The sequence below is a fragment of the Pseudomonas congelans genome (assembly GCF_900103225.1).
GTDB lineage: Bacteria > Pseudomonadota > Gammaproteobacteria > Pseudomonadales > Pseudomonadaceae > Aquipseudomonas > Aquipseudomonas congelans.
Genome location: NZ_FNJH01000001.1, coordinates 1,083,533 through 1,198,875 on the forward strand (window position 1 = coordinate 1,083,533; position 115,343 = coordinate 1,198,875).

A 115,343-nucleotide genomic window follows, 5' to 3' on the forward strand; every position below is an offset into this window, starting at 1 on the left:
CCGTTCAGCCAGCAGCCTGCGGCACGTATGTACCGCACTGGCGACCTGGGTCGCTATCTGCCAGACGGCAATATCGAATACCTGGGCCGTAACGATGATCAGGTGAAGATCCGCGGCTTCCGTATCGAGCTGGGCGAGATCGATGCACGCCTGGCCAAACACCCGGCCGTTCACGAAGCGGTGGTCAACGCCCGCGAAGATGTTCCGGGTGACAAGCGTCTGGTGGCTTATTACACCCTGAGCGCAGGGCATGCCTCGGTAGACATCGACAGCCTGCGCGGCTGGCTGCAGGAGCAACTGCCGGCGCATATGATCCCGGTAGCCTATGTGTTGCTCGATGCACTGCCGCTGACGCCGAACGGCAAGCTGGACCGCAAGGCCTTGCCTGCGCCGGACGCCGATGCACTGATCCGCCGTGGTTATGAAGCCCCGCAAGGCGAAACCGAAACCCTGCTGGCGGGAATCTGGAGCGACTTGCTCTCGGTTGAACGCATCAGCCGTCACGACCAGTTCTTCGAGCTGGGCGGCCACTCCCTGCTGGCAATGCGCCTGATTTCGCAGATTCGCCAGCAACTGGGTGTCGAACTGAGCCTCGCGGCGCTGTTTGCCCACCCCGAACTGAGCGCCCTGGCACTGGCCATCGCCCGGGCCGGACGCAGCATCCTGCCGGATATCGTGCCAGTGGCACGCGACCAGGTCTGGCCGTTGTCGTTCGGTCAGCAACGTCTGTGGTTCCTCGCGCAGATGGAAGGCGCCAGCGCGGCCTACCACATGCCTGTCGGCCTGAGCCTGCGTGGCGAACTGGATCGTGCGGCAATGCAACGGGCGCTGGAGCGTATCGTGGCGCGCCATGAAGGCTTGCGCACCACCTTCATGAAGGGCGATGACGAACAGCCATTGCAACGCATCAGCCCTGCGGATGCCGGCTTCAACCTGCAACTGCATGATCTGCAAGGGCTGGTGGATGCCAGAGAGAAGCTTCAGGCACTGGCCAGCGAAGAGTCGCTGCAAGGCTTCGATCTGGAACAGGGTCCGTTGATTCGTGGCCGCCTGATTCGTATGGCCGAGGACCATCACGTCCTGTTGCTGACCATGCACCATATCGTTTCCGATGGCTGGTCGATTGGCGTGCTGACCCGTGAACTGGCCGCCCTCTATGCGGCATTCAGTCAGGGCCAGGACGACCCACTGGCTCCGCTGGCGCTGCACTACCTGGACTACGCGGTGTGGCAGCGTCGCTGGTTGAGCGGCGATCTGTTGCAGCAACAAAGCGACTACTGGCAGCAAACCCTGGCAGACGCTCCGGCGCTGCTGATGTTGCCCACCGACCGGGTACGTCCGGCGCAGCAGGACTATGCCGGCGCGATGCTGCCTGTGGTTTTCGACGAAGACCTGACTCGCGGCCTCAAGGCATTGAGCCAGCGTCACGGCAGCACCCTGTTCATGACCGTCATGGCCGCCTGGGCTGCACTGTTGGGACGTCTGTCCGGTCAGGACGATGTGGTCATCGGCACGCCAGTGGCCAACCGCACACGCAGTGAGACCGAAGGATTGGTGGGCCTGTTCGTCAATACCCTGGCGATCCGCGTCGACCTCAGTGACAAGCCCACGGCAGAGACGCTGCTGGCGCGGGTCAGGACCAACACGTTAGGCGCGCAGGACCATCAGGACCTGCCGTTCGAACAAGTGGTGGAAGTGATCAAGCCGGTGCGCAGCCTGTCGCACAGCCCGGTGTTCCAGGCCATGCTCAGCTGGCAGGACATGGGCGGTGGGGATTTGGCCCTCGGTGATCTGCAACTGGAAAGCCTGAGCGCGGGCCATACGCTGTCCAAGTTCGATCTCTCGCTGGACATCGGCGAAGCCCAGGGCCAGCTGTTCGGTTCGCTGGAATATGCCACTGCGTTGTTCGATGAAAGCACCATCGCCCGTTATCTGGGCTACCTGCAGCGTTTGCTGCATGCCATGGTCGCCGACGACCGCCAGGTACTGGAGCATGTGCCACTGCTCGATACAGTGGAACGCAAGCATCTGCTGGTCGACCTTAACGCTACCGACGTGCCTTACCCGCAAGACTCCACGATTCATCAGCTGTTCGAAGAAAAGGTCCAGGCACAGCCCGACGCCATCGCCGTGGCCTTCCAGGCGCAGCGCTTGAGCTATGCCGAACTGAATCGCCAGGCCAACCGTCTGGCTCACCACCTCATCGGTCTGGGCATCGGTCCGGATGATCGGGTGGCGATCTGCGTCGAGCGTGGGGTGAAAATGATAGTCGGGCTGCTCGGTGTGCTCAAAGCCGGTGCCGCCTACGTACCGCTGGACCCGGCGTACCCGGCCGAGCGCCTGGCCTACATGATCGACGACAGCCAGCCAGCGGCGTTGCTCACCCAGCGCGGCTTGCAGGAGCGCTTGCCCGCACTGTGCATGCCGCTGGTATTGCTCGACGACGATCATTGCCAGGGCTTCACCGAGTGTGATGACAACCCGGTCGTAGCGACTCTCGGCGTGCGCAACCTGGCCTATGTGATCTACACCTCGGGTTCCACCGGCAATCCCAAGGGGGTGATGATCGAGCACCGTGGTCTGGTCAACTACAGCGTCGATGCTGCACGCCTGTTTGGCCTGTCCCAGAGCGACACCGTGCTGCAACAAAACACCCTTAACTTCGACCTGTCGGTGGAGGAGATCTTCCCTGCACTCCTGGCCGGTGCCACCCTGGCGCCGAGCCGCGAGATCTTCGGCAGTGAGGGCACTGAAAATCACGGCATTTACCCGACCGTTCTGCACTTGACCGCCGCCCACTGGCATACGCTGGTGGCCGAATGGCACAACCAGCCTCAGGCTGCTGAACAACGCCTGGCCGAGGTGCGCCTGATCAACGTCACAGGTGACGCCTTGTCGGCACAGAAACTCAAGCTCTGGGATGAGGTGCGCCCGGCGCATACCCGCCTGATCAATACCTACGGGCCGACCGAAGCGACAGTGTCCTGCACGGCGGCTTACGTCAGTCACGACGCTTTGGCCGGCAGCGAAGGCAGCGGTAACGCGACCATCGGCAAACCGATGGCCAATACCCGCATCTACCTGCTCGACGAACACCAGCAGCCAGTGCCATACGGCGTGGCCGGTGAGATTTTCATCGGTGGCGACGGCGTGGCACGCGGTTACCTGAACCTTGCCGAGGTCAATGCCGAGCGCTTCCTCGCGGATCCGTTCAGCAACAGCCGTGATGCCCGGATGTACAAAACCGGTGACCTGGCGCGCTACATGGCTGACGGTCGTATCGAGTACCTGGGACGTAACGACTTCCAGGTCAAGGTGCGCGGTTTCCGTATCGAGCTGGGCGAAATCGAAGCGCGTCTCGGCAGTTGCAAAGGGGTCAAGGAAGCCGTGGTGATCGCCCGGGAGGACAATCCTGGTGAAAAACGTCTCGTGGCCTACGTGATCGCCCAGCCACAAGCGAACGTGGACGTCGCCAGACTGCGCGCCGAACTGGCACCGCAACTGGCCGAGTACATGCTGCCGAGTGCTTTCGTGCTGCTTGATGCACTGCCGCTGACACCGAATCGCAAACTCGATCGCAAAGCCTTGCCGGCGCCGGCGGACAACGCCTTTGCCAGTCGCGAGCACGTCGCTCCGCAAGGCACCAGCGAAAAAGCCCTGGCGCAGATCTGGAAAAATCTGCTCAACCTGGAAGCCTTAGGGCGTCATGACCACTTCTTCGAGCTGGGCGGGCACTCGCTGCTGGCGATGCGTCTGATTTCCCAGGTGCGTCAGCGCATGGGCGTCGAGCTGAGCCTGGCGGACATCTTCGCCCAGCCGGAGCTGGCGGCGCTGGCCCAGGTAGTGGCGCACGCTGCCGGAAGCAGCCAGCAGCCCATCGTGCCGGTGTCTCGCGATCAGTCCTTGCCGCTGTCGTTTGCCCAGCAACGCCTTTGGTTCCTCGCACAGCTGGATGGCGGCAGTGCGGCTTATCACATTCCAGCCGGTCTGCGTCTGCGCGGCAGCCTCGATCAGGACGCACTGAAACGCGCGCTGGACCGTATCGTTGCGCGCCATGAAGCATTGCGCACGACCTTTATCCAGGAGCAGGACCAGGATCCGCTGCAGCGCATCGCCCCGGCCGATATCGGTTTCAGCCTGCAACTGCAGGTGCTGACCGGGCAGGCCGATGCGGAACAACAATTGCTCGCCATCGCCGCAGAAGAGGCCGAGCAGGGCTTTGATTTGCTCAATGGCCCGCTGGTGCGCGGACGCCTGGTATGCCTGGCCGATGACGACCATGTGTTGCTGGTGACCATGCACCACATCGTCTCCGACGGCTGGTCCGCAGGTGTATTGACCCGTGAACTGGGCCTGCTCTACGCAGCGTTCAGCGAGGGCGCCGAGGATCCGTTGCCAGCGTTGCCGGTGCAATACGCCGATTACGCGCTGTGGCAGCGCAACTGGCTGAGCGGTGACGTGCTGCAGCAACAGCGCCAGTACTGGCAGCAGACTCTGGCAGGTGCGCCAGCCTTGTTGACCTTGCCGAGCGACCGGCCACGCCCGGCGCAACAGGACTACAGTGGTCAGTTGCTCGGGCTGGTGCTCGACGCCGACCTGACCCGTGGCCTCAAGGCGCTGAGCCAGCGGCATGGCAGCAGCCTGTTCATGACGGTCATGGCCGCATGGGCTGCGCTGCTGGGACGTCTGGCCGGTCAGGACGACGTGGTCATCGGTACGCCGGTGGCCAACCGCATGCGTGCCGAGGTGGAGGACCTGATCGGGTTCTTCGTCAACACCCTGGCCGTACGCGTCGACCTCTCGGGCAGACCGAGCGTGCAAAGCCTGTTGCAGCAGGTCAAACAGCAAACCCTGGCCGCCCAGGCGAATCAGGATCTACCGTTCGAACAGGTGGTTGAGGTGGTTCGCCCACAACGCAGCCTGTCCCACAGCCCTATCTTCCAGGCCATGTTGTCGTGGCAGAACAACGAAGCGTCCGATCTGGCGCTGGGCGACATGACTCTGCAGGGCGTCGCGGTGGCAGGCCATACGGCCAAGTTCGACCTGACGCTGGACATGACCGAGGTCGGCGATCAATTGATCGGCACGCTGGAATACGCCACGGCACTGTTCGACGAAAGCACTCTGCAGCGCTACATGGGCTATTTCCAGCGTTTGCTGGAAGCGATGGTCGCCGACGACCGCCAGTTGCTGGAACAGGTGCCGTTGCTCGATGCGGTGGAGCGCCAGCATCTGCTGGTCGGGCTTAACGCTACCGATGTGCCTTACCCGCAGGACTGCACGATTCATCAACTGTTCGAAGAAAAGGTTCAGACACAGCCCGACGCCATCGCCGTGGTCTTCGAGGCGCAGCGCCTGAGCTATGCCGAATTGAACCGTCAGGCCAACCGTCTGGCCCATCACCTGATCGGCCTGGGCATCGGCCCGGACTATCGGGTGGCGATCTGCGTCGAGCGCGGCGTGGAAATGATGATCGGCCTACTCGGTGTGCTCAAGGCAGGGGCGGCTTATGTGCCGCTGGACCCGGCGTATCCGGCCGAGCGCCTGGCCTACATGATCAACGACAGCCAGCCAACGGCATTGCTGACCCAGCGTGATCTGCAGAAACGCTTGCCGACCCTTGCTTTGCCGCTGGTGCTGCTCGACGACGACCAGCGCAACACCTTTACCGAACGTAACGACAACCCGGTGGTGGAAGCCCTCGGCGTGCGCAACCTGGCGTATGTGATCTATACCTCGGGCTCGACTGGCAATCCGAAGGGCGTGATGATCGAACATCGCGGTCTGGTCAACTACAGCATCGATGCAGCACGTCTGTTTGCCCTGTCCCAGAGCGACACCGTGCTGCAACAGAACACCTTGAACTTCGACCTCTCGGTGGAGGAAATCTTCCCGGCGCTACTGGCCGGCGCCACCCTGGCGCCAAGTCGCGAGATCTTCGGCAGCGAAGGGACTGAAACTCAGGGCATTCAACCCAGCGTACTGCACTTGACCGCTGCGCACTGGCATACGTTGGTGGCCGAATGGCACAACCAGCCGCAGGCTGCCATGCAGCGTCTGGCCGAGGTGCGTCTGATCAATGTCACGGGTGACGCATTGTCCGCGCAGAAACTCAAGCTCTGGGACGAGGTGCGCCCGGCGCATACCCGCCTGATCAACACTTACGGGCCAACCGAAGCCACGGTGTCCTGCACCGCAGCCTACGTCAGTCATGACGCCGTGACCGGCAGCGAAGGCAGCGGCAACGCAACCATAGGCAAGCCAATGGCCAACACCCGCATCTACCTGCTAGACGCTCACCAGCAGCCGGTGCCGTATGGCGTGGCCGGCGAGATTTTCATCGGTGGCGACGGCGTGGCGCGCGGTTACCTGAACCTTGCCGAGGTCAACGCCGAACGCTTCCTCGCGGATCCGTTCAGCAACGACCCTGACGCCAGAATGTACAAAACCGGTGACCTGGCGCGCTACATGGTCGACGGCCGGATCGAGTACCTGGGCCGTAACGACTTCCAGGTCAAGGTGCGCGGTTTCCGCATCGAACTGGGCGAAATCGAAGCACGCCTGGGCAATTGCGCCGGGGTCAAGGAAGCCGTGGTGATTGCTCGGGAAGATAATCCTGGAGACAAACGTCTGGTGGCCTACGTAGTCGCGCAGCCGGATATGCACCTGACGGCCGCCAGCCTGCGTACCGAACTGGCGCCGCAACTGGCTGAATACATGCTGCCGAGCGCATTCGTGATCCTCGACGCCTTGCCGTTGACGCCGAACCGCAAGCTTGATCGCAACGCCTTGCCGGCGCCGCAAGCCGAGGCATTTGCCAGCCGCGAACACGTGCAACCGCAAGGTGACACCGAGATGGCGCTGGCGCAGATCTGGCAAAACCTGCTCGATCTGGAACAGGTGGGTCGTCATGACCAGTTCTTCGAACTGGGCGGGCATTCGCTGCTGGCGATGCGTCTGATTTCCCAGGTGCGCCAGCACCTGGGTGTCGAGCTGGGCCTGGCGGATATCTTCGCTCAGCCGGAACTCGCCGCCATGGCACGGATACTCGCCGAAGCCAAAGGCAGCGTTCAGCCACCGATCGTACCGGTGTCCCGTGATCAGGCCTTGCCGTTGTCGTTTTCCCAGCAGCGTCTGTGGTTCCTTGCACAGCTTGAAGGCGGTAGCGCGGCTTACCATATCCCGGCAGGACTGCGTCTAAGCGGCACTCTGGACAAGCCTGCGCTGGAGAGGGCGCTGGATCGTATCGTCGCCCGCCACGAAGTGCTGCGTACGACCTTTGTGCAAGAGCAGGACCAGGATCCGGTGCAGCACATCGCTGCGGCCGATATCGGTTTCAGCCTGCAACTGCAGGTGCTGAACGGGCAGGCGGATGCTGAAGAGCAACTGCTCGCCATCACCACTGAAGAGGCCAACGAAGGCTTCGATCTGCTCAACGGCCCGCTGGTACGCGGACGCCTGGTGCGCATGGCCGAGGACGATCATGTGTTGCTGGTGACGATGCACCATATCGTCTCCGACGGCTGGTCCGCGGATGTGCTGACCCGTGAGCTGGGTATGCTCTATGCCGCGTTCAGTGCCGGTGCCGACGATCCGTTGCCCGCCTTGCCGGTGCAATATGCCGACTATGCCGTATGGCAGCGCAACTGGCTGAGCGGCGACGTTCTGCAGCAACAGCGCCAGTACTGGCAGCAGACCCTGGGCGGTGCACCAGCCTTGCTGACCTTGCCGACCGACCGGCCACGCCCGGCACAACAGGACTACAGCGGCAACATTCGCGGCCTGGTGCTCGATGCAGAGCTGACCCGTGGCCTCAAGGCGCTGAGCCAGCGGCATGGCAGCACCCTGTTCATGACCGTGATGGTCGCATGGGCCTCGCTGCTGGGGCGTCTGGCCGGTCAGGACGATGTGGTGATCGGTACACCGGTGGCCAACCGCCTGCGTGCCGAAGTGGAGGACCTGATCGGGTTCTTCGTCAACACCCTGGCAATACGCATCGATCTCTCCGGCGCACCCAGCGTCGAAGCGTTGATGCAGCAGGTCAAGCGTCAGACGCTGGCAGCGCAGAGCCATCAGGACCTGCCGTTCGAGCAGGTGGTCGAGGTGGTTCGCCCGCAACGCAGCCTGTCCCATAGCCCGATCTTCCAGGCCATGTTGTCCTGGCAGAACAACGAAACGTCCGACCTGGCGCTGGGCAACATGAACCTGCAAGGCGTGGCGGTAAATGACCACACGGCCAAGTTCGATCTGGTGCTGGACATGACCGAAGTCGGCGATCAATTGGTCGGCACGCTGGAATACGCCACCGCGCTGTTCGACGAAAGCACCATGGTCCGTTACCTGGGCTATTTCCAGCGCGTGCTGGAAGCCATGGTCGCCAATGAGCACCGCATACTGGAAAACGTGCCATTGGTGGATGCAGTTGAGCGTCAGCACCTGTTGACCGGTCTTAATGCAACCGACCGTGCTTACCCTCAGGGTCAGTTGATGCACCGCCTTTTCGAGGCGCAGGCAGCGTCCCGACCTCAGGCGCTTGCGGCCCGTCAGGGCGAGCAGACGCTGACCTACGCCGAACTCGACAGCCACGCCAACGCCCTGGCTCAGTACCTGCGCCAACGCGGCGTGCAAGCGGGAACCCGAGTGGCAATTCTGCTGGATCGTTCGGTGGAGCTGCTGACCAGCATGCTGGCCACGCTCAAGTGCGGCGCGGCTTATCTGGCGCTGGATCGCCTGGCTCCCGAAGAGCGTGTGCGCTTCATGCTCGAGGACAGCGATGCAACCCTGTTGCTGACCCGCAGCGAGCTGACGGCACCTGAAACGACGCCGCGACTCGATCTGGATACCCTGGATCTGTCAGCGATTAACCAGGGGCCGGTCGCGCTTGCAGATGAAGGCGCAGGCGAGACCCCGGCGTGCATCATCTACACCTCCGGCTCCACCGGCCTGCCCAAGGGCGTGATCGTGACCCACAACGGCATTGTGCGGCTGGTGCGGGACAACTATGACTTCCGTGCGGATGACCGCGTGGCGTTTTCTTCCAACCCGGCGTTCGACGCCAGCAGCCCGGAGATATGGGGCGCGTTGCTCAATGGCGGCCAGTCGATAATTGTCGAGCCCTCTGTGGTGCTTGAGCCGGCAGCCTTTGCCGCCTTGCTCAAACGCCATGCAGTCACGGTGATGTTCAGCTCGACCGCCTTGTTCAACCTGTATGCCGGCTTGATTCCCGAGGCCCTGGCTGGCTTGCGCATGCTGGAGTGCGGCGGCGAACGGGCGGATCCGGCGTCGTTCCGCCGAGTACGTGAGCACTCGTCTCAAGTACGCCTGTTCAACGGCTACGGCCCGACCGAGGGCACGACGTGCGCTACGCGTTACGAAGTGTTCGATGTGCAGCCGGGTACCCTGAGCCTGCCGATCGGCAAACCCAACGCCAACGTGCGCATCTATCTGCTCGACGCGTGCGGCGAGCCGGTGCCGATGGGCAGCGTCGGCGAAATCTGCATCGGCGGTGTCGGGGTCGCGCTGGGTTACCTGAACCGCCCGGAACTGACCGCTGAACGCTTCAGCGACGACCCGTTCAGCCAGCAGGCGGGCGCGCGGCTCTATCGCACCGGCGACCTGGCGCGCTGGTTGCCGGATGGCAACCTCGACTACCTGGCGCGTAACGATGGCCAGGTGAAGGTCCGCGGCTTCCGCGTCGAACTGGGTGAGGTCGAAAGCAGCCTGCATGGGTGCAATGGCGTGCGCAACTCCGTGGTGGTGGCACGCGAAGACAGCCCGGGCGACACGCGTCTGGTGGCTTACTACACCGTGCATGCGGACGTTGAGGCACCCGAAGCGGAGGAACTGCGTGCCCACCTGAGCGCCGGCTTGCCGGAATACATGGTTCCGAGCGTATTCATCTGCCTGCCAGACTTGCCGCTGACGCTCAATGGCAAAGTGGATGTCCAGGCACTGCCAGCACCGACAGCGGATCAGTTCGCGAGCAGTGCGTTTGAAGCCCCGGCAGGGGAGTTGGAGATTCGTCTGGCGCAAGCCTGGGCGGAGGTACTCGAGGTGCAGCAGGTGGGACGTCATGACAGCTTCTTCAGTCTCGGCGGTCATTCGCTGATGGCGGTGCGCCTGGTCAACCAACTGGTGCAGAGCGGCTTGTCGGTATCCCTGGCCGACGTTTTCCAGCACGCCAGCGTCGCGGCCCTGGCCAGCTTGCTGGGCAGCCGCAGCGAAGAGGTTGCAGCGCAGCTGCATGAGCAACTGGTGCCGGTGCGCACCACCGGCAACCAGCGTCCGCTGTTCCTGGTCCACGAGTTCACCGGTCAGGATGCGCACTTCGCGGCGCTGGCGGTACACATCGACAGCGATATTCCGGTCTACGGGTTGAGCGGCATCCCGCTCGGTCAGGAACAGTTGCGGACCATGGAATGCCTGGCAACGCGCTTGCTGGGTGCGATGCGCACTGTTCAACCGCACGGGCCTTATCGTCTGGCGGGTTGGTCGTTCGGTGGGCTTCTGGCCTACGAAATCGCCATCCAGCTGGAGGGCATGGACGAGGAGGTCGAGTTTATCGGCATGCTCGACACCTACATGCCGCGTCTGGTGGATCAGGGTCGCGAGCGCTGGGACCTGCAGACGGCCCACCGCCAGCACTTGCTGGAACACTGCGAGCAGTTCTGGAGAGCCAGAGGCGAATGTACGCAGGCCCTGCAGGCCCTTGAGCGAGTGCGTGCAGACCGGCAGGCCTTTGATTTCGTCGGGCTCCTGCAGCACTGCCGTGAACAGGGTGTGCTGCCGCCGGAGCTGGAAATCTACACGAACGAGGGTCTTTGCCAGTACCTCGACCGAGAGGTTGCCCACGGTCATGCGCAGGCCAATTACACGGTTTACCCCAACAGCGTGCCGCTGCACCTGTTCACGGCCATGGAGTGGCAACCCGACTCACAACGACACAGCGGCTACCTGGGCTGGGACGACGTACTGCCCGTCAGTCAGTTGCGCAGCATCAAGGTCGCGGGCGATCACTTGAGCATGATGAAGCCGCCACATATCGAGGGCCTGGGTCAGGCGATCAGCCAGGCGTTGGCTGAACTGCCCGATCGGCCACGGGGGGCTGACAACGCCCATCGGCCGTTGCTGACGATTCAGGGCGGACGTCGCGATCACGCGCCAATTTTCTGCGTACCGGGGGCAGGGGACAGTGTGACCGGCTTCATCGGCCTGGCCAATGCCCTGGGGCCGCACTGGCCGATCCACGGGCTGCAACCACGCGGGCTGGATGGGCGCACGGTGCCTTACAGCCTGGTGGAAACCGCCGCCGAGGCTTACCTGCAAGCACTCGACAGCACTCATCCCGAAGGGCCGGTGCATCTGCTCGGTCATTCGTTCGGCGGCTGGGTGGCCTTTGAAATGGCCCAGCGCCTGACGGCACGTGGCCGCGAAGTGGCTTCGCTGACACTGATCGACAGTGAGTCGCCGGGCGGTAACAGCGTGGTGGGCAAACCTTACACCGCGATAGGCGTATTGGAACGTTTGATCGAAACCATGGAGCTGGCTGCGGGCAAGTCGCTGGGCATCGATCGCACGGCCTTCCGGACCCAGGGCGATATCGGCCAGATGCGTTTGTTGCATGCCGGAATGGTGCGGGCAGGGATGTTGCCGCAGCGTTCGTCGCCGGACGCGATGCGTGGGCCTGCGCGAGCCTTCGGTACGGCGTTGCGCACTCGTTATCAGCCGTCGCAAATCTACACCGGACCGGTGCGTCTGGTGCTGGCTGATGACCCGGTGCTGGATGCGGCGGGCAATCAGCGCGAACAGCAGGCGATGGTCAGCGGCTGGCGCCGGTGTGCCCCGGACCTCACTGTCTGGCGTGGCCCGGGCAACCATTTCACCATCCTAAAGGCGCAGCATGTACAGCATCTGGCGAACTGGTGGCTACCCCATGAATAGCGTCGTTTCTTCAAGCCCGGCGGCTGATCGCCGGGTCAATCCTCAACACATTCGTGGCTTTCTATGAAAAAGTTGAAGTTTCGCAAAGTGCTCATTGTTGTTGTGCTGTTGGTTCTGGCAGCGGGTATTGCCTACAGCATCCAGTCCCCGGAAAAGCCACCGGAGTATCTGACTGCCAAGGTCGAACGCACCGATATCGAAAACTCCGTGCTGGCCAGCGGGGTGCTGCAGGGCATAAAGCAGGTTGACGTCGGCGCGCAGGTCTCGGGCCAGCTCAAGTCACTGAAGGTCAATCTGGGTGACAAGGTCAAACAAGGTCAGTGGCTGGCGGAAATCGATCCCGTGGTGCTGCAGAACACCCTGCGCCAGTCGCAGGTCAACGAACAGAACCTGATCGCCCAGAAGGACGCGGCTGTTGCACAGCTCAAGGACGCCAAAGCCATTTACCAACGCTACAAGCAACTGCGTGCGGATGACGCGATCTCGCAAAAGGACTTCGATACGGCGCAATCGGACTTCGAGGTCCGCAGTGCCAACCTGCGCTCGCTGGAGGCACAAGTGCGCGACGCAAGAATCCAGATCGAGACCGCCAGGATCAACCTGGGCTACACCCGCATCGTCGCACCGATCAGCGGTGATGTAGTGGGTATCGTGACGCAGGAAGGGCAGACCGTGATCGCCAGCCAACTGACGCCGGTGATTCTCAAACTGGCGGATCTGGATACCATGACCGTCAAGGCGCAGGTCTCAGAGGCTGACGTGATTCATATCACCCCAGGGCAAGAGGTCTATTTCACCATCCTCGGCGATGCCGAAAAACGCTATTACGCCAAGCTGAAAGGCACGGAACCGGCGCCGCAGAACTTCCTTGACGCGCAGTCCGGCAACGCCAGCAAGCCGAACAGTGCAGTGTTTTACAACGCATTGTTCGACGTCCCCAACCCGGATCACCGCCTGCGTATTTCTATGACCGCCCAAGTACATATCGTGCGTGAAAAGGCCAAGGACGTACTGACTGTGCCTGTTGCAGCCTTGGGCGACAAGAACGGCGACGGCACCTTCCCGGTGCGCGTGATGGACGAGCAGGGCCAGGCTCAAAGCCGCAATGTGCAGACCGGCATCAACAACAACGTGCGGGTCGAAATCAAGAATGGCCTTGCCGAGGGTGACCAGGTGGTGATCGGTGAACCGTCGGCCACACCAGCGGCAACGGGGGCCTGACCATGAGTCGAGCTCTCCTGGAACTCAAGGGTGTCACCCGTCGTTTCGTTGCCGGCGAGAAGGACTTCATCGCGCTGAATGACATCAACCTCACGATCAATGCCGGCGAACTGATTGCCATTACCGGAGCCTCGGGTTCCGGCAAGTCAACGCTGATGAACGTGCTGGGTTGTCTGGACCACGCCGCCAGCGGCAGTTACAAGGTCGACGGACGTGAAACCGGTACGCTGACCGAGGATGAGCTGGCAGAGCTGCGCCGCGATCACTTCGGTTTCATTTTTCAGCGTTATCACCTGTTACCGCACCTGGCGGCGATCCAGAACGTCGAAATGCCGGCCATCTACGCAGGCACCGGCAAGAGCATGCGCGTGGAGCGCGCGCAGAAGCTGCTCGAGCGTCTGGGCCTTTCCGGGCATCTGGAGCATCGGCCGAGCCAGTTGTCAGGCGGCCAGCAGCAGCGGGTGAGCATCGCCCGGGCGCTGATGAACGGCGGCGAGATCATTCTGGCCGACGAACCCACCGGGGCCCTCGACAGCGTGAGCGGCAAGGAGGTGATGAACATCCTTCTCGAGCTCAACAGCGCCGGGCACACGGTGATCCTGGTGACCCACGACGAGAAGGTTGCAGCGCACGCCGAGCGCATCATCGAAATGCGTGACGGCGAGATCATCGCCGACCGGGTCAACACCGCTCGCCCGATCATCAACGAAAAAACCACCGAGCGCCTGCCGAGCAAACCCAGGCAGGGCAACCGGCTGATGGCCAACATCGGCCTGTTCCAGGAGGCCTTCGTCATGGCGTGGGTGGCGCTGATCTCGCATCGCATGCGCACGCTGCTGACCATGCTCGGGATCATCATCGGCATCACCTCGGTGGTGTCGATCGTTGCGATCGGCGAAGGGGCCAAGCGTTATGTGCTCAAGGACATCGAGGCTATCGGCAGCAACACCATCGAGGTGTTCCCGGGCAGTGACTTTGGCGACACCAAGTCAATGGATATACAGACCCTGGCGCTGTCCGATGTGACGGCGTTGAGCAGCCAGTACTACATCGACAGCGCCACGCCGAATATCGGCCGCAACCTGCTGGTGCGCTACCGTAACATCGACGTATCGGCGACGGTGAGCGGGGTCAGCCCGAGCTACTTCCAGGTGCGTGGCACCAGGATGGGCTCCGGGGTGGGGTTCAACAAGGATGACGCCAGGCGGCAGGCGCAAGTGGTGGTGATCGATTACAACACGCGGATTCGCCTGTTCGGCCCCAAGGCCGACCCGCTGGGCCAGGTGATCCTGGTGGGTAACCTGCCCTGTACGGTGATCGGCGTGACTGAGAACAAAAAGAACATCTTCGACACCAGCAAGAATCTGAATATCTGGATGCCCTACGAAACCGCTTCTGGCCGCCTGCTGGGTCAGAGCTACCTGGACAGCATCACCGTGCGGGTCAAGGACGGGCAGCCGAGCAAGGTGGTCGAGGACAACGTCAACAAGCTGCTGCAAAAGCGGCACGGGACCAAGGACTTCTTTACCTACAACCTCGACAGCGTGATGCAAACGGTGCAGAAGACCAGCCAGTCGCTGGCCCTGTTGCTGTCGTTGATCGCGGTCATCTCGCTGGCGGTCGGCGGTATCGGGGTGATGAACATCATGCTGGTGTCAGTCACGGAACGCACGCGCGAGATCGGCATTCGCATGGCAGTCGGGGCACGCCAGTCGGATATCCGTCAGCAGTTTCTGGTGGAAGCGGTAATGGTCTGCCTGATAGGTGGGGTGATCGGCATCGGCCTGTCATTCGTGATCGGCTATGTATTTTCACTGCTGGTCAAGGAATGGCAGATGGTGTTCTCCGTGGGTTCGATTGTCACTGCGTTCATCTGCTCGACATTGATCGGCATCGTCTTCGGCTTCGTACCGGCACGTAACGCGGCACAGCTCGATCCGATCGAGGCACTGGCACGCGATTGACAGGGGGGTTGCAGGACAAGGATGTCCTGCCCAACGGAGAGTAACCCCTGTGCGTGACCGCGCACTGAACGACGCCTGCGGCCGGAGTGAAAAAGATCGGCGTATGACACCTCGACGCAGGAGGCTTCAGGACAGGGATCGGGTTCGTGAGGGGCTCATACAGCCGACGGCTATCTGTCGGCTGCATCAGCCTCTCGAGCAAGCTTTGCGAGGGATCAGCCTACCGCACTGACGCTGGAGACCCGTGCCGCGCTGCTGCTCTTGAGGGACTGTTCGAAGCGGTCGAGAACCATGCCCACTTCCGACTCGGTAATGTTCAACGGTGGCAGGAAGCGCAGGACTGCGCTGTTACGTCCACCCGTCTCGATGATCATGCCGTTGTCGAAGCACTCCAGCTTGATCGCCCGCGCACGTGTGCCGTCGCCAACCCCCGGACGCGATCCGCTAGCCGGTTTGACGATCTCCACTCCAAGCATCAGCCCACGGCCACGCACATCGCCGATAAACGGGAACTGCCGGGCGATATCCTCCAGTCCGCTTTGCAACTGCTCACCCCGGCGCGAGGCATTGCCTGCAAGGTCGTGTTCCTTGATATGACGCATGGTCGCTGCCCCGGCCACCATCGCCATCTGGTTGCCACGGAACGTACCTGCGTGCATGCCTGGGCCCCACGTATCCAGGTGCTCGGCATAGACGATCACTGATATCGGGTAGCCGCCACCGATGGCCTTGGACAACACCAGAATATCCGGCGTTATCCCGGAATGTTCGATGGCAAACAGGTTGCCGGTACGTCCGAGCCCGGTCTGCACCTCATCGATAATCAGCAAGATACCCAACTCGCGGGTGATATCCCGCACGGCGCGCAGCCACTCGGCCGATGCAGCAATGCAGCCGCCTTCGCCCTGGATCACCTCGACGACCACCGCCGCCGGCTTGGACACGCCGCTTTCCGGGTCGCTGAGTACCGTGCGGATGTACTCGGTGGACAGGCGGTCAGTGTGTTCGCCATCGGTGCCGAACGGGCAGCGGAAGCGATAGGGGTAGGGCAGGAAGTGGGTGCCCTGGGCCAGCAGGCCGGCCTTGGGGTTGAGGTTTCCCATAGCCGACAACGCGCCAGCGGTCATGCCGTGGTAACCGCCGTGGAAGGACATCAACGGCGAGCGCTGGGTGTAGTGGCGGGCCAGTTTGATGGCGGCTTCCACTGCGTCTGAACCGCTGGGGCCGCAGAACAGGATTTTGCTGTTGTCACGCATGCCGGCGGGCAACGTCGCGAACAGCTCTTCGACGAAGGCGTGCTTGGCCGGTGTGGCCAGGTCGAGAGCCTGCTGCAGATGATCGCTGTGCAGAAATTCGATCACCGCATCGCGGACCACCGGTGGGTTATGACCCAATGCAAGCGTGCCAGCGTTCGACAGGCAGTCGAGGTATTCCTGGCCGTTGGCGTCCTTGACTCGCATGCCTTTACCGCTGACAAACAGCTGCTGGAAGGTCGCTGCGTAGGTGCGCGCATTCGACTCCAGTTTCTTGAGGTTGCTTAACTCTTCCATAGTCGATCCCTTGTTGGCACAGGTACGGATTCATTGCTACTCGCTTCGAGCAGAGCCCGATTCTGTAAGAACCTCAGGGTGATCGCCAACTTATCGCCGCCGGACTGTCCCCGTATTCCACGACAGACATCTCGCGGCCTCAGGCGTTAAATGCATGCTACGAAAGGGATTTGTGGTGCTGTAAGAAACCTCGCGACAATGTTCCTGATCGTCCGGATTCTTGCCCCGTTGCCTCCTTTCTCAAGACACCACTGTTCCGGAATCTTCGAGAGCTTTATGTCTATTGGCAAACCTGCTGGCCACGTCCTGTCTTCGATGTTTCTGGTTTCATTGCTGAGTGGCTGCACGCTAGGCCCGGACTACCAGTTGCCTGCGGTGGAGGTCGCCCGCCAGTGGCATGCGCCGCTGCCTCATGGCGCGTCGACGGTCGGGCTGGAGGATTGGTGGCAACAGTTCAATGACCCGGCACTGGCAACCCTGCTGCGTCTGGCACAGGCAGACAGCCCGTCCCTCGACAAGGCCCTGGCGCGCATTGCCCAGGCACGCGCGACGCTGGACGGCAGCTTTGCCGACAGGCTGCCGCAAGTGAGCGGCGGCGTGAGCAAGTCACGCGCCGGCATCACTCAGAGCGGATTAAAACAGAGCGGTACGACCTCCGGCGCAACCCTCGATGCGTCCTGGGAACTGGACCTGTTCGGCAAACTGCGACGCACCGACGAGGCTTCGCGCAATCTGCTCGAAGCACGTGTCAATGACTGGCATGACGCTCGCGTATCGCTGGCCGCCGAAGTCGGCGATGACTTTGTGCAATACCGCGGCTGCCAGATGCTGGTGAACGCTTACCGTGATCAGGCGCAATCCCAGGAGCAGACCGCACGTCTGACTCGCGTGTCGTTTCAGGCCGGGTTTACCGCAGCCTCCGATTCATCGTTGAGCGATGCCAGTGCGGCGGCCAGCAATGCGACGCTGATCAAACAACAAAGCGAGTGCGACGTGCTGCTCAAAAGCCTGGTGGCCCTGACCGGCAGCGACGAGGAAAAGGTGCGCGAAGTGCTTGGCCATACCCCCGCGCGACTGCCGCAGCCCGCGTTGCTGGATGTACGGGAAATACCCGCCGACCTCGTGCGCCAGCGCCCGGACCTGGCATCCAGCGAGCGCGAACTGGCCGCCGCGAATGCGCAGATCGGCGCGGCCCAGGCTGATCGTCTGCCCAGCCTGAGTCTGGTCGGCGCGTTCGAGGTGGGGACCACCACCGGAATCTTCAGCCGCAACTGGAGCCTTGGCCCGCAACTGACTGTTCCGCTGTTCGACGCAGGCAAGCGCCGGGCGGCAGTGGACTCGGCGCGGGCGGAGTACGACACGGCGCTGGCGACCTATCGGCAGACCTTGCGCACCGCGGTCATGGAGGTCGAGCAGTCACTGGTACGTCTGGACGCGGCACGGCGCTCGCAAGCCAGTACGCAGCGGGCCAGCGACGGTTATGAAGCGTCGTTCGAGGCCACAGACCGCAACTGGCAGGCCGGCAATGCCAGCCTGCTGGACCGCGAAGTGGCACGGCGCTCGGCGCTCTCGGCGCAAATCGAATTGATCACCGTGCAGCAAAATCAGGTGCGCTACTGGATTGCCCTGTACAAGGCCCTGGGCGGTGGATGGCAGGGCAGTCGCGACGGTTTGGCCGGTGAGACACCGAAGCGGGGCGGCGTATGAGGAAGATACGTGTTTATGGTCTGCTGACGCTGGCTGCCTTGGGTATCTCGGGATGGCTGTTGTTTGGCCGTGCAGAACCGACCCCGGCCGCCGTTGCAGCGCCGGCCACCAGCCTGACGGTCGAGGCGGTTCAACCACGTCGCGAAGACTGGCCGCAGGAAAGGGTGGCCAGCGGTGCGCTCGCGCCGTGGCAGGAAGCCGTGATCAGTGCCGAGACGGGAAGCTTGCGTATCGCCAGCCTGAAGGCTGATATCGGCGATCAGGTGAAGAAGGGCCAGGTCTTGGCGACGCTGGCCGATGACAGCGTGCTGGCCGAGGAAAACAAGCAGAAGTCGGCAGCCGCCCAAGCCACAGCGCAATTGCAGGAAGCCCGTTCCAATGCGCGACGTGCGGCATTGGTCGGACAAAGCGGGGCGCTGTCCGAGCAGCAACTGGAAGATTACCGGGTCAAGGTGCAGACCGCCGAAGCCAACCTGGCCTCGGCCAACGCCGATCTGCGCAGCATCCGGATCAAGCTCGCGCAGACGCGCATCGTCGCGGTGGATGACGGGATCATTTCCGGGCGCAAGGCCTTGCTTGGCGATGTGGTGTCGGCGGGCAGCGAAATGTTCAGGATGATCCGGGATGGCCGCATCGAGTGGCAGGCGGAACTGGATGCACAACAGTTACCGGGCGTTAAGGCCGGCCAACTGGCCCGCGTGATGTTGCCGGGCGGCATCGAGGTCGAAGGACGCGTGCGGCTGGTCTCGCCGATGCTCGACGGCAAGACCAGCAGGGCGCTGGTCTATGTCTCCCTGCCGGTGGGGTCGATGGCGCGCGCCGGCATGTACGCCAGCGGCCGCATCGAGCTGCCGTCCAGCCCGGCGCTGACGGTTCCGGACACCAGCGTGATTCTGCGCGATGGCCGCTCTTATGTGTTTGTACTGGGCAAGGACATGCGCGTCAGCCAGCAGGTGGTAGAGGTCGGACGGCGTCGTGGATCGGCGCTGGAAATCCTCGGCGGCCTGGCAGAGCAGACACAGATCGTCCGTAGCGGCGGGGCCTTTCTCAATGACGGGGCCAGCGTGACACTGGTCAACGCCGAGGCCCGCACGCAATGAATATCTCCGCGTTGTCGATCCGTTACCCGGTTCCGGCGGTCATGCTGTTTTTAATGCTGACGCTGTTTGGCGTCCTCGGATTCGAGCGTCTCGGTATTCAGGACTTTCCCGACACCGATCTGCCCGCAGTGGTCATCAGTGCCTCGCTGGAAGGCGCCGCCCCCGAGCAACTGGAAACCGAAGTCGCGCGCAAGCTCGAAGACAAGCTGACCTCGCTGCGCCTGCTCAAGCATGTCACCACGCAAATTGCCGAAGGCAGCGTGATCATCAATGTGATCTTCGACATCGACAAGGATGGCAACGAAGCCCTCAACGAAGTGCGCAATGCGGTGGACAGCGCTGCCGCCGAGTTGCCAGCCAGCCTCGACACGCCTTCGGTAACGCGTCTGACCACCAATACCACGCCGTTGCTGACCTATGTGGTCGATGCGCCACGCATGGATGAAGAGGCGTTGTCATGGTTTGTCGACAATGAGTTGAGCAAACAGCTTCTGACCGTGCGTGGTGTCGCCAAGATCAGCCGCGTGGGCGGTGTGGAGCGCGAAGTCCAGGTTGACCTTGATCCCACGCTGATGGCCGGTCTGGGTCTGAGCGTGACGGACATCGCGGATCGTTTGCGGGCAATGCAAAAAGACAACTCCGGGGGCCAGGGCGATCTGGGCAGCGGTCAACAGGCACTGCGTGTCCTCGGCGGCATTGACGATCCGGCGGCACTGGGCGCTATACGCATTCCCGTCAGCGATGGACGGATGCTCGCCGTGCAGCAGTTGGCCACCGTGCGTGATACCCATGCCGAGCGCACCACTCTGGCCTACCGCGACGGCAAACCGGTGATTGGTTTTCAGGTCATCCGCTCCCTGGGCTTTTCCGACGTCGGCGTGACCAGGGATTTGCGTCAGGCCGTCAGTGAGTTCGCCAGGCAACACCCTGATGTGCATATAGAAGAGGCGAGTAATGCCGTCGAGCCGGTGATGGAAAACTATCGCGGTTCCATGGCGCTGCTCTACGAAGGCATGTTGCTGGCGGTACTGGTGGTCTGGTGGTTCCTGCGTGACTGGCGGGCGACCTTGATCGTGGCCACGGCACTGCCTTTGTCGATCATCCCGACCTTTGGTGTGATGTATTTTGCCGGCTTTAGCCTCAATACCGTTTCGCTGCTGGCGCTGGCGCTGGTGATCGGCATTCTGGTCGACGATGCAATTGTTGAGGTCGAAAATATTGCGCGACACCTGCGCATGGGTAAAACCCCGCGGCAGGCGGCAATCGAAGCGTCCGACGAGATTGGCCTCGCGGTATTGGCGACCACCGTGACCCTGGTCGCGGTGTTCCTGCCGACCGCTTTCATGGGCGGGGTTTCCGGCAAACTGTTTCGCCAATTCGGCGTGACTGCCAGCGCTGCATTGATGTTTTCGCTGCTGGTCGCACGTCTTCTGACGCCGATGATGGCGGCACATTTTCTCAAGGCACGGCCGCACGGCGGGCATGACAGCGGTTTGATGAGACGTTACCTGGGCTGGATTCACACCAGCCTGAGCCGTCGCAAGACCACCATGGCCATTGTGGGGGCTTTGTTTATTGGCTCGCTGGCGCTGATCCCGTTGCTGCCGACCAGCTTTCTGCCTGCTCAGGATATTGCCAGCAGCACCGTCAGCCTGGAATTGCCGCCCGGCAGCAGTCTGGCCCAGACTGGTGAGATTGCCCTGCAGGCTGAAAAGCGTTTACGCGCGATTCCTGAAGTGGCCCACGTCTTCATCGCGGCAGGCAGCGGCGATGCGGGCGGCGCAGGTGATCGCGACGCGAAACTGACCGTCGATCTGCTGCCGCGTGACCAACGCACACTGAAACAGTCGCAGGTGGAAGCGAGCATGCGTGAAAGCCTGCGCAGTTTGCCTGGGGTGCGGGTAACTGTCGGTGGTGATGCCAGCGGAGAACGTTTGGACATCGTCCTCGCCAGCGATGATGGTGATCTGCTGGAGCGTACCGCCGCCGCTCTTGAACCGCAGTTGCGCCAGATAAAAGGCATCGGCAATGTCACCTCAAGTGCTGCGGTGCAACGGCCGGAGATCCAGATGCGCCCGGATGTTTTCCGGGCGGCAGAGCAGGGCATCAGTAGCCAGGACATCGCTGACGCCTTGCGCATGGCCACCTATGGCGAATATAGCTCCTCCCTGGGCAAGATCAATCTGTCCCAGCGCCAGGTCAATGTGCGGGTGCGCATGCAGCCGCAAGTACGCACCGACCTGCAAAGCCTCGCTCAGTTACGGGTCACCGGGCGTGATGGCCAGATCGCGCTGGCGTCACTGGGAGAACTCAGCATGGGCAGCGGCCCTGCGCAGATTGATCGTATCGATCGTTTGCGCAATATCACCCTGTCCATCGAACTCAATGGCAGCAATCTGGGCGAAGTGATGGAGCAGGCCAGGCAGTTGCCCGTGATGCAGAACCTGCCAGCACAAGTAAAACTGGTGGAGCAGGGCGAGTTGCAACTGATGAGCGAGTTGTTTGGCAACTTCAGCCTGGCAATGGCCGTCGGCGTGTTCTGTATATACGCGGTGCTGGTGCTGCTGTTCCATGACTTCATGCAGCCGCTGACAATCCTTTCGGCGCTGCCGCTATCGCTCGGCGGCGCACTGCTGGCACTGTTGATCGGCGGGATGAGTTTTTCCATGGCCTCGGTCATCGGTTTGCTGATGCTGATGGGTATCGTGACCAAGAACTCGATCCTGCTGGTGGAGTACGCAATCATGGCTCGCCGTGCACCGACCGTGAGCCGCTATGAAGCGTTGATCGACGCTTGTCACAAACGCGCCCGACCGATCCTGATGACCACCATCGCAATGGGTGCCGGCATGTTGCCGACCGCACTGGGATGGGGTGGCGAATCAGGTTTCCGCCAGCCAATGGCGGTGGTTGTCATCGGCGGACTATTGGCCTCTACTGTACTAAGCCTGTTGGTGGTGCCCGTTATCTTTACTTATGTGGATGATGGCCATGAGACACTTAAAAAGTGGTTTCGCCTGCCTCGATAAACAGTGTAATGCTGCGTCGGAGCAGGCTCCCTGACAGGGATAAGTACCAGAGATTATTTTGCATTCCGACATATTCCCTCCTGGGGTTCCACTGAGTGCACGCAGCGCGCCAGTGCCCCCTTTTAATCCAGTCGCCAACTTTTTAGTCAGTAACGTCCCCGCGCCTATTCATAAAATCCGGCCCATGCCGATAAAGACAGAGAGCGCGAAAAGTTGGAGTGCAGTGAACAGCACTTTCCCCCTTCGCGGCCTGTAAAACTCAAGGTCTAGCGGCAGATACCTACTACGCCACGGTTAGTTTGTTATTAGAAGCAGGTGCTGCTCTGGCACAGAAATTGGATGACCCTTTCTGCAGTCCGACGAACCGCTTAGAGCAAAAGTGCGCCAAATCCACGCGTCACTACTTGCCTCAAGTGCAGTAGGGCTTCCGGACAAAAGTGATCCCTTACTTAACGATGATGGATAATCAATGAACCTGATAAATCGCACCAGTTTCGCTAAAAAACTCATGGCCGCGTTCATCGTTTGCGCCATGATCACGTTGGCTGTGGGTGGTTTGGGCATGCTCGGTATCAACCGGCTTTCCGATGCCCTCGAACTGACGTTCTCGAATAATCTGGTTTCCGTGGCCAACACCAACGAGACGATGACCGCCCTGACCACTCATAACCGCGGGCTTTACCGTTTGCTCGATGCCAGGGACAAGGCCACGGCGGAGAAAATGCGCCAAAGCATCAATGGTGAGCTGGAGCGTGCGCAGAAAGTCTATGCCATCTACCGTGCCACTCCGCTGGAGGACGACGAACGCGCAGCGGGTGACCAGTACGACACTTTGATGCCAGCTTACATATCAGCCTCCCAGAACATCTTTGATCTGCAGCAGGCCGGCAAACTGGAAGAAGCGCGCAATCGTCTCAACGCACTGGCGGACGGAGAGTTCAACAAGGCTCGCGGCCATCTACAGGTCATGATCGACTCCAACAAACGTCAGATCAAAGAGGGTGCAGAGGCCGCTGGCAGATTGCAGAGCACCTCGGTATTCATGCTGACCGCGGGTATTGTCATCGCGTTTGTGGTGGCGATAATGTTGGGTGTTCTGATCACTCGCATGATTACCGGACCGCTGAGAAGCGCTATCGAAGTGGCACAACGTATTGCATCGGGTGATTTGACTCAGAGCGTCTCCAGCACCCGAGGCGATGAAGCAGGGCACCTGCTCAATGCGATCGGCACGATGCAGGGCAATTTGAAACGGACGATTCAGGAGATTTCCAGCGCGTCCGATCAGCTCGCGTCCGCTGCCGAAGAGCTTGGCGCGGTCACTGAAGAAAGCACCCGCGGTCTTACTCGGCAAAATGACGAGATTCAACAGGCGGCAACGGCAGTGAACGAAATGACCGCGGCTGTTGAAGAGGTAGCCCGCAATGCTGTGTCTACGTCGGAAGAGTCGAAATCACTGGCAACCGACGCCGCTAACGGTCGGGGCCAGGTGGATAACACCGTCAAGGGCATCGGCACGATGGTCAGCGAGATCACCGAGTCGACGGGGTCGGTCACAACGCTCGCCGGCCATGTCCGGGATATCAGCAAAGTGCTTGAGGTCATCCGCAGCATCGCGGAACAGACCAACCTGCTCGCTCTGAACGCTGCCATCGAGGCTGCACGCGCCGGTGAGCAAGGCAGAGGGTTTGCCGTGGTAGCCGACGAAGTGCGCGCCCTTGCGCATCGCACCCAGGCTTCAACGGTGGAAATCGAAGGCATGATCGGCACCGTGCAGTCCGGTGCCGACGGTGCGGTAGCGGCCATGAGCAAAAGCCTGGCGACGGCCACCAACACCCAGGAACTTGCCCTGCGCGCAGGCAGCGCACTGGAAAAAATCACCAGCGGCGTAGGAATGATCAACGAGCGCAACATGGTGATTGCCTCGGCGTCCGAAGAGCAGGCCCAGGTGGCACGCGAAGTGGATCGCAACCTGGTCAATATTCAGGAACTGAGCGCACAGTCGGCAGCAGGCGCCAACCAGACGAGCGCGTCCAGTCAGGAACTGTCACGGCTGGCGACTTCGTTCAACACCATGGTTGCGCAGTTCAAGCTGTAACGTCACGTGTGCAGGTGTATTTCCGGTCCGTTCGTCTGGACCGCTTTGAACGGGAATACACACTTCTTTTCCTTGTTCTTCTCTTGTTTACGGGTCGACCTCGCAGGTTTGCGGGGCGGCTCGCTTGAGGCTGATTTGAGTCTGGCTTCGGCGTTAAGACAAGACAATGGTCAGATTTGAAATATCTTGAAACATTCGTGTCATATCACGAGTCAATGGAATAACCCTCTTCAAGGTTTTCCGATGAAAACGCCTCGCCCCGACACACGTCTCAAATCCCTCATCAACCTGCGCAATTTAAAGATGGCGCGGTCTGCGCACGCATTCGTTCGAGGCAATACCGCCCAGTTCTATGAGTGGCTTCACAGTCAATCGGGCAGACGTCTGCCCAGCGGTCCGCCGGTCTGGATCTGTGGGGATTGTCACGCCGGCAACCTGGGGCCCACGGGGGATTCGAGAGGGCGCATCGACATGCATATCCGCGACCTCGATCAAGCCGTCATCGGCAATCCCGCACACGACCTGGTGAGGCTGGGGTTGTCGTTGGCGACGGCTGCTCGTGGTTCGGATCTGCCTGGAGTGACCACGGCAAGAATGCTGGAAGAGATGATGCAGGGCTACGAAGAGGCTTTCATGGGCGACGACGATGAGGAGCCCGATCGTCCTGCGCAAGTGAAAGCCGGCATGCGTAGCGCGGTACAACGCACCTGGAAGCACCTTGCCAAGGAGCGTTTCGAAGGTACGCAACCGACCATTCCGCTTGGCAAGCATTTCTGGCAACTGTCACGTGCGGAACGCGATGCAATCAAGGAGCTTTGTGAGACGCCGGAGATTCATGCGCTGGTGACATCGCTCAAAGGCAGATCCCAGGATGACCGTGTGCGCTTACTCGACTCCGCCTATTGGGTAAAAGGATGCAGCTCTCTGGGGCTGCTTCGTTACGCAGTGCTGATGGGTGTTGGCGATGAAGAGGATGAAGAGTTCTGCCTGCTCGACGTCAAGGAAGCCGTCGCAGCAGCGGCCCCGCGGACGGCGAGGGCTCGCATGCCCAGAGACAATGGAAAACGGGTAGTGGAGGGCGCCCGCAACCTGTCGCCCGGCCTGGGTAGCCGAATGGTTGCCGTGCGGATGCTGGATCATTCGTTCTTCATACGTGAGCTGCTTCCTCAGGACATGAAGCTGGAACTTGATGAGCTCACTGAGCAAGAGGCCATGCAGGCCGCAGCGTATCTCGCAAAAGTGGTCGGTAACGCCCACGCCAGACAGATGGACCTGGCCACACGTGCGGCGTGGATCAGGGATCTGCAAGCCAATCGGTCCGATACCCTGGACGCCCCCTCCTGGTTATGGTCGAGCGTCGTTCAACTGGTCGGGAGTCACGAGCAAGGCTATCTTGAGCATTGTCGGCGTTACGCGCTTTAGCACCTTATGAATGCCGAAATGAGCGGAACAGATTAGTGGCTTATGTTGGCCGTTCCTGGCGTACATGATTCAGCTAATCAAATTCCGCTTAACTCTTCGGGGAAGCATAAGGCGATGAGCGCCAGACACTTATCGGTTGTGGCGCAGAATGGAGAAGTTCAGCGCCGCTGCTACCGAGAGCCAGACCAGGTAAGGGAACAGGATTAGCCCTGTGATGATGTCCAGTTGCAAGGCCATTACGATCATCGCGGCAACCACGATCCACAGCAGAACCAGAATCACCATCGCAGCAACCAGCCGGTTCGCGCCAAAAAACACCGGCGTCCACAACGTATTCAGCGCAATTTGAGCCGCCCACAGGGCCAGCACGATCTCGCTGCCGGGGATCAGCGTCAGGCGATAGCCTGCCCAGGCGAGAAGCAGATAAATCGTCGTCCATGCCACCGGAAAAGCCCAGTCGGGCGGGGTGAAGCTCGGTTTTTCAAGAGATTCGTACCATGCTCCCGGCTTGAAAATGATGCCGGTTGCTCCGGCGGCGCAGCAGGCTAGAAGGAAAATGAAGAAGGTCATGGGGTGTCCTGGGTCGAGGGCTTATGGGGCTGATCGGTGGTAGCGATACCCAGGTTGGACGCATTTGCGTTGAAAAGATCCGTTTTTTTGATGTGAGGGGCAGGGCGCAGGGGTGCAATTTCCCAGCGTTGAATGACGAATGATGTTGCGCTGATCACAGCGATTGTCGTCGTTCGAACTGTGCGCGTAAAAGCTTGGCGCTCAAATCCTCCCAATGCTCGACAAACGCTATGCGGGCTGTTTCGAAGTCGCGACTGCGAAGGCAGGCTATCAAGTGCTCATGGTCCTTGACGATCTGCTTGGGGTCCTCATAACAGGGCTGTTGCAGTACCAGCAGCAGCTCAATCTCGCTCTCCAGCATCGCGTAGCTGCGCTGCAGGCGTGCGCTGCCACTGGCGCGGATGATCGCCCGATGGAAGTCACCATCAGCAGTCACAATGTCTGAGCGTGGGGTATCGGGTGCGGTATTGCGCAGTCTTTCTACGGCGTCCAGCGCATCAGTCGGGACCGTGCCATTGAGGATAATCATGCGCACCGCTTCAGTCTCCAGCACGCCACGCAGCCGGGCAATGTCGACGATGTCGTCCGGGCCGAACTCGGGTATGCAGAATCCGCGATTAGGCACTTTCAGCAACAAGCCGAATGACACCAGCAGCTGTGCCGCACTGCGGAACGTGTTGCGCGCCACTTCGTACTCCTCAGCCATCTTGACGTCGCGCAGGAATTCGCCTGGCTCGAAGTCACCGTTCAGGATCCTGGCCTTGAGCTTCGCAGCCAGTGCTTCGACCGCCGAGAGCCTGACCGGGGATGTTTCAATGTTCGCGCTGGAAAAAATCATGTTGACCACGAGGGTTGGGACTCGGTAGAGCGCGTGATTCTAGTACGCATGGGTGGGCGCGCACCAGAGACGCAGCGGGAATTCTTTTGAGTTGTACAACAATAATATTTTCAACGGCTATCTGAATTATTTTTACACTCTATTAAGTCTATGATTATTGTGAATTTTTCAAAAAGTCCTGCCTGTCAATTAGCTTTTCAACCGAAATATCTGCTTCCAATAAAAATAATTGTAGCACAATATCTCCGCATCGATGTCGTGCCATGCATGGCTTGCCACGTCCAGGAGTCCAGCGATGCAAGTGATTGGGAAAGATGGGTTCAGCGAAAGCCTTGTCGCTTTACAAGGCGATTTGGCGGCGCCTTTCACGCCAGTGTCGCTGGAGGAAGGGCGGCGTATCGTGCTGGAGCAATTTGGTATCAGCGCGCAGTTGACACGATTCGCCACGGAAAAAGACGATACGTTTCGCTGCGATTGTTCAAGCGGTCAGTCCTATGTGCTGAAGATCGCCAACCCGCAGGAGTCGCCCATTGAGCTCTCGCTGCAAATCGAAGTCATGCAGCACATCGGGCGCAGGGCACCCCAGTTGCCGATTCCCAGGGTCTACCCCGCGCTGGACGGCGGGCACCTGACCACAGTCATAACCGAAAGCGGTGAGTCAAGGCAGGTGAGGCTTCTGAGCTTTCTGCCAGGTACGCCATTGGATAAAACCACCCTCAACGCCCAGGGGCGCGAGCAGATCGGCCAATTGCTTGCCCACCTCAGGCTGGCCACTGCCGACTTTGCCCACCCGGCAGAGTCCCGCAAGGTGTGCTGGGATGTGCAGCACCTGCGGATACTTGAGCCCCTGCTCAACGGCGTCGTCGAGCCCGCGCGCCGGCACTCGCTGGAGCGGGCGCTTGAGCGCTTTGGCGAGGTGGAGGGTTTGATCGCCGGGTGCCGACAACAAGTACTGCATAACGACTTCAATACTTCGAACATCGTCATCGATGCGCATCGCCCGCAGTGTGTCGGGGCGATCATCGATTTCGGCGACACGGTCAAGACCGCCATTGCCATCGATGTGTCCACGGCCATGATGAACCAGTTGCTCGCGGCGCACCCCGGTCAAGACCTCGATATTTTTGCCCCCGCCAAGGACCTGCTCAAAGGGTACCTGCAAGTTGCCGACCTCACGCCTGAGGAACTGGCCCTTATCCCGCACCTGGCCATGGCGCGGCTGGTTGCCAGAGCGTTGATTACCACTTGGCGCTCGCAGCTTTTCCCACAGAACAGTGCCTACATCCTGAGGAACGCCGCGCCGGGATGGGGGCAGTTGGACTGGATGCTTAGCCGGTCACCGTCACAGATGTCAGCGCTTTTGATGCGCTTCGCCCACTGATTCATCCACTGCTTAGGGGGTTTTAAATGAGCAACTCAAACATCCAGGCTGTCCGTGGTGACATGCCAAACGGCTTCAACCCTGCCAACGTCGATCGCCTCGACCCTGCTGCACGTGAACATATTCAGCGTCGGATCGATTTGCTGGGGCCTGCCTATCGGTTGTTCTATAACGAGCCGGTGGGTGTCGTGCGTGGCAAAGGGGCTTATCTGTACGATAAGGACGGCAACGAGTACCTGGATGCCTATAACAACGTGGTGTCGGTGGGGCATTGCCATCCGCGCGTTATCGCCGCGATCACTGAACAGATGAATAAACTGTGCAGCCACACTCGTTACATGCAGGACGGCATTCTTGACTACGCCGAACAGCTGCGCGCTACGGCCGACGGAGAGATGGGCGCCGAGGGGCACTTGATGTTCACGTGCAGTGGTTCGGAAGCCAACGATCTTGCCATTCGCATTGCACGGCATCACACCGGCAATACGGGAGTCATCGTCACCGCCGAGGCCTACCACGGCAATTCGGCGACCGTGGCAGCCTTTTCGCCTTCGCTGGGCATCAATGCCAAGCTCGACCCGTTCGTGCGCCGGGTGCCTGCTCCGGACTCCTATCGCATTCCACGTGAAGCACTGGGTCGCTACATGGCCGACCAGGTTGCGGCGCAGATCCGCGATATCCAACGCCATGGCGGCGGCGTCGCAGCATTCATTGCCGACTGCCTGTTCTCGTCGGATGGCGTTTTCTGTGATCCGGTCGACGTATTCGGACCGATCGCCGAGGTGGTGCGCAAGGCAGGAGGCCTGTTCATCGCCGATGAGGTCCAGTCGGGGTTTGGTCGCAGCGGCACACATTTCTGGGGGCATCAACGCCACGCGGTGGAGCCGGACATCATCACCATGGGCAAACCCATGGGTAACGGCTACCCGGTGGCAGGGTTGATGGTGCGTCCGGAGGTGGTCGCAAGCTTCGGCCGCGACATGCGCTATTTCAATACCTTTGGCGGCAACAGTGTTGCGATTGCAGCCGCTCAGGCGACGCTGGATGTGATTACCGAAGAGCAGCTGATGGCCAACGCCAACCGTGTGGGCAGCCTGATCATGGCGGGCCTCAAGGACCTGGCTGCGCGGTATGAGCACATTGGCGACGTACGAGGCACCGGCATGTACTTCGCCGTCGAGCTGGTTAAGGACAGGGCCAGCAAAACGCCCGACATGCAGACCGCTCTGCGCCTGGTCAACCATCTGCGGGAAAAACGGGTGCTCATTTCCGCCACCGGACCCGATGCGAGCATTCTGAAAATTCGTCCGCCATTGATCTGGACAGCCAGGGAGGCGGGTCGGCTGCTTGACGCCTTGGAAAGCGCCTTTGACGAGTTGTAAAGCCCACCCGGGCGCCTCGATAAAGTCTGCCGAGGCGTGCCTTTTAAACGGTGGTTTGTACCGAGTAGCCCTGCATTTAACCGCTTATTTACGGCCTCATGATGGTGTAATAACCCCATGAGGGCCAGATGCTCGGCACACCACAGCGGTTTGTGCCGTAATGATCTCATCACTGATTAAGGACCGCATTCATGAGCGTTCTTCGCCCCAAATACATTACCTTCGACTGCTACGGCACATTGACCAACTTCAAAACCGCAGCCCTGACGCGCGATCTGTTTGCCGATCGAGTACCAGCAGAGCGGATGGAACAATTCATCAAGGACTACGCAGCCTATCGCCTGGACCAGGTCATGGGCGACTGGCTGCCTTATGACCAGATTCTCAAGATAGCCCTGGCGCGCACGTGCAAGCGTTGGGGTATCGAATACCGCGACGAAGGCCAGGTGTATTACGACGCTGTGCCAACCTGGGGGCCACATCCTGATGTGCCGGCGGGTTTGGCGAAAATCGCTGGCAAGATTCCCCTGGTGATTTTTTCCAACGCCATGGACGAACAGATCATGTCCAACGTCGACAAGCTCGGCGCCCCCTTTCACAAGGTCTTCACCGCCCAGCAGGCCCAGGCCTACAAGCCACGTCTGGCGGCGTTCGAATTCATGCTCGATAACCTGGGCTGCGGGCCGGAGGATGTGCTGCACGTTTCTTCGAGCTTTCGCTATGACCTGATGTCGGCCCACGACATGAAGATCAAGCACAAGGCCTTCGTGGCCCGGGGCCATGAACAGCCGGCCAATGCTGCCTTCGGCTACCACCAGATCGCGGACATCGGCGGGCTGGCCGGGCTGGTCGGGCTCTAGCAACACGTCATTCTTCTGAACTCATGTGGATAAACAGAATATGCCAGCACCTTTAACTCCCGTGCATACCTCTGCAGATCTGCCGGCGGAGGTCGATGTGGTTGTGATCGGCGGCGGTATCATCGGCGCGTTTACAGCCTATTACCTTGCCAAGCGCGGCATGAAGGTCGCGCTGGTCGAAAAGGGCCGTATAGGCGCCGAGCAGTCAAGCCGTAACTGGGGCTGGTGCCGTCAGCAGAATCGCGATGCGCGTGAATTACCGATGGCCACCAAAAGCCTGGAACTGTGGGAGCAATTCGCCGCGCAATCCGGCGAACAGACCGGTTTTACGCGGTGCGGCTTACTCTACCTGAGCAACAACGAGCAGGAGCTGGAAGGATGGGCGCGCTGGGGCGAGTTTGCGCGGACCGTCAACGTGCAGACCCACATGCTCAATGCCGAGCAGGCCGCCGAACGGGGCAGGGCGACTGGCAAACCTTGGAAGGGTGGGGTGTTTGCGCCCACCGATGGCATTGCCGACCCTTCCCGCGCAGCCCCCGCAGTCGCGCGCGCGATCATGGCCCTGGGCAGTAGCGTGCATCAGGATTGCGCCGTGCGGGGCGTCGAGACCGAAGGCGGTCGATTATCGGCAGTGGTCACCGAAAAAGGCACCATCCGTACTCGGCTCGCAGTGCTTGCCGCAGGCGCCTGGGCGTCCTCATTCTGCCGCCAGTATGGTATTCGCTTCCCGCAAGCGACGATTCGTCAGACCGTACTTTCGGTTAGCGCCCCGAGCCAGGAAATTCCAAGCGCACTGCATACCACCGGCGCGTCCATGACCCGCCGCTTTGATGGCAGTTACACGCTGGCCATCAGTGGCCGGGGTCGAGTCGATATCACTCCGCAGTTGCTGAGGTTCTCTACACAATTCTTGCCAATGTTTCAGCGCCGCTGGCGCAACCTTGCCCCTGGGGGGCTGGAAGGCTGGCACGCAGGCCACGAAAGCTTGAAGCGCTGGCGCCTGGACCAGCCCACACCGATGGAGAGAATGCGCATTCTCGACCCAAGCGCTGACGCCTCCGCAGTTGCGCTGACGTACAAGCGCGCGGTGGAATTGGTGCCGGCACTGCAGGGTACGTCAATCCAGGCGTCCTGGGCCGGTTACGTGGACAGCACGCCGGACGGCGTTCCCGGTATCGGCGAAATGGCCAGCCTGCCGGGGTTGGTGATTGCGGCCGGGTTCAGCGGGCATGGTTTTGGCATTGGTCCGGGCGCGGGCCACCTTATCGCCGATATTGTCAGTGGTGTGAGCCCCATTGTTGATCCGCGTCCTTATCACCCGGACCGTTTTCAAACGTCCGCCTGGGGCAAGGTGGCGGATTTTTGAGCTGAGGCCGTTTTTGTTGGAAAAGTCTTTAGAGCGCGCCTTCGCGCTTCAATTGTCAGTTCGAACCAGCACCTGCGCGAAATGAACAACCCATCGACGGCGCTCTTTTTATTGCAGGCTGAATTCTGCTCTCTGGCCAGTAAACCTTCAGCGACAGTCTGTCGCTGAAGGCGCATTTCATACGCAACAGCGGTTTTCCAGAGCTGTCGCGACCATGCCCACTCTAACCTCGTTTATACTCACTCGGATTTTTCGTGCAGAACCCGAGACTGCGCCTGCCATTGCTGGACTAACTGGATATGGGTTGCAGCCGTGGCAAGGCAAAACGTCAGCGCCGGTAGTCTGAGGCGACAACCTGGGAGACTTTCAATGACTCGACGCGCTTGCTTGGCCGCTCTATTGACACTGACGGCATCAACTGCCTTTGGCGCCCCCAATTACGATCATCTCTATGCTTTCGGTGACAGCTACTCTGATGCTGGTGCGGGTGAAGCCTTCACCAGAACATTGGTCGCGCAAAAGGTCAAAGATGCACAGGAGCTACCCGGTGCGCTGTATTGGAAGGGGCGCTGGAGCAATGGCCCCACCGCCGTCGAGAACCTGGCTCACGCCTTGAAAATCCCTTTGACCGACTACGCGATCGGCGGCGCCAAGAGCGGCAACGGCAACTACTATGCCTGGATGGAGCCATCTCGCGACACTGGGGTTTTCGGCCAAATCGCCGATCATCTGAAAGCCGCTGAAACACACAAAGCGGATCCGAATGCGCTCTATTTTATTTTCGTCTCAGCCAACGACTTTTTTGAATGGGCCGACTTCTCGCACCCGGAATCGATTGATGTGCTAAGCCAGAACAGCGTGGCGAACATACAGAAGACCACCGAGGCGCTGATTGCAGCAGGCGCGAAGCACGTGATGGTCGTGGGGACTACGGATGTGAGTCGTGTGCCGGCTGTGGTGCAGGGCAATCAAGTCGAGAATGCAAAAGAGTACCAGCAGATACTCGAACAAAAACTGCCAGCCGTGCTGACAACACTGGCTAAAGCCCATCAGGTCAGTGTTAGTTACTTTGACCACCTGGCCTTCAGCAACAAGCTTCGCGCGGCACCCGATGTTGCAGGGTTGAAGGATCTGGATACCCCGTGCCAACCCACCTATCCGGACGTCAAGCCCGCATGTGAAAATCCAGATACCCATTACTACTGGGATGAATGGCACCCGACCCGCAAAGTTCACATGCTTGCCGCCGAGGCGATGCTTGAAACGCTAAAAGCCAGCCGGTGAGGTTCTTTATCAGGTCATAGTCGGTAAGCACGCTCAGGGCTCATTTGGGAGGCCACATCTACGAAACACTGCTGGGGCTTTATTGGTAACGGGGCAGGGGGAACCGCAATGCACCGCCCGTGTATAGAGCATAAGGACGTTGATGTTGGCGGATGTCGCGGATGTACGCGTCCGTTTCAGCAAACATTTGGCATGGGTACCTGACAGTTTTGTGAGTGCATGCGTAGCCCTTCCGCCAAGGCATTGAATACCACCTGGCAGCGAGCGCTGTTACGGAGGTCTTCATGCATAGCGACCCATGTGTCCATATGCACCGAAAATGCTGATGGAAGCACCCTGATCAACGCTGAATCGCGGGCTGCAACTGTTGACTGGCACACGCCAATTCCGAAACCGGCTCGCATGACTGCCAATTGCGCAAGTTCACTGTCGGCACGAAACGCCAGGCCCGGGCGCGCAAATGTCGGGAACTGTTTCAGGAATCCACGAATAAAGGCGGTCTCTCGGTCGAAGCCAATAAGGGTATGGCTGGCCAGGTCTTCAAGAGAATCGGGACTGCCGTGAGTAGCCAGATAACTGCGATGAGCATAGAGCCCGACCTCTATACCACCCACCTGTCTTGCGATTAGCGCATTTTGCGTCGGCCTGTACATCCGGATAGCGATGTCTGCGTCCCGACGCAGCAGGTCATCAACCTGGTTAGAGAGAATCATCTCCACAACGAGCTCAGGGTGTTGATTGCGCAATGCCGACAGAATCGGCGGCAATACTTCAACGCCGATCACTTCGCTGACGGTCAGACGCACCGTCCCACCGATATGGGTGCTGCCTTCACTTGCCTTGCGCAACAATGCCGCCGACATTGCCGCCAGATTGACGGCGTAAGGCGCGATTTCATAAGCAGCGCTGGTGGGACTAAATCCATCTGATGAACGGGTAAAAAGTTTAAGGGCCAAAGCAGATTCAAGGCCGTCAATGTGACGTCCAGCTGTGGGTTGACTGATGCCTATGGCACGCCCCGCAGCCGACAAGGAGCCGGTTTCCAGCACGGCAAGAAAAGTTCGATACCATTCCCAGCTCGGCTCATGTTGAATCACAATGCTATCCATTTTTGTATGGTGAGCATGCAAGCTTATACGATTATATTTACAGGCGTATCGTACAGAATAGACCGCTCAATCCTTGGAGAGCGTTCATGTCCAATTTAGCGCCATCAGCACCGCATACCGTTATGTGGCAACGTGTAGAGGGGGGACTTCTATTTACCAGCTGTCTTCTACTTTTTTTGCGAACTGGCTATGACTTTTCATGGTGGGAGGTGGTGGCAATTTTTCTCATGCCCGACTTGAGCATTCTGGGCTATGCATTAGGGCCCAAGGTTGGAGCTTATTGTTATAACGCCCTTCATTTGTATGCGTCTGGTGCCGTTTTGCTTGCGGCTGGGGCGATATGGCAGATCCCTGATCTCGCCGCGGTAGGTGCCCTATGGCTCGCTCACTCAGGCTTTGACCGCATGCTTGGCTACGGTCTGAAGCTGCCACAAGGTTTCACTTTCACCCACTTGGGTGTGATCGGCCGTTGAGAGAGCTCGCAGCGCTTACGTGGCTTGCTCTTTTTTAAACGTCGGGAGGCAGTTGCTTGCCTGGCTCGATAAGAATCCAAGCCATTCAGGAGCTTTCTTGACATGGCCAGCCATGAACTACGGGCTAAGCCACTGCACATCGCAGGTGGCAGTACTTTCCCAATATCCAGACCTTGATTCGCTGCAGTGAGTGACAGATCAGCGGCTGGATCTATTTCGCTTTTTCAGTCTCGCGCATGAACTGTGCGAGCTCCGTGCTATAGAACTTCGCCATGCTCGTGGTGCCGTGACCACGGGTGTCGTTGCTGGCGGGGATAAGTAATAGCCGTGCGTGCTTGAGCTCTTTCATCGACGCCTCCATCAGGCCTGTTTCCGGAGGGTTGCGCTCATCGTCCGCCGAAATGATGACCAGCACCGGCGCTTGAATTTTTTTCAGGCCGGGGGCTGCGTTGAAGTCGGCGGAAGATTGCCATTGATAGATAAAGTCATTGGCGTCACCGGTTTGTGCAGCGCTGAGACGTTCATCCACCAGCTTGTCGGCCTGGGCGCGGGTCGGGGCAGCCGCCTGATACGCCAGGGTGCCGCCACTGGTAGCGACGCTGAACATCGCGTTTGCCAAGCGCAGGGAGGGTGGTTGCGTGCTGTAGTTACCGTTGTTCCAGGCCGGGTCTTGCTTGATCGACTCCACCAGCAAGCGGCGCATCATCCAGTTGCGGGATGACATTTCGGTGGGTTGGGACGCCATGGGCACCAGTGCGTCCATCATCTGCGGCCAGGTCTGACCCCACATCCAGGTTTGCATGCCGCCCATGGAGTTGCCGATGATCAGCCTCAGGTGCTTGATACCCAGACCTTCGGTAACCAGCCGATACTGGGCTTGAACCATGTCGTCGTAGTTGTACGCCGGAAACCGGGTGCGCAAGCCGTCCGATGGTTTGCTGGACTGGCCCACGCCGATGCCATCGGTGGAAATGATGTAATACTTGCTGGCATCCAGCGGTTGACCGGGGCCGAACAACTCCCCGCCAAAATCCTTGCTCAGCATATCGCTGCCTGGCCGGTAGGTGCCGTGCAGGAAGAGGATGGCGGGGTTCTTGGGATTGCCAAGGGTGATGTAGTGCAGTTTGAGGTTGGCGAGTTTCTCACCGGTATGGAAGGTGAACTGCGGTGCAACCCAGTCGCCCTCGGTCGCTGCGGGTGACGGCGCGGCACTGACGGCAGAGCCGAGTAAAGCCAGAGAAAACAACAGCCCGATCGCGGGATGTGAAATGAGTCTACGCATGGGTTATGTCCTGTTGTTTTTGTTTTAGGAGGTCCTGCGCTCCAAGCCTGCAGGAGTGATCACTTGGCTAATCCTCAGGGCGAGGCAACCAGAGCGCAACGTCGCCGGGTGTCGATACGGGGATCTTCGTTCCCGTCCTGTTTTGTATTTGTGTCAGGGCGTAATGGGGATTGGAGGGATAATCCTCTAACGATCAGATAGTGTTAAGTTAATTTTTATATACCATTATTTAACATCGTGCGCGGCTGTGTCGCTGTTTGTAATGGAGACAGCGGACCATCAAGTCCGACACCGGCTGCACGCTTTCGGAAAACTTCGCCAAGCTATGCAGAAGGTATTATTCACTGCGGCCACTGGCCTCGGCCCAACCGCATGATCAAGAGGGGCATGGGATCAGTCCTGATTCCTCATAGCTCGCTATCAGGTCATCGAATTGGTGAATGTCCGCGCGCGTTCGTGCAATAAGTTGCGCACCGGCAACAGCCGTATAGATAGCCCGGGACCGTCGCTCGCGGGATTGCGCATCCCCCCAACCAGCGTCTTCCAACACTTGGATCAACCACGCCACGTTTATGTCTGCAAATGCCCTGACTTCAGCCGCAACCTCTTCAGGCAGATCTTCGTATTCGGCTGCCATGAAGCTGGAAAGGCAAAGTCGGTTAGCATTCTCAAGTGACGTCCTGAAGATTGAAGGAAACAGCTGCAAGCATTTCCATGGATCAGAATTAGTCGTCCGGATTTGCGCCAGCGCAGTCGATGTGTCTTCCCAGTAGCGGCGGGCAACCGCAGAGCCCAAGGCCGCTTTGCTAGGGAAGTGGTAATAGATACTCGCATTCTTGATGCCGACTTCATCAGCGATGCTTCTGAAATTGATCCCACTATAGCCATGCAGCTGCGCAGCGGATTTTGCCGCTGCCAGGATGGCTTCTCGCGCATTTTCGCTCACCTTACAACCTCTCTCTGGTTTCTCACCTGTGGGCATAGGCCCATCCTACTCCCGTAGGCTCTACCTGCCAATTGACAGGTAGAGTGTTGACAAGGAGGATTCCTAGGCGCAGCATCTACCTACCAATTGACAGGCAGGTAACTGAATATGACTATCGCATCTCAACAAACTGGCGTTTCATCCATCCCTCAGATGAAAATCTACGACTGGTTCGACGGTCCCTATCCGGCGCGGGTACGCATCGCACTTGCCGAAAAAGAGCTGCTCCCCAAGATTGATTTTGTGTCAGTCAATCTTTGGACAGGCGAACATAAAGAACCTGAATTTCTGGCGATCAACTACTCCGGGACTCTTCCTGTACTCGAACTCCAGGACGGGACACTGATTGCAGAGTGCACAGCGATTACGCAGTATCTGGATACTCTGGATGGCAATCCTTCACTCACCGGACAAACGCCGTTGGAGAAGGGTCTTATCCACATGATGACCAAGCGCGCCGAGATCGAGTTTCTTGATGCAGTGAGCGTTTACTTCCACCACGCCACACCTGGTTTGGGGCCGAAGGTCGAGCTTTATCAAAACGCTGAGTGGGGCGCGAAAATGGGCGAGAAGGCCATACGCGGTATGCGCTATTTCGACAACCTTCTAAAATCCCGGCCGTTCATAGCTGGCGATACATTTTCCATGGCCGATATTGCGGTCTTGGGAGGGATGATCTTCGCATCACTGGTGAAGCTTGCGGTGCCAGAGGAATGCGTCGTTCTCAAAGCCTGGCACGCGAAAATGCAGGAGCGCCCAAGCGTCCAGACTTGGCGCGCGCTAGTAGAGCAGGGGGCACCGAAGAGCTAACGAGTCAGGGATAGTGCATCCACCAGAGCGCTCATAGTGGATGTCACTCATTCTATTCAGGAGCCATGGCGATCATGGAACTGTGCTTGCGTCATCAAACGCCGCGACAAAAGAACCGCGGCGATCATCCACGTTCTTGCTCAATGAAATTGCATCAGACTGCACAGATCGCGATGCTGGGCGATTCGTTGAAGTGCGATAAAGATGGGCCTAGGGTATTAGGGATGCTGGGTTTGATTAGGATAGGCCGGGCAGGGGGGCCGATGCGGGATCTCGTTCAATTTGCCCAGCTGGTCACTGCTCTCGGCTCAATCACGATATGGGGTTACTCTTAGGGCCGGGTAGTAAGGCGGAGCCCACCTGCCATCAACGTCTCGCTCAAGCGGGGCTTTTGGGCCTACAGTCTTGAGTGTCGCTCACTGCAAGGAATACAAATGAACACGTTGCCTTCAACCTCTCTGCCAAAGCACGTCAGCCTGTTGGGTTATGGCGGTCTTTTGCCGTTTATTTCTCTGGCGCTGCTGATCCCGTTCTCTAGCGACTATCGGCCGCTGCTTGCGATTGCGCTTGTTAACTATGGAGCCGTCATCCTGAGCTTCGTCGGCGCCTTGCACTGGGGCTTCGCCATGACCGCGCAAGACATGAAAACCGAGCAGCGCAGCGGCCGGTTCATCTGGAGTGTGATTCCTGCACTTATTGCCTGGATTGCCACGTTACTGCCAATGCCATTGGGTTGCTTGCTGTTGGTCATCGGCTTTGTTGCCCACCTCTGGCAGGACAGGCAGCTCTCGCGGGTTATCAGCTTGCCCGCCTGGTACCTTCCGATGCGATTACGGCTTACCGTCGTGGCTAGCGTCTGCTTGCTGCTTACTGCGGTAGTTGAGGTGCTTCATTTATGAAGCCTCTCAAAATCAGAGAGCTGTAGTGGTCTAATGATTCCAGTCCAGCCTGGCATTACGCGAGGTCAAGACCAGTAGCCGTATTGCGATACCCACATCGAGCAAGGAGTGATTTTCAGGCGCTCGATCACCTTTTCAGCATGCGGTTATGTAAGTTTTTTTTCGAAGTAAACGCGATTGAATCCATCCTCCGTGCGCTCTGCCACTTTCACATAACCAAGCTTGGGATATATCGAGAGATTGTCTGCCATCTTTGCATTGGTATACAGATGAACGGCGTTCATACCACGCTGTCGTGCGGCATTTTCACAAAAGCTAATCAGCGCCTTTCCGACCCCACGTCCGGCAGCGCTCGGGAGGACTGCCACGTTTTCCAATAAGAAATACCCATCCTTGTCATAGAACACAATAAAGCCCTGAAACCGGGTCTGGTCGTCTGTCGCGACATAGACTACCCCTGTGGCTATCTGCGTGATGAAATCGGCGATCATCGGCGCTGGCTTGCGCCCGATCACCGGCACATAGCGAGCGTAGGCTTGTTCAGCGCAATTTTTAATATCGGACTCGTCACTTGCTTCGGCTATCCGGATCATATCGCTTTCCTTAAGGAGTTCTATCTGCTGATAGCCGAACCTTCGGGCACAACATCACGCTGGGCGACTATCGAAGCATGCAACCGATACATCACCGGTCACCCATGCGCTTGAAGGCGCAGCCGCATGGGCGGGGCGATTAAACTGTAATAGCCGCATTCAGGATCAACACCACAATCAAACCGACCACAGCCACAATGGATTGAACCACCGAAATCGTCTTCGTCGCTTCTCCCATTGTCATGCCAAAAGACTCCTTTACCATCCAGAAGCCTGCATGATTTGCATAATTGAAAAACAGCGAACCACAGCCGATGGACAATGCCAGCAAGGGCAGGTTAAGGCTGGGATCGGCACCCGCAAGCGGCGCCAGCAAGCCTGCAGCGCCTACGATACCCACAGTTGCGGAACCTGTAGAAACCGAGAGCAACATCGCAATCAGCCACCCCAGGATCAACGGAGGGAAGGCAGACTGCTGGGTCAAATGCACAATGGCATCACCTACCTTGGCACTCGTCAGCAGCTCCTGAAATGCACCGCCTCCTGCGATGATCATGATGATGGAGGCAATAGGTTTGAGGCTTTTACCCAGCGAATCGCGCAGCTTTTCAGCGTTGCCACCGCGCGCCAGTACCAGGCTTGCGCCGGCGAAAAGCACGCCTAAGAGCATGGATATCAGAGGGTTGCCCACGAAACTGGCCATCTGCAGGATCGCATTACCCTTGGGTAGCAGCATCTCGGCGACGGCATTTATCAGCATCAGGATCGCCGGTAGCAGGGCTGCCAGTGCGCCGAGCCAAACGCCGGGGCGGTGTTTATTATCGGCTTTTTCAGCCAGAGTAAACTGATCAAGTAATGCTTGGTCAGGCCTGGTGCTCATGCGCTTCGAAATAAACGCACCGTAAAGTGGTCCGCCCAGAATCATGGCTGGAATAGCCGCGATAAAGCCGTAGAGCATTGTCGGACCTACTGAGGCTTTAAGCGCGGCGATGGCCGTCAATGGGCCAGGGTGGGGAGGCACCATGCCATGCATAGCGGCGAGCGCCGAAATCACAGGAACACCGACATAAACATACGCCGAGCCTTTGAAACGAGCCTGGCTTTCCAGCTTTCGCGCCACACTGAATATCAGCGGTAGCATGATCACCAGACCCACCTCGAAGAACATGGGTATGCCAATTACAAACGCAACCATCATCATTGCCCAAGGGATCATGCGATCCGAGGTGCGCTTAAGGATGACATCAGCTATTTGCTCCGTGACGCCAGCATCAGCCAGGATTTTGCCAAGCATCGCGCCAAGCGCAATTACGATCCCGACTGCCCCCAATGTCTTTCCGGCACCGGCGATCAAATGAGCGACGATACTTTCGGGCTGCATTTGGGTGGCAAAGCCCACTCCAACGGAAACGATCAACAGGGCCAAAAGCGGGTGCATTTTGAGTCGCGACACGATCAGTGCCACCAGCACCAAGACGCTGACAAGCGCTGTCATTAGAAGTTGTATATCTAGGGTAGTCATGAAGAGGTCTCAGTAATGGGAGCGCTGAGGCTGTACTCAGCCTTGGAAAAAGTCGTAACGCTGCCGAAGCACGCTAAAAATCAAGCTTGGGAGCATCCGCGTGCAACGGTCGCGTTAAGGAAGGCGAACACGTCGTATCCTGCTGCTATGCCGATGCTGTCAGGTAATTTAGGTGTGAAGCGAATAGGGGCGCGGGCAGGTGCAGCACCAAGGTTGAGGCCTCTGATGTCTGGCAAGCGAAGAGGTCGGCGGACGAATGTACGGCGCCCTTGTTGACGCCCCAGCAAACCTGCGTTGACCCGCGCATCTACCGCCTTGGGTACGGTGCAGGTCGTTAGCAGGTATTCAGCTGAACGCGGCGTCTCCGTGGGAATAGCTCCGCCGGAGCGCCCCCGAATGTTTGCAATCTGCTGAGCCAAGGAGTCATCAAGGCGCTGATAAAGGGGCATACAGCTATCGTTGTACACAGCATTCATTGAGTGATTCACCTTGTTATATAGTCATTTATATGAATCAAGGTGAAGTATTTGTCGGACGATGAGAAATTGTCAAGAGTGGCCTGATGGGTGTGGGTCGAGACCCGGCAGCACTTGGTTTTTCATCCCGAAAGCCGCTGTTGCGCCTGGGTACCTCGCCACGTGCAACGGTGGCTGCGTTAGAAGCTGGAGGGGGGAGAACGAATGGTCTGAACAACGGCTCAAAGCAGAACTCGATCAGTTGGAGCATCACACCTAGGTTGCAGCGGTTCTGCGTGAACATCCCGATGACGATGAGATCCACCGTCCGAACCGAAACAAAGCTACGCCTGGTCATGACGAGTCGCATATACGAGTTGCTCAGAGATTTCCAACCTAAGAATATACACAATTTAACATAATATACATTATGCGTAACTAGATGTTACGTAATCTAGGCAGTGCCCAGCGCATTTCAGCAGGAAAAGGCTTCTGCCGGCACATGCCAACCAACCTCGAGTTAAATCTGAGCGAAACCGCCACCTGCAAAACTCCAACCCCAGTCACGAAGCTGCTTTCTTCTTACGCCAGGAGCAACGTCGTCGTGATGAGTTTTCCCAGCTTGCAGATCGCAGCTCCGTGATAAACGCTCAATCATTCCGTCGACGATGGCGTCGGTCTGATCCGCTTAAGCGACACCAAGTCCAGGCAGGTTGTTCGGATCGGTCTTGGTGAAAGTACGCTTACGCGAATGCCCGTATCTCTCCAAATCAGCGCCAGGTTCCTTGCAAAACTATGCGGTGCTGCCTCGGTGTTGTGAACGCTGAATACCAGCGTACCGATGCCTGCCATCGTTGAGCCGGCCGGAATATCGAGCCGCCTGCACAAATCAGACAAGGTTTTACCAGGTGGACGGCGCGCCTTCGACGCTTATATCAACGGTGGATCAAAGAACCCCTCGGTGATCCAATTGACTGGCTTTAAATACCCAAACCCTGCGCCAGCGAACAGGAGATGAATATAATCCTTGTCTGATTAATTTGCGTGTAGATACGGTGACTCACCGCCCAATTCAATCTACCGTCGTCCAACAATAACAAGCTGTTCACTGTTATATACCTCCAGAACAACCACCCTCGCCCAGCCTTAACCTCCCTTCTAATTAATAACTCAACTAAACAGTCATTTAGTTGAGTTATCCATCAACACCAGGAAGCGCCCCACCCACACTTTACCCAGATATAACGCGCTCAACCGTTGACGATCAACTCTGAGGCGACTTTTCTCAGCATAAAGGTCTCGCGCTGTATGGACTGACCCATCGAGGACTCCTGGCGCTCCATAACAGCCTCATTATGGGCGATGGCTTCAGTTACGCTGATCCACACGGGTCGCATTCCATTGGCTATTTCATGGCTTTCCATTCTCACGGGCGCTAACTGGTGCGCGACTTCGCACAGATAAAAATGCGAGGTCATGTGCATCAGGTCATACTCGGGCTTCCGATAAGGCCGATACTCTTCGATGTAACCATAATGCTGGAGCACCTGAATTTCGCGAGCGCCCGTCTCTTCTTCAAGTTCACGCTTCAGCCCTGTAACAACGTCCTCGTCTGCATCAAGGCCGCCTCCGGGAAAACTGAAGTCGTTATAGCGTTCAGTGAACAGTAATAGGATTTGTTCATCTCTCAGTACAATGCCGCGTGCCGCATGACGTCGGAATATCCTGCCCTGCGTGGACTTCAGTTCGGGATGAATGATTTCGGTAATGAGTTGCATGGGATCTTCATTTCAAGTGAGCTGGAGAGTACAAATCAGTTGTCTGCCTGGCCGGCGCAACCTTTATCGCTCTTCAAAGCGAACCGATGCGGTCGAGTTCGGCCTTGAGCTGGTCGGTGCTGATGGTCTCCAGCGGCAACGCAAGAAACGCCGCCACACGCTCGCGAATTTTGGTGAGTGTGCTTTCAAACGCTGCGGTGATCTCGGCTTCCGCTCCAGAGACTTCGGACGGATCAGCCAGGCCCCAGTGCGCCTTCACAGCGGGCCCGAAGAAGATTGGGCAGGTCTCACCCGCAGCCCTGTCACAGACGGTGATCACGATGTCTGGAGGTGAGCCTTCAAAAGCGTCCGAAGCCTTGCTGCTCAAGCCTTTGGTGGGAATGCCCGCTGTCTCCAGGGTTCGCAAAGCGCGGTGATTCACCTGGCCACTGGGAAAACTTCCGGAGCTGACCGCATCCAGGCCTGGATGCGCCAGATGGTTAAAAAGCGCCTCGGACAGGATGCTGCAACAGCTATTGTGGGTGCACATGAACAACACTTTCATCGTTGTATACCTTGAGTCAGAACCTGAGACGCAATACCGAGGCACCCGCCTTTCTTCCATCCAATCCTATGCCATTCGTATAACAGGAAATCAACGGCTGTGATTGCCGAGCGTGCGCAGATCCTCCAGCAACCGAACAAATTCGACAACAGCTGGAGCCATTGTTTGCTCCGTACGAGTGATCAGCCCGATCTGGCGTACGACACCCGGATGATCCACTGGCACTTTACTCAGGTCTCCCCGCCCATCGTCCGCTGACTCTGGAAGAAGCGTAACGCCCTGCCCCTGCCTGACCAAGGCCAGGACGGTAGACATGTAATTGGCTTCCAGCCCCGCAGATAAAGGCAGTTGCTCGTCAGCAAACACTCGCTCGACCAGATCGCGAACGCTGCTTTCCCTGCCGGTAAGAACGATCGGGAAACCCGCTATCTCGCTCAGTCTCACTGCGGGACGCTTCGCCAGTGGATGGTCTTTTGGAGCGAACAGGCACAAACGGTCTTCCAGGATGGCGTTGAACTCCAGCCCATGGGTGGGCCGAACCTGTACGCCTAACCCGAAATCCACTTCGCGCTCCATGACAAGCGTATCGATTCTTTGCGCGACGACATCCCGCAGCCTGACCTCGACACCGGGAAACCGCTCGCGAAACGTTTTCAACACTGCAGGCAGTACGCCGGAACACAGTGACGGCAAGGCGGCGATGGTGATCAAGCCGCGTCGTGAGGCCGCACTGTCCCGCGCAGCGTTAACGATGTTGTCCAGATCCAGCAGCAGTTTCTCCATGGGCAACAGCGCATTTTGGCCGGCGCCGGTCAAGCAGACATGGCGTGGGCTTCGTTCCAGCAAGGCAACGCCGAGCCAATCCTCCAGTTGCTGGATTTGTACGGTCAGTGCAGACGGCGACAAGTTGAGGGCGGCTGCAGCCTTGGAAAAATTGCCGGTCTGAGCCACTGACAGAAAGGCGCGGATGTGCTGGATCGAATTCTTCATTTTGTTTTTCCGAACAAGACCCACTGAATATTTCAATTCACAGAGCATAGCGTCGTTGCTATTACTCTTGCAAAACAACAATAGGGTGTCTCGTCGCTGTCGCGCACAGGGATACCAAAGAGGATCAGCCTATGCTCGCCACAGTTGGTGTGATAACCATCCTTGCCATGCTCGTCAGCATTATGAGCAAACGCATATCTCCCCTGGTTGCATTGATCGCCCTTCCGATCATCGCCGCCCTCCTCGCTGGTTTTGGTCTGCAAACCAGTGGCTTCATCATTACAGGCATCAAGAATGTTGCGCCCGTAGTCGGGATGTTTGTCTTTGCCATTCTGTTCTTCGGCATCATGACGGATGCCGGCATGCTCGATCCGATCATCGACCGCATCCTCAAACGGGTCGGTACACGGCCAACCCGCATCGTCATGGGCACCGCACTGCTGGCGCTGTTGGTGCATCTGGACGGCTCCGGCGCGGTGACCTTTCTCGTGACCATTCCCGCAATGCTGCCCCTGTACACGCGGCTTGGCATGGATAAACGCATACTGGCGTGCGTTACGGCGATGGCTGCGGGTGTCAACTTCCTGCCCTGGACAGGCCCGGTGCTGCGCTCCTCCGCCGCCCTTCACGTACCGGTTTCGGATCTGTTTCAGCCGCTCATTCCGGTGCAGATCGTCGGACTGATCTTCGTCTTCACTTGCGCGTTTTTCCTGGGACGGCGCGAAGAGCGACGCCTGGGTCTGGGCCCCGACAACCTTGATGTAAAACCCCACCAGCGCGTGCTCAGCGATGCCGAACTTGAACTGCGCAAGCCTCGGTTGTTCTGGGTCAACCTGCTGCTGACGCTGGTGGTGATGGGCGTGATGATCGCGGGGGTTGTAGACCCGGTGGTGATGTTCATGCTCGGCACCGTGATTGCCTTGTGCATCAACTACCCTGCCGTGGACGCACAACGGGCGCGTATCGACGCTCACGCGAAAACCGCGCTGACCATGGCCAGTATTCTGCTGGCTGCCGGGGTGTTTACGGGAATCATGCAAGGCACCGGGATGCTGAAGGCCATGGCCGAAGTGGCCGTGGGCCAGATTCCGGCCGGGCACGGCAAGCTGATCCCGGTCGTCGTAGGCTTTCTATCCATGCCCTTGAGCCTGCTTTTCGATCCGGACTCCTTCTACTTCGGCATCATGCCCGTGGTCGCCGAGGTCGGCAAAGCGCTCGGCGTTGATCCGATGCAGGTCGCGCAGGCGTCGCTGCTTGGCGTGCATACCACCGGATTCCCGGTCAGCCCGTTGACGCCAGCGACCTTTCTGCTGGTCGGCCTGTGCAAGATCGAGCTGGCCGACCACCAGCGCTTCACTATCCCTTTCCTGTTTGCGGCCTCGGTCATCATGACCCTGACCGCTATGGTCATAGGAGTTTTCTGAATGAAAACAATACGGATTGGTTCAGGGGCCGGTTATTCCGGCGACCGCATCGAGCCGGCGATCGAGCTGGCCGAGCATGGGCAACTGGATTACCTGGTATTCGAATGCCTCGCGGAACGAACCATTGCGCTGGCACAGCAGTCGCGACTGGTAGACCCATCAGCAGGCTACGATCCATTGCTGAGCGAGCGCATGCGCCGGGTCTTGCCCTTTGTAGGCAAAGGCGCTGACGGCACGCGACGCCGCTTGCGAATCATCACCAACATGGGCGCTGCAAACCCGCTTGGCGCCGCGAGCGAAATACGCCGGATAGCGGCAGAGCTTGGCCTGACCGGCTTGAAAGTCGCAGCGCTGACAGGCGATGACGTGCTCTCAGCCCTGCTGCAGCAGCCCGATCAAATCCTCGACAACGGCAGGTCTCTGCGATCCCTCGGCGACAGACTCATCTCGGCCAATGCCTACCTGGGCGCGGAAGGAATCATCCAGGCTTTACGCGCCGATGCTGACGTGATCGTTACCGGAAGGGTCGCTGATCCTTCACTGTTTCTCGCACCGCAAATGTTCGAGTTCGGCTGGGCCGAGGACGACTGGGCATTGCTGGGCCGCGGAACGTTGGTCGGGCATTTGCTCGAATGCGCCGGCCAGGTCAGCGGCGGCTATTTCGCGGACCCCGGTTTTAAAGACGTCCCGGACCTAGACCGCCTGGGCTTCCCGCTGGCCGAGATAGATGCGGCAGGCAACGCCGTCATCAGCAAAGTGGCGGGCTCCGGCGGGCGCATTGATACCGCCACCTGCACCGAGCAAATGCTGTACGAAGTGCACGACCCTGCCGCCTACCTGACGCCCGATGTCAGCGCGGATTTCACCCATGCTGCCTTCGAATCCATCGCGAGAGACGAAGTACGCGTTCAGGGGGCGGACGGACATGCACGTCCCGAGACGTTGAAGGTGTCAGTAGGTTTTCTCGATGGCTGGATCGGCGAAGGACAAATGTCCTACGGCGGCCCCGGCGCGCTGGCTCGCGGACAGTTGGCGAAGGACATCGTGCTCAAACGCCTGGCCCTGACCGGCGTGGCATGCGAGGACATTCGAGCCGAACTGATCGGCGTTAACGCCTTGCATGGAAGTCAACTGGGCGCGCGCGCCGAAGGCGAGCCCTGGGAGGTACGTCTTCGGGTCGCCGCGCGTTGCTTGGACAAAAACGATGCGGTACGCGTCGGCAATGAAGTGGAAACCCTCTACACCAACGGCCCGTACGGAGGCGGCGGTGCGAGCAAGTCCGTCCGCCAGGTCGTCGCGGTGGCATCACTGTTTGTGCCCAGAGACCAAGTCAACCTGCACGTCCACCTGGAGGATCTGGCATGAACACCACCAAACTGCGGGACATCGCTCACACGCGTACCGGCGATAAGGGTGACGTCTCGAATATCTCCATCGTTGCCTTTCACATCGACGATTATCCACGTCTGGCTAAGCTGCTAACGGTGGAACGGGTCACTGAACACTTCGCCGAACTGCTGGACCTGAACGGACCACCGGTACGACGCTACGAACTGCCACGTGTAGGCGCGCTCAACTTCGTCCTGCCCGGCATTCTGCATGGCGGAGTCACGCGGTCACTGGCGCTCGATGCCCACGGCAAGGCTCTGGGGGCCGCCCTGCTCGATCTGGACCTGGAATGGCGAGCCGCTTCACCCGATTCGACACTCCGGTCGGCAATCTAGCGACGCACTTTGGCGCACCCTGCACGCATTGATGCAACAAATCCATACCCGCTGAAAAATTGGTTCACCCACCGGCGAACCAATCCCCTCTCCGTGTCGCGGACCAACCAGACGGACCTTTGAACATTGGCCCGCCGGTCTTGATCCGCGGCAGCCGCTGGCCATCTTGCCGGACAAAATTGAGCGAACCAATTTTCATTGGCATCGCTCTTGCACCAGCCCTCTTGCCTTGAACCTCTGCCTGCGGGCAGCTCAGGGCCTCTTTTTTCGGTCTGGTGCGAGTACCACGATGCAAAGGTTCGACCCTGACATTCCCATCGACAACGCTTCGAAACTGGCGCTGGATGCGTTGCGCCAGATCGTTGCCCAGCATGCTGCCTTCCCCCAGCGGGCACTGCCTACCGAGCGGGATCTGGCGGCCGATTTCGGAGTTAGCCGACGCGCAGTTCGTCGCGCCCTGTCGGTGCTGGAAGCCGAAGGCCAGGTCTGGCGCCGGCAAGGTAAAGGGACCTTTGTCGGACCTACGCCCCCTAGTGCCGCCATGAGCTTCGCGCGGCTCTCCGGCCGGACCAATTTCACCGAGGTCATGGAGGCGCGTCTGCACCTGGAGCCAGCGCTTGCCTCACTGGCAGCGGTACGGGCCAATGGTGAGCAGATGGCGATTCTGCGCCGCCTTGCCGAGCGCACCACTCGCCAGCAGGTCGCCGAGCAGAGCGATGCCGAGGGCATCGAGCTGTGGGACAGCGCCCTGCACCGCGCCATTGCCGAAGCAGCGGGCAATCGGCTGATGCTGGACATCTTCGAAATGCTCGACGCGATCCGCCTCGACCCCGCCTGGCGCGATTTGCGTCATCGGGCGCGCAATGCCGACCGCCTCGACACGTACAGCCACGATCACGACGACATCGTCAGCGCCATTGAAAGCCGCGATCCGATCAAGGCCGCCACGGCCATGCGCGGCCATTTGCGTGCACTGCAACAGGCCCTGAACACCGTCATCAACCAAGACCTGGAGGCCAGCCTATGAGCGCCAATGCCCACCTCACAGAAAACGGCGACGGCACGGTGCTCAGCATCAGCGACCTGACCGTGCGCTTTGCCGGTGCGCCCGCCAATGTTGTCGACGGCGTGTCGTTTTCCGTCAAACGCGGCAAGACCCTGGCCATCGTCGGCGAGTCCGGTTGTGGCAAGAGCGTGACCTCAATGGGCCTGATGGGCCTGTTGCCGTCAACGGCCAGGGTCGGCGCGAGCGATTCGCTGCTGATCGATGAAGCCTTGCTGGGCATGTCCGAAGAGCGCCTGCTGGATGTGCGCGGTAACCGCATGGCGATGATCTTTCAGGAGCCGATGACCTCTCTCAATCCGGTCTTCACCATCGGCGAGCAGATCGCTGAAAGTGTGATGCGTCATCAGGGCCTTTCCGACAAGGCTGCCCGCCAGCGGGCTCTGGACATGCTGGAAAAGGTCCGGGTGCCGGACGCTCGCCAGCGGCTGGACGCCTACCCGCATGAACTCTCCGGTGGCATGCGTCAACGGGCCATGATTGCCATGGCACTGGCCAATGACCCGGCGCTGATCATCGCGGACGAACCGACTACGGCGCTGGACGTCACCATTCAGGCGCAAATTCTCTCGCTGATCGCCAACCTGCAGACCGAGACCGGCACAGCGATGATTCTGATCACCCACGATCTGGGCGTAGTCGCCGAAGTCGCCGATGACGTCATGGTCATGTACGCCGGACGCGTCGTGGAAAGCGGCCCGGTGAAAACCCTGTTCGACGATCCGCAGCATCCATACACCATCGGCCTGATGGGCTCGATGCCCTCGATCGGTCCTCGTGAAGGCCGCCTGGCAACGATTAACGGCCGGGTACCGACGCCGGCGGAAATGCCCGGCGGTTGCCGTTTCGCCGGGCGCTGCCCGTTTGTGATCCAGCAATGCAGAGACGAACGCCCGCCGCTGCTTGAGTTGTCTCCCGGACACTTCGCCGCGTGCATCCGTGCGCCTTTGGAACAGCATGTGGGAGTCAGTGCGTGAATCTTTCCAAACCAGACACCACCGGGCGCGTCAGCCCCGATAGCAACGCGCAGAAACCCATTCTGGAAGGCATTGGCCTGAGCAAGCACTTCGCCGTGGAAAGCGGTCTTTTACAGCCGAAGAAGCCGCCGGTACAGGCCGTCAATGAGGTCAACCTGTCAGTCCGCAAGGGCGAGACGCTGGCATTGGTAGGCGAGTCCGGCTCGGGTAAATCCACCCTTGGCCGCCTGCTGCTCAACCTGCTGCAACCGACTGCGGGCGACGTGATTTACGAAGGCCGCAACCTGGCCAACCTGACGCCGGAAAAACTGCGTCAGGTTCGCCGTGATTTGCAGATCATCTTTCAGGACCCGTTCGCCTCGCTGAATCCACGCATGACCGTGGAATCCATCGTTGGCGAACCGATCTGGCTGCACAGCAAAGCCAGCCGCAGCGATCGTCAGGCCAGGGTAGCCGAGTTGCTGCGCACGGTAGGTCTGGCTCCGGAGCACGGCGGTCGGCATCCCCATGAGTTCTCCGGCGGTCAGCGCCAGCGCATCGGCATTGCCCGTGCACTGGCTTCCGAGCCACGCTTGATCCTCGGTGATGAGCCGGTCTCGGCGCTGGACGTTTCGGTGCAGGCGCAAGTGGTCAACCTGCTCGAAGACCTCAAGCATCAATTCGGCCTGACCCTGGTGATTGTTGCCCATGGTCTGGCCGTGATTCGCCACATGAGCGACCGCGTGGCGGTGATGTACCTGGGTGAAATCGTCGAACTGGCGCCGGTCGACGCGCTGTTCGAAAACCCTTTGCACCCTTATACCCAGGCGCTGATGGCCGCCGTACCGGTCAGCCACCCTGACCTGCGCCAGCCGCGCCCACTACTCGGCGGCGACATGCCCAGCCCCAGCCGCCCGCCTTCGGGCTGCCGCTTTCATACCCGTTGCCCACACGCCCGTGCGCTGTGCAAGGACGCTGCGCCGGTCATGGAAACAGTCGAGGCCGAACGCCAGGTCGCCTGCCACTTCTGGCGTGAAATCGCCAACGCAGGCAGCGCCACGCTGATCCTTCCGACACCCAGCGCTGCCTACACGCAGCGCCTGAATCTGTTCAAGCACCATCAATCCCTTGCAGTGGAGAGCCAGCAATGAAAATCGCACGCGTCGTGACAGGAGCCTTGTTATTGCTGGCCGCCAACGCTGCCTTTGCCGAATCGACGTTGCGCATCGGCATTCAGGACGATCCCGATGTGCTGGATCCGCATCGTTCGCGCACCTACTCCGGTCGCCTGGTGTACACCGCGCTGTGCGACAAACTGGTGGACGTGAATCCGGATCTGACCTACTCGCCGCAACTGGCCACCGCCTGGAACTGGAGCGAAGACGGTAAAACCCTGACCATGACGTTGCGCGAAGGCGTGACGTACCACGATGGCGAACCTTTTGATGCTGCCTCGGTGAAGTTCAACCTCGACCGCGCCCGCACCCTCCCCGACTCGCTGCGCAAAAGCGAGCTGGCCTCGGTGGATAGCGTCGAGGTGATCGACGCAAAAACCGTCGCCATCAAGCTCAAGCAAGCCGACGCCACGCTGGTTTCGCAACTGTCGGACCGCGCCGGGATGATGCTCGCGCCAAAAGCTGCGCAGGGCGAGTTCGCCTCCAACCCGGTCTGCTCCGGCCCTTACAAATTTGTCCAGCGCGTACAGCAGGATCGAATCGTGCTGGAGCGTTTTGGCAATTACTGGAATAAACAGGCGTATCACTTCGACAAAGTCGTATTCCTGCCGATTCCAGACACTTCGGTGCGCCTGGCCAACCTGCGCTCCGGCGACCTGGACATCATCGAGCGTGTTGCGCCAACCGATGTGAAAACCGTCAAGGGCGACAGCAAGCTGGCGATCTACAACACTCCCGGGCTGGGCTACATGCAGCTGATGTTCAACATCGGCAACGGGGAAAAAGCCAACTCGCCGATGGGCAAGGACAAGCGCGTACGCAAAGCCTTTGAGCTATCCATCGACCGCGACGCCATCAATCAGGTGGTGTTCGAGGGCCTGTACGCGCCAAGCGCTCAGCCGTTCCCGAAAAACAGCCCGTATTACGACAAGGACCTGCCGATCCCGGCTCGCGATATCGAGAAAAGTAAGGCGCTGCTGGCTCAGGCCGGTGTGAAACTACCGTTGGCGGTGGACCTGAAAGTGGCTAACAACCCCATCGCGCAACAGGTCGGGCAGATCATTCAGGCCATGGCTGAAGAAGCGGGCTTCAAGGTCAACCTGATTGCCACTGAATACGCGACGATGCTCAGCGAACAGGCGAGCGGAAACTTCCAGATCGGCATGAGCGCCTGGTCGGGCCGTCCTGATCCGGATGGCGATATCCATCAGTTCGTAACCTGCAAAGGCGGCCAGAACGACGGCAAGTACTGCAACGCCAGGCTCGACGAACTGCTCAACAAGGCGCGCACCGTGAACGACGTTGCACAACGCCAGGCACTGTACAACGACGCGCTGCGCTTGCTGGCCGATGAAGTACCGACCGCCTACCTGTATTTCGACCCGCGAATCATTGCCATGCGTAACAACGTGACCGGTTTCGTCCCTAACCCGGACGGTCTGATTCGTCTGAACAATGTCGCGTTCAAGCCATGACTGACGGGCGCACCTGCGAGGTTCCGGTATGCTGATGTTCATCCTGCGACGCCTGCTCAGCTCGATCCCGACGCTGATTCTGGTTTCGCTGTTCGTCTTCACCCTGCAGAAGCTGCTGCCGGGTGACCCGGTGCTGGCCATGGCCGGGGAAGAACGCGATCCGGCGGTCATGGAATACCTGCGCGACAAGTACCGGCTCGATGACCCGATCCCGCTGCAGTACCTGAACTGGGTCGGCAACGTGCTGACCGGCGACCTGGGCACATCGCTGCGCACCGAACAACCGGTGACCACGCTGCTGGCGTCGAAACTGCCGGTGACCATTGAGCTGGCCATACTGGCCCTACTGATTGCGCTGTTGATCGGCATACCCACCGGGATCATTTCGGCGGTGCGCAAAGGCACTGCGGTGGATTACGGGGCCAACGTGGTGGCGCTGTCGGGGATTTCCATTCCGCACTTCTGGCTGGGCATTCTGCTGATCATGGTCTTTGCGGTGAAACTGCAGTGGCTGCCCGCCTCCGGCTTTGTGCCGATGGGTGAGGACTTCGGGCAAAACCTGAAGACCCTGATCCTGCCGGCCTTCGTATTGGGTGCAGGGCTTTCGGGAATTCTCATGCGCCACACCCGCAGCGCCATGCTGGAAGTGCTGCGCGCTGACTATGTCCGCACAGCCCGGGCCAAGGGATTGTTCCCCCGCACGGTGATTCTCAAGCACGCATTGCGCAACGCGTTGATGCCGATCATCACCCTCACAACATTGCTGTTCGGCGAGTTGCTCGGCGGTGCGGTGTTGACCGAGCAAGTGTTCAGCATTCCGGGGTTCGGCAAGATGATCGTCGACGCCGTGTTCAACCGTGACTACGCCGTGGTGCAAGGCGTGGTGTTGTGCGTCGCAATTGGCTTCCTGATGTTGAACCTGCTGGCCGACGTGCTCTATCGCCTGATCAACCCACGTCTGAGGACTGCCTGATGACCGCTATTGCCAGCCTCTCGCACAGCGCGGTCCTGCCCCGCAGTCGCTCGCCTTTTCTGAAGAAATTCCTTGCCAACAAAGGCGCGGTGCTTGGCGCGGCGGTGTTGTTGCTGTTTGTCCTGGCGGCCGTTCTGGCGCCCTGGATTGCGCCTCATGATCCGCTCAAAGCCAACTTCCTCGCCGTACGCAAGGCCCCCTCATTGATCTATTGGATGGGCACCGACGAACTGGGCCGCGATCTGTTCTCGCGCTTGCTGTATGGCGCCCGCAGCTCGCTGCTGGCCGGTGGTGTTTCGGTGGCCATCGCCATGTTCATCGGCGTGCCGCTGGGCCTGCTGGCCGGGTACTTCGGTGGCAAGCTGGACATGATCATTTCGCAGGTCATGGAAGCGCTGCTGTCCTGCCCGTTTCTGGTGCTGGCCATCGCTTTGGGGGCCTTTCTCGGCCCCAGCCTGACCAACGCGATGATCGCCATCGGTTTGTCCGCGATGCCGATCTTTGCCCGACTGACACGCGGCCAGGTGCTGTCGATCAAGCACGAGGATTACCTTGAAGGTGCCCGCGCCATCGGTCTGCCGGATCGCTGGATCATCCTGCGTTACGTGCTGCCCAACGTGATGTCGCCGCTAGTGGTGCAGGCAACGCTGACCATCGCCTCGGCGATTCTGGCTGAAGCCAGCCTGTCGTTCCTCGGCCTGGGCCAGCAACCACCGTCGCCGTCCTGGGGCTCGATGCTCAATACGGCGAAGAATTTCATGGAGCAGGCTCCGTGGATGTCGATTGCGCCTGGCGTGGCGATCTACATCACGGTCCTGTGTTTCAACCTGCTGGGTGACGGCCTGCGCGATGCGCTGGACCCCAAGGGCTAAACCTTTCGCCTTCTGTCAAAGAGAAACGCTTATGTTCGATGATCTTGATTACAACCAACCGTACGCGTCGGCCCGCTCGCCGGTGATGGGCAACAACATGGTCGCCTGCTCCCAGCCATTGGCCGCTCAGGCCGGGCTGGACATGCTGCGCCGTGGCGGCAATGCGGTCGACGCCGCCATCGCCGCGGCCATGGTGCTGACCGTGGTCGAGCCCACCGGCTGCGGAATCGGCAGCGATGCCTTTGCCATTGTCTGGGACGGTAGCAAGCTGCAAGGCTTGAACGCTTCCGGCCGCGCGCCACAAGCCTGGACACCGGAACACTTCGAAGGCCAGAGCCAGATGCCGCAGCGCGGCTGGCCTGCAGTCAGCGTGCCGGGTGCGGTGTCGGCCTGGGTGGAGCTGTCAGCGCGCTACGGCAAACTGCCCTTCGCGACCCTGGCCGAACCGGCGATCGGCTACGCCCGCGACGGCTATCAGGTCACGCCGATAATCGCCGAGTTGTGGAAACGCGGCGCGCATCTGCTCAAGGACCAACCGGGCTTCGCTGAGTGCTTCATGCCGAACGGCAAGGCCCCTATGGCCGGAGAAAAAATCCGGCTCAAGGATCACGCCCGCACGCTGGAACTGATCGCGCAGACCAAAGGCGAAGCGTTCTATCGCGGCGAACTGGCGCAAACAATCATCGCCCATGCCAACGCCAATGGCAGCGTGATGAGTCTCGACGACCTGGCGTCGCACACCGTGGACTGGATCGACACCCTGTCGGTGCCATACGCAGGCGCCGTGGTGCATGAACTCCCGCCAAATGGCCAGGGCATTGCCACCCTCGCCGGCCTGACCATGCTCGAAGCGCTGGGCGTCGGCGAACACCCGGTGGACAGCCTTGAGACGGTTCATCCGGTGCTGGAAGCAATGAAACTGGCCCTGGCCGACCTCGACGAACATGTTGCGGACAGCGAGCACATGCGCGTGCCCTCAGCCGACTTGCTGGGCCAGGCCTACCTGACGGAGCGCGCAGGGCTGATCACCGATCAGGCCGCCAATCCCGGGCACGGCTCGCCAAAACCGGGCGGCACGGTGTACCTGTCGGCAGCGGATGAAAGCGGCATGATGATCTCGTTCATCCAGTCCAACTACATGGGCTTCGGTTCGGGTGTGGTTGTCCCTGGCACGGGCATCAGCATGCAGAACCGTGGCGCGGGCTTCTCGCTGGATCCGCAGCACGTCAATTACGTCGCGCCGCGCAAGCGCCCGTTCCACACCATCATCCCCGGTTTTGTCATGAATGCCGACGGCACGCCGCTGATGTCCTTCGGTTTGATGGGTGGCCCGATGCAGGCGCAGGGTCATTTACAGATGATGATGCGCATCCTGCGCTACAAACAGAACCCGCAAGCCGCTGCCGACGCACCGCGCTGGAGGATCGAATCCGGCCTGAAAGTAGCCGTGGAGCGTGCATTTGACCCCGAAGTGGTGAAAGCACTACGCGCCAAGGGTCACGACATTGATGTCGAAGAGCCGAGCGGCGTGTTTGCCTTCGGCGGTGCGCAGATTATTCAGCGCACGGCACATGGATACGTGGGCGGGACCGATCCGAGGAAGGACGGAACGGTCGCTGCTTATTGAGCGAGACCTCTAACGCTTATCAGGCGGCGACCGATCGTGCACAGTGAGTGAATCCGCTCACAGTAGAGGTGTCTTTTTTACTTTAAAGCGACTCAACTCACGCTGCATGAGAGACGCCCTCACCGACAGGTCTTTTGCGGAAGCTGCACAGTCTCGGGAATCGGACTGATTTTGTTGCGTCACTTCATCAATCTGTTCAAGCCCGAGGCTGGCCTGCTGCAGGCCAGAAGCCTGCTCACTGGATGCCTGATAGATCAGAGAGACCAGGCTTGAGACTGCACTGGTTCCACTCACGATATTTTTCAGTGATTCGGCCGTTCTGCCGGCAATGATCATCCCGCGCTGCGTTTTGGTAGATGAGTCGGCAATCAGTGTTGCTGTCTGCTTGGCTGCCTCCGCGCTGCGTGCCGCCAGAGAGCGTACCTCGTCAGCCACCACTGCAAAACCACGCCCAAGCTCCCCTGCTCTCGCCGCTTCTATCGCCGCGTTCAGCGCCAGAAGGTTGGTCTGTGCTGCAATATTGTCGATGGTGGTGATTATCGCGGTGATGTCTTTACCTGAGTTATCGATTTCCGTCATCGCGGAAATAAGCTCAGTCATCAGCTTGTCGCTTTCTCCGGCGTCAGCTCGTGAAGCCTGCGATTGTTCATCGGCTTTTTTGGCGTTGACCGCGTTGTCCGACGTTTGAGCGGCCATTTGCGTCATGACCGCGCTGATCTCAGTGATCGAGGATGCAGAGTTTGCTGCACCGTCCGACAGCGACTGGCTGAGGTCCGTAACCTGCTCGGAACTGCCGGTAATTCGCGTTCGAGCAGGCAGAAAACCGCATGCATACCATCAAGGCCATTCTGGTCTCGGCACTGGCCGATATTTAAGCGCCAGCCTTCTTTCTGCAACCAGACTGCCTAACTGCAGCGCACGTTTGATGCCGGTGCTGCAGTGGCTTTCGAACTCCTACAGGACTGTACTATGCGTATTGTCGTAGCCCTGGGCGGCAACGCCCTGCTTCGCCGTGGCCAACCCATGACGGCTGACAACCAGCGTACCAATATCCGAGTCGCTGCTGAACAAATCGCCAGGATATATCCGGGTAATCAACTGGTCATCGCACACGGCAACGGACCGCAGGTAGGTTTGCTGTCTCTGCAAGCGGCAGCCTACACACCTGTTTCGCCGTATCCGCTCGACGTACTGGGTGCCGAAACGGAGGGCATGATCGGCTATATGATCGAACAGGAACTGGGCAACCTGCTGGACTTCGAGGTGCCCTTCGCTACCTTGCTCACGCAGGTTGAAGTAGATCCGGCGGATCCGGCCTTCAAAAAACCAAGCAAACCTGTCGGCCCTGTATACACCCGGGCCGAAGCTGAACGACTGGCTGCCGAAAAGGGCTGGGCCATCGCTCCGGATGGTGATAAATACCGACGCGTAGTGGCCAGTCCACGACCTAAACGCATCTTTGAAATTCGCCCTGTCAAATGGCTGCTCGAGAAAGGCTGCATCGTGATCTGCGCTGGCGGTGGTGGCATCCCGACCATTTATACCGCGCCAGGCAAACTGGCGGGTGTCGAAGCAGTCATCGACAAGGATCTATGTTCGGCAATGCTGGCTGAAGAACTCGAAAGTGATTTGCTGCTGATTGCCACTGACGTCGATGCGGCCTACGTTGATTTCGGCAAATCGACCCAGAAAGCAATCGGTCAGGCACACCCTGACGAAATGGAAAAATTGGGGTTTGCCGCAGGCTCCATGGGACCCAAGGTTCAGGCTGCCTGCGAATTCGCCCGCCATACTGGAAAAGTCGCGGCTATCGGGTCACTTGCCGATATTGAAGCGATCGTCCAGGGGCTCGCGGGTACGCGCATCAGTACCGGGCATCCCGGTATTAACTACCGGTAGTCCATGCCAGCCATTTGCATCGGCTGGCTTTGCCGTGGACAAGGTTGATCCCCTGACTGATCCCATGACTGATCAGGGAACCGGCGAAGATCATCAGCATGGCGAACAGACTCAGCCATGCTCCGACCTGGTACCTGTGACGCATCACCCGCGCACCCTGGGGTTACACCTTGCCTTCGACCAAAGGTCTCGCGGCTCGACGATAGCCCAATAACGCATCCAGAACGATAAAGCCCAGCAGACTCACGCCCAGTACAGGCAGCGCAAAGCCAGTCAACAGGGCAGCCAGGATCAACGTCCATTTCGCGCCCGGATTCAACGAGCGCCAGAGACTCGACAGCGTTGCCTGCTGATTGCGCGGTTGAGAAAGCGTTGGACGACGTCGCCACCACATCACATAACCCATGACGACCATGGCCGCCAGGCCACTGGCGAAGACCACTAGCACCAATTGATTGGCCAGACCAAACAACACGCCCATGTGCGCATCAATGCCCCAGCGGGTGAGCTTGGCGGGCAGCGAATAGTCTGAAAACCTGACGCGATCGACCACGTCCAGTGTTTGCGGGTTGATCGATACGGCATCTACTTGCGTCGGCCAACTGCGATCTATCTCGCTGACTACCCAGGCCTTGTCATTGCTCGCGGACGGTCTGATTTCAACCTTGGCAGCATCGATATGTTCGGCGCGCGCTTTGGCCAGAACACTGTCGAACAAGGCAGGGTCCAGCTCCGACGCCTGTGTCGTAGGCGCCATGTGCATATGATGCTCGGCGTGCTCGTCCATGGGCATAGACATTGGCATCGCCGCCGACTGGCCCAGTGAGGTGGCCACACTGGGTGTTGACCAGCCGTAGTAGGCACGCAATACGCCGATGTTATCGCCAGCGTACTGTGACCACGTCAAACCGGTGGCCGAGAAGAACAGCAGCCCCAGCAACAGCCATACGCCGGTAGTTGCATGCCAGCGGCGCACATTGCCGCGTTCACGACTCTGCCGACGACGGCGAACTGCCCACAGCACCAGACCGCCGAGTGCAGCCACCCACAGCCATGAAGCTGCCAACTCGCTGTAGATCCTGCCGACATCGCCCAGCAGAAGGCCCCGGTGAAACTGATCGATCCAAGTGCGCAGCGGTAATACGCCGCTGGTGCCGTACACCTTCATGTCTCCGCGAATTTCACCACTCACCGGGTCCACGAACAGCGCTCGATGCTCCGACGGGCCAAAGCCCGGATCGCTGAACATCACCCGAGTGGTATCCCCTTCCCGGGGTGCCGGGCGCACTGCGGCAACGCTCAGGCCCGGACCTGCCGATGCCTGCGCGCGCTGGATCTGAGCCTGCAAGCTCATGGCAGGGCCACGGCTGTCTGTGTGCAACGCGTGCGCATAGAGCGAATCTTCGATCTGCGGGGTCAGTGCGTAGACGACGCCACTCAAGGCCGCGACCAGCATGAACGGACCGACGAATACGCCGATGTAAAAATGGAGCCTTTTCAGAAAGGCGACAAATGCCCCGGGCGGCCGTGGCTCCGGGCTTGAAAATGATGCAGACATAGGGACTCACCAACGTATGAACGCGCCCCGCCGGAATGACCTTCCGGCAGGCTGTAAAGGCAATATCGGTTGTTCGTGGGAGTAATACTCACACGTCCACGAGGGGTCCTAGGGAGCCTGTGGATTGAGTCCCGGGAGGGAGTATCTTGGCAGGTTGCCGAGCCAGAGATCGGGCAACACAAAACGAGTGCGACGTATACGGATCAGCCAGCCTAGCGCCACGAAGAAAATCATCGCCAGCGTCAGTGTTCCGGCAAACGAACAGTCTCCCGACTGCGCCTTCATGCTGCCTGACATGTCCATCTTTTTGGACGAGTCGTGCATGGCCATGTGCATCGTGTGATGACCGGCATGCATGTCTGACATCCCATGGCCGGCATGGGAAACCGAAGCCACTGCAGTACCGGCAAAAGCGGCCATCATCTGGCCGTGACCGATGCTGCACGCAAGGCCATTGAACAGGACAACTGCGTACAGTATCCAGGCAATGGGCGAGCAATGGGTTCGGGAAAAGTTCATGGCGGCTAATTTAACATCTCTGGCCGGAACTAGACAGAACGGGGTGCGCAGGTCGGCAGCCTTCGCAGGGTCGATAACCGGGGTGACATGGGTGATCCGAACCCGCCATGTGTTCGCAAAAGCCAAGCGCACAGCGCATGGCTCCCGGCGTTGCTGCAGCAAATGAACCTGGCAATTGCAGCCGAGCAGACAGCGATTTTTAAACCTCCCGTTACATATTTTCGCCTGCACCCGCTCCCTACAGGAACAAGCCAATGGAAATAAAATTACATACAGTAAACCTTGAACACCTCATAACAACCAGCACGCCTGCACTGAACGGCCTCGACTTTATAACTCCCACACCCATACAGTGATGATGGCCTGCACCAGGCTGGCCCTTATCGGCAAACTTGCTTTCCGCCCCCACTGCTGATCGTATCGCTTGGTTATATATATCACTTGATAGCACTCGCGTAGTCATTTCCTCCCGAGCGAAAGTTTAAGCGCACACGCAACCTGTTCCTCAAAGAACCGAGAGAAGTGCAGCTACGCAAATAAAACCAGGCTACAAGTAACCTGACAGCGCCAGGCTGGACCTTAACCAACAGGCGAAGCCTATTTTTCGGTCATAAAAACTTCATTAAAAAATCCTGCAACTGCAACACGCTTCATCCGCTTTAACTTTCCATGATTATCATGAGCAAGCTGAACTAAAGCTGTCTACTCATGACGCATTTGATGAAACCTGAACGTCAGATTAATAATTCTACATGGACGCATAACGGCATTGTCGTCCGTTTGGATTTGACCCTACTCTATGATTCGAAAGCCTGCCAGACGATACAAAAAAGCAACGGCGTGCAGACATTATTTTCATATTTGAACGCCTAAGTTCACGGCACTCACTTTCACCCCATGTTTGCACACTCGTCGTGTGACTGTTTTATGTTCGGCCCTGCTGCGTCAATCGGAGAGTCTCTGTAGATGAGTCAAACTTTTCTTGCTTTTTCTCGGCCGTCCATTGGCGATGAAGAAATTGCTGCGGTGACGCGCGTGCTGCGCTCCGGATGGATCACCACCGGACCGGAATGTCAGAAGCTGGAGGAGGAGTTCGCCGCGCGGGTCGGCGCGCAGCATGCGGTTGCACTTTCCTCGGCCACGGGGGCAATGCACGTTGCACTGCTGGCGCTGGGTATCGGGCCTGGCGATGAAGTGATTACGCCGTCGCAAACCTGGGTGTCGACGGCCAACATGATCTGCCTGCTGGGGGCCACTCCGGTGTTTGTCGATGTCGACCGCGACACCCTGATGACCAGCGCCGCGCTGATTGAGCAAGCCATTACTCCGCGGACCAAGGCCATAGTTCCTGTGCATTACGCAGGCGCTGCATTCGATCTCGACCCGCTGTATGCGCTGGCCAACCGGCACGGCATCACCGTGATCGAAGACGCTGCGCATGCCGCCGGCACCGGTTACCAGGGACGCCTGGTCGGCCAGCAGGGCACTGCGATTTTTTCGTTTCACGCAATCAAGAACATGACCTGTGCCGAAGGCGCGATGCTGGTCACCGACAATGCAAGGCTGGCTGACCTGGTGCGTCAGCTTAAATTCCATGGCCTGGGTGTCGATGCCTACGACCGCCTGACCCTGGGCCGCAAGCCCCAGGCCGAGGTCATGGAGCCTGGCTTCAAATACAACCTGCCCGACATCAACGCGAGCATTGCGCGGGTACAGTTGCAGCGCCTTGACGCCATCAATGCGCAGCGCCAGGCACTCGCCAGCCATTACCTCGAACGACTGGCCAATAGCCCCGTTCTGCCTCTCGCCCTGCCTCGCCATGCCCAGCAACACGCCTGGCACCTGTTCATTCTGCGCATCGATCCCGAGCGCTGCGGGCTGGATCGCGACGCCTTCATGAAGGCCTTGCAAGCGCGAAACATAGGCACCGGCATCCACTTCATCGCGACTCACCTGCACAGCTATTACCGCAAGCGTTTCCCCGACGTCTGCCTGCCCGACACGGAATGGAATTCATCAAGGCTGTGCTCCATCCCCCTGTTCCCCGACATGACCCTCGATGATGTCGAGCGGGTTGTCGGTGCCATTGAATCGACCGTGGAATCCAGCCATTGAAACCGTATCCGATCAAGTTCGTGTCGATCGTCATCCCTGTCTACAACGAACGACAAAGCCTGCCAGAGTTGTTGCGTCGCACTGAAGCGGCCTGCGAACAGCTCGACCACCGCTTTGAAATCGTGCTGGTCGACGATGGCAGCCGCGACGACTCGGCAGACATTCTCCAGCGGGCTGCAGAGCGCGACGACAGCCCTTTCGTCGCGGTGATCCTGAATCGAAACTACGGTCAGCACGCCGCCATTATGGCCGGATTCGAGCAGTGCCAGGGCGACGTGGTCATTACCCTTGATGCCGACCTGCAGAATCCACCCGAGGAAATCCCTCGCCTGGTAAAGCTCGCTGAACAGGGATACGACGTGGTCGGCACAGTGCGCAGCAATCGTCAGGACTCCGCCTGGCGACGCTGGCCATCGAAACTCATCAACCTGGCCGTGCAGCGCTCCACCGGCGTGGCCATGAACGATTACGGCTGCATGTTGCGCGCGTACCGACGCACGATTGTCGACGCCATGCTCGCCTGCCGGGAGCGCAGCACGTTCATTCCGATTCTGGCGAACAGCTTTGCGCGACACACCACCGAGGTGCTGGTCGAGCACGCCGAACGCGAGCACGGCGACTCCAAATACAGCCCGATGCGCCTGATCAACCTCATGTTCGACCTGATCACCTGCATGACCACCACGCCCCTGCGCCTGCTCAGCATTATCGGTTTCAGCATGGCATTGCTCGGTGTCTCGTTCGCGGCGCTGCTGATCGTGCTGCGCCTGATCTTCGGCGCTTCATGGGCCGGGGACGGCACTTTCGTACTGTTTGCCGTGCTGTTCGTGTTCACCGGAGGCCAGTTCATCGGCATGGGGCTGCTGGGTGAGTACCTGGGCCGGATGTACAGCGATGTGCGTGCGCGTCCGCGCTTCTTTATCGAAAAGATCGTGTGCAGCTCGTCCCGGGGTGCCACCGAGAGCATTGATTCTTCTGTAACTCCCTATATGAACAAGGTCGCGCCATGAGCACTAAAGCTGTCGTTTTCGCGTATCACGATATTGGCTGTGTCGGCCTGCAAGCGTTGCTGGATGCAGGCTATGAGATTGCGGCAGTGTTCACCCATGCCGACGACCCCGGGGAAAAAACCTTTTTTGGCTCTGTGGCCCAGATGTGCGCCCGGCACGGCATTGCGGTGCATGCCCCCGAGGACCCGAATCACCCGCTGTGGGTGGAGCGAATCGGCAAACTGGCCCCGGACTTCATTTTCTCCTTCTACTATCGCCAGCTACTCGGCGATTCGTTGCTGGCCTGCGCGAAAAAAGCTGCGCTCAACCTGCATGGCTCGCTGCTACCGCGTTATCGCGGACGCGCGCCGGCCAACTGGGTGCTGGTCAACGGCGAAAGCGAAACCGGCGTCACCCTGCATCAAATGGTCAAACGCGCCGATGCCGGGCCGATAGTCGCCCAGCAGCGGGTTGCGATCAGTGACACCGATACCGCCTTGACGCTGCACGGCAAATTGCGTGACGCCGCCGCTGACCTGCTTTGCGAAACACTGCCCCTGCTGGCAGCGCAAGGGCAACTGCCAGGTACGCCCCAGGATGAATCCCGTGCGACGTATTTCGGTCGACGCACCCCGGCCGACGGTTTGATTGACTGGTCGTTGCCGGCCAGCCAGCTCTACAACCTGATCCGCGCGGTAACACAGCCCTACCCTGGCGCGTTTTGCCCGGTTGGCGACAACAAGCTGATCGTCTGGGCTGCCAGCGTGGACACGAGCAGCAATGGAGAAGCACCCGGTACGGTCATCAGCCACGAGCCATTGCGTATTGCCTGCGGCGAGGGTTCGCTGGTCATCACCGCAGGGCAGCGCGGTGACAACGGCTTGTACCTCAGTGGCGCGCAACTGGCGCGCGAGTTCGGGCTGGTCGCAGGCTCGCAACTGCTCGATAAGGCAAAGCGCCGGTCGGTCCGTCGTACCCGTGTGTTGATCCTCGGCGTCAACGGTTTCATCGGCAATCACCTGTCAGAGCGTCTGTTGCAGGATGATCGTTACGAAATCTACGGCATGGATATCGGCTCGGACGCTATCGAGCGCCTGCGTGCCAAGCCGAACTTTCATTTCATCGAAGGTGACATCAGCATCCATACCGAGTGGATCGAATACCAGATCAAGAAATGCGACGTTGTGCTGCCGCTGGTGGCCATCGCCACGCCGATTGAATACACGCGCAATCCACTGCGGGTTTTCGAGCTGGACTTCGAAGAGAACCTGAAGATCGTCCGCTACTGTGTGAAGTACAACAAGCGCGTGATTTTCCCGTCCACGTCCGAAGTCTATGGTATGTGCCAGGACGCCAACTTCAACGAGGACACCTCGAACCTGATCGTTGGCCCGATCAACAAGCAGCGCTGGATCTACTCGGTGTCCAAGCAACTGCTGGACCGGGTCATCTGGGCCTATGGCCAGAAAGGCCTGCAATTCACCCTGTTTCGCCCATTCAACTGGATGGGACCGCGTCTGGACCGCCTGGATTCGGCGCGCATCGGCAGTTCGCGGGCCATCACCCAACTGATCCTGCACCTGGTCGAAGGCACGCCCATTCGCCTGGTGGACGGCGGCGCCCAGAAGCGCTGTTTCACCGATGTCGCCGACGGCATCGAGGCGCTGGCACGGATCATCGAAAACCGCGATGGGCGTTGTAACGGCCAGATCATCAACATCGGCAACCCCGACAATGAAGCCAGCATCCGTCAATTGGGTGAAGAGCTGCTTCGCCAGTTCGAAGCCCATCCGTTACGCGGCCATTTCCCGCCCTTCGCCGGCTTTCGTGAAGTCGAAAGCCAGTCCTTCTATGGCAAGGGCTATCAGGATGTCAGTCACCGCAAGCCAAGCATCGACAACGCCAGAAAGCTGATTGGCTGGACGCCGGGTATCGAGCTGAGCGAAACCATCGGCAAAACCCTGGATTTCTTCCTGCGCGAAGCCATGGCTGAAAAAGCGGATCAGTGCTGATGCAGGCAGGCTTGAGAATCGATGTCGACACTTACCGGGGCACGCGTGAGGGCGTGCCAAGGCTGCTGGACATACTCGACGAAGCGCAGGTCAAGGCGACCTTCTTTTTCAGTGTCGGCCCCGACAACATGGGGCGCCATCTGTGGCGCCTGGTAAGGCCGACGTTCTTCTGGAAGATGCTGCGTTCCAGGGCAGCAAGCCTGTATGGCTGGGATATTCTACTGGCCGGCACCGCATGGCCGGGCAAACCGATCGGCCGCGACCTCGGCCCGCTGATGCGTCGCGCGCTAGATGCAGGTCACGAAATCGGCCTGCATGCCTGGGATCATCATGGCTGGCAAGCCAATGCCGGACACTGGAGCGACAGGCAGTTGACCGCCCAGATACACCGTGGAGTCGATTGCCTGAGCGACATTCTCGGCCATCCGGTGGTCTGCTCCGCAGCGGCAGGCTGGCGCGCCGACCAGCGAGTCGTGCAGGCCAAAGAAGCGTTTGGCTTTCGTTACAACAGTGACTGCCGTGGCGCCAGCCTGTTTCGCCCGTTGCTGGCCGACGGCAGCCTCGGCACCGCTCAGATTCCTGTGGACCTGCCGACCTTCGATGAAGTAATCGGCCCGCACCTGCAGGCGGATGCGTTCAACGACCACATTCTCGGCCGCTTTTCCGCACGACGGCTCAATGTCTACACCATTCACGCCGAAGTGGAAGGGATCATCATGGCCGACGGTTTCAGGCAACTGTTAAAGCGGGCCAATACCCAAGGAATCCACTTTGCGCCGTTGGGTCATCTGCTACCGGATGCCATCGAACGGTTGCCTTCCGGGCATATCGTTCGCGGCCACCTGCCCGGCCGCGATGGCTGGCTAGGGGTGCAGCAGTGATGCAGGTCAGGCAAAGTCATCTTGCGCTGCTGTTATTGGCGTTCGTGCTGGCTTATCTGCTGCCGCTGGGGTTTCACGGTCTGTGGATTCCCGATGAAACCCGCTATGCGCAGATCAGCCAGGAAATGCTCCACAGCGGCAACTGGATCGCGCCGCACTTCATGGGGCTGCGTTACTTCGAAAAACCGGCTGCCGGTTACTGGCTGATTGCACTCGGGCAGCAGGTCTTTGGCGAGAACCTGTTCGGCGTGCGCGTTGTTTCGGCACTGGCTAGCGGCTTGAGCGTGCTGCTGGCCTATCTGCTAGCCGGCAAGATCTGGAACGACCCGCGCAAGCAGTTCGCCAGCGCCTTGCTGCTCATGAGCTTCGGGTTCGTCGCGGGCCAGGCCGGTTACGCCAATCTTGATCCGCAATTCACCCTCTGGACCAACCTGACACTGGTCGCTTTCTGGTACGCCGTGCACAGCGTCGGCCGCGCACGTCTGGCGGCATGGACGGTAGTCGGCGTGGCCTGCGGGATGGGGTTCATGACCAAGGGCTTTCTCGCCTGGGCACTGCCCGTCGTCATCGCCCTGCCCTACATGCTGTGGCAGAGACGCCTGGCCGAACTGTTCAGATTCGGCCCGCTCGCGGTAGTGATTGCAATCGCCCTGTGCCTGCCGTGGGCGCTGGCGATCCACCAGCAAGAGCCCGACTACTGGCGTTACTTCTTCTGGCACGAGCATATTCGCCGCTTTGCCGGGGACAACGCGCAACATGCCCAACCCTGGTGGTTCTATCTGCCGCTGCTGGTGGCGGCCTGTGTGCCGTGGGCACTGCTGCTGCCGGTCACCCTGAAACAGGCATGGCAACAAAAAAGCCGCCCTGACAGTACCTTTCTGCTGCTGTGGCTGCTGCTGCCGTTGGCGTTTCTGAGTCTGAGCAGAGGCAAATTGCCGACCTACATACTCCCGTGTCTGCTGCCGTTGGCGCTGCTGATGGCCAACACGCTGGTCGAACGCCTCGATCAGGGTCACAGCACAGCGTTGCGCGCGAACGGAATACTGAACGCGACCGTCACTTTTGTCGTGCTTCTGGCGTTGATGTACCTGCAACTCAAGCAGCCGGTGTACGAAAACGAGCCCATGCATTTGTCACTGGCGGTCATCCTGCTTCTCGGATGGACACTCGCCAACGGCCTGCAAGGCTTGCGCCCGCTGACCTTCTGGGCCATGCCGGCGCTGGGCAGCTGGCTGCTGATCGCCTTGCTGCCCGCTGCACTGCCGAACGAGGTGGTCAACAACAAGACTCCCGACCCGTTCGTCGTCAGGCATCAGGCCGAACTGGCGGACTGTGCGCATCTGCTGAGCAACGATCTGGGGGCAGCCTCGGCTTTGGCGTGGCGCCTGAAACGGCCTGATGTTGCGCTGTTCAACACCTGGGGCGAGCTGGAATACGGCCTGGGCTATCCGGATGTGCAGGGTCGTGAAGTCCGCCTACACGACATTGATGCCTGGATGAAGAACGCCCGCAGTGAAGGCCGCGTCGGCGTCATCATGCGTGGCAAGAGCGATGAAGAACTGCAAGAGCTCGAAAGTCTTCCCAAGGATGGCCAACGCTATGACGAAGGCAACCTGGCGATCCTCATTTACGAGAAGTCGGCATCGTGATCTGGCTGATGCTGGCGTGTGCATGCCTGCTGACGTGCCTGGGTCAGATCGCGCAGAAGTACGCGGTACAAGACTGGCGTGGCGCATTTCCCGGTGCATTTGCAGCACTGTGCTCGATATGGCTGTGGCTGGCGGTGGCCTGCCTGGGGTCCGGCCTGCTGGTATGGCTGCTGGTGTTGCAACGCCTGGACGTCGGCATCGCCTATCCAATGCTGGGTGTTAACGTCGTGCTGATCACGCTGGCAGGTCGCTATGTGTTCAACGAACCGGTTGACGCACAGCACTGGCTGGGCATTGCGCTGATCCTTATCGGTGTCGTTCAGTTGGGGCACCAGGCGTGACCCGCTGCCGGGCAACCCTTTGCGCCATGGCCAGTGTGGCGCTGGTCAGCGCGGCGCAACTGGGCATGCGCTGGAGCATGAGCCGCCTGCCCTCGCCCGTTCAATGGCTGCACCTGCCGGATCATGCGCAGCTTGATCTCAGTGCGTTAATAGTCGTTTGCGTCTCGATCACCGCTTATGCGCTCTCCGTGCTTTTCTGGCTGCTGGCCCTTCGGGTTTTGCCCCTGAGCCGTGCCTATTCGCTGCTCAGTATCAGCTACGCCCTGGTTTATACGCTCGCTGCAGCGCTGCCATTTTTCCACGAGACATTCACGGTATCGAAAACTGTGGGTGTCACCCTGATCGTGGCAGGTGTCTTGACCATCAACCTCCGGCGCATTTCCGGCCCATCACCTCAGGATCTTTCCCATGAAAATCAGCGTTTTCGGTAGCGGATATGTTGGCCTGGTACAAGCGACCGTGCTCGCCGAAGTCGGCCACGATGTGGTCTGCATGGACATTGACCAGGCCAAGATCGATCAGTTGTGTCAGGGCCAGGTGCATATCTACGAGCCAGGACTGGCCAATCTGGTGCGTGAAAATCTGGACCAGAGGCGTCTGTGTTTCACCACCGACGAACAGATGGCAGTGGAACATGCCGAGGTCCTGTTCATCGCGGTCGGCACGCCCTCCCGTGCCGATGGTTCGGCCGACCTGAGCGGCTTTTTCGCGGTGGGCGAAGCCATCGCCCGGCACCGACGCGAACCGCTGATCATCGTCGAGAAATCCACCGTGCCGGTCGGCAGTGGCGACGCCTTGCGCAGCCATATCGACAAGGCACTGCGTCAGGCGGGCCGGCTGTTGCAGTTCGATATCGTCTCCAATCCGGAGTTTCTCAAGGAAGGCTCGGCGGTCAAAGACTGCCGGCGCCCGGACCGTATCGTTATCGGCAGTGAAAATGAAGCGGTGCGCAACGTCATGCGCGAGCTGTATGCGCCGTTCAACCGCAATCACGAACGGATCATGTTCATGGACCTGCGCAGCGCCGAGCTGACCAAGTACGCCGCCAACTGCATGCTGGCAACCAAGATCAGCTTCATCAACCAGATCGCCGAACTGGCCGAGCATCTGGGCGCAGATGTCGAGTCGGTGCGGCTGGGCATCGGCGCCGACTCACGCATCGGTTATGACTTCATCTACCCCGGTTGCGGTTACGGCGGCTCGTGCTTTGGCAAGGACATACGCGCGTTGATACACAGCGCCCGGGAGGCCAACTGCTCCAACGATCTGTTGTCGGTGGTCGAGGCCATCAACGAACGGCAGAAGAACAAATTGTTCGAGCGGGTAAACGCGTTCTACCAGGGCGACCTGCGCGGCAAGACCTTTGCCCTGTGGGGGCTGGCGTTCAAACCCAACACCGACGACATGCGCGATGCCCCGAGCCGCGTACTCATGGAAGCGTTATGGGACGCGGAAGCCAGCGTGCGCGCGTTCGACCCCGAGGCCATGCAGGAAACCCAGCGCATTTATGGCCATCGCAAGGATCTGATGCTCATGGGCACGCCGGAGTCCGCGCTCAACGAGGCCGATGCATTGATCATCTGCACCGAGTGGCAACAGTTCAAAGCTCCGGATTTCGAGTTGATCCAGCAGCGGCTTAACGCGCCGGTCATCTTCGACGGACGCAATCTGTACGACACCGAGCGACTGGCAAAACGCGGTTTTCACTACTTCCCCATCGGGCGTGGCGAATCGTGCGACCTGCCGATCCCGCAAAAACAGTGGACGGCCTGTAACCCGCTGGTCAGCAGCCAGGTTGTATAACGGCGCTGTACCGGTTGGCATAAGCGGTGGACGTCAGTTGCCGACAGCCACCGGAGCCTGACTGACGAAATAATAGATACGCTCGCCGACCTTGACGCTGTCGACCACTCGCAAGGGTAGTTCGGGGGGCTGGAGACTTTCCATCAGCGCCACATTGCCGTCGGCACGGGTCAGAAAGGTGCTCAGTTCAGCGCTGGATGTAAACGTGTCCAGCAGGCTCTGACTGTAGAACACACAGGCCCCTGCCAGCCGTTCACTGGGCTGAAACAAGGCGACATGCCGTCCCTGGACCTGCAGAGCGTGGACCTTGTCAGTCAGCGGCAGAAACGACAACTGCCGGTCTGCCCGCGGTGCCAGCCAGAGGGCTGCGCCGAGATACCCAGTCACGATCACGACGGCACCGGCAACAGTCATCACCTTTGCGTTCCGTACCATGAACGCCGCAGAAGAAGAGCCTTGCGAGCGGGCCTTGATTTGCTCACCCAGCACAAAGGCGTACTCCGCCGCAATAACTGCCGCCGCCGGGGCCAGTGACATCAGATAAACCATGCGTTTACTCGAGGCCAGCGACAACAGCAGGAACTGCGTGATCAGCCACAAGCTGAAAAACAGCAGATAACGATTGGCCAGCAGCTGTTTGCGGAAATGCCACAGCCCTAGGTAGACGAGCACATTCCATGGCAAAAACGCCTCGGGCAATTTCGTCAGGTAGTAATGGAAAGGCTCGTAATGCCCCGCCTCTTCGAACGAGCCACTGAAACGTCCGACGCTATTGGTCCAGAGCACGTCCTTCAACGACTGCGTACCGCCCTGCCCGTACAGCAGATAAAGCCAGACAAACAGCGGTATCAGCGCCACAACAGTGAATATCGCCGGACGCAGCCAGTCGGCAATGACCACGCGTCTGCGCTGCACTGACTCACAGACAAGCCACGCGAAAATCACTACGCCAGGCATGGCCAGCCCCAGTACCCCTTTGCTCAGGGTCGACACTGCGATGCCCGATACGAACAGCAACCAGAACCCTGCGCAAGATCCGTCGCGGCGCAAACGCTCACTGGCCTGAAAGAACCCCAGCAACGCCATGCTCACGCCCAGCGCCAGCAACGCATCCTCACCCACCTGCCGCGAATTGCTCCAGAAGCTGGCCTGGGTCGCGAGCATGAATGCAGCCACCCACGCTACAGATGCAGGTCGCCCGAGACGACGCAGCATACTGTAAAGCAGCAACACGCTGAAGAGTCCCGCGAAGGCGGACGCAAGCCTGACCGCCCAGGGAGTCGCACCGAATATCCCGATAGACGCAGCGTCGAGCCAGACACTCAACGGCGGCTTTTCCAGGAAGGGTTGATTGTTCAGTTTCGGAGTCACCCAATTACCACTCAGGTGCATTTCCATGGCAATGCCCGCCACGCGGGGTTCTGTCGAGTTTTGTAATTGGTGATTGCCCAGCGCGAGAAAAAACAGCAACGCGCCCAACAGCAAAAGCAATGGCGCCAGCACGCGAGAAGTTATCAAGGGAATTACCGCAGCGACGTGGAAGGGAAAGGCAGGTAAACGAACCGGTAAAGTATAAGGCGCTTATTGTTGAAAATGCGTTACCCCATGAAACCTTCAGGGTGAAATTCCTGCCGTCATGTTGAACAGTTCAGGCACTGTTCAGACTTCATCACGGGTATATGAAAACAAAAAAAACGGGGAGCGATAATCGCCCCCCGTTCGATACATCAGTTCACGCTTTTTTGCAGTGAATCAGACCGCAGCAACAACCTTGGCTGGCGGCTGAGTACGACGACCCAGTACACCTGCCCCCGCAGCGACCAGACCCGAGATCACCAGAGTGATCAGCAGAATCCATGCACCTTGGGAAACACGCTTGGCGGTCACTTCAGCCGCTTCACGGGCTTTCTGTTCAGCCTGAGCTTTCAGTTCCTGATACTTGGCATAAGCCTGACTGTAGCTGGCCTGGGCCTGATCGACGATCTGGTTGGCTTCGGCATCAGTCTTGTTGCCACGCGCCTTGATCAGGTTGACCAGCGCCTGACGGTCAGCGGCATCCCATGCCTGGTCGCCTTTGGCTTTGATGCGATCCATCAGGCCGCTCAATTGCTCGTCGGCTTGCTGAGGATTCTGTGCGCTCTGCTTGGCAGTGTTCTGCGCGTCCTGCTGAGTCGCCTGGGCTTCCTGCTTGACATTGTCCGGGTTCAGCTCGGGCTTGCCGGTCTGACGCATGGCTGTTTCGATCTCGCCCTGGATGTCGTCCAGATTGAAATCAATGCCCTGAGCGCGCAATTGATCCTGAATCTTGCCGCCAACGGCCGGAGCCACCTGAGCGATACCGCTGCCCAGTGCCGACATGCCGCTGCCCGCCAGGTTAAGGCCGCCGCGCACGACGCCGGTCACTGCGCTGGAGACCAGATAAACAGTGATCAGCGAGACGCTTGCCCATACCAGCAGGCCGTGAAACGCACCTTCGCGCTGCGCCAGACGTCCAGCGGCCCAGCCACCGACGAACAGCGAGATTACCGAGCTGACAACGACCCAGATACCTGCGCCCGTACCAATGCCGGACAATGGATTGGCTTCCTGCATCGGATCGATACTGGCACTTCCGATTGCCGTACCCAACAGGTTCAACAACAGCGAAACAACCATGGCCAGAACAACACCGGCCAGAATCGCACTCCAGGAGATTCGTTTAAGCAGCGGACCCGCTGCATGAGTTTCGTGGTACACAGGGGCACCTGGGGCGATACGGTCGTCGCGAATCATAGTCATAGTCCTTTGAGTCATTGGCAGTAAACGCACACATGTGTGGCGTACAAATCAATGACCCGGACAACACTCAAGAAGTTTAAAATTTTTATAGACTTTTTTCAGCCTGGAAAAAGCACAATAGAACTGTATCGATAGTGACGCACATCAATGGAACGTAACCTTTGCCCAATACTCCAAGCAATTTACAAACCCGCCGTTTTATTAGGCTGTTTGCTCTAACTATTGGGAGTTGTCTGATGTCCGTTAATAACAGACGGGAATTAACCGGCTGCTGTCTTTTTTGAATTCCCCTACTCACTGGATATACGCAACCGTATAGGGTGTACGGAGGAATCATAATAAAAGTCTGCAGTCACCCGGGTGTGAGCCTGAAGACAGCGCCATACACTGTGCGCCAGACAGCATGAAGGCCCGACTGAAACAGTCAGGCCTTCATGTGTTCATTGCCAGTGCCGTCAAGCGATACCGTTTGGCCCGTCGAGTACCTGCCTGACCTTCCTGGCGAGGTCCTGCGGCATGCAAGGCTTGGACACCACCTCAAACTCGGAACCGCCAATGTCGGTTCGCTCGATCGAGCTTTCAGCGTAGCCAGTGGTCAGCAGCACCTTGACCTTCGGGTACCTGCGCCTCACTTCCCGCGCGAGCATCACCCCGTTCATGCCGCCCGGCATGATCAGGTCAGTGAACAGCAAGTCATACGTACTGCCGGCCTCGAAGCGCTTAAGTGCCTCTCGGGCATTGAGAACGATTTCCGATACATAGCCGTAATCATCCAGCACCATCTTGGCCAGCTCGGCCACGTCAGGGCGGTCTTCCACAATCAGAATCCGCTCGGCACTGCCAATGCGCCTTTCCGAGGCTTTGGGCGGATCGTTTTTGCTCAGCACAGCCTCGTCTACCGGGAAATACATGCGCAGCGTGGTGCCGACACCTTCTTCGGTATAAATACGCGCCGCGCCACCCGACTGTTTGGCAAAGCCATAGACCATCGAAAGACCGAGCCCGGAACCCTTGCCTTCTTCCTTGGTGGTAAAAAACGGGTCCATTACCCGATCACGGATACTCGCAGGCATGCCAATGCCGTTGTCCGTCACTGCAATGGAAACATAACGCCCTGGCAACAGACCGTCATAGGACATATTGGCCAGCTCATCGACGACCAGATTGCGGGTTTCGATGAATATCTTGGGGTTGAGCCGGCCAATCAGCGCATCGCGCGCGTTGATGAAAATGTTCAGCAAGGCAACTTCTGCCTGGGTCGGATCAATACGGCAGTTCTTCAGTGCCGGATCCAGATCGGTTTCGATCATCACTTCCGGGCCGAACGTACGCTCGATCAACGGCTCTGTCGTGGAAACCAGACCATTGAGGTTGAGTACTCGCCCCTGCAGTTTCTGTTTGCGGGCAAACGCCAGCAGTTGCTTGGTCAATGTGCTGGCGCGCTCGACGGCAGACTTGGCGTGATGAACACTGCGCTGGACACGCTGCACGTCGATGGTGGGCTTTTCTGCCGCACTGCCGATCAGATCGATATAACCGCCCATCACTTGCAACAGGTTGTTGAAGTCGTGCGCGATGCCACCGGTAAGCTGCCCCAGAGCCTCCATCTTCTGTGCCTGACGCAATGCCTCTTCAGCATCTCGACGGCGACTGATGTCCAGTTGGGAGGCAAAGAAATAAATAAGCTCGCCCGCGTCGTTATAGACCGGAGAAATAAACAGGGCATTCCAGAACGAGGAACCGTCCTTGCGGTAGTTGAGAATTTCAGTGGAGATATCGACGCGCTCTTCGATTGCATCGCGAATCGACTGCACCGCCGCCCGGTCAGTGTCCGGCCCTTGAAGAAACCGGCAGTTGATACCGATGATTTCCTCGGACGAATAGCCGGTCATTTCCAGAAATGCCCGGTTGGCAAAAATGATGGGATTGTCCGGGCGATTGGGGTCCGTCACGACCATCGGCATCCGAGTCGTTTCTACCGCTGCGAAAAAGATATCCTTTCCCTGATGCTTGATATCTCCCGTCGCCGCATTGTCGACCCGGGCTTTATTTTCCGACACTCCAGAAACTCCACGACTGTTTATTGGGCTATTGCGCATGCTGTCTAATGGCTAGGACTGGCGAAGCCTCAAAAGGGTTCTAAAGTATCTGACAAAAATCGAATTATATTCATTTGAAGGGTCGCGCACTCCCGAAGCGCTTACTCAAACGGCAAATTTTCCATTCTTTTCTCGAATGAGAGCCGCAAATGCAAGCGTGCTTTCGCGCAACGCCATTTGCAAAGGGTGAAAGATCGCCCGCGTGCCCTGCCCGTCCGCATAACCCAGCAGCCCCACCGGACAGTAGCGGGCGTCATCCCAGCCCGGATAATCGAGAACGGGATACCAGCAGATGCCTTGCACAGGTACGCCTGCCCTCACGGCCTTGCTGACCTCGAGACAAACGTAATTGAACCAGGGCAGACGCTGAACGTCTTCAGCGCCGGTTTCAGAAATCAATAGGGGTCTGGCGTATCGCCCGTGCAGCTCGCCCAACATGCCTTGAAAAGGCCTGTACTGCGGATCGTCGTGCTTAAGTTTATGGCCATTGAGCTGCCATTGATTATGCGGATAAAAGTTGACGCCCAGTATATCCAGATACTCCGGGCGGCCGCCCAAACCAGGCCATTGCCGTCCGGATAAAAGATCCCAGGCTTCGAACTGCGCCAGCCGGTAACGCTCTGCTGCCGCGATATCTCTGCTGCTTCGCGTGGCCGATACCACATGAATCAATGGCTCGGCCTGAATAAAACGCGCGTTGGGCTCTACAGTGCGTATCGCGTCTATTGCCGCGATACTGGCCCGTACCAGTTGATGCTTGAGCTCCATGCCGCGCTGCTGGCTACCGGGGTTGAAATAAGCGACATCGCCTCCGGCCCAACTCCAGAACGAAATCTCATTGATCGGTGAATAGAAAGGGGCGGTCTCCCCTTCGTCTTTTACGACCTGAGCCACCGCAGCGGCAAAACGCGCAAAGCGTTCGACAAACTGCGGCCGCCAGACATCCAGATGATCAGGGTAACCGTAATGGCACAAGTCCCAGATCACCTGGGTGCCCTGATGCCGCGCGGCTCGCAGCATGGGCAGAAAACTGCTCCAGTCGTAACAGTCTGGACGAGCTTCAATCAGATGCCAGCGTAAACCGTCGCGTACCGTACGCATTCCGCACTCAGCCACTGCGGCAAAATCTTCCTGCGTCCAGCGGTCGTGCCCGGTAGAGTGAAGCAGGTCAAGTCGCACACCGTCACCTCGTCGGTGGCTGGCACACTCGAATCCGCCGATGAAAAAACTGTCGAACAGACCGCCCATGCTCAACCTCGCGCAGGCTGTTCGATCGGTTCCGGAAGCTGCTCAGGAAACTCGCCAGCCAGCCGCTGGTACAACGCCAATGCCTGACCCACGACCTGGTCCATGTTGTAATACTTGTAAGTGCCAAGCCGCCCAAGGAACGTGACCTCATCCGACTGATCGGCCAATGCTTTGTAACGCTTGTACAGCTCGGCATTTTCGGGTCGGGGAATGGGGTAATAAGGGTCGCCCTCGGCACTTGGAAACTCATAGCTGAGACTGGTTCTGGCGTGCAGTTGACCGGTAAGGTGCTTGTATTCGGTAATACGCGTATGGGGGACCGCCTCATCCGGGTAGTTGATCACCGCCACCGATTGAAACTGCGCTTGGTCAACGGTCTTGTGCTCGAAACGCAGCGACCGATACGGAAGACGGCCGTAGCAATAACCGAAGTATTCGTCGATCGGCCCGCAATAGATCACATGCGAATACTTCACCGCCTTGCGAACATCGGCAAAATCGACCCCCAGAACGATATCAATCAGCGGGTGGTCGAGTATCCGTTCAAACATGTGCGTGTAGCCATGCAGCGGCATTTTCTGAAAAGTATCCGTGAAGTAACGACTGTCCGAGTTGGTGCGGGTAGGCACTCGAGCGGTGACCGAACGGTCCAGTTGCGAGGGGTCCAGCCCCCATTGCTTGCGGGTGTAGCCTCGGAAAAACTTCTCGTACAGCTCCCGACCAATCTGATTGATTACAACGTCTTCGGAGGTTCTTATCGTCTCGACGGGCTCGGCACGGCTGGCAAGAAACGTCTCGGCTTCTCGTTCATTCATCTGCAAGCCGTACAGGCTGTTGAGCGTGTCGAGGTTGATCGGAACAGGCAGCAGTTGGTCGTCTACGCTGGCAAGCACACGGTGTTCGTAATCGCGCCATTCGGTAAATCGTGAAAGGTATTCCACAATCCGCTGAGCGTTGGTGTGGAAGATATGTGGCCCGTATTGATGAACCAACACCCCGGCGCTGTCCAGGTGATCGTAAGCGTTACCCGCGATATGTGGACGTCGGTCGATCAGCAAAACGCGCTTACTTGATCCCGCCGCCAGCCGTTCCGCCAACACACTGCCTGCAAAACCTGCACCGACGATCAGAAAGTCATAGGGCGTCTTTTCACGCGCGGCTGATTCAAGATTTATCCGAGGCATTCGCTGTGCTCCCCGATGGCCACCAGTCGGATTTGCGCCTTCATGGCCGCGCACGTCTTGTCCCAGGACTCGCCGGCCAGCAATGCGTCAACCTTGCGAAGGAAATCGGTACTACCTTTGTACGCCAGTGCCTCTTGAATCGCGCGTGCAAACGCGTCGGCATCATCGGCAATGGCGACAACACCCGACTCGCCATACGTTCTGACAACATCGGCAATTCTGGTTGATACCACCGGGCAGCCACCGGCCAGGTATTCCGGCGTCTTGGTCGGGCTGATAAAGCGTGTGGAGTCGTTCAGCGCAAATGGCATCAACGCAACGTCCCAGCCAGACAGATAAGCTGGCAAGTCCTCATAGGACTTGCTGCCTAGATAATGGACGTTGGCCAAATGCGGCAGGCTTGCCGGATCAATCTTCACCACGGGGCCGATCAACACGATTTGCCAGTGCGGCTGCAACTCGGCCAGCTGTTGAATCAGCCCGATATCAAAACGTTCGTCAATGACGCCGAAAAAGCCAAGTCTCGGATAGGGAATGTACTGTTGATCCTCAGGGTCCGGCTGTACGCTGCGAGCGGCTGCAAAATGCCCGACATCGACACTGCTGGGCATGGCGTGCGCGTTTGCATGCTGCAGACGCTTGGTCTCCCATAGGCTGAAGCCGCCAGTAAACACAACATCTGCGCGCTTCATCAACGCTTTTTCCTGTTCGATAAGCTCTGGCGGAGCACCTTTGAACGCAGACAATTCGTCCATGCAATCGAAGATCGTCACCTGCGCGCTGAGGTGATCGGTAAACGCCAGACTCATCGGGGTGAAATACCACAGCAGCAGTTCCCCAAATTGTTGCGCCCCCATAAAACCATCCAGCAACGTCCGCTGCGCAGTGATCACCTCATCTGGCTGCATTTTCCAGGGCAGGTGCGGCACCAGTACGGTAACACCGCACGCTTGCGGCAGCTGTTCAAGCCGGATATCAGGGGAGTCCGACAGAACAGGCTCCTCAAGAAACAACACCTGATAATCCTGCGCCATGCGCGACATGATGTGCTGGGGACGCTGATATACAAACGCCCATCGCAGGTGGGACAGGCACAGCAGAAAAGGCCTTACGGCAGACTCGACTGTGGTTAGGGCCGACGTCTCGGATTGAATTGTTTGAACACCGTTCATAGAGTTTCCCTTCTATTAAAAGTCCTGGATGAAACTGAAGGGCTCTGAAAAAGGGCTGAACTTCGACGGCATTCATGATGAGGATAGACATTGGCGGCTGTCGCCTGCATGGAACAACCACAGGCATGAAACAACACGCATTGAACGCCCCCGCAGACGCTCATGAATTTCGAGCACGCCGGCGCACCTGTGTTCATTGATTCCGATAAAGGGTATGCGCCGTCGGGAATGAAGCATTGAACTCGTCGCAGAGAATGCGCCCCTAGTCTTGAGCGAATGTTTTTTTGTACCTGCAGTACGTTTTCCCCACGCGGTGGTCTGGTCCTGATTTTCGCAAGCAAGGCTCCTCTGTCGTCCTGTTGATAAAGGTCACGACGCCGAGCCGTCAGCTCGCTTCTTGTCGAAGCGGCGAAAATCCAGGGAGGACAATCATGATTCTGGTTACCGGTGGTGCGGGATACATTGGCGCTCACATCGCGCTCGAATTGCTCGAAGATGGCCGCGACGTCGTAGTGCTTGATAATTTGTGCAACAGTTCGCGAGAGCCGTTAAGACGGGTAGAGGAACTCTGCGGGCGACAGGTTGCGTTCATTCACGGCGACGTGCGCAGCAAGGCGACGTTGCACCGCTTGTTCGCTCGGCACCCTGTCAAGGCGGTGGTGCATTGCGCCGGACTCAAGGCGGTGGGCGAAAGCGTTCGAGAGCCGCTGCGCTATTTCGAGACCAACGTGAGCGGCAGCGTCAACTTGTGTCAGGCAATGGCAGAAGCAGGTGTATTCGACCTGTTATTCAGCTCATCCGCGACGGTTTACGGCGAGTGTGAGCGGATGCCGCTGGATGAGAACAGCCCAACGGGTTTACCGACCAATCCTTACGGGCACTCCAAACTGATGGCCGAGCATGTGATGCAAAGCGTCGCCCGCTCGGATCCACGCTGGTCCATCGGGCTGCTGCGCTACTTCAACCCCATTGGCGCGCATCCGTCCGGCCTACTGGGCGAGTCGCCCTGCAACACGCCGAACAACCTGCTGCCCTTCCTGCTGCAGGTTGCCAATCGACTACGCCCTGCCCTGCACATTTTCGGCAGTGACTACCCCACGCCGGACGGAACAGGTGTGCGTGATTACCTTCATGTGATGGATCTGGCCGAGGGACACTTGAAGGCGCTGGACAGAATTCATGACGAACGTGGCGTATCCATCTGGAATCTGGGGACAGGACAGGGTTATTCAGTGCTCGAGGTGGTGCAGGCTTTCGAACGTATCTCCGGCAAAGCTGTGCCGTTGATCTTTGAGCCACGCCGGCCAGGAGACATTGCAGCATGCTGGTCCGATCCGGGAAAGGCATCGCGTGAGCTGGATTGGCGAGCCAGGTTCAACCTTGATTCGATGCTCACCGACGCCTGGCGCTGGCAGTGCATGAATCCGCAGGGCTATATGCCGACAGCGCTGGTCATTTGAATGTCATCCAGACGCCTGCCAGACGTGCCAACGGTCCCCACGCTATCGTGACGGCACGTCAGCAAGCGCATGCTAGAAGTTGGCCGGCGTGTTGGCGCTGATGATCTCGGCTTCGTCCTGGCCGATATTGCGGAAGCGATGCGGTAATGTGGTCGGGAAGTAATAGCCGTCCCCCGGACCGAGGATGTTGACCTGCCCATCGATGGTCAGCTCCACGGTGCCACGCGTCACCAGACCGCACTCCTCGCCCTCGCTGTGGACGATGGGTTCATCACCCGAGTCGGCACCCGGTGCGTATTGCTCACGCAGAAAACGCATCTGCCGGCTCGGTAAGGTCGCGCCCACCAGCAACAGACGGGCACCGTTGCGCCCCAGATCGGGTTGATCACCGGCTCGGAACACGTACTGATCCTGCCCCGGAGGCTGATCGAACGTGAAGAAATCCGCCAGTGTCATGGGAATCCCCTCCAGCAGCTTTTTCAGCGAGCTGATGGAAGGACTGACACGATTTTGTTCGATGAGGGAAATCGTGGCATTGGTCACACCACTGCGTCTGGCGAGCTCACGCTGTGACAGCTTGTAGCTTTCACGCACCAGTTTGAGTCGTGCTCCCGTATCCATAGTGGCCTTATGTGCAAGATATCCGGTGAATGAAGCTGCGCCCCGGCGCAATGGATCGTCCATTACCCGAGGCCGTCAAGCCGGATATTAAATCACGTTTGCCGACAACACTCAGCAGCTCATCGCTCTAGCAGCGGCTGCGCGCATACCTCTGGCAGGCTTCGCGAAATGCCTTGAACAGGCTGAGCGACACAGGGTTGTCCATGAACTCCCATTCCGGGTGCCACTGCACGCCCAGGACAAAACCTGGCGCGCCGGGCATGGACACCGCCTCGACCAGACCGTCGGGGGCCAGTGCTTCTGCGCGCAGGTCCGAGGCCAGGCGATCGATACCCTGGCTGTGCAGGCTGTTGACCTCGAACCCCGGTGCCAGCCCGAGCGAGTCGAGCAAACCGCCTGGCTGCACCTGCACGGCATGCTTTGGCGCGTATTGCACCGCCAGCACCTCGCTTTGCGGCTCTCGATGATCCAGATAACCAGGCAGCTCCTGGACCCGCTGATGCAGGCTGCCACCCAGCGCAACATTCAACTCCTGAAAACCGCGGCAAATGCACAACACCGGCACGCCCTGAGCGATGGCAGCCCTGAGCAGCGGCAGTGTGGTGCGATCCCGGAATACATCATGAGCGGTGCCCTCCACGCTCGCCGGTCCATTGTAGTGACGCGGCTCGACGTTCGACGGCGAGCCGGTAAACAGCAGGCCATCCAGCGACGCGAGCAGTTGCGCTGGCTCGGAAGGCACCTCAAGTGCAGGCAGAATCACCGGCATACCCGCAAAGACTGCGGCCTCGACGTATTTGTCGCCTGCAGTGTGAGAAGAGTACTTGCCCAACTGCTGACGGCAGGCGGTGACACCAATCAATGGAGGTCGCGACATAGGTTGAATCCTGTGTGAAATCTGAGTGGTCAACGCCGATTATTGGACGCTATCCAGGGGGAATGAAACCAGTCTAGGATAGTCATCTGCGCAACAAACATAGGCATTCAGGCAAAGGAACAATGCACCAATGCAATATGAAATCACCCACGCCGACCTTTCATTGGTGCTCGCGCTGGTTCGTGGCCGCACGCTGGCCCGTGCCGCCGACCTGTTGCAGGTTGATGTATCGACCGTATTCCGCTCGATCCGCCGCCTCGAAGCAGCCCTTGGTGCAGCGCTGTTCGAGAAGAACCGGCGTGGGTACATACCGACCGATACCGCACAAGCCATGGCCGAGCAGGCAGAGCGCGCTGAACAGGCACTTGCCGCGGCGCGTATCGCCTTGCAACAGGGCGAACAGGTCGTCAGCGGTACGGTACGCCTGACCTGTACCGATGCGGTACTGCACAGCCTGCTGTTGCCAGCGCTGGCGGACTTCATGCCGCAGTACCCTGCCCTTACGCTGGAGCTGGCCACCTCCAACGCCTTTGCCAACCTCAGCCGTCGCGATGCCGACATCGCCCTGCGTCTGACCAATACGCCGCCCGAGCACCTGATCGGGCGCTGCCTGGGCAGTGCCGACTACTTTGTCTGCGGTCGCCCCGAATACCGCGAGTCCTTGACGCAAAACCCTGCCTCGATCCCCTGGATCAGCCCGGACGACTCAATGCCCGACCACACCTCGGTGATGTGGCGCAAACAGGCGTTTCCGGGGGTCTTGCCGAGCTACCGCTGCAGCAATATGTCAGCGGTCTCGCAGTTGGTCGCTGCCGGCCTGGGCGTGGCGGCGCTGACCGGTTTTACGGTCGAGGGCCTTGGGGCGGTCGAGCGTCTGAGTGGTCCGCTGGAAGGATGCCGCACCGACCTGTGGTTGCTGACACGCCCCGACTGCCGCGCACTGCGTTCTGTGCAGACCCTGCTGGAAGCACTCGCACCGCGCCTGCGAGCTGCGTTGCAGGTATCCAGCCTCGACTGATCAGCCTCTATGGATCCATTAAATAATAGTTAACAAAATTAATCATTGGATTAATCTCGATCCTGTGGCATTAATAATCACGAGGAAACAACATGATTCATTCTGTGGATCCATAAGATCAATAATCGAACCGTGGAGAACCATCATGCACCCGAAAAATGCGTGGTACGTCGCCTGCACAGCGGATGAAGTTGCCGAGAAGCCCCTGGGTCGGCAGATCTGCAACGAAAAGATGGTGTTTTATCGCGACCAGGACCAGCAGGTCGTTGCCGTTGAAGACTTCTGCCCGCATCGCGGCGCCCCACTCTCGCTAGGCTATGTCGAGAACGGTCAACTGGTGTGTGGTTACCACGGCCTGGTCATGGGTGGCGACGGCAAGACTGTTTCAATGCCCGGCCAGCGTGTTCGCGGCTTTCCTTGCAACAAGACCTTCGCGGCGGTCGAGCGCTATGGCTTCATCTGGGTATGGCCAGGTGATCGGGAAAAGGCAGACCCGGCACTTATCCACCATCTTGAATGGGCGGTCAGCGACGAATGGGCCTACGGCGGCGGGCTGTTTCATATCCAGTGCGATTACCGCCTGATGATCGACAACCTGATGGACCTCACCCACGAAACCTACGTGCATGCGTCCAGCATCGGCCAGAAGGAAATCGACGAGGCAGCGCCCGTCACAACGGTCGAAGGCGAGGAAGTGGTCACCGCTCGGCACATGGAAAACATCATGCCGCCGCCGTTCTGGCAGATGGCACTGCGCGGCAACAACCTGGCCGATGACGTGCCGGTCGATCGCTGGCAGATCTGCCGCTTCACGCCGCCCAGCCATGTGCTGATCGAAGTCGGCGTAGCCCATGCGGGCAAAGGCGGCTATGACGCGCCTAAAGAGTTCAAGGCGTCAAGCATCGTCGTCGACTTCATCACCCCCGAGACCGACACTTCCATCTGGTACTTCTGGGGCATGGCGCGCAACTTCAATCCCGCTGACGAAGAGCTGACCGCCAGCATCCGCGAAGGCCAGGGCAAGATCTTCACCGAAGACCTGGAAATGCTTGAACGCCAGCAACAGAACCTGCTCAAGCACCCGCATCGCAACCTGCTCAAGCTGAATATCGACGCCGGCGGCGTGCAGTCACGCAAGATTCTGGAACGCCTGATCGCTGCCGAGCAGGCCGGTCCCGGCGAACAGATTCCGGTGATGGCGACGAAATGAGCGGCCATTGCCCGTCGAAACACGAAGAAAACAATCAGAAGTGACCCGCGCCGCGGTCACCCGAGGACCTACCATGATCGACGTGACGGTGTTATCACGTAACGATGAAGCGCTGGATATCTGCAGCTTTGAACTGGTGCGCGCAGACGGAGAGCTGTTGCCGCCGTTCACCGCAGGCGCGCACATTGACGTGCACCTGCCTGACGGGCTGATCCGCCAGTACTCGCTGTGCAATGCCCCGAACGAGCGTCATCGCTACCTGATTGGCGTCCTCAACGACCCGGCCTCGCGTGGTGGTTCACGCAGCCTGCATCAGCAGATTCAGCCTGGCGCGCAGTTGCGTATCAGCGAGCCGCGCAACCTGTTCCCACTGGCTGAAAACAGCCGGCGCACGCTGCTGTTCGCCGGCGGTATCGGCATTACGCCCATCCTCTGCATGGCCGAACAGCTTGCACTGGAGGCTGCCGATTTCGAGCTGCACTATTGCGTGCGTTCCGCCGAGCGCGGCGCCTTTATCGAACGCCTGAAGCATTCTGCATTTGCCGAACGCATCACGCTGCACTTCGATGAGCAGCCGGATACCGCGCTGGAGGCTGCCAAAGTGCTCGCCCATCCCCAGCCCGATACCCATCTGTACGTGTGCGGGCCAGGCGGTTTCATGCAGTACATCCTCGACAGCGCACGTGCCGCTGGCTGGTCCGAGGACAATCTGCACCGGGAGTACTTCTCCGCAGAGCCGGTAGACACCAGCAACGACGGCAGTTTTTCAATCGAGATCGCCAGTACCGGCCAGGTCATTGCCATTCCGGCCAACAAGACCGTCGCTCAGGTGCTAGAAAGCCACGGCATCGATATTCCGCTGTCGTGCGAACAAGGTGTGTGTGGCACCTGCCTGACACGGGTGCTGAAAGGCATTCCGGATCATCGTGATCTGTTTCTGACCGAAGACGAGCAGGCGCTCAACGATCAGTTCACGCCCTGCTGCTCACGCTCGAAGACGCCCGTGCTGGTGCTCGACATCTGATCAGTCCGGGCGCTGAATGACCTTCATGCGCTCGTTCTGCCCTGCGCCGAAGATTTCGGCGTAGCGCAAGGTCGCGTTGGCATGCTCGCGCATGATGGCCTCGGCGCGGGCGCCCTGCCCGTTGACCAGCGCATCCACCACAGCGTGATGCTGCATATGCGCGAAATTGAACCGTCGGTATTCGCGAATCAGGTTGTCGCGATCCACGGCCAGCGCGTTCACCGACGCAAAAGGCAGATGGTCGTTGCGCGACAGTGCGTCGGCGATGGCACGATTGCCGCTGCCCTCGACGATCACGCGATGCAGACGCATGTTCATGTCGTGATAGACCTCAAGGTCGTCTTCAGTGACATGGCCTTTCTCGAACAGCGCGTCCCCCTGCACCAGACAGGCCTCAAGCTCGTCGCGCGCCTCCTGGGTCAGGCCGCGCTCGGCCATCTGCCGCGCGGCAAGCCCCTCCAGGACACCGCGCACATCCACCGCGCCGGCGATTTCCATCGGGCTGATCGAACGCACCTGAAACCCGCGCCCGCCAAAGGGTACCAGCAGCCCCTCCTGCTCCAGCGTTCGAAACGCCATGCGCACCGGCATGCGGGAAACGCCGAACAGCTCGGCGGTCGGCACTTCCATCAGGCGCTCGCCTGCAGGCAGCTCGCCTGATGCAATCATCTTGCGCAACGAAACAAGGACGGTCTGCCCGGGTTTGCTCATCAAAAGGCTTCCGTGGGGATCAAGGCAAGCATCTTACCCCACGCACGCCCGAGTGAATCGCTCACATGAAATCGATCAGAGGGGGCACGAGGTGGCGTAACCGAAAGTGCGCTCTTCATCGGGTATTTCAATCCACGCCAGCGTCTCTGCAAAACTGATCGGCGGGCTGTAGAAGTAGCCCTGCACCATCGTACAACCCAGGGTGGTCAGTGCATTCAACTCATCCTGTGTTTCGACGCCTTCGATCACGCAACCCAGGGACATGTCCAGGCTCAAGGCAACCAGCGATTTGACGATCTTGTAACTGGCCGGGTTGTGGTGCACACCGGTGACAAAGCTGCGGTCGATCTTCAGCTTGGTCAGCGCCAGCGCGTGCAATTGACTGAGGCTGGAGAAACCGGTCCCAAAGTCATCCAGCGAGATACCGCAGCCCAGCTTACGGAACTGGGTAATGGCCTGCTGCACCTGGGCGATATCCTGCATGACCGCCGTTTCGGTGATTTCCAGATCGAGCCGCGACGCATCGAAACCGCTGTGTTTGATGATCTCGACAATTCTGCTGACACTTTCGCAGGACGCACAGTCATGAGCGGACAGATTGAACGACAGCCTGATAGGCGCAGGCCATGACAGGGCCATGCTTAGCGCCTGGGCCAACAAGGGCACGGTGAGCTTGTTGATCATGCCGATGCGCTCGGCGATCGGAATGAAATGCGCCGGCGAAACAGCCCCCAGTTCCGGGCTGTTCCAGCGCGCCAGTGCCTCGAAAGCCACCGTTTCGCGCGTGCAGCTTTCAATGATCGGTTGAAACAACACGTGGAACTCGGTTTCCAGATCGGCGCGTCGCAAGGCCTGTTCGGTAACACCGTCGGCATGCAATTGCTCACGGTGGGTGGCGGAGAACAGGCAGGTCGTGCCGGGGTTATGGTTCTTGCCCTGATACAGCGCGTAGTCGGCGAACTCGAACAACTGGGTCGCGTTATCCGCCGTGGCCGGGTACGTCGCCAGGCCCAGTGTTGCGCCAATCTGGATCGGCATGTCCGACAGCTCGAAACTTTCGTGCATGAGGTCACACAGGTGCTTGCCAAACGCCAGCAACGCGTCGCTGTCCATGTCACCCTTGATCACTAGCGCGAACTCGTCGCCGCCCAGTCGCGACACATGCACCTTGTCGCTCGAGGCGCTGGTCAGGCGTTCGGCAACCAGCATCAGCAGACGGTCGCCGATACGGTGCCCATAAAGGTCATTGACCGGCTTGAATCCGTCCAGGTCCAACACGCCCACTGCCAGCCCGCTGCGCTGCGCCATTGCCTCAATCATCGCGGCATCCAGCGTCTGAAAGAACTGCCGACGATTGGGCAGGCCCGTCAGGCTGTCCTGATTGGCCAGCAGCAGGTTCTCGTTACTCAGTTGCTCGGTCTTTACCTGCACATTCACCAGGCTGGTGAAATCGCGGTACTGGTAATGAAGAATGATCAGCATGCCAATCGACACCAGTACGATATTCACCGCTGTGGCGATAAAGGTAATGTTGTAAGTGGAAGCGAAGAAAATAACAAAGGCGGTGTTGACGACCAGCGCGGTGGTCAGCGCTGCAGGCCGCAAGTGCATCATGCAGAAGATGCAGACAATCACCGTAATACCCATGAAAAACGCGACATGCGCCTGGGAATAAGCATCGCCATAGGGATAAAGCGACAGCGACCAGGCGGCAAACCCGGCCGCTATCACGCCCGCCAGGCCATGCGTACCGCGCAGCGTGGCCAGAATGATCGCCGGAGCGGGTGGCGGCCGGTTTACCGTGCGCAACCATTTGCGTGCCCGGACGCCACAGATAACCGTGAGCAGCGCAGGGACCAGCAGCGTCAGCCACACTGGAGCGATTAGCCAATGGGTGAACGCCAATGCCCAGGTATTGACCAGCAGCACGAAGTACATCAACGGCAGTTGTCGGGACAACGCAACGTATTGGGCCTGCAACAACCTGGGGTTATCAGCAGGCACAGACATCAGGGCACGCAAGGCACCCGATAATTTTTTCAGCATCGCAAGGCTTCTCTGTTACCACAGTCAAAGCACACGTGGCTTGCTGCTCACCATGCGAACCGGACTGCTAATTTCGGCTCGCTTGTCAGGCTCTCGGCAGATGTGATTAATTCTTTACGGTAAAACCAGGCCGTGCATCGGTTTAATTGAAATAACACGGTGATAGCCTTTTCAAGCGCACACTCGGGTAAAACAGCGATGCTTGCAGACCCCTCTTCTTAAACGTCCCCAATGAGCAGGAAGCATTACATGAACAGGAAAGTCATTATCGATACGGACATGGGCTGGGATGACGTCCTGTCGATCGCCTACCTGATGAAACGACCGGACATCGACATCCTCGGCATTACCGTAACCGGATGCGGCGAAACGGACCTCGGTTGGGGTGTCATCATCGCCCAGCATCTGCTGGGCATCGGCAACCGACTCGGCACCGTCGTGGCAAAGGGCACCGATCAGCCACTTGAGTACGACAACCGCTTCCCGCAACCCTTCAAAAACGATATGAACGACATCATGGGGCTGCTCGGGACACTGAACCCTGCCGCGCTGCCGGAACTGTCGAGCCTGCCCGCCTGGGAGTTCATGTACCAGACGGTGAAAAACAGCCAGGACCCCATCACGGTGCTGTCACTGGGAGGCTTTACCAACATCGCGCAGATGCTTGCGTTGAGCAGCCAGCCGGCCGACTTCAAAATGCTCGAGCAGATTGTCGCCATGGCCGGCGCTGTCTACGTCGACGGCAACGTCGCCGCGTTGAACAACGCGCAAAAAGCATGGGATCAGGGAGAGGCCTACAGCAGCAACCACTATGCAGAATGGAATGTGTTCGTGGACCCTGTCGCCGCCAACAACGTTTTCCAGTCAAGCCTGCCATTGACCCTGGTGCCGCTGGACGTCTGCAACCAGATCATCCTCGACGCCAGCTACTCGCAGTTGATCACCGCCACCGACCCTGTCGCCACCCTGGTCAGGCAGGTGCTCGAACACAAATCCGGAACACATGCCGAAGGGCTTCCCGTGCCGATCTTCGATCCGCTGGCGACCATGCTGATGGCCGGCGGTATTGAAGCGACGAAACTCGATGAGCAGTTTCTGTCGGTCAACACCGACCTGACGCCTACGGACAACCACTGTGGTCAGATACAGGTGCAACGCAGCGGTTCAAGAGTGATCGCTTCGGTGCTGGGTGTCTCGCAGTTCGCGTTCAGCAAAAACTTCGCCCAGGTGATCAACAGCTAAGGCCGGTGTGAAGTGCTGCGCCGCGCCCTCTCCGCCTGGCGCAGTCTTCATCAGTTCGCCGCCACCTGCGCCCGGTCGGCCTGGATGACCAGGGCCTTGAGCGAGGCGTCGAATTGTTTCAAGGCATTCACTTGCAGGTCACGCTGCTGATCGATCTGTGCGGCGATCTCAGGAGCGGCCTTGCCTTGCACCCAGACCGAGGTCATTTCCCGAACCACTTCACCTTCGGCCTTGCCGATGTATTGCAGGTCGTTGTCATAGAAGCGCGCCATGAAACGCGCCTCGACCTGACTGTTGCGCTTGCTCACCAGACGATTGTAAGTGTCGAGCATGACCACCACGTCCGGCCGCGCCTGCATCAGCGCATCGAGATTGTCGTAAACGGTCACCGAGGCGAACTCTTTCTTTAAGGAGCCCACCAGCCAGTCGGTCGCCAGTGCAGGGTCCGAGCTGTTGATGAATGCGTTGCGGATACGCGCATCGAGCGCGCCATTCCGGCCGCTTCTGAGCGCAACCGAATGGTAGTTGTTCAAATACTGAAGGTTGCTGAGCGTGTCTTCGCTGTACAGCACGCCCACCGACTGCGTGTGTTGCAGGCTGGCGGCACTGTCGACGACGGGCATGAAATGACAGGATTGTTCGGAGACCGGAGCGATGGCAGCATTGACGGGGGCAGTGAACACAATGCTGGTGCTGAACACGGCAGCAAACGTCAACAGATTGAACATTCTCATCGCGTCGTCTCCCTTTGGAGCAGGTGGCTATGACGCCATCCTCCTCCTTTGCCGGAAAAACAGAACTTGCCTTGCTTGATGATGACTATCGACTGAATGAATGATAGTTGATGCCACAAGGTTGCAAGGTTTTTCGCTTCAATATTCATCCGCTCTGACGGCCGCACGAATGGCCTCGAGCAGCATCCGGCACGCCGGGTTGTCATTGTCGGTGCGCCAGACCAGGTGCAACTCGCTCTGCACGCCCTCGCCCAGATCAATGTCACGAAACACCACGTCCTTGAACACCACATTGGTCGCACAACGCGGTACCAATGCCAGCCCCATCCCGGCGTTGACCAGCGCCAGGATAGTCAGTGACGATCCAAGCCATTGGACATACTCCGGCGCAACTCGTGCGGAACGAAACATACCGGTCAGCAGTTCGTTGAACGGTGGATACGCCGAATGCGAATACATCAGGAACGGTGCGCCATCCAGATCGGCCACCGCGACCGAATCGGCATGTGCCAACCGATGATTGCTCGGCACGGCCAGCACGAAAGGCTCGCGTACCAGGCATTCGCTCTCGTAACCCGGCTGAAACAGCGGCGCCCGCACGATGCCCAGGTCAATGCGCCGCGCCCTGAGTGCTTCGTGCTGCTGATAAGTGTTCATTTCCGTGAGGGAAATCTTCACCTGCGGCTGCTTGAGGCGCGCCTCGGCGATCACCCTGGGCAGAAACTCATACACCGCGCTGCCGACAAAACTGATGGTCACCGAGCCGATATCACCTTCGGCAAAGCGCCGCGCCGAAATGGCTGCCTGCTGCGCGCGCTCCAGCAAGGTCTGCGCCTCGATGAAAAAAGCCCTGCCCGCCGCAGTCAGGGCCACACTGCGGGTACTGCGGGTGAACAGCTCGACGCCCAGATTGTGCTCCAGTATCTGAATCTGCCGACTCAACGGCGGCTGCGTCATGTTGAGCCGTTCGGCGGCACGGCGAAAATTCAGCTCCGTGGCCACCGTGGTGAAACAACGCAGTTGGGAAAGCTCGAACATTGATCCACTCCCGGTATCAATCAAGTCACTAACTGGATTGGACGGGAATAATACACGCCCCCATGATCGACTGATCCCCAAAAAAACAATGAATGGGAGTCGCCTCTTGAATACCGTCCCTGGTACTACGGACGCCACGGTGCTTGCCCGTGCGGCCGCCAAGGTGAAACGCCACGTGCTGCCGCTGTTCGTGGTGATGTTCATCGTCAATTACATCGACCGGGTCAACATCGGTTTTGTACGCAGCCATCTGGAAACCGATCTGGGCATCGGCGCAGCGGCCTACGGGCTGGGTGCCGGATTGTTCTTTGTCGGTTACGCGCTGTTCGAAGTCCCCTCCAACATGCTGTTGCAGCGCTACGGCGCCCGCGCCTGGCTGACCCGCATCATGTTCACCTGGGGCGCGGCCGCCATGGCGATGGCGTTCGTTCAGGGGGAAACCAGCTTCTACGTGCTGCGCTTCATTCTGGGTGCCGCCGAAGCCGGCTTCTTCCCCGGTATCATCTATTACTTCACCCAGTGGCTGCCCTCCAGTGACCGTGGCAAGGCCATGGCGCTGTTTCTCAGCGGCTCGGCGATAGCGTCGGTGATTTCCGGACCGGTGTCCGGCGCCCTGCTCGGCATCGAGGGCCTGAACCTGCATGGCTGGCAATGGATGTTCCTGATCGAAGGCTTCGCGTCGATCGTGCTCTGCGGTTTTGTCTGGTTCTGGCTGCAATCACATCCTCACGAAGCCCGCTGGCTCAGTGAAGAGGAAAAAAACGCGCTCAGCACAGCCATCGCCGAAGAGCAACGGCTGCGCGAAGCTTCACAAACCGTCAGGCCATCGGTGTTGCGCCTGTTGGCGGACCGGCAGATCCTGCTGTTCTGCTTCATCTACTTTTCCGTGGCCCTGACCATCTACGGCGCCACCTTCTGGTTGCCGAGCATGATCCGCAAGATGGGCAGCTTCAGCGATTTCGAGGTCGGGCTGTTCAATTCGATCCCGTGGATCATCTCCATCGTGGCCATGTACGGCTTCGCAGCACTGGCCGCACGCTTCAAGCACCAGCAGGCCTGGGTGGCCGTCACGCTGGTCATCGCCGCCGCCGGCATGTTCATGTCGACCGTGGGCGGTCCGGTGTTCGCCTTTGTCGCCATCTGCTTTGCGGCAATCGGTTTCAAAGCCGCGTCTGCGCTGTTCTGGCCGATCCCTCAGGGCTATCTGGACGCCCGCATTGCCGCTGCTGTCATTGCGCTGATCAACTCCATCGGCAACCTGGGCGGTTTCGTCGCGCCCACCACATTCGGCTTTCTGGAGCAGACCACCGGTTCGATTCAAGGCGGCCTGTATGGACTGGCCGGCACCTCGCTGCTGGCTGCCGTGGTGATCTTCTTTGCCCGCACCACACCACGCGGTGACCGCGGCCGCCCGTCCAGGGCTGAACAGCCCACAGCGCTCAGCCCTACCGTCAACAGCACCCCTTCCAGCCTCAAACCCTGACTTCCGGGAGACCGCCTTTTGAAAATCATACGTGTGACCGTAACCCCTATCGCCTTTCGCGACCCGCCACTGCTCAACGCCAGTGGTATTCACGAACCTTTTGCCCTGCGCTCGATCATCGAGGTGGAAAGCGACAACGGTTATATCGGCCTCGGTGAAAGCTACGGTGATGCCCCGGCACTGGCGATTCAGCAACAGGTACAGAACCAGCTGATCGGGCTCGACCCGTTCAACCTCAATCAGCTGCGCAGCATCGTTCAGGCGACCGTGGCAGCGCATAAACCAGTCAGCCTGGCCGGTGCCGAACTGGCGCCGGGCTCACACGCCAGCAAGGCGGTAAGCAATGCTTATTCTGCGTTCGAAGTGGCGTTTCTGGACCTGCAGGCGCGTTCCATGAACCTGCCACTGGTGGACCTGCTCGGCGGTGCCATTCGTGACCAGATACCCTTCAGCGCCTACCTGTTCTTCAAATACGCGCAGCATGCCGATGCGCCCTACGCGCCCGACAGCTGGGGTGAAGCGCTCAGCGAAGAGCAGATCGTCGCCCAGGCCCGGCGCATGATCGACGCCTATGGCTTCAAAAGCATCAAGCTCAAGGCCGGTGCGCTGCAGCCGGAACACGAGGTGTCGTGCATAAAGGCACTGAAAAAAGCCTTCCCCGGTTATCCTCTGCGCATCGACCCCAACGGCAACTGGTCACTCGAGACCTCGATTCGCATGGCCGAACTGCTGGGCGATGATCTGCAATATTACGAAGACCCGACGCCGGGCCTGGACGGCATGTCCGAATTGCATAAACGCACCGGCCTGCCGCTGGCGACCAACATGGTGGTGACCGATTTCGACGAGTTCCGCCGCAGCGTGGCCCTCGACAGCGTGCAGATCGTGCTCGCTGACCACCATTACTGGGGTGGCCTGCGTGACACGCAGGCGCTGGCGAAGATGTGCGACACCTTCGGCCTGGGCGTGTCGATGCACTCCAACTCGCATCTGGGTATCAGCCTCATGGCCATGGCCCACGTCGCAGCGGCGGTGCCCAATCTGGACTACGCCTGCGACACGCACTACCCGTGGCAGGAACCGGACGAGGAAGTCATCAAGGGTGGCAAACTGCCGATTGTCGATGGCTGCGTCAGCATCACCCGCGCCCCAGGCCTAGGGCTGGAACTGGACTACGACCAGCTCGGCAAGCTCAACGATCAGTACCACAGTTGTGGCATTCGGCAACGCGATGATGTGAAGCAGATGCAGAAGTACAAGCCGGAATGGAAGGCGGTCAAACCGAGGTATTGAGCGTCTGCCAGCGAGAAATGGGCTGGACAGGCACAGAGTCCGTCCAGCTTGAGAAACTTTATTCCTTGATCAAGGCAATGGGTCGAACTTCAATTCGCTGAGGCTTTGCACCTTGTCTTCGCGAACCATCTTGTATTCGGTGTTCGGGCCTATCCAGTGTGCCCAGATTGCGTCGATCTCGCCTGCGGCTTCCATTGCGCGCAGCGATTCATTGACCTTCGCCAGAAAAGCCGGTTCGCCCTGGCGCATGCCGGCACCAATGGGTTCAAGCGCCATCGGTTCTTTGGCGATTGCCAATTCCACGCCGCCGGCCTTGGCTTGCCCGACCAGCTTGATCGCAGTCATGGTATTGGTCACCAGGCCCACCACCTTGTTCTGTTGCAGCGCCATGTAGGCAGAGCCGGTGTCCTGGAAGGTCACTGGCGTTGCGTCAGCGAGGCGGATCGACTGCTCGGAGGTAGAGCCTTTGGTCGAACTGATGCGTTTACCCTTGAAGAACGATTTCGGTTGATCGGCATTCGCCGCACGAACCACCAGTGTTTCCTTGGCGATGTAGTAAGGGTCGCTGAACTGGATCTGGTCGGCACGGCTCTTGGTGTAAGCCAGGTTGGCGAAAATCACGTCCACGCGGCCCATTTTGACTTCCGGGATACGTGCTTCGACCGACAGCGGCTTGAGTTCCAGCGCCACGCCCATGTGTTTGGCGAGGGCTTTGCACAGGTCGACGTCCATGCCCACCAGTTCGCGGGTTTCAGGGTCCGGTGCCGAGAACGGCGGAACGTCGGCATACACGCCACAGCTGAGGCTTTTCTTGCTCATCACATCGCTGAGCTGATCGGCATGGACCACCGAAACAGCCAACGGCGACAACGCCAGGGCAGCCAGTACAGACTTGATACGCATGGTGAGACTCCTGAAATGAATAAGTGATTCGCTGAAATCAGTGCCTGCGCTCAATGGCTGCGCAGGTCGGCAATGAAGCGCTGGGCACGCGGATGGCTCGGTTGCTGAAAGAACACCTCAGGGCTGGATTTTTCGAGGATCTGCCCCGCGTCCATGAACCAGATGGTGTCGGCCACTTCCCGGGCAAAATTCATCTCGTGGGTGACGCACATCATGGTCATGCCTTCTTTGGCCAGGCCCTTCATGACGCCGAGCACCTCGCCGACCATCTCCGGGTCGAGTGCGCTGGTGGGCTCGTCAAACAGCATGACGGGCGGCTCCATGGCCAGCGCGCGGGCAATCGCCACACGCTGCTGCTGGCCACCGGACAACTGCGCGGGATAGGCACCGGCCTTGTGTGCCAGCCCTACCCGATCCAGCAATTCCATGGCGCGGGCGCGTGCTTCGCTGCTCTTCAGGCCGCGCACCTTGGTCGGGGTCAGGATGATGTTGTCGAGCACCGACAAATGCGGAAACAGATTGAAGCTCTGGAACACGAAACCCACTCGGCTGCGCAGCCGGTTGACGTTGGCGTCGGTGCCATTCACGTCACGGCCATCAAACAGGATCTGGCCTTGCTGCACATCCTCAAGACGATTGACGGTTCTGATCAGCGTCGACTTGCCCGAGCCTGAAGGCCCGCACAGCACCACCACTTCGCCGCGCTGCACTTCGGCGGTGATGTCGGTCAGGGCCTGATACTCGCCATACCATTTGTTGATCCTGGAAAACATGATCATCGGATGCATTGGGCAACCCTCAGTTATCGGTAGTCAAAGGCCGGGAAACGGGTACAGGCGATACATCGCCTTCGCGCTTGCGGGCAATACGCTGCTCCACCACGGCGGCGAGACGGGTCAGGCCGTAGCACAGCACGTAGTAAGTGATCGCCAGGATGAAGAACACCTGGAACGGCTTGGTCAGCAGCTGGTTATTGATCTGATTCGCGGCGAAGGTCACTTCCTGAACGTTGATCACGTAGCCCAGCGACGTTTCCTTGATGATTGAAATGAACTGGCTGATCAGGCTCGGCAAGGCGTTGTACAGCGCCTGCGGCAGGATCACCCAGACCGTGGTGCGCAGGTAGCCCATGCCCAGTGCGCGGGCGGCTTCGTACTGACCGGTCGGCAGCGCCTGGATAGCGCCACGGATGATTTCGCACAGATAGGCGCTCTGATAGACCACCAGCGTGCAGAGCATGGTGGTGAAGCCGGTGATGTTATGGCCGATCAGCAAGGGGACCAGAAAGTAGGTCCAGAAAATCACCATCAGCAGCGGGATGCCGCGCATCACATAGACCCAGAACGTCGCCGGGTAGCGCAGCCAGCGCCACGGCGAAACCCGCGCCAGCGATAGCAGCAGCCCCAGCGGAAAGGCCAGCAACAGGGCCAGCGCCGCCAGCATCAGCGTCGATATCAGGCCGCCCATCGGGCCGTGTGGGTATTGACCGATCAGCAGCAAAGTCCAGTTATCGCGAACAATCGTGAATACATCGAACATCGCCGCCTACCTCGCCATGGCTTTGCTGAACTGCAGGGCCAGCAACGCACCCAGGCCCATCAGCATCAATGAAATGGCCAGGTAGACCACGGTTGCCACCAGATACGCTTCGAAGGTGCGGAAGGTGTAGTTCTCTACCTCGCGGGTGGCATAAGTCAGCTCCACCACGCCGATGGCCATGACCAGACTGGTGTTCTTGAACAGCAGGACTGTGTGATTGATCAGCGACGGCAAGCAGTTGCGAACCCCTTGCGGCAGGATCACGTAACGCATCGAGCGTACATAGCCCAGGCCCAGGGCGCGCGACGCCTCGACTTGCCCGGCCGGAATCGCGCGTAACCCGCTGCGGATGTCTTCACTGAAGTAAGCCGCCTGGCAAAGGCCCAGTGCGATGACCGAGAACAGGTATTCGGTGCTGTAGTTGGCCAGCCAGATCTGCGTGTTTTCGGACAGCAACGTGGGAATACCGAAATACCAGAGCATCAGTTGCACCAGCGTCGGCACATTGCGGTGGTAGGACACATAGCCCGCCACCAGGCGCTCGGCGTACTTGTTGCCGGTCAGGCGAATCGACACCAGCAGCAGAGCAACCACCATCGCCAGGCACCAGGCAACGAAGGCCAGTTGCAGGGTCGTTTCTATGCCCTTGACGATCAGCTCGGCGTACTCGCCCTGCAGGATCGCTGAAAGATCGAATTTACTCGTCATGGTTGTTCCCATAGACATTCAGCCAGGGCAGAAGCAAGGCGCCAGCGGTTCTGGCGCGGGTATGGCATGGCGGCTGGAGCCGCTCTCGTGATGGGGTACAGCCCTTGAAGACGCAGCTTCAGCCTTCGTAGTCCTGCGGGCGCGCAGTCGACAGTCCGCCGGGGACCTGCAGCGTCGGGGTAATTTCCATATGCCCGATGTTGACCGCGATGGGCGCGGCAATCACATAGGCGATCGCATCGGCAATGTCCTTGGCCACCGGCAGCTCATAGCCCTCGATGAAACGCTTGCGCACTTCCTCGGAGTCGCCGTGCACGTGGGCAAAGATATCCGTCGCCACGCGCCCCGGACAGATTTCGGTGACCCGCACGCGCTTGCCGAAGGCATCAATGCGCAACTGCCGGGACAGCATGCTTACCGCCGCCTTGGTCGCGTGGTACGTCGAGTTGCCACCGAAGTTGTAGGCCGCAGCGATCGAGCTGATGTTGATGATGTGCCCGCAATCACGCTCGACCATCCCTGGCAACGAGAGCCTGGCGATCTGCAATACCGCGCGCAGGTTCACATCAACCAGCAGATCAATGCCTTCGGCGTCCGCCTTGAGCAGCGAGCCAGGCCGGTCGACTCCGGCATTGTTGACCACCACATCGAAATGATGGGCCTGAAACAAGCCCGTCAGGCCAGCCAGATCGGTCACGTCGATGGCGTGTGCGATGCAACCGGTGCGCTGCGCCAGTGCCGCCAGCTTGTCTGCACTGCGCGCCAGCGCATGGACCTGCAGACCTTCGGCACACAGCCGCTCGACGACGGCTTCGCCAATGCCGGAAGAAGCGCCGGTGACCAGCGCGGTTTTGTAATCGGAAAAAGGCATGTCGGGGTTTCCTTGAATAAGCGTCGATCAGCCGCTTGGCTAGTAATGCTGATCGCCTTGTACCGGACTTTAACGAGCGTCACGGGCAGCGACCAAGACACAATGGTTGTGTGGCAATAAGCTGCGCTTATGACCCGAGCAACTGTGAAACCGGGGTGATGACCCCGCCCTGCTCTTCGATGCTTTGGCGAATGCTGCGCGCCAGCTCCACCGCCCCCGGCGTGTCGCCATGCAGCAGAATCGACTGCGCATTGACCGCCACACGCTTGCCGCTCAGGGTGGTGACGGTGCCGTCCTGCAGCAGTTGCGCAACCCTGGCCCGGACCTGCTCCGGGTCCCTGACCACCGCGCCGGCAATGCCTCGCGGTACCAGCAGACAGTTTTCGTCATAGGCGCGGTCAGCCAGAAAGGTCGTCGCCACCCTCAGATTGCACGCCTCGGCGGCACTCTCGATGGCCGCGCTGCTGGATGAACTGATGATCAACTGCGGGTCAAAAGCTGCGACCGCCCTTACCAGAGGCCCGGCCAGTTCGGCATCGGCCGCGGCCATATTGCCCAGCGCACCGTGAAAACTCATGTGCGTGACGCGGTAACCGGCAGCGGCTGCAATACCCGCCAGAGCGCCGAGTTGATACACCAAAATGGCGCACAACTCCTTGAGTTCGATGTTCATCCTGCGACGGCCGAACCCCTGCAGATCAGGGAAGCCGACATGCGCACCGAGATCGATGCCCAGCGCCTTGGCGCGGCGCACCGTGCTGTCCATGATCAACGGGTCTCCGGCATGAAAGCCGCAGGCGACGTTGGCCGAGGAGATCAATGGCATCAACGCCTCGTCCTCGCCCATGGTCCAGGGCCCGAAGCCCTCGCCCAGATCAGCATTCAGATCAATGCGCATGCTCATGTTCCTCCAGTTCGATCAGCGGCTGGCCATAACCGACGCGTTCGTTCTCGGCGGCCAGGAAGCGCACCACGCGTCCTGCCTGGTTACTGCGCACCGGCAGATACAGCAGGCCGATGCGTAACAACCCCAGCAACTGCCCCGCAGCTACTGCATCGCCGGGTTTTACGTAGCGGCTGCGTTCATCAGGATGGCTCGACACAAATACGCCGGGGTTATCGGCGGTTACCACATGGGCAGTCAGCGCAGACGGCTCAGCGGCAACCTGTGTCGCTGAAGGCGCAGCAAAGGCCCGCACAGGCTCGCCTCGGCGAATCACCAGCTCGAACCCCGGGCGTTTCAGTTCCAGCGCAGTAAGCCCGGCGTCCCGAATCCATGCTGCCAGCTGGCGAATCTCTTTGATGTTCATCAGCGATGTCCTTGCAGGCTGCGCAGCGCGAGCATGCGCCGGGCGTCTTCGATGAAAGCGTGATTGGTGTCCAGCGCCTCGACCGCCTCGTCGTAACTGCACTGCACAAAACGCACCTTGCTGCCGATCGGGGCCTGACCAAGGCGCCACAGGTCGGCTTCAATGACCGTGGCAAACTTGGGATAACCGCCACTGGGCTGGGCATCACGCATCTGTACGATCGGCTGACCGCCGTGGGGCACCTGAATCACGCCAGGCACGATGCCGTGAGAGCGAATTTCCAGCGCCTCGCGCGCAAGCAAGGGCGTGCCCTCCATGCGGTAGCCGTAACGGTTGCTCTGCGTGGTGATTTTCCATTCGCCGGCAAAAAACGCGTCTTGCGCCTCGGCACTGAAACAATCGAACTCGGCCGCCGGCAGAACCCGGATGGCGGGCAACCCGTCGAGCATCAACGGCAAGGCCGCCACGGACGATTGCACACCGAAATCACTGGCACGCAGTTGGTTGGCAGCGCCCGCAGGAATCACATCACCCTGCTGCAACGCACGGCCCTGCCAGCCACCAAAAGCCCCACGCAATTGCGTACTGCGCGAGCCCAGCACCACCGGCACATCGACGCCACCGGCCAGGCACAGATAAGCGCGGCTGCCCATCGTCGGGTAATTGAGCCGCAACACCTGATTCTTGCGCGCCTGAGCGACCCAGTTGCCCGGCAGCCGCTGCCCATCGAGCGACGCACCGCAGGCGGCTCCGGTGATCGCGAAGGTACAGTCATCGACAAACCGCACTTCGAACGGGAACAGCGGAATTTCAATGCCCGCCGCGTCTTCATCGTTGCCCAGCAACAGATTGCCGAGCCGCAGTGAAAGCGTGTCCATCGCTCCGGACGTGCCGACGCCATAGCCAAGGCTGCCATGCCGCCCCAGATCCTGGACGGTCGCCAGTGCGGTAGCGCTGATAACTTCGATCATCGGATGATCCTCTCGATACGCAGGCGCAGTTGATCACCTGGTTGCAACAGCGCCGGAGGGTGCTGACCCGCATCGAAAAACACCATCTCCGTGCGTCCTATGGTGTTCCAGCCGCTGGGGCCGGCCGACGCGGAAATACCCGTCTGAACGCCACCGATAGAGACCGACCCGGCACCGATATCGAGTACCGGCACCTTGCGCCTCGGCGTTGCCAGACGCTGATCCATGCCGCCCAGGTAGCAATAACCCGGATGGCTGCCCAAGGCGTATACCGGGTACAGCGGCTCACAGTGCAGATTGGCAACGGCTTCGATATCCAGCCCGGTATGGGCGATGACATCAGCCATGTGCGGGCCGCCATCACCGCCGTACACCACCGGCAATTCAATGATCCGGCCCTGCAACGGCAGCGGCTGGCACTGTTCCCAGGCCTCCAGCAAACGGGTTTTCAGACCGGCCAGATCGCGCGGCGGCGCCGCGAAGGTCAACATCAGGTTGTTCATCCCGGGGACCGCTTCGCGTACCTGCGGCCAGTCCTTGCTCAGACGGGCCAGCGCCCATATCCGTTGCTGCGGTGCCAGGTCGAGCTCACCGGGTGCTTCGAACAGCAACGCAGTGGTTCCCAACAAGGTGATTCTTGGCGCATTCGGCGCCTGCACAAGGGTCATGGCTGGCTCCTTGTCTGCAGCCAGCGCTCCAGATGATGAATATCCATGCCACCCTTGCAGAACACCGGGTCCTGCAGAATGTCGCGATGCAGCGCGATGTTGGTCGAGATACCCTCGACATGCATTTCGCTCAGGGCCAGGCGCATGCGTGCCAACGCCTCGTCGCGACTGGCGCCGTGGGTGATGACCTTCGCCACCATCGAATCGTAGTAAGGCGGGACGCGGTAGCCGTGGCTGACATGCGAATCGACCCGCACGCCAATACCACCGGGGATCAGCCAGCGGGTGACCAACCCCGGCGTCGGCATGAAGCTGCACGGATCCTCGGCGTTGATCCGGCACTCCAGCGAGTGGCCCGACACGCTAACGTCTGCCTGACTGAAACTCAGACGCTCGCCCATCGCCATGCGAATCTGCTGCTGGACAATGTCGATGCCGGAAGTCATTTCCGTTACCGGATGCTCGACCTGCAGACGGGTGTTCATCTCGATGAAATAGAACTCATCCTTTTCAAACAGGAATTCGAACGTGCCGACGCCCTGATAGCCGATCTGGCGGCAAGCCTGTGCGCAACGCTCGCCCACCCTGGCCATCAATGCCGCGTCGATGCCGGGCGCAGGTGCCTCCTCAAGGACCTTCTGGTGGCGGCGCTGCATCGAGCAATCCCGCGAGCCGAGCCAGACGGCATTGCCGTAGGCATCGCATAACACCTGAATCTCGACATGGCGCGGCTGACCCAGAAACTTCTCGATATACAACTCGGGATTGCCGAAGGCGTGTCGGGCTTCTTCGCGGGTCAGCGCAATCGCATCGAGCAGCTGAGACTCTTCCTGAACCACGCGCATGCCCCGCCCTCCGCCGCCGCCTGCGGCCTTGACGATGACCGGGTAGCCGATGTCGCGGGCGATTTGCAGGATGCTTTGCGGATCGGCGGGCATGCTGGTGTCCGGACCGGGTACGCACGGCACGCCGGCCTCGCGCATCGCCCGCTTGGCAGCGACCTTGTCACCCATCACCCGAATGCACGCAGCGCTGGGGCCGATGAAGGTCAGGCCAGCCTGCTCGATGCGCTCGGCGAACGCAGCATTTTCAGACAGAAACCCGTAGCCGGGATGGATCGCCTGAGCACCGGTCAGCTGCGCTGCATAGAGCACGGCCGCCTGATTCAGATAACTCTGCCCCGCTGCGGCAGGACCGATGCACAGCGCTTCGTCGGCCTGCTGTACATAACCGGCGTCGCGATCCGCTTCGGAATAGACCGCTACCGTACGCAGGCCCAGGCCCCTGCAGGCGCGCTGTATGCGCAGGGCGATTTCGCCGCGATTGGCGATCAACACTTTATCGAACATCAAAAACCCCTGATCGGTGAACCCGCAAAACGGTCCGCAAGGCAACTCAAGACCATCAAGCAATGCTGAACAGCGCTTGACCGGCCTGAACCTCTTCGCCATTGGCAACCAGAATGGCAGTCACGACCCCTGCCGCTTCAGCCTTCACCGGATGAAACATCTTCATGGCCTCGACCACTGCCAGGGTCTGCCCCACCTCGACGGACGTGCCTATCTCGACGAAAGGCGGCTGGTCGGGTGCCGGGGTCAGATGCAACACCCCATACAGCGAAGCGCAGGCCTGTGTCTGCTGCACAGCGGCTGTCGTACTTGCCTGAGCCGGAGAAACCGTGCGCGCTGCAGGCGTCGTCTGCGCTGTCGAAACAGCCGGATTGGCGCGATTGGCGACCTGAGCGGGCTCGCGCAGCAAACGCAGCTGCGCGTCGCCTTCACACAGGCTCAGTTCGCTCAGGTCCGATTCGGCCATCAGGTCGATAAGTGCTTTGATACGTTCCGGTTTCATGCAACAGCCCTTGCCTGGCAAATGAAATGTGGCTGAGGGCAATGTAACGAGGCAGGTTTTTGACCGCCAAGACGGTTTGACTGTGGGGTGATAAGCGCCCCTTATGACGTCGGGGTCATTGCGTACGGCGGTTGCCGCGCATCTCTGCGACCAGCTCCAGAAGGATCGCCTTGACCGCCTGGGCCGGAACCGACAGCGGCAAGTGCCCGGATAGGCACAGCGCGAGAGGTGCTTCGATTTCGGGTTCGACAATGCGGCTCAGGTTGACCGCATGCGTGTCTGCCAGCACCCGTGCAGCAGACTCGGGAAGAATGGTCGAGCCGAATCGATCGGCCACTGCTGCGGCCAGCGTCGTCGACGATTCGACTTCTGCCACCACACGGGCACTGCGATCGATACGCACAAATGCCTCGTCCACCAGACGCCGGACAGTGTTGTAGGTGCGCGGCAACAGCAGGTCGATATCGGCCAGTTCGCTGAGCGCAATTTCCTCGCAGCCCTGGAGCGTCTCTTCGGCACTCACCAGGTACAGCTGCTCACGTATCAACGGCACGAAACTCAGGCCATGTACCTCTCGCCCGCCATAGAGAACGGCCATGTCCATGCGCCCGGTCATGATCAGCTCGCTGAGGGTGGTGCCAAAGTTCTCATTGAGGTACAGCAGAATGCCCGGATGACGCTCGCGTACCCGCTTGAGCAACGGCAGCGACAGGGTCGAAGCGGCAGTGCCGGGCGCCAGCCCTACCGACACCGGCCCCGATAACGCGAGGCCGCTGGCATTGACGTCACTCTGCGCCTGCTCGCACTGGCGCAGGATCACCTGAGCATGCCCATACAGAACCTTGCCCGCCTCGGTCGGGGTGACGCCGCGCTTGGTGCGGATCAATAACTGTTGCTGCAACTCGGCCTCCAGCGTCACCAACTGCTGGCTCAGCGCAGGTTGCGCAATGTGCAGCACATCGGCGGCCTGGGTCAGGCTGCCGATATCGACAATTTTCACGAAATACTTCAAACGGCGAAGGTTCAAGGTGCTGCACTCCAGAGTCACGACACACAGACTTCAGCAAGACCCAGGCCAGCTCCGGAAAAACCAGACATAAGCAATTGCTATGTCAGTCCCAGCTGATCGGGTTCTCCAGGCGCTGATCCCCCTGCAACCATTGCCCGCCCGCTTTTGGTGCGACGCTGGTTCATCTGCGGTCATAAGCGCTGCCTATCAACCCAGAACGAACTCGTCTTATGGCGAGCACCTCACCGGCTCGTAACGTATTCCCCGTCAAGGCCATCAACGAGGAATGCCAACGTGACCGCATCTCGCATCGCTGCCCGCGTGCTCCGTATCAAACCGTCGCCAAGCAGCGCTGCTGCCGATCGGGCCAATGAACTGCGGCGCGCAGGCAAATCGATCATCAATCTGGTGGTTGGCGAGCCGGACTTCGACACGCCAGCGCACATTCGTCAGGCCGCCTGTGCCGCCATCGAGAACGGTGAAACGCGCTACACGCTCAACGCTGGCACCACGGCGTTGCGCGAGGCCATCGCCGCCAAGCTGCAGCGTGAAAACGGCCTTGCTTATACGCCTGGCCAGATCGTGGTCACCAGTGGTGCCAAGGCCGCGATCTTCAATGCATTCGCGGCGACATTGGGTGTCGACGATGAAGTGCTGATCCCTGCACCTTACTGGGTGTCCTACCCGGACATGGTCCTGGCCTGCGACGGACGCCCGGTGACCCTGGCATGTCCGGAAGAAAACCAGTTCAAGCTGACTGCCGCGCAACTGCGCAATGCGATCACCCCGCGCACCCGCTGGCTGTTGCTCAATTCGCCGAGCAACCCGACCGGTGCTACCTACAGCGCATCCGAATGGCGCGCGCTGGCCGACGTACTGCTCGATTACCCGCACGTGCTGGTCATGACCGATGACATCTACGAGCACATCCGCTACGACGACGCTCCGCTCAGCCACTTGCTCACTGTCGAGCCAGCGCTGCGCGAACGTGTGCTGATCATCAACGGCGTGTCGAAAACCTACGCCATGACCGGCTGGCGCATCGGCTACGCCGCAGGCCCCGACGATATCATCAAGGCGATGGCGACCCTGCAATCGCAGTCCACCAGCAACGCCTGCTCGGTAAGCCAGGCCGCCGCAGTAGCCGCCTTCAACGGCGACCAGTCTTTTGTCAGCGACAGCGTCAAGGTCTACAAACAGCGCCGTGATCGTTGCCTTGAGCTGATCAACGCCATTGACGGCCTGAGCTGCATCAAGCCCGAGGGCGCGTTCTATCTCTACGTCAATTGCGGGGCACTGATCGGCAAAACCACACCGTCAGGCTCGGTACTGGAAGCCGATACGGACGTGGTTCTGTATCTGCTGGAAAGCCAGGGCGTGGCCGTTGTCGCAGGCACCGCCTATGGCCTGGCACCGTTCTTCCGGATGTCTACGGCTACAGCACTGGAAACCCTTGAAAACGGCTGCACGCGCATGGCGGCTGCTGTCGCAGCGTTGCGCTGAGCACCTCGACATGACGACGCCGAGCCATCCAGCCCTGACCTTCAAACAGGCTTTGTTGGCGATGCTTGGCATATCACTGGTGCTGGGCCTTTCCGCGCTGGATCAGACGGTCATCGGCAACGCACTGCCAAGCATCGTCGCCGAACTCAACGGTTTCGAGTTGTACGCCTGGGTCGCCACCGGCTACCTGCTGGCGTCTATCGTGACCATCCCGATCTTTGGCCGGCTGGGCGATTTTTACGGGCGCAAACCATTCGTGCTGGCTGCAACAGTCATCTTCACGCTGGCCTCGCTGCTCTGCGCACTGGCAGACAGCATGTTGGTACTGGTGATCGGGCGAGCCTTGCAAGGTGTGGGCGGCGGCATGTTGATCGGTACCGCCTTTGCCTGCGTGCCCGAGCTGTTTCCCGACACCCGCCAGCGGTTGCGCTGGCAGGTGTTGTTGAGCGCCATGTTCAGCGTAGTCAATGCCATCGGTCCAGGGCTGGGGGGTTATCTGTCCGGCGAGTTTGGCTGGCGTTCGGTGTTTTGGTTGAACCTGCCACTGGGCGTGGTTGCCTTGTTTTTTGCCTGGCGCTTTCTGCCGTGGTATCGCCCGCAAGGGTATCGACCCCATTCTGCCGGTGCGATCAGGCTCGACTGGCTCGGGGCTTTATTGATCGTACTCGCTCTGGGCAGCCTGCAATTGTTCGTCGAATGGCTGGGCCAGCGTTCTCTGTCGATCAGTCTGACCTGTGGCGCCGTGACCCTTGCGGCCATGGCCGGCCTGTGGTTCCAGGAGCGCCGCTGTGCCTTTGCCTTGCTGCCCGCCGGGCTGTTCGCCAACCGCAGCATCCGCCTGCTGTTCGTCATGTCGCTGCTGGCTGGCGCCATCATGTTCACGCTTCTTTTTTACCTGCCGCTGCTCTTGCAGGGCAGCTACGGCTACTCACCCAAAGACGCAGGGTTACTGCTTACCCCATTGGCGCTGAGCATCACACTGGGCGCCATCGTCAACAGTCGGATCGTGACGCGCATGGACAACCCCAACCGGCTGCCAATCGCAGGGTTCGCGGCCTTGTCAGTCGCCTGCATTGCCCTGGCTCTGATCGGGCTGCATGCCGGGTTCAGCACCTTGCTGGGGCTCATTCTTCTGGCGGGGCTGGGGCTGGGTTTCATTCTGCTCAACCTGACCGTGTTCACCCAGACGCTCGCCGAACGACAATTTCTCGGCATTGCCACGGCGCTGACCCAATCCTTGCGACTGGTCGGCGGTTTGCTGGGCACGGCGGCCATGGGTGTGCTGGTCAAAGTGCTGTATGTCGCCAACCTGCAACGTGCGCTGAGCGCAGCAGGTGAGGCGTCGGCCTTGCCGCGCCTGGCAGACCCTCAGGTTCTGCTGCAGCACGCGCCCTCGGCGAATGTCGATGCGGCTTTGCTGATAGCCCGCACTGCCCTCGCCCAGGCCGTTGGCACAGGGCTGCTGACATGCGCGGGACTCGGCGTGCTCGCGTTGCTGGTTCTGCACCGACTGCCTCGCATCACGCTTCATCAGGTGCCCCGTGCAGCAACGTCTGCAACGAACTCATCTGCAACACCTGCGCCTGAAAAACAACAAGAAACCTGACTGCCGCCTGACTCTGCCTCTCATAAAACACTTAATTACAGCATGAGGATGAACCCGATGGAGCGTATCAATCGCGCCACCCCTTTCGTTGCGGGCTTTTGTGGTCTGCTGATCGCTCAGCAGAGCTACGCCGAAGGTTTTCTGGAGGACAGCAAGGCCAGCATTCTTGCGCGCAATTTCTTCAGTAACGCAGACAATCGCAGCGGCGCTGCCGACCCGAACTACACACAGGAGTGGGGCCAGGGCTTCATGCTCAACTACCAGTCGGGCTATACGCCGGGCACAGTGGGCTTCGGTGTCGATGCACTCGGCCAGTTGGGCATTCGTCTGGACTCGGGCAAAGGCCGCCACTACAACCCGCAAAGCACGGCGTTCAATGGCAATATCTTTCCCACGGACAGCGACGGTCGTGCGGTCGACGAGTTCAGCAGCCTGGGGGCGACGCTCAAGGCACGCGTCTCCAAGACCGAACTGAAATACGGCACGCTGGTGCCCATGCTGCCGGTGGTGATGTCCACCGACCGCATGTTGCAACAGACTTTTCGTGGCGGGCAGATTCAGTCTGGCGACCTGAAGGACTTCACCTTCACCGCAGGCCAGCTGGAACATGTCATGGGCCGTGGTTCGACCAATCAGATGGGCATGTCCATTCCGGGTGCAAACAACCCGCTGACCGGCGAGTTCGTCAACAAGTTCTACTATGCAGGCGTCGATTACAAACCGACCAAAGACCTGACCTTGCAGTACTACTACGGCAACCTGGAAAACTTCTACAAGCAGAACTTTCTGGGCCTGAAATACGACATGCAACTGGGCCCGGGCACCCTGCGCACCGACCTGCGCCATTTCGACAACCGCTCGGACGGTGCCAACGGTCATGACCCGGCGTTCTACACAGTGGGTTATTACGGCAACGGCGTCACCAAGGGTGAAGTCGACAGCCGCCTGTCCAGCGCGCAGTTCACCTACCTGATCAATGGCCACACTTTCGCCGCGGGTTACCAGGCCGTGACAGGCGACAGCGACGCGGTCTGGCTGAATCAGGGTGACGGTTCGACCGCTTACTTCATGACCGAGTCCATGATCGGTAAATTCCAGCGTGCCGGAGAGCGTACCTGGCAGGTCCGCTATGGCTACGATTTCGCCAGACTGGGCGTACCGGGTCTCAACTTCCTGGCAATGTATGAAAGCGGCTCGAACATCCAGACGTCCGACGGCGACAAGAAGGAATGGGAACGCAACGTGACCCTGAGTTATGTAGTGCAGTCCGGCCCGGCAAAAAACCTCAGCGTCGCGCTACGCCACGCGCAACTGCGCACCGAATTCGCCAGCCAGCGTGACTCGGACGAGCACCGGGTGATCGTCAGTTACCCGATCAATATTTTCTAAGGCAACGGGACAGCAGATGCAGGACGTGTCTGCTGTGCGAACCGGCATCAGTCACCCGAACTCGTATTGGCCAATCATTCGTTATAACCTCTGCAATATGCAAAGGAAGCGAACACCATGAACAGCACACATCCGGATGACGCAACTGATCCCGCCCGTCCGCCACCGTCAGTAGAGCCTGAAAACGGTCATCTGGAGTCGGGACCGTCCGCGCCTCAAGCAGGCGTCCAGGCGACACCTCACAAGGCCATTCACCCTGCCTTTAGCGATATGCCTGCAGCACCCTACCCTGGAATGGAAAACCAGACTGGCATGCCCTTCAGCTCGCTTTACCTGAGCAGGTACATTGCCTTCGCCTCAGTTGCGGTTGTGGCTGTCGGCGTTTGTGTCGCTATCTTTTTTCTGAATCTGGACGGCGACTGGCCTCAAATAAATCGAGTGCTTGCAGCTGCCGCACTGTGGTTTACCAATCTGATATCGGCGGTGCTCAATACGGTGTACTGGTTCATTCGGCGGGCGCCGAAGGGATTGGTGATCTTACTGGCTGTGCAATGGGTGGTTGCGCTGGCCGGTGCGCTAGTACTCCTGTTGCAGAACTGATCAACTCACTGCGAAAGGGCCCGGACTGACCGGGCCCTTTCGGACACTCAGCTCGATACCTGATCAAGAAATATCAGTCGCGGCGGCTCTGCCAGCAGCTCGCCGCTGACCGCCGCGAACTGCTGGTAGTGCGGTGTGGCGACATGGGCATCCAGTGCGGCCTGGTCCTTGAAACACTCACGCATATAGAACGTGCCGCGCTCATCACGCGCTTCGAACAGTGTGTACTCGATATTGCCCGGCTCCGCCCGGGTCGGTTCCACGAGTGCCGATAATGCGTGTTTCAGGGCCGACTCCTTGCCGGCACTGGCTTTCAGGACTGCCATCAAGGCCAATGGCTTTGCAGGTGCGTTCATTATCGATGCTCCGGTAGTCGATTCGATCAATGGGTAGGTGCGGGCGCAGCGTCTATTTTCAAACGCAGCAGGCTGTAGGGTTTTTCCCGCTTGTCATGGCCGGCGTTGAAGTTGGCTTGGCGGTGCAGCTGGTTGACGATGAAGTACAGGTAGCCGTCCGGGCCGATCGACAAGGTGTCAGGCCACAGCATGCGCGGATCGTGTGCCACGGTTTGCCAGGTGCCATCCGGCAGGCGTTTGCGAATCGAGTTATGCTCGTAGTCGCCTGCGTATACCGCGCCTTTGGCATCAGCCTCCAGGCCATCCGAAGCGCCTTTTTCACCGAGATCCTGCACCGCCGCTGCCAACTGCTGCTCACTGACCTTACTGTCGTTCAGCAGCTCGGTGGCCACGGCATACAGATGGCGGCTGGACAACGGCGAGAAATACAGTGTCTTGCCGTCTGCCGACAACGCAATGCCGTCCGAGGCGACGCCGACCGGTTTGCGCGTTCCGTTCGGGCCATCGCCCAGCACGGCCACGCCCTCGACGACAGGGACAAAAGCCGGATCGACAGACGTTGCCTGCGCCCCGTTCAAACGTCGCACGGCGTGGCCGCTGGCAATGTCCATGACAATGATCGCGCCCGGCCCGCTCAAGGATGAGTCCGTTACATAGACCGTCCCCTCCGATCCCTTGCGAAAATCAAAGCGCATGTCGTTGACATAGGTGCCGGGCAAGATGACGTTATCCGGAAACACCAAGCGCTTGACGATCCGGTTGGTGGCCAGGTCCACCGCAACCAGCTTGGCGCCGCCTCGACGCGGAGACGCAAAACCCGGTGCGGCCGTGTCCAGAAGCCAGACACGCCCCTTGCCGTCGGCGACCACGCTCTGCACGCTGATCAGCCCGTCGCCGGGGTCTTTGGGGTTCTCCTTGTTGACCGCCAGATCGGGGTAGGCAACCACTTTGCCGTCACGAATCTCGCCCACGGTAAACGGCACCTTGTCGCCCCAACGAGGGAAGTTGACGAAGATCCGTCCGGTTTCAGTCACGGTCACGCCGGTGGGCATCGCGTCATAAAAGGCATGGACCTGCTCGAGCTTGCCGATGGGTTTGTCGGCAGGCGCACTGGCAGGCAGTGGAATGGCGGTCGCGCCGTAAGCCAGCGAAGTGGCGAGTGTGGCTGCGGAAATGATGGCAAGTGCTGCGGAAATTTTCGTTCGATGCATGGTGCTCTCTCCTGAAGGGCCAGTTGCCCATCAGCATTGGGGGCTTTTTGCGCGCGAGGGGTAATGACGCTCATCACATCTGCCGCGCAAGGTAAGCGATAAACAGGTTGGCGCTTAGTCTGATCTTTCTTGTTACAAAGAAAAACGCGGGGATTACGCTAACACTTTCAACGCGGAGGCGAAGATCCGTATCGCCCGTCAGCCATCTGCTGCCTTCAACAGCCTGCGATCAGCGGTTTTGATGACGGTCAGCATCAATGCTATATTCACGCTCTTCCAGGCCCAGACAGGCATAACCAGACAGGCAAAGAGGCAACCTGCATGAGAGTTACCAAGGCGCAGGCCCAGGCCAACCGGGCGCACATCGTCGAGACGGCATCCGTCCAGTTCCGCGAACATGGCTATGACGGTGTCGGGGTGGCCGACCTGATGGCTGCGGCGGGCTTTACCCACGGCGGGTTCTACAAGCATTTCGGTTCCAAATCCGACTTGATGGCCGAGTCGGCGGCCTGTGCCATCTCGCAGACCGTGACGAACTCGACCGGCATCGATCCAGCGCAATTCATCGATTACTACCTGTCCCGAGAGCACCGCGACAACCTCGGCACGGGCTGCCCCCTGGCCGCGCTGAGCGGCGATGCAGCGCGCCAGCCGGACGAGGTCAAAACAACCTTCGCCGACGGCATCGAGAGCCTGCTTGCAGCGCTTGCTCCCGCACAGGCATCACCCGGCGACGAAGAATGGAAACAGGCGCGGGCAAACACCATCGACCGCTTTGCCCATGCGCTGGGGGCCCTGCTGTTGTCACGCAGCTGCCCGAATGATTCGCCGCTGGCGGACGAAATACTCGAGGTGTGCCGAGCCAGGATGCGGGCACAACTGGAGTCCGGGCAGACCGACTGACAGTCTCAGGAAGGAAACAGTTTGCTCAGGCACGCCAGCTTCTTCTTGTATGACTTGCGCGCCACCAGCGCTTCCTCCAGCGTTACGGCCACGAATCGGGCGGTCTGGTTGGGTTGCATCTGACCGATCAGATCCAGGTCCGCGCTGATCACCGTGCCGATCATCGCGTAGCCTCCGCCCGACACCGCGTCACGGTGCAACACAATCGGTTCCAGCCCGGCAGGCACCTGAATCGAGCCGATCGGGTAGCAGCTGTCGACGATATTGGATGGATCGGAACCCGCCCCGAATGGCTGTTCCCTAGGCTGGAAGGTCAGCGCCCTGCCCCCCTTGAAGCGATAACCGATGCGGTCGGCTTCCGACCCGACGCTCCACGGCTCGGAGAAAAAACTGGTGGCGGCAAATTCGGTCAGGCGCTCGTAATACAGGCCCGGCACTACCCGCAGATACACTTCACCACCCAGCGATTGGCGCAAAGCCATCGGCAGGCTGGCCCCGGCACGGCCCTTGCCGCTGGGTGTGCCTATCGGAAGCTCATCATCAGCGGCCAGTCGACGGCCCTGAAAACCGCCAAGCGCCCCCAGCGTGTAAGTCGAACGGCTGCCCAGCACCAGTGGCACATCAATACCGCCCGCGACGGCCAGATAGGTGCGCGCACCGTCCTTGGGAAAGTCGAAACGCAGCACTTGCCCGGCCTTCACCGCAAAGGCAGTGTCGTGGTGCATTTCCACGCCGTCGAGGCGCGCCGCCATGTGCGCGCCGCAGACCGCAGCCAGCGTATCGCACTGGAACTCCAGTTCCGGACCCAGCAATGTGCATTCAAGCCCCGCAGCACCGGGTGGGTTGCCAACCAGCTGATTGGCGGCGCTGAGGGCGTACTGGTCGAGCGCACCTGAGGGCGGGATGCCCAGGTGATAATAGCCCTCGCGGCCGAGGTCCTGAACCGAGGTGGCCAGACCGGGTTTGAGCACCTTGATCATGCCAGCACCTCCTGCAACGACTTGGGATAGCCAACCGGATCGGCCAGAAAGGCATCCAGTGAAAACTCGACCGGGCGGATACGCAGGTCGAAGCGCCCCGCTTCCACCTCTGCGACAGCCTCGTCATAGGCTTGCCGGTCAAGCGGTTTGAACTGGACGATATCGCCCGGCCGGAAGAACACCATGTGCTCTTTCAGGTAGGCCAGCTTCTGCTGCGGGTCATAGATCGGCGCGGGAGTGACGCCAAACATCTGATAACCGCCCGCTCCGCGTACCGAATAGATGCAGCCGAAGCAGCCGCCGTGGCCGAGTGTGTGCTTGGGGGTATCGGTGCGCGGACGCAGGTATTTGGGCACTTGCAGCTGACGCTCGCGCTCCACCATCTGGAACATGAACGGCAGACCGGCGACAAAACCGACCATCGAAACGAACCACGGCGCGCCGCTGTGGGCGGCGATGAAGGCATCGACATCCGCCAGATTATTGATGCGTGCAGCGTATTCCAGATCGGTGGAACCGGGGTCCTGATGGCGGTCACGAAAACGCATCAGGGTTTCGTGGGTCCACGGATCGTTGTACAGCACCGGGATCTCGATGATCCGGGTCTGCAGGGTACGTTCGGCGACCGCACCGGCCTCGGCCGCCCTTACCGCTTCAAGTAACACATGTGGTGCGATGCGGTCCGGGTCAAAACGAATCTGGAATGACGCGTTGGCCAGGCACACGTCCAGCACACCATCCAGCGCCAGACGCTCGACCGCACGGGTCACTGCCAGCCCCTTGAAAAATGCTTCCAGCGACATACTGTCACTGACCTCGGCGAACAGATGTTCATCAGCGCCAAAGCTGTAGCGTATCGGATCAGCCATGTCTGTTCCTTTCTTGAAATCGTTGTAGAACGGCAGGCAAAAATCAGTAACACGGCTCGTGCGTCTGCGCACACGATACCTTGGACTCAACGCGGTGCACGCACCTTGATGCCCGCAGCGTCGAGCGCCAGGCGTGTCGCTTCCGCAAGGTCCAGCGCGCCGGGCGTATCGCTGTGCAGGCAGATCGAATCGAATTCGATACTCAGATCCTCACCCTCGACGGTACGCACCAGACCTTGCAGGCACGCACGCACCACGCGGGCTGCGACTTCGGTCGGGTCCAGCGCGCGTACGTGACGGGTGAAAACGATGGAGCCGCTGAGGTCGTAATCGCGATCAGCATAGAACTCGCGGATCACCGGCTGGCCCAGCTCCTCGGCGATCTTGCAGATAACCGAACCGGGCATGCAGTAAAGCAGCAAATCAGGCTCCAGGCGCTGCAGGTTTTCCACCAGCAGTCGGGCTGCGGCTTCGTCCCTGGCCAGGTGCATGTACAAGGCACCATGGGGTTTGAAATGCTGCAAGGCCACGCCGTGAACCCGCGCCAGCTCGCGCAGGGCTCCCAGTTGGTAGAGCATGTCGTCGACGAGTTCCTGGGGCGTCGAGTTGATATGCCGGCGGCCAAAGCCGACCAGGTCGCGGAACCCCGGGTGTGCGCCGATGGCAACGCCCAGGCGCTTCGCCTGCTCGATCGTGCGGCGCATGGTGCCGGGGTCACCCGCGTGAAACCCGGTCGCAATATTGGCGGAGCTGATAAACGTCATCAATTCAATGTCGACGCCGTCACCAATGGTCCACGCGCCAAAGCTTTCACCCATGTCCGAGTTGAAATCCACCTGCATGGCTATTGCTCCTGGGGGCTGTCCGGACAAAGGGCTATCCGGCTTCATGCAAAGCACGTTAAATTCAGTCGCACCCCTTGGGTAGATCTATTAACAGATACGCCATCTTCTGAAAAACAGATACCCCGCCCAGTGCAACCTCTGTCTGGAGTGCTTATGTCCCTGACCTTGCGCCAGGTCCGTTATTTCGTGGCAACTGCCGAGATCGGGCAGATCTCGCAGGCGGCCATTCACCTGAACATTTCCCAATCGGCGGTCACCACGGCGATCAAGGAACTGGAGAGCATGCTCGGTACCCTGCTGTTTCAGCGCTCGGCACAGGGCATGAGCCTGACTGAAGCAGGCCGTCACTTTCTCAACCGGGCTTACGTCATCCTGCGCAGCGTCGATGATGCGCTGAACAGCCCGCTGCCCGATATTCGCGCCAGCGGCGTATTGCGCCTGGCCGCCAGCTACACGGTCATCGGCTACTTCCTGCCGCATCATTTGCAGCGCCTGGAACACTGGCACCCGGACGTCGCCATCGAGGTGCATGAACAGGAACGACAAGCCATCGAACAAGGCCTGCTGCAAGGTCGCTTCGACATGGCGGTGGTGCTGACGGCAAATATCACTCACCCGGATATCATCTCGGAAACGCTGTTCAACTCCGAGCGCCGCCTGTGGCTGTCCAGCCATCACCCGCTGTGCCAACGCGCCTCTGTCAGCCTCGCCGACGTCGCGCAGGAGCCCTATATCCTGTTGACCGTCGACGAAGCCGAACAAAGCGCCATGCGCTATTGGGAACTGGCCGGGCAGCAGCCCAACGTCAGAATCCGCACCAGCTCGGTGGAAGCGGTGCGCAGCATGGTCGCCAACGGCAGCGGCGTGGCGATCCTCTCCGATCTGGTGCATCGCCCCTGGTCGCTGGAAGGCAAGCGTATCGAAACGATCACCGTCACCGACACGGTGACGCCCATGAGCGTCGGCCTGGCCTGGCACCGCGAACGTGAGTTGAGCCCGGCCATGCAGGCCTTCCGCAACTATTTTCATGACGCATTTCTGGCCCCGCAGCAACTGTCGGCACGGCGTTGAACCCGCGGCGCACTATTGCGCAGCGTGTGCCGGTGGCCGAGTGACAGGCGCATGCTCGGCCATCAGCTCGGTGATCCAGTCGATAAACACGCGCACCTTGATGCTGATGTGCCGGTTCGGCGGGAATGCCACGTACATCGGCATGCTGTCCAGTTGCCAGTCTTCGAACAAAGGGACCAGGGCGCCGCACTCCCGGTGCGCCCTGGCCATGTAGTCCGGCAGCCAGAGAATGCCCATTCCGGCCAGCCCTGCCGCAATGTAGGCATTGCCATCATCCACCGCCAGCGTATAGCGCCCCTGCACATGGACCTTTTCCCCGGCGCGGTGCATGGCGTAGGGCAGCGCCTTGCCGGTGCGCGCCCAGAGATAGCCGACGATGCGATGAGCCGAGTCTTCAAGCTCTTGCGGATGAACAGGCGTGCCCATTCGCTGTAGATAGTCCGGCGCGGCATAAACACCCAGTTGCAGGTCGCCCACCTGCCGCGCCATCAGCGACTGATCGGCTATTTCGCCACCGCGCACTACGCAGTCGACGTTCTCGCCGATCAGATCGACCATACGGTCGCTGACGCCCATATCGATCTGAATGTCCGGATAACGCGCATGAAAGCCTGGCAAGGCGGGCATCAGCAGCAGGCTGGCCAGCGGGCTGGGCACGTCCACGCGCAATCGTCCTCTGGGCAGCGACGTTGCACTGGACAGACTGGTCTCGGCATCATCCATGTCGGCCAGCAG

Annotated in this window: 90 protein-coding genes and 5 pseudogenes (1 of these 95 cut by a window edge); 50 read left to right on the plus strand and 45 right to left on the minus strand. The window is 59.5% G+C overall.

Annotated elements, in window-relative coordinates; genetic code table 11:
* The 3 genes and pseudogenes from sypC to BLR20_RS04245 all read left to right on the plus strand — a co-directional run.
* A pseudogene (gene sypC / locus BLR20_RS04235) lies at window positions 1-11,940 on the plus strand (syringopeptin non-ribosomal peptide synthetase SypC); the annotation flags it as partial.
* A gap of 63 nt (window positions 11,941-12,003) precedes the next feature.
* Window positions 12,004-13,161 carry a macrolide transporter subunit MacA gene (macA, locus tag BLR20_RS04240; RefSeq protein WP_054994103.1) on the plus strand — a complete coding sequence of 386 codons (1,158 nt, stop codon included), beginning with the start codon at window positions 12,004-12,006 and terminating at the stop codon, window positions 13,159-13,161.
* Window positions 13,162-13,163: 2 nt separating this feature from the next.
* Window positions 13,164-15,125, plus strand: coding sequence for a MacB family efflux pump subunit (locus BLR20_RS04245; protein WP_054994104.1), 1,962 nt, complete (start codon window positions 13,164-13,166; stop codon window positions 15,123-15,125).
* 215 nt (window positions 15,126-15,340) lie between these two features.
* Here BLR20_RS04245 and BLR20_RS04250 read toward each other — a convergent pair whose 3' ends face one another.
* On the minus strand, window positions 15,341-16,675 hold the full coding sequence (locus BLR20_RS04250; RefSeq protein WP_010435604.1) for a diaminobutyrate--2-oxoglutarate transaminase family protein: 1,335 nt from the start codon (window positions 16,673-16,675) through the stop codon (window positions 15,341-15,343).
* A 276-nt stretch (window positions 16,676-16,951) separates the two neighbouring features.
* Between BLR20_RS04250 and BLR20_RS04255 the strand changes: the two genes are divergently transcribed.
* The 6 genes and pseudogenes from BLR20_RS04255 to BLR20_RS04280 all read left to right on the plus strand — a co-directional run bounded on the left by BLR20_RS04255 (window position 16,952) and on the right by BLR20_RS04280 (window position 26,031).
* A complete protein-coding gene (locus BLR20_RS04255; RefSeq protein WP_054994105.1) occupies window positions 16,952-18,382 on the plus strand; it encodes an efflux transporter outer membrane subunit in 1,431 nt (476 codons plus the stop codon).
* Complete coding sequence (locus tag BLR20_RS04260; protein ID WP_054994106.1) at window positions 18,379-19,482, plus strand: efflux RND transporter periplasmic adaptor subunit; 1,104 nt, start codon at window positions 18,379-18,381, stop codon at window positions 19,480-19,482. The genes BLR20_RS04255 and BLR20_RS04260 overlap by 4 nt, the downstream gene beginning before the upstream one ends.
* Entirely contained in the window at window positions 19,479-22,511 is a 3,033-nt protein-coding gene (locus BLR20_RS04265) for an efflux RND transporter permease subunit (RefSeq protein ID WP_054994107.1), read from the plus strand. Before BLR20_RS04260 ends, BLR20_RS04265 begins: the two co-directional genes overlap by 4 nt.
* Before the next feature lie 469 nt (window positions 22,512-22,980).
* Window positions 22,981-23,751 (plus strand): annotated as a pseudogene (locus BLR20_RS28355) (MCP four helix bundle domain-containing protein); the annotation flags it as partial.
* A complete protein-coding gene (locus BLR20_RS28360) occupies window positions 23,746-24,609 on the plus strand; it encodes a methyl-accepting chemotaxis protein (RefSeq protein ID WP_412778637.1) in 864 nt (287 codons plus the stop codon). The pseudogene BLR20_RS28355 and the gene BLR20_RS28360, both read left to right, overlap by 6 nt.
* A gap of 243 nt (window positions 24,610-24,852) precedes the next feature.
* Window positions 24,853-26,031, plus strand: coding sequence for a DUF2252 domain-containing protein (locus BLR20_RS04280; RefSeq protein WP_010434742.1), 1,179 nt, complete (start codon window positions 24,853-24,855; stop codon window positions 26,029-26,031).
* A 129-nt stretch (window positions 26,032-26,160) separates the two neighbouring features.
* On the opposite strand, the gene tspO is transcribed toward BLR20_RS04280, so the two are convergent.
* Window positions 26,161-26,601 carry a tryptophan-rich sensory protein TspO gene (tspO, locus tag BLR20_RS04285; protein WP_003315034.1) on the minus strand — a complete coding sequence of 147 codons (441 nt, stop codon included), beginning with the start codon at window positions 26,599-26,601 and terminating at the stop codon, window positions 26,161-26,163.
* A gap of 154 nt (window positions 26,602-26,755) precedes the next feature.
* Window positions 26,756-27,439 (minus strand): GntR family transcriptional regulator, encoded by a 684-nt coding sequence (locus BLR20_RS04290; RefSeq protein WP_054994209.1) that lies wholly within the window; start codon window positions 27,437-27,439, stop codon window positions 26,756-26,758.
* 295 nt (window positions 27,440-27,734) lie between these two features.
* On the opposite strand from BLR20_RS04290, the gene BLR20_RS04295 reads away from it, so the two are divergent.
* From BLR20_RS04295 to BLR20_RS04315, 5 genes are all read left to right on the plus strand, one after another.
* Window positions 27,735-28,820 carry a phosphotransferase gene (locus BLR20_RS04295; protein ID WP_054994109.1) on the plus strand — a complete coding sequence of 362 codons (1,086 nt, stop codon included), beginning with the start codon at window positions 27,735-27,737 and terminating at the stop codon, window positions 28,818-28,820.
* Between the two features lie 26 nt (window positions 28,821-28,846).
* On the plus strand, window positions 28,847-30,202 hold the full coding sequence (locus BLR20_RS04300; RefSeq protein ID WP_010434736.1) for an aspartate aminotransferase family protein: 1,356 nt from the start codon (window positions 28,847-28,849) through the stop codon (window positions 30,200-30,202).
* Window positions 30,203-30,393: 191 nt separating this feature from the next.
* Window positions 30,394-31,062: a haloacid dehalogenase type II gene (locus tag BLR20_RS04305; protein WP_010434735.1), complete on the plus strand. Its 669-nt coding sequence runs from the start codon at window positions 30,394-30,396 to the stop codon at window positions 31,060-31,062.
* Window positions 31,063-31,102: 40 nt separating this feature from the next.
* Window positions 31,103-32,428, plus strand: coding sequence for an NAD(P)/FAD-dependent oxidoreductase (locus tag BLR20_RS04310; protein WP_054994110.1), 1,326 nt, complete (start codon window positions 31,103-31,105; stop codon window positions 32,426-32,428).
* A 369-nt stretch (window positions 32,429-32,797) separates the two neighbouring features.
* Window positions 32,798-33,712 carry an SGNH/GDSL hydrolase family protein gene (locus BLR20_RS04315; RefSeq protein ID WP_054994111.1) on the plus strand — a complete coding sequence of 305 codons (915 nt, stop codon included), beginning with the start codon at window positions 32,798-32,800 and terminating at the stop codon, window positions 33,710-33,712.
* Window positions 33,713-33,888: 176 nt separating this feature from the next.
* Here BLR20_RS04315 and BLR20_RS04320 read toward each other — a convergent pair whose 3' ends face one another.
* On the minus strand, window positions 33,889-34,809 hold the full coding sequence (locus BLR20_RS04320) for a LysR family transcriptional regulator (protein ID WP_235810018.1): 921 nt from the start codon (window positions 34,807-34,809) through the stop codon (window positions 33,889-33,891).
* A 98-nt stretch (window positions 34,810-34,907) separates the two neighbouring features.
* On the opposite strand from BLR20_RS04320, the gene BLR20_RS04325 reads away from it, so the two are divergent.
* Entirely contained in the window at window positions 34,908-35,294 is a 387-nt protein-coding gene (locus BLR20_RS04325; RefSeq protein WP_054994113.1) for a DUF4260 domain-containing protein, read from the plus strand.
* Between the two features lie 211 nt (window positions 35,295-35,505).
* Here the strand turns inward: BLR20_RS04325 and BLR20_RS04330 are convergent, their stop codons facing one another.
* Both BLR20_RS04330 and BLR20_RS04335 read right to left on the minus strand, forming a co-directional pair.
* Window positions 35,506-36,576, minus strand: coding sequence for an alpha/beta fold hydrolase (locus BLR20_RS04330; protein WP_054994114.1), 1,071 nt, complete (start codon window positions 36,574-36,576; stop codon window positions 35,506-35,508).
* 376 nt (window positions 36,577-36,952) lie between these two features.
* A complete protein-coding gene (locus tag BLR20_RS04335; RefSeq protein WP_054994210.1) occupies window positions 36,953-37,522 on the minus strand; it encodes a TetR/AcrR family transcriptional regulator in 570 nt (189 codons plus the stop codon).
* A 192-nt stretch (window positions 37,523-37,714) separates the two neighbouring features.
* On the opposite strand from BLR20_RS04335, the gene BLR20_RS04340 reads away from it, so the two are divergent.
* Window positions 37,715-38,371, plus strand: coding sequence for a glutathione S-transferase (locus tag BLR20_RS04340; RefSeq protein WP_143009979.1), 657 nt, complete (start codon window positions 37,715-37,717; stop codon window positions 38,369-38,371).
* A gap of 434 nt (window positions 38,372-38,805) precedes the next feature.
* Window positions 38,806-39,270, plus strand: coding sequence for a DUF3429 domain-containing protein (locus BLR20_RS04350; protein ID WP_054994117.1), 465 nt, complete (start codon window positions 38,806-38,808; stop codon window positions 39,268-39,270).
* Between the two features lie 146 nt (window positions 39,271-39,416).
* On the opposite strand, the gene BLR20_RS04355 is transcribed toward BLR20_RS04350, so the two are convergent.
* The 6 genes and pseudogenes from BLR20_RS04355 to BLR20_RS04375 all read right to left on the minus strand — a co-directional run bounded on the left by BLR20_RS04355 (window position 39,417) and on the right by BLR20_RS04375 (window position 45,152).
* On the minus strand, window positions 39,417-39,863 hold the full coding sequence (locus BLR20_RS04355) for a GNAT family N-acetyltransferase (protein ID WP_054994118.1): 447 nt from the start codon (window positions 39,861-39,863) through the stop codon (window positions 39,417-39,419).
* 139 nt (window positions 39,864-40,002) lie between these two features.
* Complete coding sequence (locus BLR20_RS04360) at window positions 40,003-41,385, minus strand: GntP family permease (RefSeq protein WP_054994119.1); 1,383 nt, start codon at window positions 41,383-41,385, stop codon at window positions 40,003-40,005.
* A gap of 242 nt (window positions 41,386-41,627) precedes the next feature.
* Window positions 41,628-41,861, minus strand: a pseudogene (locus tag BLR20_RS28025) (GntR family transcriptional regulator); the annotation flags it as partial.
* A 1,229-nt stretch (window positions 41,862-43,090) separates the two neighbouring features.
* Window positions 43,091-43,618 (minus strand): NUDIX hydrolase, encoded by a 528-nt coding sequence (locus tag BLR20_RS04365; protein WP_054994120.1) that lies wholly within the window; start codon window positions 43,616-43,618, stop codon window positions 43,091-43,093.
* A gap of 73 nt (window positions 43,619-43,691) precedes the next feature.
* Window positions 43,692-44,162 carry an arsenate reductase ArsC gene (locus BLR20_RS04370; RefSeq protein ID WP_054994121.1) on the minus strand — a complete coding sequence of 157 codons (471 nt, stop codon included), beginning with the start codon at window positions 44,160-44,162 and terminating at the stop codon, window positions 43,692-43,694.
* A gap of 90 nt (window positions 44,163-44,252) precedes the next feature.
* Complete coding sequence (locus BLR20_RS04375; RefSeq protein ID WP_054994122.1) at window positions 44,253-45,152, minus strand: LysR family transcriptional regulator; 900 nt, start codon at window positions 45,150-45,152, stop codon at window positions 44,253-44,255.
* 131 nt (window positions 45,153-45,283) lie between these two features.
* Between BLR20_RS04375 and BLR20_RS04380 the strand changes: the two genes are divergently transcribed.
* The 10 genes from BLR20_RS04380 (at window position 45,284) to BLR20_RS04425 (ending at window position 56,441) form a co-directional block, all read left to right on the plus strand.
* On the plus strand, window positions 45,284-46,576 hold the full coding sequence (locus BLR20_RS04380) for a CitMHS family transporter (RefSeq protein WP_054994123.1): 1,293 nt from the start codon (window positions 45,284-45,286) through the stop codon (window positions 46,574-46,576).
* On the plus strand, window positions 46,577-47,941 hold the full coding sequence (locus tag BLR20_RS04385) for an acyclic terpene utilization AtuA family protein (RefSeq protein WP_054994124.1): 1,365 nt from the start codon (window positions 46,577-46,579) through the stop codon (window positions 47,939-47,941).
* Window positions 47,938-48,300, plus strand: coding sequence for an AtuA-related protein (locus BLR20_RS04390; protein ID WP_054994125.1), 363 nt, complete (start codon window positions 47,938-47,940; stop codon window positions 48,298-48,300). The genes BLR20_RS04385 and BLR20_RS04390 overlap by 4 nt, the downstream gene beginning before the upstream one ends.
* 289 nt (window positions 48,301-48,589) lie before the next feature.
* A complete protein-coding gene (locus BLR20_RS04395) occupies window positions 48,590-49,327 on the plus strand; it encodes a FadR/GntR family transcriptional regulator (RefSeq protein ID WP_054994126.1) in 738 nt (245 codons plus the stop codon).
* Window positions 49,324-50,340: an ABC transporter ATP-binding protein gene (locus tag BLR20_RS04400; protein ID WP_054994127.1), complete on the plus strand. Its 1,017-nt coding sequence runs from the start codon at window positions 49,324-49,326 to the stop codon at window positions 50,338-50,340. Before BLR20_RS04395 ends, BLR20_RS04400 begins: the two co-directional genes overlap by 4 nt.
* On the plus strand, window positions 50,337-51,470 hold the full coding sequence (locus BLR20_RS04405) for an ABC transporter ATP-binding protein (RefSeq protein WP_054994128.1): 1,134 nt from the start codon (window positions 50,337-50,339) through the stop codon (window positions 51,468-51,470). The genes BLR20_RS04400 and BLR20_RS04405 overlap by 4 nt, the downstream gene beginning before the upstream one ends.
* On the plus strand, window positions 51,467-52,969 hold the full coding sequence (locus BLR20_RS04410) for an ABC transporter substrate-binding protein (protein ID WP_054994129.1): 1,503 nt from the start codon (window positions 51,467-51,469) through the stop codon (window positions 52,967-52,969). The genes BLR20_RS04405 and BLR20_RS04410 overlap by 4 nt, the downstream gene beginning before the upstream one ends.
* A gap of 28 nt (window positions 52,970-52,997) precedes the next feature.
* The gene (locus BLR20_RS04415; protein ID WP_054994130.1) at window positions 52,998-53,942 is read left to right on the plus strand and encodes an ABC transporter permease; all 945 of its coding nucleotides are present in this window, start codon (window positions 52,998-53,000) and stop codon (window positions 53,940-53,942) included.
* The gene (locus BLR20_RS04420; RefSeq protein WP_054994131.1) at window positions 53,942-54,814 is read left to right on the plus strand and encodes an ABC transporter permease; all 873 of its coding nucleotides are present in this window, start codon (window positions 53,942-53,944) and stop codon (window positions 54,812-54,814) included. The genes BLR20_RS04415 and BLR20_RS04420 overlap by 1 nt, the downstream gene beginning before the upstream one ends.
* A 31-nt stretch (window positions 54,815-54,845) precedes the next feature.
* Window positions 54,846-56,441 (plus strand): gamma-glutamyltransferase family protein, encoded by a 1,596-nt coding sequence (locus BLR20_RS04425; RefSeq protein WP_054994132.1) that lies wholly within the window; start codon window positions 54,846-54,848, stop codon window positions 56,439-56,441.
* A gap of 57 nt (window positions 56,442-56,498) precedes the next feature.
* On the opposite strand, the pseudogene BLR20_RS26385 reads toward BLR20_RS04425, so the two are convergent.
* Window positions 56,499-57,248: pseudogene (locus BLR20_RS26385) on the minus strand (methyl-accepting chemotaxis protein); the annotation flags it as partial.
* On the opposite strand from BLR20_RS26385, the pseudogene BLR20_RS26830 reads away from it, so the two are divergent.
* Together BLR20_RS26830 and arcC are read left to right on the plus strand one after the other, a co-directional pair.
* Window positions 57,245-57,316, plus strand: a pseudogene (locus BLR20_RS26830) (ornithine carbamoyltransferase); the annotation flags it as partial. The pseudogenes BLR20_RS26385 and BLR20_RS26830 sit on opposite strands and share 4 nt — an antisense overlap.
* 94 nt (window positions 57,317-57,410) lie before the next feature.
* Window positions 57,411-58,340: a carbamate kinase gene (gene arcC / locus BLR20_RS04435; RefSeq protein ID WP_054994133.1), complete on the plus strand. Its 930-nt coding sequence runs from the start codon at window positions 57,411-57,413 to the stop codon at window positions 58,338-58,340.
* A gap of 163 nt (window positions 58,341-58,503) precedes the next feature.
* On the opposite strand, the gene BLR20_RS04440 is transcribed toward arcC, so the two are convergent.
* Window positions 58,504-59,898, minus strand: coding sequence for a PepSY-associated TM helix domain-containing protein (locus BLR20_RS04440; RefSeq protein WP_054994134.1), 1,395 nt, complete (start codon window positions 59,896-59,898; stop codon window positions 58,504-58,506).
* A 108-nt stretch (window positions 59,899-60,006) separates the two neighbouring features.
* Window positions 60,007-60,549 carry a DUF2946 family protein gene (locus BLR20_RS04445; protein ID WP_235810019.1) on the minus strand — a complete coding sequence of 181 codons (543 nt, stop codon included), beginning with the start codon at window positions 60,547-60,549 and terminating at the stop codon, window positions 60,007-60,009.
* 834 nt (window positions 60,550-61,383) lie between these two features.
* Between BLR20_RS04445 and arnB the strand changes: the two genes are divergently transcribed.
* From arnB to BLR20_RS04485, 8 genes are read left to right on the plus strand one after another with little or no spacing between them, the layout of a single operon-like run.
* Window positions 61,384-62,532: a UDP-4-amino-4-deoxy-L-arabinose aminotransferase gene (gene arnB, locus BLR20_RS04450; protein WP_054994135.1), complete on the plus strand. Its 1,149-nt coding sequence runs from the start codon at window positions 61,384-61,386 to the stop codon at window positions 62,530-62,532.
* Window positions 62,529-63,542: an undecaprenyl-phosphate 4-deoxy-4-formamido-L-arabinose transferase gene (arnC, locus tag BLR20_RS04455; protein ID WP_010436218.1), complete on the plus strand. Its 1,014-nt coding sequence runs from the start codon at window positions 62,529-62,531 to the stop codon at window positions 63,540-63,542. The genes arnB and arnC overlap by 4 nt, the downstream gene beginning before the upstream one ends.
* Window positions 63,539-65,533, plus strand: a complete 1,995-nt coding sequence (arnA, locus tag BLR20_RS04460; RefSeq protein WP_054994136.1) for a bifunctional UDP-4-amino-4-deoxy-L-arabinose formyltransferase/UDP-glucuronic acid oxidase ArnA — start codon at window positions 63,539-63,541, stop codon at window positions 65,531-65,533. The genes arnC and arnA overlap by 4 nt, the downstream gene beginning before the upstream one ends.
* Window positions 65,533-66,414 carry a 4-deoxy-4-formamido-L-arabinose-phosphoundecaprenol deformylase gene (arnD, locus tag BLR20_RS04465; RefSeq protein WP_054994212.1) on the plus strand — a complete coding sequence of 294 codons (882 nt, stop codon included), beginning with the start codon at window positions 65,533-65,535 and terminating at the stop codon, window positions 66,412-66,414. Before arnA ends, arnD begins: the two co-directional genes overlap by 1 nt.
* Window positions 66,414-68,063: a lipid IV(A) 4-amino-4-deoxy-L-arabinosyltransferase gene (arnT, locus tag BLR20_RS04470; protein ID WP_054994137.1), complete on the plus strand. Its 1,650-nt coding sequence runs from the start codon at window positions 66,414-66,416 to the stop codon at window positions 68,061-68,063. The genes arnD and arnT overlap by 1 nt, the downstream gene beginning before the upstream one ends.
* Complete coding sequence (gene arnE, locus BLR20_RS04475; RefSeq protein WP_054994138.1) at window positions 68,060-68,404, plus strand: 4-amino-4-deoxy-L-arabinose-phosphoundecaprenol flippase subunit ArnE; 345 nt, start codon at window positions 68,060-68,062, stop codon at window positions 68,402-68,404. The genes arnT and arnE overlap by 4 nt, the downstream gene beginning before the upstream one ends.
* A 26-nt stretch (window positions 68,405-68,430) precedes the next feature.
* Window positions 68,431-68,835 carry a 4-amino-4-deoxy-L-arabinose-phosphoundecaprenol flippase subunit ArnF gene (arnF, locus tag BLR20_RS04480; protein WP_054994139.1) on the plus strand — a complete coding sequence of 135 codons (405 nt, stop codon included), beginning with the start codon at window positions 68,431-68,433 and terminating at the stop codon, window positions 68,833-68,835.
* Window positions 68,813-70,207 (plus strand): UDP-glucose dehydrogenase family protein, encoded by a 1,395-nt coding sequence (locus BLR20_RS04485; protein ID WP_054994140.1) that lies wholly within the window; start codon window positions 68,813-68,815, stop codon window positions 70,205-70,207. Before arnF ends, BLR20_RS04485 begins: the two co-directional genes overlap by 23 nt.
* Before the next feature lie 33 nt (window positions 70,208-70,240).
* Here BLR20_RS04485 and BLR20_RS04490 read toward each other — a convergent pair whose 3' ends face one another.
* The 6 genes from BLR20_RS04490 to BLR20_RS04515 all read right to left on the minus strand — a co-directional run bounded on the left by BLR20_RS04490 (window position 70,241) and on the right by BLR20_RS04515 (window position 78,688).
* Complete coding sequence (locus tag BLR20_RS04490; protein ID WP_032614091.1) at window positions 70,241-71,722, minus strand: ArnT family glycosyltransferase; 1,482 nt, start codon at window positions 71,720-71,722, stop codon at window positions 70,241-70,243.
* A gap of 237 nt (window positions 71,723-71,959) precedes the next feature.
* Window positions 71,960-72,979 carry a hypothetical protein gene (locus BLR20_RS04495; protein ID WP_054994141.1) on the minus strand — a complete coding sequence of 340 codons (1,020 nt, stop codon included), beginning with the start codon at window positions 72,977-72,979 and terminating at the stop codon, window positions 71,960-71,962.
* Window positions 72,980-73,440: 461 nt separating this feature from the next.
* Window positions 73,441-75,045, minus strand: a complete 1,605-nt coding sequence (locus BLR20_RS04500) for a hybrid sensor histidine kinase/response regulator (protein WP_054994142.1) — start codon at window positions 75,043-75,045, stop codon at window positions 73,441-73,443.
* Between the two features lie 144 nt (window positions 75,046-75,189).
* Window positions 75,190-76,332, minus strand: a complete 1,143-nt coding sequence (locus BLR20_RS04505) for a glycoside hydrolase family 1 protein (RefSeq protein WP_054994143.1) — start codon at window positions 76,330-76,332, stop codon at window positions 75,190-75,192.
* Window positions 76,333-76,334: 2 nt separating this feature from the next.
* Window positions 76,335-77,516, minus strand: coding sequence for a UDP-galactopyranose mutase (gene glf / locus BLR20_RS04510; RefSeq protein ID WP_054994144.1), 1,182 nt, complete (start codon window positions 77,514-77,516; stop codon window positions 76,335-76,337).
* Window positions 77,504-78,688: a glycosyltransferase family 1 protein gene (locus tag BLR20_RS04515; RefSeq protein WP_054994145.1), complete on the minus strand. Its 1,185-nt coding sequence runs from the start codon at window positions 78,686-78,688 to the stop codon at window positions 77,504-77,506. Before BLR20_RS04515 ends, glf begins: the two co-directional genes overlap by 13 nt.
* Window positions 78,689-79,119: 431 nt before the next feature.
* On the opposite strand from BLR20_RS04515, the gene galE reads away from it, so the two are divergent.
* A complete protein-coding gene (gene galE, locus BLR20_RS04520; RefSeq protein WP_032614041.1) occupies window positions 79,120-80,148 on the plus strand; it encodes a UDP-glucose 4-epimerase GalE in 1,029 nt (342 codons plus the stop codon).
* A gap of 72 nt (window positions 80,149-80,220) precedes the next feature.
* Here the strand turns inward: galE and BLR20_RS04525 are convergent, their stop codons facing one another.
* Both BLR20_RS04525 and BLR20_RS04530 read right to left on the minus strand, forming a co-directional pair.
* On the minus strand, window positions 80,221-80,769 hold the full coding sequence (locus BLR20_RS04525; protein ID WP_003344936.1) for a cupin domain-containing protein: 549 nt from the start codon (window positions 80,767-80,769) through the stop codon (window positions 80,221-80,223).
* Between the two features lie 127 nt (window positions 80,770-80,896).
* The gene (locus BLR20_RS04530) at window positions 80,897-81,646 is read right to left on the minus strand and encodes a gamma-glutamyl-gamma-aminobutyrate hydrolase family protein (RefSeq protein WP_054994146.1); all 750 of its coding nucleotides are present in this window, start codon (window positions 81,644-81,646) and stop codon (window positions 80,897-80,899) included.
* Window positions 81,647-81,776: 130 nt separating this feature from the next.
* Between BLR20_RS04530 and BLR20_RS04535 the strand changes: the two genes are divergently transcribed.
* From BLR20_RS04535 to BLR20_RS04545, 3 genes are all read left to right on the plus strand, one after another.
* On the plus strand, window positions 81,777-82,664 hold the full coding sequence (locus BLR20_RS04535; protein WP_010432770.1) for a LysR family transcriptional regulator: 888 nt from the start codon (window positions 81,777-81,779) through the stop codon (window positions 82,662-82,664).
* Window positions 82,665-82,809: 145 nt separating this feature from the next.
* A complete protein-coding gene (locus BLR20_RS04540) occupies window positions 82,810-83,874 on the plus strand; it encodes an aromatic ring-hydroxylating oxygenase subunit alpha (RefSeq protein WP_054994147.1) in 1,065 nt (354 codons plus the stop codon).
* Window positions 83,875-83,947: 73 nt separating this feature from the next.
* Window positions 83,948-84,898 carry a PDR/VanB family oxidoreductase gene (locus BLR20_RS04545; RefSeq protein WP_054994148.1) on the plus strand — a complete coding sequence of 317 codons (951 nt, stop codon included), beginning with the start codon at window positions 83,948-83,950 and terminating at the stop codon, window positions 84,896-84,898.
* Here BLR20_RS04545 and BLR20_RS04550 read toward each other — a convergent pair whose 3' ends face one another.
* Window positions 84,899-85,609, minus strand: coding sequence for a GntR family transcriptional regulator (locus BLR20_RS04550; RefSeq protein ID WP_054994149.1), 711 nt, complete (start codon window positions 85,607-85,609; stop codon window positions 84,899-84,901).
* 75 nt (window positions 85,610-85,684) lie between these two features.
* Complete coding sequence (locus BLR20_RS04555; RefSeq protein ID WP_054994150.1) at window positions 85,685-87,655, minus strand: putative bifunctional diguanylate cyclase/phosphodiesterase; 1,971 nt, start codon at window positions 87,653-87,655, stop codon at window positions 85,685-85,687.
* A gap of 249 nt (window positions 87,656-87,904) precedes the next feature.
* On the opposite strand from BLR20_RS04555, the gene BLR20_RS04560 reads away from it, so the two are divergent.
* Window positions 87,905-88,897 carry a nucleoside hydrolase gene (locus tag BLR20_RS04560; protein ID WP_054994151.1) on the plus strand — a complete coding sequence of 331 codons (993 nt, stop codon included), beginning with the start codon at window positions 87,905-87,907 and terminating at the stop codon, window positions 88,895-88,897.
* Window positions 88,898-88,947: 50 nt separating this feature from the next.
* Here the strand turns inward: BLR20_RS04560 and BLR20_RS04565 are convergent, their stop codons facing one another.
* Complete coding sequence (locus BLR20_RS04565; protein ID WP_010432752.1) at window positions 88,948-89,631, minus strand: hypothetical protein; 684 nt, start codon at window positions 89,629-89,631, stop codon at window positions 88,948-88,950.
* 138 nt (window positions 89,632-89,769) lie between these two features.
* Window positions 89,770-90,669, minus strand: coding sequence for a LysR family transcriptional regulator (locus BLR20_RS04570; protein WP_054994152.1), 900 nt, complete (start codon window positions 90,667-90,669; stop codon window positions 89,770-89,772).
* Window positions 90,670-90,808: 139 nt separating this feature from the next.
* On the opposite strand from BLR20_RS04570, the gene BLR20_RS04575 reads away from it, so the two are divergent.
* Window positions 90,809-92,152 (plus strand): MFS transporter, encoded by a 1,344-nt coding sequence (locus BLR20_RS04575; protein WP_202907621.1) that lies wholly within the window; start codon window positions 90,809-90,811, stop codon window positions 92,150-92,152.
* An 18-nt stretch (window positions 92,153-92,170) separates the two neighbouring features.
* Complete coding sequence (locus tag BLR20_RS04580) at window positions 92,171-93,445, plus strand: glucarate dehydratase family protein (protein ID WP_054994154.1); 1,275 nt, start codon at window positions 92,171-92,173, stop codon at window positions 93,443-93,445.
* 69 nt (window positions 93,446-93,514) lie between these two features.
* On the opposite strand, the gene BLR20_RS04585 is transcribed toward BLR20_RS04580, so the two are convergent.
* From BLR20_RS04585 to nac, 12 genes are all read right to left on the minus strand, one after another.
* Window positions 93,515-94,348, minus strand: a complete 834-nt coding sequence (locus BLR20_RS04585) for an ABC transporter substrate-binding protein (protein WP_054994155.1) — start codon at window positions 94,346-94,348, stop codon at window positions 93,515-93,517.
* Between the two features lie 50 nt (window positions 94,349-94,398).
* Window positions 94,399-95,127, minus strand: coding sequence for an amino acid ABC transporter ATP-binding protein (locus tag BLR20_RS04590; protein WP_170963801.1), 729 nt, complete (start codon window positions 95,125-95,127; stop codon window positions 94,399-94,401).
* Window positions 95,128-95,146: 19 nt separating this feature from the next.
* Window positions 95,147-95,887: an amino acid ABC transporter permease gene (locus BLR20_RS04595; protein ID WP_054994156.1), complete on the minus strand. Its 741-nt coding sequence runs from the start codon at window positions 95,885-95,887 to the stop codon at window positions 95,147-95,149.
* Between the two features lie 6 nt (window positions 95,888-95,893).
* Window positions 95,894-96,595, minus strand: coding sequence for an amino acid ABC transporter permease (locus tag BLR20_RS04600; protein WP_054994157.1), 702 nt, complete (start codon window positions 96,593-96,595; stop codon window positions 95,894-95,896).
* A 118-nt stretch (window positions 96,596-96,713) separates the two neighbouring features.
* Window positions 96,714-97,466 (minus strand): SDR family oxidoreductase, encoded by a 753-nt coding sequence (locus BLR20_RS04605; RefSeq protein WP_054994158.1) that lies wholly within the window; start codon window positions 97,464-97,466, stop codon window positions 96,714-96,716.
* Window positions 97,467-97,593: 127 nt separating this feature from the next.
* A complete protein-coding gene (locus BLR20_RS04610; RefSeq protein ID WP_054994159.1) occupies window positions 97,594-98,364 on the minus strand; it encodes a LamB/YcsF family protein in 771 nt (256 codons plus the stop codon).
* Window positions 98,354-98,776, minus strand: a complete 423-nt coding sequence (locus tag BLR20_RS04615; RefSeq protein ID WP_054994160.1) for an acetyl-CoA carboxylase biotin carboxyl carrier protein — start codon at window positions 98,774-98,776, stop codon at window positions 98,354-98,356. The genes BLR20_RS04610 and BLR20_RS04615 overlap by 11 nt, the downstream gene beginning before the upstream one ends.
* Window positions 98,776-99,747, minus strand: a complete 972-nt coding sequence (locus tag BLR20_RS04620; protein ID WP_054994161.1) for a 5-oxoprolinase subunit C family protein — start codon at window positions 99,745-99,747, stop codon at window positions 98,776-98,778. The genes BLR20_RS04615 and BLR20_RS04620 overlap by 1 nt, the downstream gene beginning before the upstream one ends.
* Window positions 99,744-100,415: a 5-oxoprolinase subunit PxpB gene (gene pxpB / locus BLR20_RS04625; RefSeq protein WP_054994162.1), complete on the minus strand. Its 672-nt coding sequence runs from the start codon at window positions 100,413-100,415 to the stop codon at window positions 99,744-99,746. The genes BLR20_RS04620 and pxpB overlap by 4 nt, the downstream gene beginning before the upstream one ends.
* A complete protein-coding gene (accC, locus tag BLR20_RS04630) occupies window positions 100,412-101,764 on the minus strand; it encodes an acetyl-CoA carboxylase biotin carboxylase subunit (protein ID WP_054994163.1) in 1,353 nt (450 codons plus the stop codon). The genes pxpB and accC overlap by 4 nt, the downstream gene beginning before the upstream one ends.
* Window positions 101,765-101,819: 55 nt before the next feature.
* Entirely contained in the window at window positions 101,820-102,266 is a 447-nt protein-coding gene (locus BLR20_RS04635; RefSeq protein ID WP_054994164.1) for an acetyl-CoA carboxylase biotin carboxyl carrier protein, read from the minus strand.
* Between the two features lie 115 nt (window positions 102,267-102,381).
* Complete coding sequence (gene nac / locus BLR20_RS04640) at window positions 102,382-103,293, minus strand: nitrogen assimilation transcriptional regulator NAC (RefSeq protein WP_054994165.1); 912 nt, start codon at window positions 103,291-103,293, stop codon at window positions 102,382-102,384.
* A 276-nt stretch (window positions 103,294-103,569) separates the two neighbouring features.
* Here nac and BLR20_RS04645 point away from each other — a divergent pair, with 276 nt between their 5' ends.
* From BLR20_RS04645 to BLR20_RS04660, 4 genes are all read left to right on the plus strand, one after another.
* Window positions 103,570-104,778, plus strand: coding sequence for an aspartate transaminase (locus tag BLR20_RS04645; protein ID WP_054994166.1), 1,209 nt, complete (start codon window positions 103,570-103,572; stop codon window positions 104,776-104,778).
* Between the two features lie 10 nt (window positions 104,779-104,788).
* On the plus strand, window positions 104,789-106,384 hold the full coding sequence (locus tag BLR20_RS04650) for an MFS transporter (protein WP_054994213.1): 1,596 nt from the start codon (window positions 104,789-104,791) through the stop codon (window positions 106,382-106,384).
* A gap of 57 nt (window positions 106,385-106,441) precedes the next feature.
* Entirely contained in the window at window positions 106,442-107,773 is a 1,332-nt protein-coding gene (locus tag BLR20_RS04655) for an OprD family porin (protein WP_024643274.1), read from the plus strand.
* 117 nt (window positions 107,774-107,890) lie between these two features.
* Window positions 107,891-108,373 (plus strand): hypothetical protein, encoded by a 483-nt coding sequence (locus BLR20_RS04660; protein WP_054994167.1) that lies wholly within the window; start codon window positions 107,891-107,893, stop codon window positions 108,371-108,373.
* A 47-nt stretch (window positions 108,374-108,420) separates the two neighbouring features.
* Here the strand turns inward: BLR20_RS04660 and BLR20_RS04665 are convergent, their stop codons facing one another.
* Both BLR20_RS04665 and BLR20_RS04670 read right to left on the minus strand, forming a co-directional pair.
* Window positions 108,421-108,729: a putative quinol monooxygenase gene (locus tag BLR20_RS04665; protein WP_054994168.1), complete on the minus strand. Its 309-nt coding sequence runs from the start codon at window positions 108,727-108,729 to the stop codon at window positions 108,421-108,423.
* A gap of 26 nt (window positions 108,730-108,755) precedes the next feature.
* Window positions 108,756-109,940, minus strand: coding sequence for an L-dopachrome tautomerase-related protein (locus BLR20_RS04670; RefSeq protein WP_010432727.1), 1,185 nt, complete (start codon window positions 109,938-109,940; stop codon window positions 108,756-108,758).
* Window positions 109,941-110,261: 321 nt separating this feature from the next.
* Here BLR20_RS04670 and BLR20_RS04675 point away from each other — a divergent pair, with 321 nt between their 5' ends.
* A complete protein-coding gene (locus BLR20_RS04675; protein WP_054994169.1) occupies window positions 110,262-110,843 on the plus strand; it encodes a TetR/AcrR family transcriptional regulator in 582 nt (193 codons plus the stop codon).
* A gap of 5 nt (window positions 110,844-110,848) precedes the next feature.
* On the opposite strand, the gene BLR20_RS04680 is transcribed toward BLR20_RS04675, so the two are convergent.
* The 3 genes from BLR20_RS04680 to BLR20_RS04690 form a co-directional block, all read right to left on the minus strand.
* Window positions 110,849-111,823: a 5-oxoprolinase subunit C family protein gene (locus BLR20_RS04680; protein ID WP_010432722.1), complete on the minus strand. Its 975-nt coding sequence runs from the start codon at window positions 111,821-111,823 to the stop codon at window positions 110,849-110,851.
* Window positions 111,820-112,692 (minus strand): 5-oxoprolinase subunit B family protein, encoded by an 873-nt coding sequence (locus tag BLR20_RS04685; protein WP_010432719.1) that lies wholly within the window; start codon window positions 112,690-112,692, stop codon window positions 111,820-111,822. The genes BLR20_RS04680 and BLR20_RS04685 overlap by 4 nt, the downstream gene beginning before the upstream one ends.
* An 86-nt stretch (window positions 112,693-112,778) precedes the next feature.
* Window positions 112,779-113,534, minus strand: coding sequence for a 5-oxoprolinase subunit PxpA (locus tag BLR20_RS04690; protein ID WP_054994170.1), 756 nt, complete (start codon window positions 113,532-113,534; stop codon window positions 112,779-112,781).
* 156 nt (window positions 113,535-113,690) lie between these two features.
* On the opposite strand from BLR20_RS04690, the gene BLR20_RS04695 reads away from it, so the two are divergent.
* Window positions 113,691-114,608, plus strand: a complete 918-nt coding sequence (locus BLR20_RS04695; protein ID WP_003346362.1) for a LysR family transcriptional regulator — start codon at window positions 113,691-113,693, stop codon at window positions 114,606-114,608.
* Window positions 114,609-114,620: 12 nt separating this feature from the next.
* On the opposite strand, the gene BLR20_RS04700 is transcribed toward BLR20_RS04695, so the two are convergent.
* Window positions 114,621-115,343, minus strand: partial view of a LysR family transcriptional regulator gene (locus BLR20_RS04700; protein ID WP_054994171.1) — the 3' portion only. Its footprint extends 213 nt past the window's final position; only the last 723 of its 936 coding nucleotides appear in the window; the start codon falls outside the window, past its right edge — the gene reads right to left on this strand; the stop codon is at window positions 114,621-114,623.

Bases quoted from the DNA above. Each gene is read 5' to 3' on its own strand.
- BLR20_RS04400 (WP_054994127.1), top strand. From the start codon at position 49,324: ATGAGCGCCAATGCCCACCTCACAGAAAACGGCGACGGCACGGTGCTC.
- BLR20_RS04670 (WP_010432727.1), bottom strand. From the start codon at position 109,940: ATGCATCGAACGAAAATTTCCGCAGCACTTGCCATCATTTCCGCAGCC.
- pxpB (WP_054994162.1), bottom strand. From the start codon at position 100,415: ATGACCCTTGTGCAGGCGCCGAATGCGCCAAGAATCACCTTGTTGGGA.
- accC (WP_054994163.1), bottom strand. From the start codon at position 101,764: ATGTTCGATAAAGTGTTGATCGCCAATCGCGGCGAAATCGCCCTGCGC.
- BLR20_RS04565 (WP_010432752.1), bottom strand. From the start codon at position 89,631: ATGAGAATGTTCAATCTGTTGACGTTTGCTGCCGTGTTCAGCACCAGC.
- BLR20_RS04485 (WP_054994140.1), top strand. From the start codon at position 68,813: ATGAAAATCAGCGTTTTCGGTAGCGGATATGTTGGCCTGGTACAAGCG.
- BLR20_RS04695 (WP_003346362.1), top strand. From the start codon at position 113,691: ATGTCCCTGACCTTGCGCCAGGTCCGTTATTTCGTGGCAACTGCCGAG.
- BLR20_RS04325 (WP_054994113.1), top strand. From the start codon at position 34,908: ATGTCCAATTTAGCGCCATCAGCACCGCATACCGTTATGTGGCAACGT.
- BLR20_RS04440 (WP_054994134.1), bottom strand. From the start codon at position 59,898: ATGTCTGCATCATTTTCAAGCCCGGAGCCACGGCCGCCCGGGGCATTT.
- BLR20_RS04265 (WP_054994107.1), top strand. From the start codon at position 19,479: ATGAATATCTCCGCGTTGTCGATCCGTTACCCGGTTCCGGCGGTCATG.
- BLR20_RS04425 (WP_054994132.1), top strand. From the start codon at position 54,846: ATGTTCGATGATCTTGATTACAACCAACCGTACGCGTCGGCCCGCTCG.
- galE (WP_032614041.1), top strand. From the start codon at position 79,120: ATGATTCTGGTTACCGGTGGTGCGGGATACATTGGCGCTCACATCGCG.
- BLR20_RS04615 (WP_054994160.1), bottom strand. From the start codon at position 98,776: ATGAACATCAAAGAGATTCGCCAGCTGGCAGCATGGATTCGGGACGCC.
- BLR20_RS04545 (WP_054994148.1), top strand. From the start codon at position 83,948: ATGATCGACGTGACGGTGTTATCACGTAACGATGAAGCGCTGGATATC.
- BLR20_RS04385 (WP_054994124.1), top strand. From the start codon at position 46,577: ATGAAAACAATACGGATTGGTTCAGGGGCCGGTTATTCCGGCGACCGC.
- BLR20_RS04540 (WP_054994147.1), top strand. From the start codon at position 82,810: ATGCACCCGAAAAATGCGTGGTACGTCGCCTGCACAGCGGATGAAGTT.
- BLR20_RS04295 (WP_054994109.1), top strand. From the start codon at position 27,735: ATGCAAGTGATTGGGAAAGATGGGTTCAGCGAAAGCCTTGTCGCTTTA.
- arnA (WP_054994136.1), top strand. From the start codon at position 63,539: ATGAGCACTAAAGCTGTCGTTTTCGCGTATCACGATATTGGCTGTGTC.
- BLR20_RS04380 (WP_054994123.1), top strand. From the start codon at position 45,284: ATGCTCGCCACAGTTGGTGTGATAACCATCCTTGCCATGCTCGTCAGC.
- BLR20_RS04370 (WP_054994121.1), bottom strand. From the start codon at position 44,162: ATGAAAGTGTTGTTCATGTGCACCCACAATAGCTGTTGCAGCATCCTG.
- BLR20_RS04570 (WP_054994152.1), bottom strand. From the start codon at position 90,669: ATGTTCGAGCTTTCCCAACTGCGTTGTTTCACCACGGTGGCCACGGAG.
- glf (WP_054994144.1), bottom strand. From the start codon at position 77,516: ATGCCTCGGATAAATCTTGAATCAGCCGCGCGTGAAAAGACGCCCTAT.
- BLR20_RS04495 (WP_054994141.1), bottom strand. From the start codon at position 72,979: ATGATTCGCGACGACCGTATCGCCCCAGGTGCCCCTGTGTACCACGAA.
- BLR20_RS04340 (WP_143009979.1), top strand. From the start codon at position 37,715: ATGAAAATCTACGACTGGTTCGACGGTCCCTATCCGGCGCGGGTACGC.
- BLR20_RS04305 (WP_010434735.1), top strand. From the start codon at position 30,394: ATGAGCGTTCTTCGCCCCAAATACATTACCTTCGACTGCTACGGCACA.
- BLR20_RS04655 (WP_024643274.1), top strand. From the start codon at position 106,442: ATGGAGCGTATCAATCGCGCCACCCCTTTCGTTGCGGGCTTTTGTGGT.
- BLR20_RS04350 (WP_054994117.1), top strand. From the start codon at position 38,806: ATGAACACGTTGCCTTCAACCTCTCTGCCAAAGCACGTCAGCCTGTTG.
- BLR20_RS04360 (WP_054994119.1), bottom strand. From the start codon at position 41,385: ATGACTACCCTAGATATACAACTTCTAATGACAGCGCTTGTCAGCGTC.
- macA (WP_054994103.1), top strand. From the start codon at position 12,004: ATGAAAAAGTTGAAGTTTCGCAAAGTGCTCATTGTTGTTGTGCTGTTG.
- BLR20_RS04375 (WP_054994122.1), bottom strand. From the start codon at position 45,152: ATGAAGAATTCGATCCAGCACATCCGCGCCTTTCTGTCAGTGGCTCAG.
- BLR20_RS04555 (WP_054994150.1), bottom strand. From the start codon at position 87,655: ATGCTGAAAAAATTATCGGGTGCCTTGCGTGCCCTGATGTCTGTGCCT.
- BLR20_RS04245 (WP_054994104.1), top strand. From the start codon at position 13,164: ATGAGTCGAGCTCTCCTGGAACTCAAGGGTGTCACCCGTCGTTTCGTT.
- BLR20_RS04365 (WP_054994120.1), bottom strand. From the start codon at position 43,618: ATGCAACTCATTACCGAAATCATTCATCCCGAACTGAAGTCCACGCAG.
- BLR20_RS04505 (WP_054994143.1), bottom strand. From the start codon at position 76,332: ATGGGCGGTCTGTTCGACAGTTTTTTCATCGGCGGATTCGAGTGTGCC.
- BLR20_RS04675 (WP_054994169.1), top strand. From the start codon at position 110,262: ATGAGAGTTACCAAGGCGCAGGCCCAGGCCAACCGGGCGCACATCGTC.
- BLR20_RS04685 (WP_010432719.1), bottom strand. From the start codon at position 112,692: ATGGCTGATCCGATACGCTACAGCTTTGGCGCTGATGAACATCTGTTC.
- arcC (WP_054994133.1), top strand. From the start codon at position 57,411: ATGCGTATTGTCGTAGCCCTGGGCGGCAACGCCCTGCTTCGCCGTGGC.
- arnT (WP_054994137.1), top strand. From the start codon at position 66,414: ATGCAGGTCAGGCAAAGTCATCTTGCGCTGCTGTTATTGGCGTTCGTG.
- BLR20_RS04315 (WP_054994111.1), top strand. From the start codon at position 32,798: ATGACTCGACGCGCTTGCTTGGCCGCTCTATTGACACTGACGGCATCA.
- BLR20_RS04590 (WP_170963801.1), bottom strand. From the start codon at position 95,127: ATGATCATGTTTTCCAGGATCAACAAATGGTATGGCGAGTATCAGGCC.
- BLR20_RS04585 (WP_054994155.1), bottom strand. From the start codon at position 94,348: ATGCGTATCAAGTCTGTACTGGCTGCCCTGGCGTTGTCGCCGTTGGCT.
- BLR20_RS04525 (WP_003344936.1), bottom strand. From the start codon at position 80,769: ATGGATACGGGAGCACGACTCAAACTGGTGCGTGAAAGCTACAAGCTG.
- BLR20_RS04535 (WP_010432770.1), top strand. From the start codon at position 81,777: ATGCAATATGAAATCACCCACGCCGACCTTTCATTGGTGCTCGCGCTG.
- BLR20_RS04690 (WP_054994170.1), bottom strand. From the start codon at position 113,534: ATGCAGGTGGATTTCAACTCGGACATGGGTGAAAGCTTTGGCGCGTGG.
- BLR20_RS04310 (WP_054994110.1), top strand. From the start codon at position 31,103: ATGCCAGCACCTTTAACTCCCGTGCATACCTCTGCAGATCTGCCGGCG.
- BLR20_RS04355 (WP_054994118.1), bottom strand. From the start codon at position 39,863: ATGATCCGGATAGCCGAAGCAAGTGACGAGTCCGATATTAAAAATTGC.
- BLR20_RS04290 (WP_054994209.1), bottom strand. From the start codon at position 27,439: ATGATTTTTTCCAGCGCGAACATTGAAACATCCCCGGTCAGGCTCTCG.
- tspO (WP_003315034.1), bottom strand. From the start codon at position 26,601: ATGACCTTCTTCATTTTCCTTCTAGCCTGCTGCGCCGCCGGAGCAACC.
- BLR20_RS28360 (WP_412778637.1), top strand. From the start codon at position 23,746: ATGCAGGGCAATTTGAAACGGACGATTCAGGAGATTTCCAGCGCGTCC.
- BLR20_RS04330 (WP_054994114.1), bottom strand. From the start codon at position 36,576: ATGCGTAGACTCATTTCACATCCCGCGATCGGGCTGTTGTTTTCTCTG.
- BLR20_RS04610 (WP_054994159.1), bottom strand. From the start codon at position 98,364: ATGCGCATTGATCTGAATGCTGATCTGGGCGAGGGCTTCGGGCCCTGG.
- BLR20_RS04665 (WP_054994168.1), bottom strand. From the start codon at position 108,729: ATGAACGCACCTGCAAAGCCATTGGCCTTGATGGCAGTCCTGAAAGCC.
- BLR20_RS04410 (WP_054994129.1), top strand. From the start codon at position 51,467: ATGAAAATCGCACGCGTCGTGACAGGAGCCTTGTTATTGCTGGCCGCC.
- arnB (WP_054994135.1), top strand. From the start codon at position 61,384: ATGAGTCAAACTTTTCTTGCTTTTTCTCGGCCGTCCATTGGCGATGAA.
- BLR20_RS04635 (WP_054994164.1), bottom strand. From the start codon at position 102,266: ATGAAACCGGAACGTATCAAAGCACTTATCGACCTGATGGCCGAATCG.
- BLR20_RS04250 (WP_010435604.1), bottom strand. From the start codon at position 16,675: ATGGAAGAGTTAAGCAACCTCAAGAAACTGGAGTCGAATGCGCGCACC.
- BLR20_RS04550 (WP_054994149.1), bottom strand. From the start codon at position 85,609: ATGAGCAAACCCGGGCAGACCGTCCTTGTTTCGTTGCGCAAGATGATT.
- BLR20_RS04420 (WP_054994131.1), top strand. From the start codon at position 53,942: ATGACCGCTATTGCCAGCCTCTCGCACAGCGCGGTCCTGCCCCGCAGT.
- BLR20_RS04595 (WP_054994156.1), bottom strand. From the start codon at position 95,887: ATGTTCGATGTATTCACGATTGTTCGCGATAACTGGACTTTGCTGCTG.
- BLR20_RS04415 (WP_054994130.1), top strand. From the start codon at position 52,998: ATGCTGATGTTCATCCTGCGACGCCTGCTCAGCTCGATCCCGACGCTG.
- BLR20_RS04605 (WP_054994158.1), bottom strand. From the start codon at position 97,466: ATGCCTTTTTCCGATTACAAAACCGCGCTGGTCACCGGCGCTTCTTCC.
- BLR20_RS04560 (WP_054994151.1), top strand. From the start codon at position 87,905: ATGAACAGGAAAGTCATTATCGATACGGACATGGGCTGGGATGACGTC.
- arnD (WP_054994212.1), top strand. From the start codon at position 65,533: ATGCAGGCAGGCTTGAGAATCGATGTCGACACTTACCGGGGCACGCGT.
- BLR20_RS04660 (WP_054994167.1), top strand. From the start codon at position 107,891: ATGAACAGCACACATCCGGATGACGCAACTGATCCCGCCCGTCCGCCA.
- BLR20_RS04680 (WP_010432722.1), bottom strand. From the start codon at position 111,823: ATGATCAAGGTGCTCAAACCCGGTCTGGCCACCTCGGTTCAGGACCTC.
- BLR20_RS04390 (WP_054994125.1), top strand. From the start codon at position 47,938: ATGAACACCACCAAACTGCGGGACATCGCTCACACGCGTACCGGCGAT.
- BLR20_RS04530 (WP_054994146.1), bottom strand. From the start codon at position 81,646: ATGTCGCGACCTCCATTGATTGGTGTCACCGCCTGCCGTCAGCAGTTG.
- BLR20_RS04255 (WP_054994105.1), top strand. From the start codon at position 16,952: ATGTCTATTGGCAAACCTGCTGGCCACGTCCTGTCTTCGATGTTTCTG.
- BLR20_RS04620 (WP_054994161.1), bottom strand. From the start codon at position 99,747: ATGATCGAAGTTATCAGCGCTACCGCACTGGCGACCGTCCAGGATCTG.
- arnF (WP_054994139.1), top strand. From the start codon at position 68,431: ATGGCCAGTGTGGCGCTGGTCAGCGCGGCGCAACTGGGCATGCGCTGG.
- BLR20_RS04395 (WP_054994126.1), top strand. From the start codon at position 48,590: ATGCAAAGGTTCGACCCTGACATTCCCATCGACAACGCTTCGAAACTG.
- BLR20_RS04600 (WP_054994157.1), bottom strand. From the start codon at position 96,595: ATGACGAGTAAATTCGATCTTTCAGCGATCCTGCAGGGCGAGTACGCC.
- BLR20_RS04280 (WP_010434742.1), top strand. From the start codon at position 24,853: ATGAAAACGCCTCGCCCCGACACACGTCTCAAATCCCTCATCAACCTG.
- BLR20_RS04300 (WP_010434736.1), top strand. From the start codon at position 28,847: ATGAGCAACTCAAACATCCAGGCTGTCCGTGGTGACATGCCAAACGGC.
- BLR20_RS04650 (WP_054994213.1), top strand. From the start codon at position 104,789: ATGACGACGCCGAGCCATCCAGCCCTGACCTTCAAACAGGCTTTGTTG.
- BLR20_RS04515 (WP_054994145.1), bottom strand. From the start codon at position 78,688: ATGAACGGTGTTCAAACAATTCAATCCGAGACGTCGGCCCTAACCACA.
- BLR20_RS04260 (WP_054994106.1), top strand. From the start codon at position 18,379: ATGAGGAAGATACGTGTTTATGGTCTGCTGACGCTGGCTGCCTTGGGT.